The sequence below is a fragment of the Acinetobacter sp. 1000160 genome (assembly GCF_000588715.1).
Lineage (GTDB): Bacteria > Pseudomonadota > Gammaproteobacteria > Pseudomonadales > Moraxellaceae > Acinetobacter > Acinetobacter courvalinii.
The window spans coordinates 1-115,343 of sequence record NZ_JFWP02000011.1; the positions used below are offsets into that span (position 1 = coordinate 1).

Here is a 115,343-nt window from a genome sequence, read left to right on the forward strand (position 1 = left end):
TAGCTTATGGCTACAAATCTTGGCTCATCAATTACTGACTTAATATTTGCTCAAATAAACTTCGAGAAATTTAAACCAATTAATCAATGAAATATTTTCGATCGATCAACCAGTAAAAATCCACACAAGTTGTTCTTCTATTCTCTTAATGATCTTCTCGATGATTCGTCATCATCAAGCTAGGTCGGCTATATTACTCTCAATCTCTTAAAAGTCAACAGGTAATTTAGATATTTAGCAAACTTATCAACAAACTCAAGAATCTAACCATTTTAGCCAAATCCTTGTTTCTCAACAAGTTTTTATCTGCATCACCGCCGATGGATGTGCATTCTACAGCATTCACTATCCAATGCAACACCCTTTTTTAAATTTATTTGATTTATTTGATCGAGTGTATATTTTTAGAGCAAAATTACATTTTTTCTTATATTTTTCGACCGAATTTGTTTTAATACGATAAGAACAATTAAACTGTACTCTCGATATCTATGTTTTGCGTTAAGTGACGCAATCATTTTAATGACTGTATTATTTCGCTCTCACAGCGATTAAGGACTTATATGCATTACTCGAATTTTATCTTGCTTGGGTTGTTAACTGCTGGAGCGTGTTCATCAGTATTTGCGCAAGAGACTCCAACTGAGTCTGCTGCTCAAACTGCGACATCACAAGCACAGGTTACTCCTGAGCAAAAGGTTTCCACCATTAAAGCCATAAAAGACTTAAAGCATCTCACCAAGAATGATTTAAAAGTAAATGCCAATGCTGCACAACCGGATGCAGTGAAAGATCCTTTACAGCCATTAAATCGTCAGATTTACGCATTTAATGACATGTTAGACCGTAACTTGTTAAAGCCAGTTGCGATTCAATATGTGGCTAAAGTTCCTGAACCTGTGCGTAGCCCTTATCGTCAGTTCCGTAAAAACCTGGGTGAGCCATGGAATGCGGTGAACCAGCTCATTCAAGGCCGCCCTACCCGAGCAGCAAAAACTTTAGGTCGTTTTACAGTAAATACGTTAACCACTTTAGGTTTTGCAGACCCTGCGCGTCGTTTGGGCTTAGACACAGAAGAAGAAAGCTTTGGCGTGACGCTGGGTTATTACGGTGTCCCTTCTGGCCCTTATGTGATGTTGCCTTTCTTTGGACCAAGTACTTTCCGTGATGGTTTTGGCTTGGCAGCCGACAGTTTTGGACGTCCGCAAAAATATTTACTGGATGATCAAGATGGGATTTACTGGTCTACTAATGTATTACAAGCCGTTGATGCACGTTCACAAATTCTGGATATTGAAGAAAGCCTGAAAGGTGATAAATATTCCATGATCCGTGATTTCTATTTACAGCGTAAGGCTTTCCAGATTTCAGAGAAACGTGGTGACTCTGATGATGTCTCTTTTGTTGGTGATGCAGATGATGTTGACGACTCATCTTCTGACGAAAAATGATCATATTAAAATAATGTTTTACAAACTTATGTATTGTCAGGGAATTTAAACTCTGGCAATACTATAGTTATAGGTCATCTTTCATCTATGATGAATTAAAAATGATCATACAAAGGATTGACTATTCATCTATGTATTTCATTCAACCCACACGTGCCATACCCTGTCTAGATCAAGCTTTAACCGAGTTACCAAGTTTGCAGATCATTCAAGTTGATGATCTGGACTTGTATGATCAAACCATTATTGCGATTGCCGACGTACAAGATTTTTTAAAGTATCAATGGAAGTTGCCGACGGTGGTACTCGCCTTTGAACATGAAGGTGCGGCTTTGGCGCAAGCATGGGAACTGGGAGCCTTGGCGGGCTGGATTTGGGATAGCTTACCCAAGAATCCAATCCATTCTTTATTCAAGATCGATGCGCAATATAAACGTAATCAGGATAGCCGTGACTTACCTTCGGCGGCCGAATTACAAAAACGTTTGTTGCCAAACCCGATTGAGCTGCCGAACTACCAGTTTGAATCTTTCTTTCAGCCTTCGGCTTATTTGTCGGGCGACTGGTATGACTATTGGCGTTTGAATGATGAAGAAGTGCTATTTTATCTGGCAGATGTATCAGGACATGGTGTCACCAGTAGCCTATTAACCTCGTGGATGGCCGCCTTTCATGGTCGCTCAAAAACACCGGGGCAATTAATTCAGAAACTCAATGCCATGTTAGTGCAAGAGAATATTGAAAAGCACATCACCATGGTGGCTGGTATTTTAAATCTGGCGACCCATGAAGTGCGTTGGTCTAGTGCAGGACATTCCCCGCCTCCAATTATTTTTGAACCGAACCAGCCTCCACAGATTTTAACCACCAGTAGCTTTCCGTTAGGGCTCACCGAAGAACTGGAAGTTGAAGAGCATCGCTGTGTATTAAGCCCTCAGGCACGGTTCATTGTGTGTTCGGATGGTGCGCTTGAACCTTTCGATGGTGGCCTGAATGATCAGTTCAATCAACTGGTCGAACACCTGCAAAATGATGCCTTTAAAGCACCCGACCATGTCGCGGATGACATTGCAATACTCAGCCTTCGCCGAATGAATTAATTTAAATATCATCAACTTAACCAAATCCAGGCATCCACCCACTTGTGTCTGGAATATCACTATGGGATAATTTTATATCCTTTCTCTGAAAATGGCATTTATATGTCAACAGGTCATGTTGAATATGCAAGTTTGAACGGAACGCATATTTTCAAGCTTATTGGCGAAGTGCGTGCTCACTCTTGTATAAGTCTAGACAAACTGCTCAACCGAATTGAACAACAGCAAAATGTTGTTGGTGCAATCGTTGACTTAACTGAAACCACGTTTATTGACAGTACCGTTTTAGGCATTCTGGCAAAACTGGGTTTAAAGCTAAAGCAAGTTCATCAGATCCAAGCAGTCATGCTGTCAACAAATCCGGATATTACGACCTTGGCCAACAGCATGGGGCTAGGTCAGGTATTTGTGATTTTAAATTACTGTGGCGATCCGAGTGTATGTACGTTAGAGCTTACCGATGAACATGTCACTCATAGTGCCATGCTCAATACTGTGCTTGATGCACATAAAACACTGATGCGTTTAAATGAAAATAACCAGAATATGTTTGAACCTCTGGTTAAACAATTGCAAAAAGAACAAGATTGCCTCAATCTCGATGCACATAAACAAAACGCTTGATCATTAAACCTGATAACGCGGCGCCTATATGACTTTACTCTCTGTTGTACAAATGAACTCCCAAAATGATATCGAAGCCAATTTCGTTGTCATTGAATCATTAATTCAACAGAGTAAAGCTCAGGCAGCTGAACTGATCGTTTTTCCTGAAAACTTCGTCTGCTTTGCTGCGGGTAAACAGCGTGAGACCGCAGCGCAATTCGAGAGTATCCAGCAACGATTAGAGCAACTGGCACATCGCTATCAGATCTGGATTATTGCAGGCACGCTCCCATGCCCTTTCCGTCCAGATGGTTCAATCATTCAGGATGGCCGGGTTCGAACCGTCAGTTTATGTATCAGTCCTGAAGGCACCGAAGCACGCTACGATAAAATTCATTTATTTGATGTGCAAGTCAATGATGCCGTTGGCGGTTATCAGGAATCTAAATTCTTCGAACCGGGTGATCAGGTCATCGTTGCCAAGACACCTTTTGGTAACATCGGCCTGATGGTCTGCTATGACTTACGTTTTCCGGAACTGGCTTTAACCCTGCGCCAGCAAGGCGCCAATATGTTAACCGCCCCTGCTGCCTTTACCTATACGACGGGTCAAATGCATTGGCAGTTGCTACTGCAAGCGCGGGCCATGGATAGCCAATGTTATGTTTTAGGTGCTGCCCAGCAAGGCTGGCATGGTGAAAAACGTCAAACTTGGGGGCATGCCGGGATTACCAATAGTCGTGGCCAGCTGCTTCAGATGATCGAGACTGAAGGTCATGGTCTCATCACCAGTGCATTTGATCTTGAAGAACAAAATGCTATACGTGCTTCTATGCCACTGATGCAACATCGCAAATTAATTAATTATTAAAAATGCCATAATCGCAACATTTTCAATGTCGGTTTTGCGCAAAATAACGGCAACAGCACATGTGCTGACCGTATTGTTCAATTTTTATCAATGTAGCTTTTCTAGATTCATGATTTAATACAATTTATTTGATCATGATCGAACAAAGTCGAATGATTTTGGGATAGGCATGATGTAACATCATCAACTGATTCTTATTAAGCTTTATTCATGTTTAGATTTATCGCTGCTTTGTTTTTTTTGGGGACCACTGCATCACTTCATGCAATGACAGTTGATGCAAATATCGAGGAATCGGCAACTTCAGCAACGATCTTGTCTACCCCGCAGAATTTATCCTTAAATGCGTTTGGTCAATGGATTATTGGCTGGGGAACAGGTCCAGAAGGTGCCCGTCAGCGTCTGGATAATATTCAACGTGAAGATGTTGCTGTGATTAAGCAAAAAGGTACCACGCTGGAAATGATCAAGGCTTGGCAGCAACATTTCGAACTTGAAGCGCAAAATAATCTCAGCAATCCGACAGCCCGTTATCGTGCCCGTCTGATGAAAAAAATTGCCGATCTGTGGTAATTCACTAACAGAACACGTTTCTAGCCTTGGCATAAGTTTGATTACTTATGCCTTTTGTTTTTTATAATCGATAAAAATTTTCCCACTGTTCAGCCCCGTCCTACGTACAGGCCTATTCAAACTAAACGGGCAACAACTAGACTCCCCACATCTAACAACCATGGCACCGACAATAAACCGGCATTTACCCTACACGTATAACAACCAAAGAGGGCAAGATTGGCAACGTTTACTGACTTGTATTTTGCTTCAGAATCAGTACGATCAAATTGCATTCAATAATATTCAGGGATCATTATCATGTCATTAGAAAAAGTGGTTTATCGTGCAAAAGCAAAAGCAACCGGTGGTCGAGATGGCCGTGCAACCTCTTCTGACGGTGTTTTAGATGTAAAACTCGGTGTACCTAAAGAAATGGGCGGTGCGGGCGGCGAAGTGACCAATCCGGAGCAACTGTTTGCTGCCGGCTATTCGGCCTGTTTCTTGGGAGCAATGAAGTTCGTTGCCAACCGTGATAAGTTCAATATCAGCAAAGATGCCTATGTAGAAGGTGAGGTCGGTATTGGCCCCATTCCAACAGGTTTTGGGATCGAAGTTACTTTAAATGTATATCTGATTGGTATGGAACAAGCGGAAGCAGAACAACTGGTTGCTGCCGCACATATCGTTTGCCCGTATTCAAATGCAACCCGCAACAATATTGATGTGAATTTTAATATCGTGACGGCTGCATAATTTGAACGACCATAAAAAACAGCATGCGATCTGCATGCTGTTTTTATTTCAAAGCCTAAATTTATTCTTCAGCAGCTTCATTGGTGACACGAAGTACTTCTTCCAATGTGGTTTTACCTGCTAGGACTTTTAATAAACCATCATCACGGATGGACGCTGCATGACGGCGTGCATGATTTTCAAGTTCATACTCAGCCGCATTGCCATGAATCAAACGGCGCATCGACTCATCGACTGGCACGATTTCATAAATAGCCGTTCGACCGCTAAAGCCCACATGTGAACACTTTTCACATCCCTTCGGTTCAGGCAGTTGCATTGCTTCATCGGCTTTAAGATGCTGGAAAACCTGGCGTTCAAAAGCATCTGCCGCTCGCCATGTGACACAATGCGGACATAAGGTACGCACCAGACGTTGGGCAATCACCCCAATTAAGGAACTGGCCAAGAGGAATGGCTCGATTCCCATATCCTTTAAACGGGTTACTGCCCCAATTGCGGTATTGGTATGCAAGGTAGACAATACCAAGTGACCAGTCAAAGATGCTTGAACTGCAATTTCAGCAGTTTCCAGATCACGAATCTCACCGACCATCACCACGTCAGGGTCCTGACGTAACATCGCCTTCAAGGCACGTGCAAAGGTCATGTCCACTTTGGTATTGACCTGTGTCTGTCCAATTCCTTCCAGTTGATATTCAATTGGATCTTCGGCAGTCAGGATATTACGGGTATTGTCATTCAGATCAGACAAGGCGGCATACAAGGTCGTGGTTTTACCCGAACCAGTTGGGCCGGTGACCAGAATAATGCCATGTGGACGATGGACCAGTTGGGTTAAACGCTCATAGTCATTTTTCATCAAGCCCAAATGGGTCATGTTGAGACGCCCCGCCTGCTTGTCCAGCAAACGCATCACCACACGCTCGCCATGCGAGGAAGGTAAGGTCGAAACACGGACATCTACTTCACGTCCAGCCAGACGCAATGAAATACGGCCATCTTGCGGGACCCGCTTTTCGGCAATATCCAGTTTTGCCATGACCTTGATCCGTGAGACCAACAGTGGTGCCAGCTCACGACGTGGCTGAACAATCTCACGCAATTGGCCATCAACACGCAAACGTACTGACAGTTTTTTCTCGAAGGCTTCGATATGAATATCCGAAGCACTGACCCGAATCGCTTCTGATAATAAGGCATTGATTAAACGCACAATCGGCGCATCATCTTCCTGATCCATCAGGTCTTCGGCTTCAGGGACCTGATCGGCCAGACTCAATAAATCGGGATGATCTTCCAGCCCTGCTGCAACCTGTTGCGATTCGCCGGTATCCCCCGCATAACTGGAACTGAGTAAAGCATGAAATTCCTGATCACTACACAATTGATCGTGAGCAGATTTCCCCAAAATTCGACGCGCTTCCTGCAACGCAATACGCGCAGTGTCCTTGCGTCGTACAATAAAAATTTGATCACCTTCATAGCGCAATAAAACGCCATGTCGCTTCGCAAAACTATAAGGAATTTGTATTTGTTTAAGTATTTGCATCACACAAATAATGATAAGAGAAAGTATTGAGTGTACTCTAAGCAGATTACAGCGTGAAGTCTGTTTAGCATACTCACAAAGGAATTTTGCATCTTGTCTCAAAATAATCAATTTGAAGCACCGCCTTCCAATACATTGAAATGGTGGGGCGAACAACAATTCGAACTTCAACAGGCCAAAGCTTGGCAATTCGGTTCATTGCTCTTTCGTCTGACCCGCGGCATCAAAGAATGGCGTCTGGAATATCATCGCCCTCAGTTTCAGTATGACTATGAACAACAATGGCGAATATTGAACGATATTGAATTTGCCATGCCACCCCCAGCAAAAATTGAACGCTACATGTTTCATAAAACCAATAGCACCTTTCATTTAATGCCTCGTCTGGCAGATCGCTCGGTGGTGATTCGTCCTGTAGATCCGATTTATATTCCAGCGGGACAGCGCGGAACCTTATATATCAGTACGCCATTGTGGATCGCTGGTCTGGTAGATGGTCTTTCTGAACCGCTTTTTGATATTCCCGTGATTCAACCGAAAGACACCTGGTTTGGTAAAGACCCGCAAAATGGTGAGATTTGCTACGCCACCTCAGTCGACGGGCGTATTGATTTGAATCTACTGAAACCACGTGCTTTCCGTGCGGTCACGCCAATTGAGTTTCACAACACCAGTCATCATCAATTGCGCTTTGACCGTATGAATGTGCCGGTGCCTGCTCTGCCATTATTCTATAGTGAAAGTACAGGACGCTTATGGACCTCGCAAATCAAGGTCTATTACGAAGGAACCGATCATCCGGCCCGTATTCGCATTGAGAACAAAACTCCGACTCAGGCAGGTGAAGTCACCTATGTACATCCCCCTCGAGCCCCAGGTAGCACCTTATTCAATATGTTTGATTCATTCTTTTAAGGGGGTGCCATGCCGAATTCAAATATTCCAAAAGATGTTGCTGGCAGCCTGACCAGTGTTTTTACCAACATTAATTTTGAGCGCCTCAGCGAAATCGTGGTCGCCATTATTTTATGTTTTATCGGCTTCCTGATTGCGCGACTGGTGTCCAATGCCTTTATCCGCACCATTGGCAGCCGTTTTAATGCCCATCAACGCTTATTATGGCGTCGAGGTATTTTTTACTTTATTTTCTTGCTGTTCATCATGACCAGTTTAAGGGAAGCGGGTTTTAAACTGAGTGTCTTTCTTGGTGCAGCGGGGATCTTGACCGTGGCCTTGGGTTTCGCCTCACAAACTTCTGCAACCAACTTGATCAGCGGTTTGTTCCTGATTGGCGAAGGTTCCTTTGAAGTCGGCGATACCATTCAGATTACCTTGATTCGGGGGCAAACCATTGAAGGTGAAGTGATTTCAATTGATCTACTCTCGGTTAAACTGCTCACACTGGACAATGTTTATATTCGCTTGCCGAACGAACAGCTGATTCGAACGCCGGTGATGAATTTATCCAAATATCCGATACGGCGGATTCCGATTACGCTGGCGATTAACTTCCATGAAGATATCATCAAAGTTCGGCAAGTCTTGTTAGATGTTGCAGCGAAATATCCACTGGTGATGGATGATCCGAAAGCAACAGTGACGGTAACGGCGTTCAGGGAGTCTTCCATTGAGTTGTTATTTGCAGTGTGGTGCCGTCAGGAAAACTCACTCAAAGTCCGCGATGAAATGCAGGAGCGGATTCGTAATGGCTTTCTGGAAAATGAAATCGAGATTCCTGTACCGAAAATGGGCCTGATTGATCGACCTCTCCCTTTAGAAAATGATGAAATCGATCAATATGCCAATCAGAAAGAACTGAAAAAAGACGAGAAAGAAAGATAATTAGCTTTCTTTCTCTGTTTCACTTAGCGCAGGTGGCAACGGTGCCAAATAAGCAATCACCAGCATCACCGCTCCCGAACCGATAAACGAAATCACACGGGTTAAGGTGCCACTTTGCGATAAGTCCAATAACAGGAGTTTCAGCACCACGATTCCCAATAAAGCCGCACCGACAAACCAGATTTGACGAATGTGACGGCGACTGGAAAAGGTCATCAGGATAAACGCCAGAATCACCCACAGCAGCGTCAAACTCAGTTGCACATCACCATTCGACCAGATGGCTGTGCCCCAAAATGGCGTGCCTAGATAATGATGCATGGCGCGCACCACCACACTACTCAGTACCAATAGCCCAATCAAAATCGTGGTGACTTTAAAGCCCCATTCTATCGAACGCTCTGCACTAAAGTCATGATGATAAATCATCCAGATCAGACCAAAGAACATCAATAAAGACAGAATATCGGTCAGGTTAAATAGCGGTAGTACATAATATTGCTGCGCAGAATAAGGATCCAGACTGATCAATACCAACCAGAATAGGGTTAAGCACCAGATCGGAACCTGATGTAGCAATTGGGTGTTCTTCGATACAAATTGCCAAAGACTATAAATCGCCGGAACAATCGCAAGTGCAACAAGCGGCATGATTGGAAAAATAGCCAATCCAATACTAGCAAGACTAAGCCAGAGCAAAGCCGACCACAGGATGAGCGATACTTTAGATCTGTTATCACTCAAGAGCATCAGGATCAAGGTCATGGCAATTGAAGCTACAGCAAAGCTGAGTTGGTTTAAGCTACTCGACCAATGCCAAACCGAATACACATTTTGAGCAAAACTTTCCACGTAGAGCAATGCTAATAAGCCAGCCAACAAGATGAGCTGTAGACTGCCCCATTGCAATCGAGATTTAAGCTGTACGGCCAGACTAAACAAAGCTAGCAAGATAGCTGCGACCGCGAGATATGGACTCAGCCCATGTTGTTGCCAATGCATCAATTCAACCGCAGCAATCGCTCCAGAATATAAACCAAGTGCTAAAAATACGCCGCTGAGCATGCGCGCACTAAAGTACTTTTCGACTTCCTGATAATGCAACAAGTAAAAAGCCGAAATAAATTGCGCTAAAGCAAAAATCGCGGTGCTTAAAATCGGGAAATGATCATTTGACCAGACCTGAAACAGCAGTGCTACCGAACTGAGCAAGACCAGTGCGACGCCCACATAACGACTTAAACGATAACGCTCGGTGACACCCCAAACGATTAATGCCGTGCCCTGAATCACCCAGCCGGTTGAGGTCCAGTGCGCCCCTTTGGCCAGTGGGAAAATTAATGCAACGAATACCACCGCAAGGATAAAAAAGCTTTTGGCTAAAATTGAAAGTTGCGGATACTGGCGTTTAATCCAGAGATTTAAGGCAATATAAGTCGCTGCAAGTGCAACGGCTCCCCACGTCAGTGCTGAGGTCGAGTTATGCATTAAATAGGCATGCAAGGAAAAGCCCAGCACAGGCACACTAAAGATCAGGCCGACATCCAGAATCGGCTGTAAGCGCTCAGATGACTGATCGGTTGGTTGCTGGTTTTGGCGTAGCATTAACTGGCTATAACGGATACTCAGCCAGATAAATAAAGCGATATGCAACCACAGGATCACATCCAAAGTATCGAACTGCGACGTCTTGGCATACACCCCGATGCTAGAACCACCAATAAACATGGTGGCAAAGAACGCAATCTGATGCAGGATTTTCCAGGGTTGAATAAAGTTCAGCGCTGCCACTGCCAAGTTAATCACAAAGTAATAGCCAAACAGGAAAATCACATCCGGATGATTTTGTGGAATCACCAACGGCGCAAGATAAGCCATGGTCAAGGCCAACATGGCCAAATACAGGGCGTGTTGCTTTAAACTCAGATAAACCGTAGCCGATAATAAAATCACAAATAAAATACTGGCTGTGCTTAAGCTGGCAATCACGGCAAAATGATGAGAGAAAATCAAGGTCAGGAACACGACTGCCAGCCCGACGCCTTGCAACGCGACGGCAAAGAGCTGATTTTTCCGTTGCAGCCAATCCCCCGCCACAGTCGTCGCGATACCGGCACTGGCAATAAAGCCCAGTTTTACCCCCAGACTGAGTTGCCAATGTTCACTGGCAAAACGTAAGAGTAAAACCACACCGACCATGAGTACTGCGACAGCGACACGCAGAATCGGATTGCCGTGTATCATCCAGTCCAGTGCGGGCTGCCACCAACTTGGTGTATTCGGCTTGGTGGCTTGAGTAACGGGAGTCGAAGTCTGCCCACCTGGTGCTGCAACGGATTCAGTTTTTTGCTGCATCCATGCCGGATGCTGCACGGAGTCAATAGGATTAGAAGAAGCTGTAGTTGTGTGTTCAAGCTGCTGATCCAGCGGAGTTGACTGGGCTTGAGCGGCGAGCTCGACCTGAATCTGATGGTGTTGAATCGCATGCTGTTCCAGATGCAATAAACGGGTCTGGAATGCACTGATGGTTTGGATCAGGCACAACAGCAACACCAATAAAGCACCACCTGCCAGCCACATCCAAGTATTCGCATAGGCAAACAGGGCCACCAATGCTGCGCTATAAATCACAATTTTCTGGACAGCCATCCCTGTAGCCGGCACAAAACCATTCCCGCTTGCTTGTTCAAGTTGTAGCAAGCGCTGATGAATCTCAGACAGAATGTGCACAATAACAACGGTCAGCCCGATTGTCGCGGCAATAACAGTCGCATGCCATTTGAATGCAACCGCACAAGCAAGCAACACCGTCAAAGCAATCAGGACAACGACTATTCCCTGTTTGTCTCTTTTATACATAGACTTATATCAATTATGACAGCTTCATTGCTGGTATCTTACTTGATCACTGCATAAGCAGGTATTTTCACATACAAAATACTGCAAATCTTAAACCACAGTTCCCCTGCTACAGATTCCAGTTCAGATAAGACAGCCACTGCTTTTTCACGTAAAATACCGACTAATTTATAATTAGGATTTGCGCAATGCCACCTTTTGTCTTGGTTGACGGGTCTTATTTCTTGTTTCGTGCTTTTCACGCTTTACCGCCATTAACGACGTCTACTGGCTTACATACCAATGCAATACGTGGTGCAATTTCAGCAATTCAGAAATTGATGCGTCGTACCCAGCCGACTCATATGGCAGTGATTTTCGATACACCAGAACCGACTTTCCGTCATAAGTTATCGCCGATCTATAAAGGTGATCGACCAAGTATGCCTGAGGAGTTGTCTCAGCAAATTCCTTATTTACATGCTTTGATCAGAGCACAGGGTATTCCGTTGTATAGCCTTCCAGGGGCGGAAGCGGATGATATCATTGGCACTCTCACCAAACGTGCACTTTCGGAAGGTCACCATGTCCTGATTTCCACCGGTGACAAGGACATGGCGCAGCTGGTCAACGAACACGTCAAACTGGAAGACAGCTTCAAAGAACGTGTTTTAGATGAAGCGGGTGTTTTCGAGAAATTTGGGGTTCATCCCAACCAGATCATCGATTACCTGACCCTGATGGGCGATGCGTCTGACGGCATCATGGGCGTGCCGGGCGTGGGTGCAAAAACAGCGGCCAAGTTGTTAAATGAATACGGCACCTTGAGCAATATCATTGCCAATGCCGATCAGTTGAAAGGCAAAATTAGCCAGAACATTAAAGATAATCTAGACAACATCAAGATTGACCATCAATTGGCAAGTATTGTTTGTGATCTTGATCTGGCTTTAGATTGGCATGACCTGAAACTCACCAATCCAAATGTAGATCAGTTACGTCACCTGTATACCGAGCTTGAATTCCGTAACCAGTTACAGTCGCTGGATCATCCCAACAACCCGAATAGCCCTGCTTATCAACAGGCCGCACAAAGCATTGCCAAAGCAGAACAAAAAACTGAGCAGGTGGTGATTGAAGATCATGCCAGTCTGTCGAGTCAGGATGATCAACTGGGTACAGCGACCTACCATACCGTGCTAAGCCAGCAGGATTGGGATGCATTATTGCAACGTATGCAGCAAGCAGATCATTTTGCGATTGATACTGAAACTACCAATCTGGACTACCGCTTTGCTGAGCTGGTCGGGTTCTCGGTCGCCTTTGATGCCAATGATGCATACTATGTTCCGGTTGCCCATGATTATGAAGGTGCACCGCAACAACTGAATCGTGAACAGCTTCTGGCCCAGATCAAACCGATTCTTGAAAATGAACAGGTCAAGAAAATTGGTCATCATTTAAAATATGATGCCCACATCTTTGCCAATCACGGTATCACCATTCAAGGCTGGTATTTCGATACCATGCTGGCGTCTTATGTACTGAATGCGGCAGCCACACGACATGGCATGGATGATGTTGCGCGTCTTTATCTCAGTCATTTGACCACGACTTTTGAACAGATTGCCGGTAAAGGCGCCAAACAGAAAACCTTTAACCAGATTGAGCTTGAAGTGGCAGCGCATTATGCCGCTGAAGATGCGCATGTTACCTATCGCTTATACGAAGTGCTTGCAGCAAAACTGAAAGCCCATCCGGAATTGGTCAATATTCTACATAACATTGAGATGCCTGTTGCACGCGTGCTCACTGGCATGGAAGAAGATGGGATTAAACTGGATCACGCTTTCCTTGATCAGCTCAGTGTAGAGTTTTCCGAAACCATTCAGACTCTTGAAGCACAGGCAGCCGAGCTGGCAGGTGAAGCGTTTAATGTCGCATCCCCAAAACAGGTCGGTGAAGTGCTGTTTGAAAAGCTTGGGCTTAAAGGTGGCAAGAAGACGGCAACCGGTCAATACAGTACCAGTGAAAGTATTCTTGAGAAAATTGAGCATCCATTGGCTGAGGTGATTTTAGAACATCGCGGTTTGGCGAAACTCAAAAATACCTATACCGATCGCCTGATTGTGCAGTCAAATGATGCAACCCACCGGGTACATACCAGCTATCACCAGGCCTTAACCGCGACAGGTCGTTTGTCTTCAACCGATCCAAACCTGCAAAACATTCCAATCCGTACTCCGATTGGTCGTCAGATCCGTAAAGCCTTTATTGCGCCTGAAGGTCGCGTGTTACTCGCTGCCGATTATTCGCAAATCGAATTACGTTTGATGGCGCATTTCTCGCAAGATGATGCGTTGGTACATGCTTTCCAGCAAGGTCAGGACGTACACCGTCGTACCGCTTCCGAAGTACTAGGTATTGATATTGAAGATGTCACCAATGACCAACGTCGCCAAGCCAAAGCGGTCAACTTCGGTCTACTCTATGGGATGTCTGAATTCGGTTTAACCCGTCAGCTTGGCTTTAGCCGTGAAGAATCACGTAGCTATATCGCGCGTTACTTCCAACGCTATCCAGGTGTACTGGACTATATGGAACGTACCCGCCAGATCGCACGTGAGCAAGGCTTTGTGGAAACCATTTTAGGTCGACGTTTGTATACGCCAGACATTATGGCAAGCAACAAGATGATCAAACAGGCGGCTGAACGTGCAGCAATCAATGCCCCGTTACAAGGCAGTGCGGCAGATATTATTAAGCTGGCCATGATCGCCGTCGATAAAATGCTGCCGAAAGATCAAGCCAAGCTGTTATTACAGGTCCACGATGAACTTGTGTTTGAAGCAGATGTGGCAATCGCCGATGAGCTTTCCAAACAAATTGCGGAAGTGATGCAATCGGTATTGGAAATTTCAGTGCCATTTGTGGTGGAAGTCGGACAAGGTCTAAACTGGGATGCTGCGCATTAAGCGAGCCTGAGTGCACAAAAACAAAATGTTTCTTGCAGACAGGGGATAAACTCCCCTGCGCTACAAGAACACAATAATAAAGAATAGCCGATAACAATTAATTCGTATAGGAGAAAGGAATGCAACATGTCCTTTAATCAAGTCCAATTCAAGCGTTTTCACTCTATTGATTCATTACGCTGTATTTCAATCTTTCTGGTGTTACTGCATCACTTCAATATTCCTTACAAACTATTTGATACTTCCATTAACTTTCAGGTTTTTGGCGAAAACATCACCACGCTTTTAGCCCGCAATGGCAACTACGGCGTCACCATGTTTTTCGTGATCTCGGGCTATCTCATTACCTCCCATACCATTAAGCGTTGGGGAGCATTGCAGCAGATCAATACCCGGGATTTTTATATATCACGATTTGCACGCATCATGCCGACCCTGATTCTGCTGATCTGTGTAGTCAATCTTCTCGGTGCATTTGAGCTCAAGCCTTTTATGACGCAAGCCCCAAATGGCATCGTGGTGGCTCAATCCACCGTCAATCTGGCAGCGCTGACCTTCTGGATGAACCTGCTGATTATCGAAAATGGCTGGGTCAACTATGCGCTTGGCGTGTTATGGTCATTATCTGTGGAAGAAGTCTTTTATTTGCTGTTTCCGCTGACCGCGCTGCTGTTTAAGAGAAAACCCTACTTTCTATTGACATGTTTCGCCTTAATTCTATTTGCACCCTATTTTAGATCTTTGCACTATGGTGAAGAAAGTGGTGCGTATCTCTATCATTACTTCTCTAGTTTCGACGGGATTGCTTTTGGTTGTATTGCAGCACTGCTGGCACCGCAACTGAAGCTGCAAGCCCGCACTTGGTCAGGCCTGAAATATATGGCGATTGCGACCATGTTTATCATCTACTTTTCTGCCCCGATTAAACAAAACTGTGTTTGGGGAATCAGTCTATTTGCACTGGCAACAGCAATCGTCATTCTTGCGAATGTCGCAAATGAGCAGGTTATACAGGTCCAGCGCTTGAAGTGGCTGCAAGAGATTGGTAAGAACAGTTATGAAATTTATTTATTCCATCTGATTATTTTAGGTTTTTTCAAACTGTTTTATACACCAGCACTAACCGAGGGTAATATTAAACTGGTGTTATTATTACTCTATCTTATCCTCGCCATTGGATTAGGTGCCTTGATTGCACGCTACTTTTCCAATCCCTTAAATCAAGCCATACGACAACGCTTGATCAAGAAATAAAAAATGGGCATGATGCCCATTTTTTATTGAATCAAACTCGCTTAAAGGCCCGTTAACAGGACTTTAGCTGCTTCATTCATCAGGATCTCAGCCACATACAGTGCCAGAAATGCCAGAATTGGAGAAAGGTCAATCATCCCCATATTCGGCATGATACGACGGAAAGGTGCAAGTAAAGGCTCAGCCAGCTCCTGAATCACTTCGATATATGGCGAGCGTGACTGGGTAAACATCACCACCCAACTTAAAATAATGGTGGCAAAAATCAAATAACGACAGAAACGGATCAAGTCCTGAATCATGGTCACAAAGGTGGTCACCACCAGATACACGGCGCTATGTGGCATCTGCCCTGATAAATACATCAGGCCGAACATTTTCAGTAAATACAGCACCAGCAACAACGCTACTGCCGCTAAATTGACACGACCTTTACCTACTGTTGGAAAAATACGACTAAAAATATCTACAATCTTGGTTGCTTTCACTGTCGAAAGCACCACCGGATTGTATGGACTCACTGCCGCCAATTGCATTAAAAAACGGAAAAAGACCAATAAAATTGCAACATTGATCAAAACACCAAAAATTAGCGCAGAACTTGCACCCATAATTGTCTTATCCTACTTAAACCGATTTAGTCTTGTCACTCAGCTCTTGCGCAAGCTCTTGGCTACGCTTTTGAGCTGCTGCAAGCGCTGCTTGAATATTTTGTGAAATCTGGGCACGGTCAAACACCTCTAAAGCTGCTTGGGTTGTGCCGTTGGGAGAGGTCACATTTTTACGTAATTCTGCGGGAGAATTTGAACTGGTAATTGCCATTTGTGCCGCACCTAATGCGGTTTGCAAGGTTAATGCAGTTGCAACCTTTTCATCCAGTCCCAGATTTTTACCAGCGCGAATCATGCTTTCCATCAAATAGAAGAAATATGCAGGACCAGAACCCGATACTGCAGTTACTGCATCAATCTGTGCTTCATTTTCTACCCAGAGGGTCAAACCTGTCGCTGCAAGAATCTGACTGGTCAATTCACGGTCTTGTGCATCAACTGCTGCAGGCGCATAAATCCCATGTGCACCCGTCTGCACCAGCGCTGGCGTATTCGGCATAACACGGACAATACGCTGACTGCCGCCGATCAAATCTGAAATAGTCTGAATTTCAGCCCCTGCAATAATCGAGATTACCAGTTTATCTGACAATAGGCCTTTTAATGGTTGTAATACCGTTGCCAGTACCTGCGGCTTTACCGCCAACACCACGACATCGGCATGCTTGATTGCGTCAACATTCTCGGTCGTAGTCTGAATTCCTTTTTCTTCTAATACGTGACGAATTTGCTCTACAGGATCAGAAACGGTAATGCGTGTGGTCGGTAATCCACGAGAAAGTAAGCCACCAATCAAGGCCTGGGCCATATTACCGCCGCCAATAAAACAAATATTTTTATTCAATGCTGTCGCCATGTCCTACTCGTCATATCAAAAAGACTGCTGAAAACTACAGTCAGAAATTAAACTTGGTTGCCAACCACCTTGCTCTACATACTCAGATTGCGCCAACCAAAAACCTTTTGGGCTAAAAACCCCAAGCATAACATTATCCACGACTAATATTTGAATTGTATGACGTAACCAAGGCAAAATCTGTGCTTCCTGAATGGCTTTTTTCAGAGGCCAATGTCCAACACGCCCATAAAGATGGATTTTTTCTCCACCCTGACGTTTAAGCAAGCTCAATTCACGTCCTAACAGTTGTGTAGAAAGCCCTATTGCCTGCGATTGGATTTTAAATTGCCCTGCCGCGACCTCGACAGTTTGCCCAATTGCATAGTGTTGTAATACGACATTGGCAACCGACATCTGCTGTTGTGCATACAGCTCATCATGGCTTAAACGATATAATTTTTTCTGATAGCGCACATAATAATGCGGGTGAATATGCAAGCTTGCCTGCGCATCCGCTTTGGCCAGAATGACCTCATTTTGCAGGCGCTGTACCATAGCGTAACTTGGACGATATTGATCTGTGCCTTTAATCCAGGCGGATAAAAGCTGCCGTTGCCGCGCAGTTGAGAGCTGAGCCAGTTGGGATAAATCCAGTTCACGATCTGTTGCGCAATCTTGCCAGTCTTGTTGCAACACATCATTAAGGATTTCCGCTGCATCTTGCATCAGATAACTGCTGCGTGCCACAGCCGACTGCATTTTAGGGAAACGCTGTTCGAGCATCGGCCATAATTGTTCCCGACACCATGCCCGATCATAATGGGTATCGTGATTGGTAGGATCGGTAACATAGTCCAAGACCAGTTGTTGTGACCACTGCTCAATCTGTTCCCGACTCAGGTCTAAAAAGGGTCGCCAGATGGTCATATCCTGACGCATATCAAGCTGTTGCATAGCAGCCAGTCCAGTGACTCCCGCCCCAGAAAATAGACGCAACAAGAACGTTTCAGCCTGATCTTGCTGATGATGGGCTAAAACAAGAATTTCGTTGGACTGTAAGTGCTGCTGATAAGCTTGATAACGGGCCTGTCGCGCTTGCTGCTCGAGATTGCCAGTTTCAACCGTGACTTTTTGCAGAATAGAGGGAATATTAAGTGCTTCAGCTTGTTGTTGGACGAACATTCCCCAGCCAGCACTTAACCTTTGCAGCTGGTGATCAACATACATGGCGCGAATTCGATTTGGGAAAAGTTCAGCCATCAGATACAGCAACAGCATGGAATCCATGCCGCCGCTACACCCGATCAGGAATCGGGTTTGTTCAGAAAAATGCTGTGTTTGTGCTAAGACGCGATGCCTAAATTGCTGCTGCCAAACTTCATTAAACGTTGATAACGTGCGTCGCATCGTTCCTGGGCATCCATCGGTTGCAATTCATCTAGTGCTTGTTTTAACACATCTTTCAAATCATGCATGACTTTTTCAGGTTGCAAATGTGCACCCTCACCTTCATCCACCACATATTCCACAATACCCAAAGCTTTGAGCTTGTCTGCGGTTAAAGCCAGTGCCTCACTTGCTTGCGCCGCTTTGTCAGCAGTTTTCCACAAAATAGAGGCACAACCTTCTGGTGAAATCACGGAATAGATACTGTGCGACAGCATAATCACACGATCAGCCACACCAATACCCAAGGCACCACCTGAACCGCCTTCACCTAGTACAGTGGCAATGACAGGAACTTTTAAGCTTGAAAGTTGCGCCAAGCTGGTTGCAATCGCTTCAGCCTGACCACGTTCTTCTGCCCCAACACCCGGATAAGCACCCATGGTATCCACAAAAGTAAAGACAGGTAAATTGAAACGCTCAGCCATATCCAGTAAACGCTGTGATTTACGATAGCCTTCCGGGTTACACATACCGAAGTTGTGTTGTAACTTTTCACGGGTGCTGCGACCACGATGTTGACCCACCACCATCACGGGCTGTCCGTCAAAACGTGCCAGACCACCAATCATGGCACCGTCATCACCAAATAAACGGTCACCATGAAGTGCATCAAATTCAGTAAAGATTTCACTGACATAATCTAGAAATTGCGGACGTTCAGGATGTCGTGCAATTTGAACCGTAGCCCAAGCCTTGGACTGAGTCGCTTTATTTTTCATAAGTCAAGAATGGTCCATAATAATATGGTTAATCAACAAATTTGTCTGACTGAATATTTAACTCAATGTCCCAATGCTTAAACTGCACTTGTTCATCATGCAGGTCAGCAACCAATAAAGGCCATTGTTTAGCATCGCCAGATACGCTTAGTTGCCATTGTTGATCATTTACAACACTCAGTTCAATGGCAGGAAGCATCTGATCACTACGACTATGGTTCAGCAAAACCGCCAGACGCAGTAATAAACAGAGATCAAGTAAATGACTGCCACCGACCTTTAAAACGTCATTTTTTGCATCCGCACGCAACTTGCGACGATGATGTGAAACCAGATGAGACAAATGGTTTTGATCAATTTGCGAGAAACCCGGGATGTCGGAATGCTGCAATAAATAAGCACCATGACGATGATAACCGCCATGACTAATCGCCAGACCAATTTCATGCAAATAAGCGGCACGACGCAGTAAGTCACTGTCTTCAGTAGTTAAATTCAACGCTTGTGCTACGCCATCAAACAATTGTTGAGCCGTATTAACAACACGCTCGGCCTGCTTCGGATCGGCATTGTAACGGCCCATTAAGGCTTGCACACTACGGTCACGAATGTCTTCATGTTTGAAACGTCCAAGTAAGTCATACATGACCCCTTCACGTAACGCACCGTCAGAATATGCCAATTTATCGATATCTAAAACTTCAAAAATGGCGAATAAAATTGCAAGACCAGCTGGCAAAACTGCTCGGCGGTCTTCACGCAGACCTTCAAAATCAATTTCAGAGATATGTTTAAATTTCAGTAACCGGTCTTTTAACTTATACAGGCCATCACGGGTCAGGTTTTCCTGCTCATCACTTAACCCTAGATTAACTGCAATCTGACGACAGGCCTTGATCGTTCCACTTGAACCAACAACCGTATCCCAACCGACAGATTTGTAGGTGTTGGCAATGCCTGACATCTCTTTACGCGCCGCAACAACCGCCTTGTCAAATGCCTTGTTGGTAATCTCGCCGTCAGCGAAATAGGTTTTGCTATAGGCCACACATCCCATCTGTAAAGATTCGGTATGCAGCGGCTCAAACTCTTCGCCGATAATAAATTCTGTTGATCCACCACCAATGTCCACCACCAGACGGCGACCGCCATTGGCCATGGTATGCGAAACACCTAGGTAAATCAGGCGTGCTTCTTCTCGACCGGCAATGATTTCAATCGGTTTGGGTAAAATTTCAGCTGCTTTCTGGATAAATTCATGACCATTCTTCGCCTGTCTTAAGGCATTGGTCGCTACAATTCTTAAACGGTTCGGTTGTACCGAACTCAAACGCCCGACAAAACGGGCTAAACATGCCAGTCCGCGTTGTTGTGCTGCTTCTGTTAAATTCTTGTTTTCATCCAGTCCGGCGGCTAACTGAACTTTTTCTGACATTGAAGCGACTTTTTTAACCTCGCCATGATCAACACGAGCAATCGCTAGATGGAAACTGTTCGATCCCATATCAATCGCAGCAAGTAATTCTTCATCAATCAGAAAATCAGACATTATTCATATAAACCCATGCTCAATTCACGCATTAGAGTAATTCACATGCTTACAATTTTAAAGTCATTTTCATCAATAAAAGTGAGCTATTTATGCTTTTCATGCCTAAATCATTGTAGAAGTCGATGATCAACATCGTGAGCATCCATTAGACTTTTCATTTTCAAACTTGAATAATCGGAACAAACCCTTACATTGAATAAAGCGGCAATGTAATATTCATCGTGATGATGTTTAAATTCGCACTTTATTTCTTAAATTTGGAGCAACCTTATGTCTGCGACTATTGTTAATACTACTGATGAAAACTTCCAAGCAGATGTTTTAGATGCTGAAACGCCTGTACTTGTAGATTTCTGGGCTGGCTGGTGTGCACCATGTAAAGCAATTGCCCCTGTCCTTGAAGAACTTTCAAACGAATACGCGGGTAAAGTGAAAATCGTTAAAGTTGATGTGACTTCATGCGAAGACACTGCGGTGAAATATAATATCCGTAATATTCCAGCATTATTGATGTTTAAAGATGGTGAAGTTGTTGCTCAACAGGTTGGCGCAGCACCACGTTCAAAACTTGCAGCATTTATTGACCAAAACATCTAATACGACTGTTGAATTGTCAGTACTGGAAATACACGCTCAGCTGAATCGTGTATTTCCAGTTAAAAATTGACAAATCCCCTGATTTCATCTATATTTCTGGATCAAGAAGCTTTGAATGGAATCTACTTCATTGCGCTTCTTACAAGACACAAAACATAAGATCGCCGCTCGGCAATAAACAATTGTTTTCACATTTCTCTCTGAAACAATGAACCAGACTACTGAATTGTGGTTGTGTAAATACAATTACATCAGCATGTATGTATGCGGTCGATTTTTATTCTTTCCCTAACGTAGTCCTCCACTTATTCCATTCTGTCTGACCACTTATGAACTTAACTGAACTCAAGAAAAAACCCATTGGCGAACTCATTAAGATTGCGGAGTTTATGGGCCTTGAAGGCATGGCACGTAACCGTAAACAAGATATTATTTTTGCCATTTTAAAGCGCCATGCCATGAATGGCGAAGAAATCTTTGGTGATGGTGTTCTCGAAATTCTTTCTGATGGTTTTGGCTTCCTACGCTCTGCGGCTGGTTCATATTTAGCTGGACCAGATGACATCTATGTCAGTCCATCACAAATCCGTCGCTTTAACTTACGTACTGGTGACACCATTACCGGTACAATTCGTCCACCAAAAGAAGGTGAACGTTATTTTGCCCTATTAAAAGTTAACCAGATTAACTACGATACCCCTGAAAATTCACGCAACAAGATTTTATTTGAAAACTTGACCCCACTTTTCCCGACCGAACAACTAATTATGGAACTCGGGAATGGTACAACTGAAGACTTAACTGCACGTGTAGTCGATCTGGTTGCTCCGATTGGTAAAGGTCAACGTTCAATCATTGTGGCACCGCCGAAAGCGGGTAAAACAATGTTATTGCAAAATATCGCGCAATCCATTGTCCGTAACAACCCGGAAGTGTTCTTGATCGTGCTTCTGATTGACGAACGTCCGGAAGAAGTAACCGAGATGGAACGTACCGTTCGTGGTGAAGTTGTGGCATCAACCTTCGATGAAGCCCCTGCCCGCCATGTGCAAGTCGCCGAAATGGTGATTGAAAAGGCCAAGCGTCTGGTTGAGCACAAGAAAGATGTGGTGATTCTGCTCGATTCGATTACCCGTCTTGCCCGTGCCTACAACACCGTGATTCCATCCTCAGGTAAGGTATTAACCGGTGGTGTGGATGCGCATGCTTTAGAACGTCCAAAACGTTTCTTCGGTGCGGCACGTAATATTGAAGAAGGTGGCTCACTCACCATTATTTCAACTGCCTTGATTGAAACCGGCAGTAAAATGGATGACGTGATCTACGAAGAATTCAAAGGTACAGGTAACCAGGAAATCACGCTTGATCGTCGTATTGCAGAGAAACGTGTATTCCCGGCAATGAACATCAAGAAATCAGGTACTCGCCGTGAAGAACGCCTCATGAGCGAAGAAAATCTGCGTAAAGTCTGGATCCTGCGTAAACTCCTTCACCCAATGGATGAGCTTGCGGCCATGGAATTCTTACTGGATCGTATGAAAGAAACCAAAACCAATGATGATTTCTTCGATCAGATGAAAAGAAAAGCCTCGACCTAAAGTCGAATAAAAAGCTACCTCAATGGTAGCTTTTTTTATTTGGTTGACAAACTTACATAACATTTACATTTTTTTAAAAAAGTTACCAAAAACACTATTCTATTGATTTATTTATATATTTATAAAATAACTTATTTAATTTCCGCAACTTACCGATTTAAAATTTATAATCCATAGTTATTTTCTATCAAAAAACAGCCAAATTTTGCCCATTTTTGTCGTTTTGTTGGACAGAACAGTAGTAATTCATGAATTGCTTTGATAGGATAGCCTCAGACCAGTTAGGCTGCTCCCTGCGTTGTTACCTAAAGCGTTTAGGAATAATAAAAGCACAAACAGACTAACTTAAGGTTTTTTTTAATCTCACAATTTTATGAGAGTGATGCCATGTTATTCAAAAAATTCGCTGTTGTTGCTGCTATTGCTACTACTTTAGCTTTCGTTGGTTGCTCTAAGAAAGAAGCTCCAGCTGCTGACGCTAACGCTGCTGCTTCTGAAGCTGTAGCTGCTGCATCTGAAGCTACTACTGCTGCATCTGAAGCTACTGTTGCTGCTTCTGAAGCGACTACTGCTGCTGCTTCTGCTCCAGTTGCTGCTGCTTCTGAAGTTGCTGCTCCAGCTTCTGCTGCTAAATAATCTAGTTTTAGATTATCGAAAAAAAGAGAACCTATCGGTTCTCTTTTTTTTATGCCTAAATATTTTAAAGTTCAAACAAAATACAAAGATAAAAAAAAGCAGATCAATCGATCTGCTCATTTCCAACACGCTGTCTGAATTTTTGACCCGCTCGGAACGTTACCACGCGACGGGCAGAGATCGGAATCTCTTCACCCGTCTTAGGATTACGTCCTGGACGTTCACGTTTGTCACGCAACTCAAAATTACCGAACCCAGAAAGTTTGACCTGCTCACCCGCAATCAATGCCTGGCTGATTTCGTCAAAAAATAACTCGACCATTTGTTTTGCTTCGCGGCGATTTAAGCTAGTCAGCTCACTTAAATGGTCCGCCATATCTGCTTTTGTTAATGCTGTCATGAGGCCCTCAATGTCGCTTGGTAAGTGTCTTCCAACACTTGAATAATGTTATCCATACCAGATTTAATTTCAGCATCTTCAAGCGTACGAGTTGGATGTTGCCATAACACTGCAAAAGCGAGAGAGCGTTTGCCTTGTTCAACTCCTTGCCCCGTATACACATCGAACAACCATGTCGAGTCGAGTAACTCTCCACCAGTTTGCTCAATTAACCGCTGAATATCTCTTACCTCAATATTATCAGAGATTAAAAGCGCAATATCACGTCTAACCGATGGAAAACGTGATAATTCTGTAAAATTAGATACATAAGATTGCAAAACAGCCTGCTGATCCAGTTCTGCCACCCAAGTTGTGCCCAAATCGAGTTCACTTTCCAGTGATGGATGCAAACGACCGAGATATCCAATCGATTGACCAGCGACTAAAATTTCCGCAGACTGCCCTGGATGTAACCATGCACGTTCACTACGGGCAAACTCAACCCCAAGACGGCCTGCTGCCAGAATCTCTTCAACCTCACCTTTAAAGTCAAAGAAATCCATGGCCTGAGGTTTTGCATGCCAAGACTCTGGTACACGTGAACCAACCGCAATCAAGGCTAACGTCGGGATCTGTTTAAGATCATGAATACTTTGGGCATTCTGATAGTCAAAACGTAAACCTAACTCAAAGAAACGTACACGTGGCTGTTGACGATTTAAGTTGTACTGTACACAAGGAATCAGGCTCGATAGCAAGGTACTGCGCATTGCAGCCAGATCACTTGAAATCGGGTTTGCCAGCATCAATGGCTGTACCGCTGGATTCAGCTGCTTTTCCAGTTTTGCATCGGCAAAGCTAAAGCTGATCGCTTCTTGATAGCCCAATGTTGCAATCGTTTGACGTAATTGCGCAATTTCAAAACGGTCTTGATATTTCTCCAACTTGACATCAATTTTTGGCAAACTGATTTGGATATTGTCATAACCGTGGATACGTACTACTTCTTCAATCAAGTCTTGATAAATTGCCATATCATAACGATGTGAAGGTGGGACCACACTCCACTCACCTTCAGCAATTGCGGTCACCACACAGCCCAGACGCGTTAATGCATCAACAATAAAATCACCTGCCACCTGATATCCAAGTAACTGATCGACTTGTGACTGTTGCAATACAATTGCTTCACGTTTTGGCAATAAAGCCGCTTGCTCAGCAATCGTGATCGGACCAAACTCACCACCAGCAAAGGCCTGAATCAATTCAGAAGCACGGTGCATGGCAATCATTGGCAGTTCAAAATCAACCCCACGTTCATAACGTTGAGATGAATCGGTATGCAAGCCAAAGCGGCGTGCACGGCCAGCAATCGCTAACGGTGCAAAGAAAGCGCTTTCAAGGAAGATATCTTGTGTATCATCAGTAACCGATGAGTCCAGACCGCCCATGATACCGGCAATGGCCAAGGCTTTCTGATCATCAGCAATCACCATGATGTCATCTTGTAGCTCAACTTCCTGATCATTAAGCAACATCAACTTTTCTTTAGGCTGCGCTTGACGAACCTGGATTGAACCTTCGATTTTCGCCAGATCAAAAGCATGCATAGGTTGACCTAACTCAAGTAATACGTAGTTAGTAATATCCACCAGAATGCTATGTGTACGGATACCTGAACGCGCTAGTGCTTGTTCCATCCAGTCTGGTGTTGCAGCTTTGATATTGACATTTTTAACAATACGACCCAAATAACGTGGCGTACCCTCAGTCGTGATCGTCACTGCTTTTTCATCAGTGATAGTTGCAGCAACTGACTGAATTTCAGGCTCATTCATCTTTAACTGATTGATGACTGCAATTTCACGTGCAATACCACGGATACTAAAACAGTCACCACGGTTTGGGGTAATACTGATATCAATCACATTGTCATCAAGTTTTAAATATTCACGGATATTGATCCCCACTGGCGCATCAGCAGGTAATTCCAATAAACCGTCAATCTTGTCTTCTAAATCAATTTCAGAAGCACCGCATAACATGCCATGTGATTCAACACCACGCAGTTTGCCTTTTTTAATTTTAAAATCACCTGGCAATACCGCCCCAACAGTGGCAACAGGCGCTTTCATGCCCACGCGGACATTCGGAGCACCACAAACGATTTGTAATGGCTCACCTGAACCAATATTCACCGTGGTCACACGTAAACGATCCGCATCTGGATGTTGCTCAACCGTGACTACTTCACCCACAACTACACCAGTAAAGGGTTTCGCCACAGGCGCCAACTCATCCACTTCCAGACCAAGCATGGTTAACTGATCAGACAATGTATCGCTATCAATTGCTGGATTGACCCAGGTGCGTAACCAATTTTCACTAATTTTCATTTTATTAAAAACCTATAAATCTACTTTTGTTCCCCCTCCTTTTAGGAGAGGTTAGGGAGAGGTCCAAATCTGTCTAGGCAAACTGGCGTAAGAAACGCACATCATTTTGATAGAACATACGCAAATCATTGATGCCATAACGCAACATTGCAAAACGCTCCACCCCTAAACCAAAGGCAAAACCTTTGTATTTATCAGGATCAATGCCTGCAGCACGGAGTACATTTGGATGCACCATGCCACAACCTAAAACCTCTAACCAACGACCGCGCTCATCCATGATATCCACTTCGGCACTTGGCTCTGTGAATGGGAAATAAGACGGACGGAAACGTACTTTCAAATCTTTTTCAAAGAATTCATTAAGCAAGTTAATTAACAAACCTTTTAACTCGGCAAAGCTGGTGTTCTCTGCAACATATAAACCTTCGATCTGATGGAACATCGGCGAATGGGTTTGATCCGAGTCACAACGGTAAACACGGCCTGGACACACGATACGAATCGGTGGCTGACTGGTTTCCATGGTACGAATTTGAACACCCGATGTATGGGTACGCAATAAATGTGTTGCATCGAAATAGAAGGTATCGTGCATGGCACGTGCCGGGTGATGCCCAGGAATATTTAAGGCTTCGAAGTTGTGATAGTCATCTTCAACCTCAGGACCATGCGCAACCTGGAAACCTGCTTTGGTAAAGAACTGGCAAATACGTTCCTGAACCTGAGTAACAGGATGAATACTGCCCATGCGCTGACCGCGGCCTGGCAAGGTAATATCAATGGTTTCACTTGCCAGTTTCTTTGCAAGTTCCGCTTGTTGTAATGACTGTTGACGCTCGGTCAAAGCGCTATTGATTGCTTCACGAACAGCATGGATGGCAGCACCTTGTACTTTTCGTTCTTCAGGATCCATCTTTCCAAGTGCTTTCGACTGCTCTGCAAGCTGGCTTTTTTTCCCTGTAAATTGCACACGTACTTGGTCGAGTGCAGCAAGGTCTTGAGCCGCTGCAATGGCAGCAAGCGCTTCAGTGGTCAGGGCTTCCAGTGACATAGTAACTCTCAAAGCAACAAAATATAGAAATATAAGAAAACGCTATAGTTTATCAGCTTTTTACCCCTTTTATGAAGCAAAACCCAGCTTTAAATCTTCTGGTTTTTTGTGCAGCAAGTTGGGGATAAAAGCACAGGAGAATGAAGCAGGCCGATTAATTTTTGAAAAAAATGATCAATAATTGAATAAAATGGATAAGATACTAGGGTCTATTGACATTTCAACCATGCCTTGCGTTATCGGCTAAAACGACATAAACAAGGCATGAAACGCAGACAATGGCAAACCCCTTGTCAAGTTTCATAACACAGTTTAGGGAAGTTTTAGCCATAACCCTATGGGACAGGGACATTTTTTGCCGCTACTGCGTTATATCTTATTTATTTAGAATGACTAAATTACATAAGACATGCCTTGTAGCATCAAAAAAATGTCCACTGTCGCAAGCATCTGTGAAATATCAATAAACCCTAATTCGTCAATGAGAAAGAATAACGATGGCGCTTGATCAAATCTGGAAACAGCAACTTGCCCTTGTCACCTATGGCAATGAATACCTTGCAGCAAATCTCAATTTCAGTCGCTGGATTGAACACCCGGTTTTTAATCAAAATCGTCTGATCTTCAGAGATTTAATGTCACAGCATCTACTGGCTCAACATTTCCAGATCTGGCTTGAAGGCTTAAAAAAACAAGGCGTAAAAAAGCTGAGTCTACATTTATCTAGCCTGCTCAATGACGAACAGAATCCGAATGCCAATGTTGAACTGCTTCCCTTCGCACATTTTATCGTAAGCCATCAAGCCAATAAAAAGACGGCCTGGATTTGTGGACATGAACTGGCGGAATGGGATGATAGTGATCGTGAATTTCAGGCTCCCGACTCTCAGCAATCAATGATACGTCAGGAAGATCTTTGGCGTTACGAGTTAAATGATAAGTTCGCCAAGAAAATCGATGCAGATCTCAAAAAAGTGAATTGGAATGAAGTTGCTATTTTTCTAGAAAGAGAATTATTTGACAGCAAATATGCGGACAACTTTATAGAACCTGAACAGCAGGATTTTCCTTTCTACGGTTATGCAGTCGATCCAGAAGACCTTTCAAGTCAGCAACTGGCTTTAATCCCAACCGACTATCCAGCAGATTGTGCACATCGCTTATTACACCGCACCCAGGCATTGGTAGAGCATTTGGAACAGCAAAAGAAGCATCCTTACACTGCGGCTGGCGAATTGCTTAGCCCCGAAGAGCAAATTAATGTGCGCAACTTTTTGCAAAAAGCGGATGACCTATTTGCCAAATTGATTGTGAAAACCGCCAATCATTATCAAAGCGCTCAATTAACAGCGGAAGAGCCCGAAATCATCGACCGGACCATGGAAATTCCACAACGAATTAACAATACCCAGCAACATCACAAAGTTGGAGCTTCAGGTGTGATCAAATTAATTCTACTCACCATTGTCATCTGCGTGTGTGCGTATTATTTCGGCTTATAACGATAGACTAAATAAAAAAAACCTAGATCACTTGATCTAGGTTTTTATCAATTTAAAAAATTGGCCTGATTTTGATAACAACTTTATGCCCGCCATCATGCTGATTGACAATGTGATGGATATTTTCAATTTCGCCCTCTACTTCCGCATCAGGACCATAGAAGATCCGGATAGTTTCGCCTTTTCTAGGCAAAATACTTAATTCTGTTTCAATCGCGCCTTGTTCTAAACCTTCTACACTCACTCGCATACTTTTTATCCCGATCTTGTTTTCTTTACTGTAAAAAGATTCAGGGAGAAAAGTCTATTGCAACATGTTTGGGTTATGTAATCTTGAATTAAATCAAAAGATTGATTTAATCATCATAAACCAGCTCATCTTCATCCACATTGATAAAATCGGGTTCAGGCGTTTGTTCAAATTGCACGGCAAGAATATGGCTATGTTTCAATAAACTTGCTTTGGCAACACGATGCATGCCATCCATGAGCCGACCTTCGGCACATAAAATAATGGGATAACTCAGATCAGCGTCTTGAACCAATTGAAAATGTTCTATGATTTGCTGTGTCGTCGGAAATTGATCTGGAAACCAATAAGCTTCGTCGAGTTCTCGAATATCAGCAAGTGTAACTTTCTTGATCACAAAAGTTTTGGTTCGCTCAACCAGATGATGTACATCCCAGATATAAGTATCTTGAGCCACTTGTCTAAAGTGATATTGTTTTCTCATGCGTTTTTGTTCAATCTATCTATTATTTACAATGATTATAATAGGAAGAACAGCATAGATGTATTTACCAAGAATATACCGTCAAATCGCGTTAGTCAGTTATGGAAACGAATTTTTAACAGGAGGTGTAGATTCCGAACTTTTAGACCGCCACCCCTTACTCTTTACTCACTTTCCTATTTTAAGAAATATTGATCAGGGTAATTTACTCGCAGGCTCTGCTTCACATTTTTTAAGTTATCTTAAACGTCTAGGCCTAGAGAAAATCAGTTTACATTCAACCTCAATAATTGCGAATTATCTCGAAGAATCAGAACTTTTTAATTTCTTTCAAGCTGAGGATGAGTTTTGCATTATTTGCCATTTTTCCCAGCAAGAATTGAAAGTGCTCCTACCTTGTGAAGAAAAACCATCTTGGCAAAGCTACGACAACGATGGATATCCATTGTATTCAGACTATAATAATTATCACGATAGTGTTGAAAATTATGTATTGAAAGATCTTCCTGTAGAGGTTGTATCTTATATTACTGAAGACTTAAAACCGATCTCTTGGCAAAGCTTTTTCAATGAATACCAAGAAAAAATTTATCATTTTGCTGTAGCCCAACGCTTTGGTAGCTACCCTATTCCTTTAACTGATAATAATTGTTATGAAGGTGACATGTATAGACTAGAAGAACAGTTTCCAGTTTTGCCTTATAACCTCAAAAAAAATTATGCCAGTATTCTCATGCTCAACGCTGCTCGTTTAAAAAATCAGTTGAATAATGAATCCCATATTAAAAATGATAATGGTGATTACTGGCAAATGACTGAAAATGAAAGATTAGAATTTGACACCGTACGTAATATACTCGATGAATTCCATGTACTTATCCTAAAATACGCTGCCAATCAATATCAGAGCTCCAACATCAATAATCATCAAGAACAACTCACTGCTTTTAAATTCACTCCAAAAACCCAAAACTCAGCCGATTTCTCCCCTATCACAACTCCACTTATCGAACATGAAACGACCTCACCTATCGAACCGCAACCACACTTTCGTTGGTTAGGGATCGTGAAATTTTTATGGTCAATGTTATGGTGTTATTGTGCTTTATGGACCTTAGCTTATTTTGCAGTTCATTGGGGCAATCTTTTTATTCTGATTCTTGCACTGTTTTATGCAATCTATAAAGTACTTAAAAACTTAGCTGACAAAGAAGCCCATAATAGTAGCTCTTAGATTATTAAACTTCTATCAACCACATATAGGAGAAATAGAAGCAAACTCCTGTCTCTAGTGATTGATAGAAGTGAAAAGTTATAAATATAAAAAAGACCGCTAAAAAGCGGCCTTCTTTTGAATCTCTAAGCTTATGCAGCTAATGCGCCTTTAGCTTTTTCAGCTAAAGCAGCAAATGCGATTGCATCATGCATAGCGATGTCAGCTAATACGCGACGGTCGATGATCACTTGAGCTTTTTTCAAGCCATCGATCATACGGCTGTAAGACAAACCGTTTTGACGAGCACCAGCATTGATACGCGCAATCCATAAAGCACGGAATTGACGTTTCTTTTGACGGCGGTCACGGTATGCGTATTGACCAGCTTTGATTACCGCTTGGAACGCTACGCGATAAACGCGTGAACGAGCACCATAGTAACCTTTAGCGCGAGCAAGAATTTTTTTGTGACGACGATGAGCCACTACACCACGTTTTACACGAGCCATTTATAATCTCCTTAGATGTATGGGCACATAGCACGAACTGATGCAACGTCACTTACGTGAACCATTACACAACCGCGCAATTGACGGATACGCTTAGCAGATTTTTTGGTCAAAATGTGGCGCTTGAATGCTTGTTTGCGCTTGAAACCGTTTGCAGTCGCTTTAAAGCGTTTAGCTGCACCACGGCGAGTTTTTAACTTAGCCATAGTAACCTCTTTTGGGCACCTGTTCGGCACGTTTGCACGATTGCAAATCGACCTGCAGGTAAGGAAGGCAGTATGATATAGCATCTGCCGCTAAAACAAAAGTAAAATGCTCATTTTTTGATAGAAATAGAAGTGTTTTCCGCAAACGTTATTTTCCATAATTAATTCTCAAATTATGAGAAACATACACAAAATCAGCGCCTATAATAGAGTCAAATTCTTAAATACCCATCCATATGAATATACAGAATGATGCTTTCGCCGCCTTGCGGTATCGGGATTTCTCTATCGTGACTGTTAATCAGTTCTGCTTGACACTGGCTATCCTGATTCAGGAAATCATCGTTGCCTATTCACTGTATCAGATTACCCGTGATCCGCTTACGCTCGGCTTTATTGGTCTGGCAGAAGCAATCCCCTTCATTACCTTGTCTTTATGGGGCGGTTATTTTGCAGATAAACTGAATAAACAGAGCATCATGAAAGTCTGTTTGTTCTTTTCTATTCCCCTGCCGTTAGTACTTTGGGCACTGTTCCATTTACATGGTTTAGAAAAAATTGGCATCACCACACTCTCTTGGGGCATTTATGCCGTCATTTTCGCCTTGGGTACCATTCGTGGCTTTTACAATCCCTCCGCAACGTCACTCAAGCCTTTTCTGATTCCACGTGAACTGTATGCCAATGGCGCAACCTGGACCACGATTGGCTGGCAAAGCGGAGTGATTATTGGCCCCATGCTCGGTGGGTTTATGCTGGCTTTTTTAGGTCGTGAAACCAGTCTGTTTGCTGTATCTGCATTATTGGCTGTTTGCTTCATTTTAATTAACTGCCTAGCGAAGCGAACTTTTCCGAAAATGGAAACCGAGAATGTGCTGCAAAGCCTGACCGATGGTTTCCGTTTTATCTGGAAAACCAAGATTGTGTTATGGGCCATCTCACTGGATCTGGTCTCGGTACTATTTGGCGGTGTGATTGCGCTATTGCCGATTTTTGCGGAAGAGATTTTAAAAGTTGGCCCTGAAGGCTTAGGCTACTTACGTGCGGCTCCTTCTATCGGTGCGCTGATCACCATGATTGTGCTGACCAAGTTCCCACCAATGCACCACGCCTGGCGCAATATGCTGTTAGCTGTGGCAGGTTTTGGTATTTTTACCATTCTGTTCGCCTTCTCGAACAATATGTGGCTGTCACTCTTTGCCCTCGCAATGACCGGTGCCTGTGACAGTGTTTCGGTTGTGGTTCGTCAAACCGTGCTGCAAATCTTCCCCCCTGAAAATATGCGAGGTCGTGTCGCTGCTGTGAATGGGATGTTTGTTTCTTCAAGCAATGAACTGGGCGCATTTGAATCCGGTCTGGCAGCCAAATATCTCGGCACCATCACCGCCACCATTTTTGGTGGTTGTATGACCCTTGCCGTGGTGAGTTATTGCTGGTTTAAAACCAGTGATTTATTCAAAGTCGATATTACTAAAGGTTCAGATCAATAGAGCTGAGAGGAAGCATTTGCCTTCCTCCTTATTTTTAAAAGATGCCAACATACAAAGCATATAAAGTTAAATAACGCCCACCTTTGGCGATTGTGACAATCACGAAGAATCGCCAAAAGTTTTCTTTCATCAAGCCTGCAATCAGGGTAATCGGATCTCCAATCACAGGGGTCCAACTCAGCAACAGTGAATAGAAACCATATTTATGATAAATCTGCTGGGCTTGTTGCAAGCGCTGCTCAGAAACAGGAAACCACTTTTTATCTTTAAAGTGTTCGATTTTCAGGCCAAGCCACCAGTTCACACAGGAACCTAATACATTACCAATGGTCGCAACCAAAATTAGATAAAACGGATTGGATAAACCTTGTACCAACAAGGTCATTAGTACCGCTTCAGACTGTAAGGGCAATAAAGTCGCTGCACCAAAAGCCGAGAGAAATAATAAAAAATAAGACATTAATTTAAAGGGATCACTCAATATCAATCAAAGCATAGCAGCCTACAGTACTATAAGCTGAAATTATTGAGTTAGTGCGAGTTTTTCCCAAATAGCCTGTAATTGCTCATCACTGATATTCATTTGAAAAACGGTCTTAATGGTGCGTTCAAATTCATCAAAATTGCTTAACTCTTTTTTATTAGAATCCCCTTTGCCATGCGTTCTTAAGACCCGATCTTTTAACGTGATGCGCATTTCGCTATTGGCAGTCGATAGCATTAAGTGCTGAGTAAATAAGGATTCTGGTGAGGTCGAAATGTAGTAGTTTGCGACCTGTGCATCAGCATATGCAATCTGCTGTTCTGGGTTAATCGCATAGACATTGACCCATTGATCATGAATACAGACTTGCAGCATATATTTCATTTCTGTCAGTACAGTCGTATCCAAACCACTCTGGGCAACTTCAACAAACCTAAAAGGCTCTAATGATGTCTGCTGTGTTTCACCAATTTGGTCAAGCGTTAAAACCATCATTGGTGTCATACCGCCAAACCCGGGATCATATAAAAACAATTGCTGATCAATATGCACCAATGTGACCAAATGAGTCCGTACTGGCGTACGACTAGGTGTGCCTTGGTAATAAACCCGTCCCAGTACGTTATAAGTCTCATATCCCAGTTCGGTTAACGCAATTCTGGTTAAGGTGCTATGCTCTAGACAATACCCCCCTTGATCATTTCTCAATAATTTCTGAACAAGTTGATCAGATTCCAAAGAAACCTCTCCCCCTAAAAAAGAAGAAAAATTAGCAAAAGGAATTTTCTGCACATGCAGACTTAATAAGGTTTTTAAATGAAGCAAAGTGGGTGAAAAATCACCTTCAAAACCAAGTTTTTCTAGATACTGGGCAGATATTTTCGAAGTCGTCATTTTTATATATTTTTTAAATTTACAAAAGAGAAGGCTTAGTCTAATTCAGATATAAACTAGACATCATCATTCTTATATGACATAAACCCAGTTTTCCCAAGGATTCTCAAAACAGACAGTCCTTGGGCATAACAAAGTTGTTCAGTTCTCACCCCACCTTGATCGACAAGGCTTTCTGTATTGCAGGGCGAGCGGTTAAGCGTTCAATATAATCTTTTACATACGGATAATCTTCAAGTTGAATGCCCTGCCATTCATAACGTAATGCCCAAGGCAAGATCGCCATATCTGCAATGGAATATTCGCCTGCCACGAACTTCTGTCCGATCAACTGTTTGTTTAAGACATTGTAAAGACGTTTGGTTTCATTCACATAACGGTCAATGGCATAGGGAATTTTTTCAGCCGCAAACTTATTGAAATGATGATTCTGTCCCAGCATTGGCCCAAAGCCACCCATTTGCCACATCAACCATTGTTCAACTTCAACCCGCTCCTGCTCGTCAGTTGGATAAAATAATCCAGTTTTTCTACCTAAATATTGCAAGATCGCGCCCGACTCAAATACAGAAATCGGTTCGCCACGTGGGCCATTCTGGTCAACAATTGCAGGGATTTTATTATTTGGAGAGATTCTCAGAAAATCTGGCTGAAACTGGTCGTTTTCAAGAATATTGATGGGAAAAATTTGATATTCCAGCTGCATTTCTTCTAAGGCAATTGTTATTTTATGTCCATTGGGCGTACCCCAGTAGTATAAGTCAATCATTTATGTTGTCCTGTTTGATCGTTATCTTGACTGTTGTTGCGTTATAGCACACTTGGCTTATCTTGATCAGTACATCAGCACGAAAAGAAACAATCGTGCCATGTTTTAAAGCTAACGATCAGACAATTCGTTTTGCTTTTGCTGGAATTCCCGAGCCCTTTCACCAACAAATTTTCGCCCCGCATTTGTGCCATTAATCCACTCTTCTACCGAAAACAGATCGAACATACCGACTTTAAATAACGTTGGGACCGCCAAGGCCAGCTCTTCTTCAATCGCCCCACGCACACCTGCATTATAAAGATTGATATTGTGTAGCATGGTTGCCACGGTACCTGTCTGGACACGGCTACCATCTTTCAGCTTCACTTGTGGCAGAACCTCTCCCTCCTGTACCACTTTTTGATTAACTTCCGAGAGTTCTTGAGTACCTTTAATTGTAGACATGAATTTTTCCAGTTTTTATATCGTGTAATTATCAAGCAATCTTATCATATCCAGTTTTTACACTGGGGAATGAGACTAAGCAGATTTTTAACAAACCATTGCCGATTCAGACATAAAAAAGCACCGCCTGTCGCGGTGCTTTTTTATCAAGAAAAAATTACTTTTTCTTTTTCGGACCAAGTAACATGCCCATCTGACGGCCTTCCATCTTCGGCGCTTGTTCAACAACACCAAACTCAGCAACGTCAGCTTCAATTTTTTGTAATTGAGCCAAACCAAGCTGTTGATGTGCCATCTCACGACCACGGAAACGCAAGGTAATTTTCACTTTGTTTCCTTCTTCAAGGAAACGTAAAATTGCACGCAATTTTACCTGATAATCACCTACATCCGTCGCAGGACGTAACTTGATTTCTTTCACTTGCACTTGATGCTGTTTTTTCTTCGCATCTTTTTGCTTTTGTTTCAAGTCAAATAAGTGCTTGTTGTAGTCCATGATTTTACAAACAGGCGGTTCTGCATTAGCAACAATCTCAACAAGGTCAAGATTGGCTTCTTCTGCAGCACGCAATGCTTCATTTAATGAAACAACACCTTTTTGCTCCCCATCTGCAGCGACGAGGCGTACTTCTTTCGCACGGATCTCATCGTTGATTGCAGGACGGTTACTTTTAGCACCTTGTTGTTGGTTACGGTCAGGCTGTTTAATCTTTATTACTCCACAATGTACCGGCCACGTTCGGCAACGGCAGATTTCACTAAGTCAATAAATGCATCTACTGACATAGTACCTAAATTTTTTCCTGAGCGAGTACGCACATTAACTGTACCTTCTTCAACTTCTCGGTCACCAAGAACTAGAAGGTAAGGAATACGCTCTAGGGTACGCTCACGAATCTTAAATCCGATTTTTTCATTTCTCAAGTCGGAAATAGCACGAAGGCCATTTTCTTTGAGTTTTGCGACCACCTGTTCACTTGCTTCTGCTTGTGAATCAGTAATGTTCATGACACACGCTTGAATTGGTGTAAGCCACGGTGGCATGAAACCCGCATAGTGTTCAATTAGTATACCAATAAAACGCTCAAAACTGCCAAGAATTGCACGATGCAGCATCACAGGTTGGTCACGCTCATTGTCTTCTGTCACATAAGAAGCATCTAAACGGATCGGCAAGTTGAAGTCACATTGAATGGTACCGCACTGCCAGATACGGCCTAAGCAGTCTTTCAATGAAAATTCAATTTTCGGACCATAGAAGGCACCTTCACCAGGTTGCAAGTCCCATGCCAAGCCAGCATCATCAAGCGCATCTGCCAAAGATTTTTCCGCCAGATCCCAAAGTGCATCATCACCCACACGTTTTTCTGGACGTGTAGAGAGCTTCATTTGTACGTCTTCAAAACCGAAGTCTTTATAAACGTCTAAAGTCAGCTTAATAAAATCTGCAACTTCTTTACCAATCTGTTCTTTGGTACAGAAAATATGGGCATCATCCTGGGTAAAGCCACGAACACGCATAATACCGTGTAAAGAACCTGATGGCTCGTTACGGTGACAAGAACCAAACTCAGCTAAACGGATTGGTAAATCACGGTAAGATTTCAAACCCTGGTTAAAGACCTGTACGTGACATGGGCAGTTCATTGGCTTCACTGCATAGTTACGACTTTCCGAATGAGTCGTAAACATGTTTTCAGCATAGTTTGCCGCATGACCAGACTTTTCCCAAAGCGTAAAATCTACGATTTGCGGTGTCTTGATTTCCTGATAACCATTGTCTTGCTGAACTTTACGCATGTATTGTTCAAGCACTTGATAAATGGTCCAGCCGTTCGGATGCCAGAACACCATACCTGGTGCTTCTTCTTGCATATGGAACAAATCTAGCGCTTTACCAATTTTACGGTGATCACGCTTTTCAGCTTCTTCAATACGTTTGATATAAGCCGCTAACTGTTTTTTGTCAGCCCAGGCTGTACCGTAAATACGTTGTAATTGTTCATTTTTCGCATCACCACGCCAGTATGCACCAGAGATTTTAGTGAGCTTGAATGATTTTAAGAATTTGGTATTCGGTACGTGTGGACCACGGCACATATCTAAATAATCTTGATGGTAGTACAAGCCCATTTGAGTTTCATTCGGCATGTCTGCAATCAAGCGTAACTTATATTCTTCGCCACGTGCTGTGAATTCTGCAATCACATCTTCACGCGGTGTCATCTTTTTAACAACGTCATAGTCCTGATCGATGAGCTTTTTCATGCGCTCTTCGATTCCAGCCATATCATCCAGGGTAAATGGACGTGGCATCCAGATGTCGTAGTAGAAACCTTCTTCGATCACAGGACCGATCACCATTTTCGCTTCCGGGAACAACTGCTTAACCGCATGTCCGACCAGATGCGCACAAGAGTGACGAATGATTTCTAAACCTTCTTCATCTTTCGGGGTAATAATCTGAACTGTCGCATCTTCTGTGATTAAATCACAAGCATCCACCAAGCGATCATTGATACGGCCAGCAACTGTATTTTTTGCAAGACCCGGACCAATGCTCTGAGCAAGTTCCATCACGGAAATTGGCTGATCAAACTGTTTCTGATCACCATTTGGTAAAGTAATGATTGGCATATAAAAAATCCTTAAGGAGTGATGCCCTATACGAAGGAGCATATCACCGCGAGATTATGTATTGAGGCGAGGCCTCAAAAGATAAAAAACGGCGGATAAAAAAGTATCCAAGATTTTACACGGGTTTAGCTGTGGATGAAACCTTTGGACCAGAAAAACCCGATATCTCTTACGATTCCCCTCCGACTAAAGCCTAAATGATTTAGACTCGACGACAGAATAGTTTAGTCAATAATGAAAACAACATAAAATGGAGCAATACACATGGTCAGTGCATACGACGAATTACCACGAACAGCTGCCAATTTTGTAGCCCTGTCCCCGTTACGTTATTTAGAACGTGCAGCTTATATTTACCCACATCAAGCTGCAATTATTCATGGCGAACGTCAAATCACATGGCAACACACCTATCAACGCTGCCGCCAGTTTGCACATCAACTGGCAAAACTGGGAATTCAAAAAAACGATACTGTGTCCGTGTTGCTTCCCAATATTCCTGCCATGATCGAAGCACATTTTGCCGTGCCAATGGCGGGTGCCGTACTCAATACCTTAAATACCCGCCTTGACGCCAAAACCATTGCCTTTATGCTGGAACATGCTGAATCCAAGGTACTGCTGGTTGATCCTGAATTTCGTGAAGTCACGGCAGAAGCACTTAAACTGGTGCCGCAAGAGATCGTGGTGATTGATGTATTTGATTCCGAGTTTGAAGGCGAGCAGATTGCCATCGGACAATATGAATATGAGTCATGGCTTGCTCAAGGAAATCCTGAATTTGAATGGTTACTGCCGCAAGATGAATGGGATGCGATCAGCCTCAACTATACCTCAGGCACCACGGGCAATCCTAAAGGCGTGGTCTATCATCACCGTGGTGCTTACCTGAATGCGGCCAGCAACATTCTGGCCTGCGGCATGAAACCGCGTGCAGTCTATTTGTGGACCCTGCCGTTGTTTCATTGCAATGGCTGGTGCTTTGCCTGGTCCATTGCGGCCAGTGGCGGGACCAATATCTGTCTGCGTCGCGTCGATCCTGTCCTGATTTTTAAATATATTGCGCAATATAAAGTTGATTACTTCTGTGGCGCACCAATTGTACTGTCCATGCTGATTAACGCTCCTTCAGAACAGCGAACTTCATTTGATCATCATGTCGAAGTCATGGTGGCTGGCGCTGCTCCACCCGTGGCGATTATTGAAGGGATGCATCATCTCGGCATCAATGTAAATCACGTTTATGGTCTGACTGAAACCTATGGTCCTTCGGCCTTATGCGCCTCACAGGCAGGCTGGAATGATTTATCCATTCAGGAACAAGCACAATTGCATTCACGTCAAGGTGTGCCGTATCCCTTACAGGACAGTATGCGGGTACTTGATCCAGAAACCATGCAACCAGTTCCCAATGATGGACAAACCATGGGTGAAATCATGTTTCGTGGCAATATTGTCATGAAAGGCTATTTAAAGAATCCAGAAGCCACGCAGGAAGCCTTTAAAGGCGGCTGGTTCCATACCGGAGATCTGGCGGTGAGCCATCCCGACGGTTATGCCAAGATCACAGATCGCTCAAAAGATATTATCATTTCAGGCGGAGAGAATATTTCATCGCTCGAAGTGGAAGATGTACTCTACCGCCACCCTGCTGTATTGACTGCTGCAGTCGTGGCAAAACCGGATCAACGCTGGCAGGAAGTGCCTTGTGCCTTTATTGAACTCAAACAGGGAGCAACCACAACCCCTGAAGAGATTATTGCGCATTGCCAGCAACAACTGGCCCGCTTTAAAGTTCCAAAAGATGTGGTGATCGCCGAGATTCCAAAAACCTCGACCGGAAAATTGCAGAAATTTATTTTAAGGGAATGGGCAAAACAACGAGCCACTGGCGAATTCGGAAATTAATACAAGAGATAAAAAAAGAAGTTTCCGAGGAAACTTCTTTTTTTATCATTTTATTTTGTATTGTCATATATACCAGTTAAACATTAAAAAAAACCTAAATCACATTGTTCAATAATCACACATATTTATGCTATATTCACTTTTTAACTTTATAATTTTATATAATGAAATCATTCCAATTTAATCCGATTACTCTATCAGTCTATTTATTATTAACAGCATCTCTTACCGCCTGTGGGGGTGGTTCATCTGATACTAGTACTCACCCAACATCATTCACTTCTAATACCACCTCAACGCTTACCTGTGTCAATGGCATTCCCAAGAACCTTAACACACAAGGAACCGGTATTTTTAATGAAGAATGGTTTTCTTTAGAAGAAGGTAATTATGATGAAGAGCAGCCCGTGGTTCTTTATTCAAATAAAATCATTGATGGAATCTTATATCAGAATACAACCAACTTAATTAAAAATGCTTCAATTAATAGCGATATTGATGATCTAGATAATTACGTATTAACGCCAAATACATTTACAACCGCGTTTCAATACAAAAAAACGAGTTCAGGTTTTCCTCTTGGCTACGCTATTTCGCAAAGTGAACAAACTCTACAGATTAACCGTTTTAATGACACATGCAGTATTCACTCCGAACAGCAAGTTAATCAGCATTTTAAGAAAATTGATATTTCAGGTAAAACAGTGAGTGATTTATTTAAATATTATGAATACCCGCAAACAGCCCCTGCTGAACGCTATATCAGTTCAGGCGTTGTTTATACTCTGGAAAATGCCAATAAAGATGCATTAAAGAAATTACTCAATGACCAGACCAAATTTCCAGCGGGTTCAACACTAAGCTACATTGATCAGCAAACTTCTACAGCCCCAGAAATTTTCTTTTCCAAATCAGATCAAACTGATTTTAGAAGTTTAGAAGAGTTTAAGAAGGCTACCGTCATTCCTAAAGGCTACCAGTGGAAAGATGATATTTTTTCAAACCATAAGGTCACTTATCTGGTCAATGCTACAACAGGGCAACGCACCACACTGACAGATGCTTATGCCGGAGTTCAGTTAGATGGAAAAATCTATCAGGCGTATCTGATTGCAGAAGGTAATCTAGCGCAAGATCTAAAACAGTTGCCTGATGAAAGTATGGACATGTCTGAAACGTTCTTCAATAAAACTGCAGTACAAACCATCGCAGATGCCCTCAACCGTGTACTTTAAAGATTAATCTTTATATTAAATAAAAAAACCTCGCAAGCGAGGTTTTTTTATTTAGGTAGGCTTTTAATTATCCTTGTTCAGATAACAGCGCGACCTGTTGAACATAATTGACGAACTTACGTTTCGAGGCTTCAAGCTCTTCTTCACTCACTTGCTGCTTGATATCACGATGAATACGTAATACATGCTGACGCAAAGTATGGCGTTCAGAAGCGTTAAATACTTTACTAAACTCATTAATAATTGGGTCGCCTTGATCAATCATACGATCAACCCAACGCATCAATTGCATTTGTTTTTTAGCGCCTTGTTGCGGTGTAAGATAAGATAAAATTGTGCTCTCATCTTCATTACGCAATAACTTACCAACGCGTTGGAACTGACGACGACGCGCTTCAAATGAGCTAATTTTCTGCACTTCAAGCAAGGCATCAATTAAACGCTCATCGACAGGAAGTTTTTGAATCTGCTTTGGATTCAGTTGAGCCAACTGCTCACCCAAAGCGGCCATGCGCTGAACTGCCTTTTTTTGCTCAGTTCGACTCGCACGCCCTTCTAATGATTCAAAATCTTCATCTGTATAACGTTGGGGACCACGTGCCACTATTACTCTGCCTCGTAAAATTTTGCTGCGAACAGCGTTTGAATTTCTTCCAGTGCCTTGTCTTCATCAGCACCCTCAATCACCAGTCTTAATGTGGTGCCTTTACCTGCACCCAACATCAACAATGACATAATATTTTTTGCATCAACTAACTTATCGCCCTTACCAATCTGGATAGAAGAACGGAATTTTGTCGTCACTTCAATCAGTTTACCAGATGCGCGAGCGTGTAAGCCGAGTTTATTAATTACATCAATTGTTGTGTCTATCATGACCAGTGCTTCATTTCTCTATGTAAGATTTGGACAGCCCATTTTGCCTCAAGGGCCTGTTTGAGTCTATCCACGATATAAACCGAACGATGCTGCCCGCCCGTACATCCCACGGAAATGGTCATGTAATGGCGATGTCCTTCAGCAAAAGCGGGTAACCACTTATCAAGAAAGCCATAAATATCTTCAAACATTTCATTGGTTTGTTGACTGCCTTCTAAAAAGCGGCGCACAGGTTCATCTAAACCTGAAAAACGGCGTAATTCTAAGTCCCAATGTGGATTTGGTAAATGGCGTACGTCAAATACATAATCCGCGTCGAGTGGAATACCGTGCTTATAGCCAAAAGACTGTAAAATTACAATTAAGTTATCCGACTGCCCCAGTTTAGACAATAGGATATGTTTTAAATCATGGACGCTTTTATCCGTGGTATCAATATGGACGGTAGAACGAAACTGAATCGGAATCAGCAGTTGCTTCTCTTCCTGAATACATTGCAACAGGCTATTGAAGCGGCTGGCCAACGGATGCGGTCGACGTGATGCACTAAAACGTGCAATCAAATCCTGATCCTGTGTGGTCAGATAAATAATATCCACCGAACCATGGCGTTGTAATTGCTCAAACACATGGTCGAACTCTTGCATATCGGCACGGGTACTGCGGATGTCTACGCCCAGTGCCAACTGTTCAAGATTATTCTCGTGATCCAATTTCGCCACAATTTCAGGCAATAATGCCAAAGGTAAGTTATCTATACAATAATAGCCCAAGTCTTCAAGCACTTGTAATGCAGATGATTTGCCTGAGCCTGATTGTCCTGTCACGATAAGAATACGCTTCATGGCATTTTGCCCTTCATTTTTTATGTTTTAAAGTCAACTTGTAGATTATCAATCAAACGGGTTGCACCCAGTTTTGCAGCAACAAAAACAACAAGGTCCTGATCAAATTGCGCAATTGGTTGCAGGTTGGTCTGACGAGCTTCCACATAATCCACAACAAAGCCAGCCTGTGTCAATTGTGTCGAGATATTTGCTAACACTTGGTTGAGTGCCTGCCCTTCACGTAACTGCTGTTCAGCCTGTTTGAGCGATTGATAAATGGTGGGTGCAATTGCCCGTTGCTCTTCGGTTAAATAACCATTACGAGAACTTAAAGCCAAACCATCTTCGGCCCGTACAATCGGCACGCCAATCACTTCAAGCGGCATGTTCAGGTCTTGTACCAGCTGACGAATGACGGCCAGTTGCTGATAGTCCTTTTGCCCGAAGAAAGCAAAATCAGGCTGTACAATATTGAACAGCTTGGTCACCACAACTGCAACGCCATCAAAATGACCTGGACGTGATTTTCCACACAGGTCATCGGTAATCTGACCCACACTGATATTGGTCAAACGCGGCTGTGTCCCGTACATTTGCTCAACAGTGGGTGCAAAAATAATATCGCAGCCCACATCCGCCAATAAGCGGCTGTCTTGCTCTAGAGTACGTGGATAACTATCAAAATCCTCGCCTGCACCAAACTGGATTGGATTGACGAAAATACTGACCACCACCACATCACACAGTTTTTTTGCTTCACGCACCAAGGTCAAATGACCTTCATGCAGATTGCCCATGGTCGGTACAAAACCAATCAGTTTCTTTGAACTACGCGCAGGAGAAAGTGACGCAGTTAAGCCTTGTATCGTTGTTTCAGTTTTCATGGATTAAAGCTCAACCTGAAAAGTATGTTCTTTGGCTGGGAACGACTGGTCCTGCACGGCAGCATGATAGGCTTTAAACGCATCGACAATGGCTGTTTCGCCAGATTGCTCTTTCATGAAGTTACGAACGAAACGCGCAACACGACCAAAGGTCAGACCAAGCATGTCCTGAACCACCAATACCTGCCCATCTGTTTCATGTCCTGCACCAATTCCGATTACGGGTGTATTCGGGAACAGTTCTGCAATTTCTTTACCCAGTTGTGCAGGTACACATTCAAGTACCAATACTGCTGCACCTGCATCAATCACCGCCTGACAGTCGGCAATCAGCTGATCCGCGGCTTCACGTGTTTTTGCTTGCAATTTATAGCCGCCTAACACATTTACAGATTGCGGCGTTAAACCCAAATGCACACACACAGGAATACCATTACGGGTCAACACGGTAACCAGTTCGCTGAGCCAGGCACCGCCTTCGATCTTGACCATTTGTGCGCCAGCTTGCATGACAGTTTTTGCATTTTTCAAACCATCTTCAAGTGTGGCATAGCTCATAAATGGCAGGTCAGTCATAATCAGGGCATGTGCATTACCACGACGTACGGCAGCCGTATGGTAAGCCATATCTTCAACCGTCACAGGAAGTGTAGAGTCTCTGCCTTGAATCGCCATTCCAAGAGAGTCACCGATTAAAATCGTATCAATTTCAGCCAACTCCATCCCTTTAGCCATACTTGCATCGTAACAAGTAAGACATGAGAACTTGCGTCCTTCGGCTTTAAACTTTCTTAAGTCACTTAGACTAATCATGATGATGTCCTCTACAGGCGTTTCCAGAACGAAACAGTCTTAAGCGATTGCCCAAGACTGGTCTGCTATTACAGTCAAGTTTGCTTGCTGTACCAGTTCTAAATCTTTTAAAGAATGACCATTTAATTGTAAATGGGCATCTAGGTCTAATAAGGGAATAACGACGAAATCACGCTCTAAAATACCCATATGTGGCACGGTTAAGCGTTCATTGCAGATCTGCTCCTGACCATAGATCAGCAAATCCAGATCAAGCGTGCGCTCTCCCCAGCGTCGTAAACGGACACGCCCTGCTTCTTGCTCAAATTGTTGTAATTGATCTAACAGCGCAAGCGGTGCAAGGTCGGTATCCAGTTGCACAACTGCATTGAGGTAATTCGGCTGGTCTTGCGGCCCCATCGGTGGACTTTGATAAAGTCGGGAAACCTGTACAGCACCCAGTGTTGCCAGCTTCGCAACAGCTTCACTCAGAATCTGCTGCGAATCGCCTAAATTACTGCCAAGACCAATATAGCTACGAATCGTCATTGCGTTGGCCCAAAAACCACTTGGCTTAAATCACGTTGTACGCGTTTACGCTTGAGGATCGGGTGATCCGCATTAACTGAACCCGTCGTCGCTTTTTCAATAAAACGGCTCGCAGACTCATCCGCTCTAACCCGTTCTTTTTTACCACGGCGGCTTCTTGGCTCAGGGACATTGACCAAAGGCTCGATTTCAGTCGTCTTCGGCTCATCTGCTTCGACCGCCTTACGACGTGTCTTGCTGCGTTGACGATTGTATTGACGGATTGCCGCTTCTTTTTGATCCGTGGTCATTTCCTGGTAGCTTTCCCACCAGACGCCCATACCTTCAGTACTACTATCGCCAGACTTCTCACGCAATAGCAAGAAGTCAAAACCGGCACGGAAACGAGCATGACCTGCCAAAGCCTCAATCTGTTGCGGCTTTGGATTGAGTAAACGGGTCTGCATTTCCCAGACTTCACGGATAAAGGTTTCCGCAAAACGCGGAATAATGGTCCGGGTCGCCTGACGTTTTAATACATCAAGTCCAGCTTGTGCACGTGCTTCCGCGGGCACCATCCCTTTGTTCAGATAGAAATCACAACGTTCTAAAAATGGTTTCCATAACAGGACTGCATAGAAAAATGCCGGGTTGATGGTTTTACCCACTTGAATACGCTGATCAGTATTTCGTGCAGCACGGTCAATAAATGCGGTGATATTGGGCTGAATTTCGGCAAACAGCTGCTTCCACACACCAAACTCGATCAACATTGGCAAGACACGGGTCAAATGCCCCATGGTGAACAGTTTTTGTGATTCATCATATAAACGATGTGGTGAGACATCACGCAGTAATTGCGTCATTTCAACATTAAACACATCGAGAATGGATTGATCAATCTGGAAGTTCAGTTTTGCAGCAAAACGCAATGCACGTAACATCCGTACAGGATCTTCTTCAAAACGCTGTGCCGGTTCACCCAGAAAACGTAAGGTACGGGTCTTAATATCCTCTACCGCATGGCAGAAATCAAGTACGATCCCTTTTCGTGGCTGGTAATACAGGGTATTGATCGAAAAATCTCGGCGAGCAAAATCCTGCTCAATCGTTCCCCAGTTATTATCACGAAGAATCATCCCGGAGGCACTGGTGACCGCTTTTTTCGGTGGGGCACGGAAGGTCGCCACTTCAATCAGTTCACGACCGGAATAAACATGTGCCAGCTCAAAACGTCGCCCGATAATCCGGCAACGTCGACCAAATACTTCTTTCACCTGAGCTGGTGTAGCATTAGTAACCGCGTCAAAATCCTTTGGATTAAGACCTAACATCATATCTCGAACACCACCGCCCACAATATATGCCTCGTAGCCTGCTTTAGTCAGACTATCAATCACATCTAGAATTGAGGAAGGAAGTTGAGTTGTGGACAAACCACATTTTGACGCACGCAAAGTTTGCAAAAGACACTGTCTCCTACGTCAGGACGTAAATAACAATTTGTCGCTAATCATAGCTCTAACACACACAAAGGGCAATTTATTCTGTTGCAAGTTTCAACAGATCTGTCTGCCTCATTCATCACTTTATGACAATATCAGGTTTATAACATCAGCCTTGCTTTGTTTTTCTCTAACAATTTTGGCCCGATTCCCTTGATATTCATCAACTCATCGACGCTTTTAAAACCGCCATTTTTTTGCCGATATTCCATAATTGCTTGCGCTTTTTTCTCACCTACCCCATTTAACATTTGTAATTGCTGCAAGCTGGCCTGATTCAAGCTAATCTTATCGCCCGGAATATTTACAGAAGATGAAAGCCGCTGTGGAGCCTGCTGAGTGGGGCGGGATAAATAATAATTATTATTTGCCTGATTCGCCAACTGCTGGTCACGTAGCTGTTGCTGAGTTTTCCATTGCTGATAGGCCTGGTCAAACTGCTGTGCCTTAAGAGGTGATACACACCCCAAGCACAAAATAATGAATAGAAAAAACTTATGTTTGCGGCATACTTGCTGCAATATCATGGTTGCTCTCCTGAGCTTTTAATTGTCGTTTTGCTTGCTTCCAGAGCTCATCCATTTCAGCCAAACTCATGTCTTGCAAGTCTTTATGTTGTCGTTGTGCCTGCTGCTCAATAAAAGCAAAACGGCTTCTAAATTTATGGATCGTCGCCAATAATGCGCTCTCACTCGACACGCCAAGCTTTCGTCCCACATTGATCAGTGAGAATAAGCAATCTCCAAACTCTTCCTGAATATCATCGCTATTGTGGCTTTTGATCGCCTGCTGTAACTCTTCGAGTTCCTCATCCAGTTTGCCATAAGCGTCTTCAACACATTCAAAATCAAAACCCAGCTGTGCTGCCTTTTTTTGAATTTCATGTGCCTGTACCAGTGCAGGTGCATGCTTGATCTCATCTAACCGAGACTGTACTTTACCCTGTTTTTCCTGTTTTTTAATCTGTTTCCATAATGCACTGACTTGCTCAGCACTCAAATTTTGATATTTTTCCGCCTCAAAAACATGGGGATGACGGCGAATTAATTTTTCACTGATTGCATTCACCACATCATGAAAATCAAATAATCCTTTTTCATCAAACATTTGCGACTGAAACACCACTTGCAACAATAAATCACCCAGTTCATTGCGGATTTCATCGATGTCCCCCGAACGGATTGCTGCCTCGACTTCATAAGCTTCTTCAATGGCATAACGGGTTAAGCTTTCTGGTGTTTGCTGTTGATCCCATGGACACTTTTGTCTTAACTCTTGCATGATTGCCAATAACTTTTCCATGATGATCTCCACACTTGATCGAAGCAACGTGTTGCAGCCCGAATACGCTTATGCGTAATATACACGCACGCAAAAACTATCAATATAAAGCAAGGGAAGGCAATGCAACAGAGTGTTTTTATTAGTGGGGCTGCACAAGGCATTGGTGCTGAAATCGCCCGACTCTTCTACCAGCAAGGTTTCAAAGTGGGGATCTATGACATCAATCAACCCCAGGCACAGGCTTTAGCTGCAGAACTGGGCATACATGCCAAAGCCGGTTATCTGGATGTCAGCGATTACCAACAATGGCAAACCGCATTGCAGGAATTTACTCACTGGGCTGGTGAACTTAACCTGCTCATTAACAATGCCGGCATTCTCTACTCAGGACCATTTGAAAATACGGATATTCAATTGCATCACCGCATTATTGATATCAATGTCAAAGGCATGCTCAATGGCTGCCATGCCGCGTTAGCGCACCTGCAACAGGCCAGTTTTGCCCGTGTCATCAACCTCTCCTCTGCCTCAGCGATTTACGGTCAAGCTGATCTGGCGTCTTACTCCGCCAGTAAATTTGCGGTGCGCGGTTTAACCGAGGCTCTGGATGTAGAATGGCAGAAATATAAAATTCGTGTTCTGGATGTGATGCCTTTATTTGTACAAACCAACATGGTGAAAAATATGGATGCAGGCAGTATCCAGAATATGGGTGTGGATTTGACTCCTGCCGATGTCGCAAAACAGGTTCTAGATTTGGCACAACACAAAGATCATGCCTTGCTCCCTACCCATACGCCTGTCGGCATAAAAACCAGACTGCTCTATCAGTTATCCAGCATTAGTCCGCAGTTCCTGAATCGCTGGACCAATCTGTTTTTATCCAAACGTTAGGCATAAAAAAGCTGCATCGAAATGCAGCTTTTTACGTTGACCAGCTTAACTGCCTTGTACCAGACGTCTGGCACTGATAATCCCGGGCTGCTGCTCCAGACGAGCCAGCAATCTGGACAACTGTGCCAAACCTTTGACTTCAATCAATAACTTCATATTGGCAATACCATCTGCCTCAGAAATGGTATTGACCTGACGGATATTGATCTGGTCTGAAAAAATCACCTGAGTCAGATCCTTGAGCAAACCACGACGATCATACGCTTCCACCACGATCTGAACACTCTGACCACGGGTTGGCTGCATTTCCCAGTCCGCTTCAACCGCGCGTTCAGGCTCTTGTGTGGTCATGCGCAGGTAATCTGGACATGCCACCTTATGGATACTGACGCCACGATTCAAGGTGATATAACCGCCAATCGATTCACCATGTACCGGCTGACAACATTGTGCAATATGCAGCTCGACATTGTCCAGCCCATCAATCAGGATACCATGCGCAGATAGCGTATGGCTGGCACGCGGATTTAACGCCGGTTTCAGCACCAGTTCAGGTTCATCCTGATCCAGATGCATCTGACGGTTGACCTGATTCATCAAGGCATGCAGGCTGATATCACCGCTGACCAAAGCCACCAGAATATCATCACCCGATTTCAGGTTGAAATGAGATGAATAATCCTTCAGGTCAATACTCTTGGGATGAATGGCTAAACGTGCCAGCTCTTTCGTGAGTAGCTCACGCCCGACTTCGACATTCTTGCTACGGTCTTGCTGCCTAAACCAGTGACGTAACTTGTCACGTGCACGTGCAGTCTTGATATAACCCAGCGAATTCACCAACCAGTCACGGTTCGGTTCACGATCTTTCTTGGTTAAAATCTCAACCTGCTCACCGGTCTTTAACATATAGGTTAAAGGCACATAACGCTGGTTCACTCGTGCCGCATAGCACTTGTTTCCAACCTCGGTGTGCACATGATAGGCAAAGTCTAGAACAGTGGAACCACGTGGTAATTCCTTGATATCCCCATCACGGCTAAACACATAGATCTTTTCAAAATTCTCAAAATCCTGAATCTGATCAATGCCATTCGATTCTTCATCTTCAGCATGTGGCGTGGTTTCAGTACGTTCCTGATAATGCTCAAGGACCGCACGTAATGAATGCAAGCGGTCATTAAAGGAATGATCGGTATTCTTGGCACCTTCTTTATAGTTAAAGTGCGAACACACCCCAAGCTCAGCTTCGTTATGCATTTCAAAAGTACGAATCTGTACTTCCAATGACTTGTTCTCAGCAATTACCGCGGTATGCAATGAACGATAGCCATTGGCTTTCGGATTGGTGACATAGTCATCGAACTGGTTCGGAATATGCCGCCAGATCTGATGAACGATGCCCAGAGCGTGATAGCAATCTGGAACGCTCTTGACCAGTACACGCACTGCCCGAATATCATAAAGCTGATCGAAGCTCAGGTTCTTGCTTTTCATTTTTCGATAAATCGAATAAATGTGCTTCACGCGCCCGGTGATTTCCGCCTGAATATCATATGCAGCCAGTTCGGTTTTCAGTTTATCAATCACAAACTGAATATATTGCTCACGTTCCAGACGCTTTTCGTTCAGCAAAGACGCAATTTCTTTATAGCGTTCCGGGGCCAGATAACGAAAGGCCAGATCCTCCAGCTCCCATTTGAGCTGGGCAATCCCCAAACGATGAGCAAGCGGCGAGTAAATGGTCAGAATCTCACGTGCCACACGCTCTTGGCGCTCTTTGCTGGCGGTAGCCAATTCACGCAAGGCGTAGGTACGTTCTGCCAGCTTGATCAGTACAACCCGAACATCTTCCGTCACTGAAATCAGCATCTTATAAATGCCGTTTAGATGTTCACGTTGATTATTATTAAAATGGTCTTCTAAACGCTTATTCTTTTCAATCAACTCCGACAGTTTACCCATTGCAAGTGTGCCTTTTACCAAAGCCAGAACCTGCTCGCCAAACTGCTGTTGAATGTCCTCTAAAGTAATCAGACCTTCACGTACACTACGATATAACACTGCCGCTGAAAGCGTGTCTTCGTCGACATGCAAATGGGCCAAAATATCTGCCATACCAATACCTGTACTAAAGGTATTGATACGATGATCCGTCGCTTGCAACTCTTTTGCTAAGGTCAGCTCGGCAACTTTTTGAAGTTGTTTCAGCTCAGCCCCATCCAAAATACCACGCACCCGATCTAGCCAGGAGACCAGACTACTTTGCGCTTCAGCGGCATGTTCTACAGTCGCTTCCTCAGACAACTCTTGGAGTCGTCCAGGTAACTGTTCACGTACTGTGACCATACCTTTCTCCTCTGGATATGTAACTCATTTTTTAATCGTTTATCTCTTCGATTTTTTCCAGCTTCTCAATTTTCTCAAACAGGGCAATCGATTCAACATGTTCAGTATGCGTAAACATGTCCATCACCGCAGCTTTCTTTAACCGATAGCCATATTGTGCCAGTACACCTGCATCCCTTGCCAGTGTTGATGGGTTACATGATACATAAACGATTCTTTTCGCTCCAAAATTAGGTACATATTGCATGACTTCAAACGCACCCGATCGTGGAGGATCAATTAATAATGCATCAAATCCCTGTTTCGCCCAAGAATGATGCGAAAAGTCTTTTGTTAAATCTTGTGAAAAGAACATCGCTTGTGACAACTGATTGGCTTTCGCATTTTCAGTTGCCCGTTGCACCATCTCGTCACTTGCTTCAACACCCACCACTTGACCCGTTTCACCCACACGACGTGCAATCGGGAGCGAGAAATTGCCTAATCCACAGAACAGGTCAAGCACTCTCTCCCCTTGCTGTAACTGAAGCAATTCACATGCCAAGTGAATCATCTGTGCATTTACAGCGCTGTTCACCTGGGTAAAGTCTAAAGGTGAAAATGCAAATTTGACTGCAAAATCATCCAGACTGTAATGCAAGCGCATCGGTGCCTGAGCATCATCTACACGATGTAAACTCTCTGCCCCTTTGGGCTGCAAATACAACTGCCATCCCTTGAGTAACGTAAACTGACGTAATTGGTTGACATCCGACACATTTAATTCATCAAGATGACGAATCAGCAATGCCACCTCGGTATCGCCCATGGCCAATTCTATATGACCGATATGGGCTTTGCCTGTAAGACTTTCGAGTAATTTTCTAAGTTCAGGCAAGCTTTCGGACAAAGTTTGATCCAATACATTGCACTGCTGGATGGCAGTGAGGTGATTACTATGATGCTCACGAAAACCCATCACCAAACGGTTCTGTTTGGCAATATAGCGCACCCCGATACGGGCACGACGGCGATAATCGGTTTTTACCGAACGGATCGGTGCCAGCCATTGCTCAGGCTCTAAACCAGCAAAATGTTGTAAATGCGACTTCAACACATTCTGTTTCAACAAAATCTGCTGGTCAGGATGAATATGTTGCAGGCTACAGCCACCACATACCCCAAAATGAGGACAGATCGGATCGACACGACCTTCAGCCGCCTCACCTTCCAGCTTGATCATGTCGGCTTCTTCCAGACGAGAAGTCTGGTTGGTAATCTTTGCCTGTACCGTTTCACCGACGAGACCATAGCGAATAAAGACTTTCTTGCCATGCTTTTCTTTAGGATGGTCAGGATGCGTTCCATAATGCGCGATGCCGCGCCCTTCATGAGAAAACGCTTCGATTTGAAAGGTATAGGTTGGATATTGGGCGGGGCGATGTTTCGCTTTGTGTTTCAAAAGATGAACCTAATTTTTTGGCGCAAAAGTGGGTGCGGTAAATACAGTATATTGCGATGTTTGTTGCCATACCTGTAAAAATTCAGTTTGTTGCGTTTGAGTTTGTAAATAATCAATCGTTGCCTGAATCAACTGTTGATGATCTTTTTGATTGAGCTGACCTTTTAGCAGCAACCAGCGGATATAGACCAACCATGTATTCAGCACATCGCCTTCACAATAACTGGTCAGTTTTAACCATTGTTCAGTACGGACATAGTCTGGCACACGATAGCCAACTTCACCACGTTTGCCCGGAAAACCCAGCAAACAGGCAATATCATCCAGCTTCTGGAAATTACGACCATTAAACATGGCCATCACATCCATCAGGTCAACATGACGATGATGATAGCGATTCTGATAATTGTTGTACCGCTTCTGCTGGTCAATTTCGCCCTGGTCAAACAGGCTCGGCGCAGACAGGCCGTGGTACATGGCACGGAACAGAATCACAGGCAAGTCAAATTGCGAACCATTCCAGCTCACCAGTGTCGGCTGTTTCTTGTCAAAAATAGACAGGAACTTGGCCAGCATTTCTGCTTCGCTATTCTGTTCCTGACTGAATGAAAACAGGCGAAAACCTTTTTCATCAATCCATAATCCAGAAATACAGACAATCTCATGTAAAGGCAGACGCTGAAACTCTACACCTGATTCCTGGCGGCGAATCTTGGTCAATGCCTGTTCTACATCGGCTGCTGGCAAGTCCAGATCATGGAGATGTGCCCCGGCCTTGAGATCAGTCAGGGTCTCAATATCAAACACTAAAATCGGAAAGCGTAAATTCATCTTAAAATCTCTACCAATCCCTCCCAACCTCCCTTTTATAAAGGGAGGAGTTCTCCCTCTTTTTTAAAGAGGGGGTTAGGGGGAGATTCTAATCTTGAACTGAAAATAAACCCGTTGATAAATAACGGTCACCGCGGTCGCAGATAATGCAGACAATCACGGCATCAGGGGTTTCTTCAGCAAGTTTAACCGATGCCCAAACTGCACCACCGGAAGAGGTACCCGCACTGATCCCCTCGGTACGTGCCAGCTTACGCATGGTTTTTTCTGCTTCAATCTGGGGAATATCAATAATACGGTCGACACGACTACGGTCAAAAATGGTTGGCAGATATTCTTCAGGCCAACGGCGAATGCCGGCAATGCTGGAACCGTCTGAAGGTTGCAGACCGACAATCTGAATATCAGGGTTTTGTTCCTTCAAATATTTAGAAACCCCCATGATCGTACCTGTTGTGCCCATCGAGCTAACGAAATGGGTAATCTTGCCGCCTGTTTGCTTCCAGATTTCAGGTCCTGTGGTCAGGTAATGGGCCTCGACATTGTCCGGGTTACCAAACTGGTTCAGTACAAAACCCTTGCCTTCTGCCTGCATCTGCATCGCCAGATCACGCGCGCCTTCCATCCCTTGCTGCTGAGTCACTTCAATCAACTCCGCACCATAAGCCAGCATGGCATCTTTACGTTCCTGACTCATGTTGTTAGGCATGATCAGCTTCATTTTATAGCCGCGCATGGCCGCAACCATCGCCAAAGCAATACCGGTATTACCACTGGTGGCTTCAATCAAGGTATCGCCTGGCTGGATCTGTCCACGTTTTTCGGCCTGTACAATCATGTTATAGGCAGGACGATCCTTGACCGAGCCTGCCGGATTGTTACCTTCTAATTTGGCTAATACCGTGGCCTGGGTATGACACGCTAAACGCTGCAAACGTACTAAAGGGGTTTTACCGACATACTCATCCAGTAAAAATTCATCTGCTAAAAAATCAGTTTGCGTATTCGTCATGATCGACACCGATATTAAGGTGGCGACTATTGTATGAAAAAAACAGAAATACTGCACCATTTCACTCTGCTTTTTATTGGCAAGCAGATCGCTGCGCTTATCAGAAAGCATGCTAAGATATTGCGCAGAATGATAAATCTGACCGAACTATGTCAAATTTCAATAAGACCATATCGAAACGTTTACGCCTCAATCATGCTTATGGGCAGTTGATTGCACTGATTCTTGTGCCAATTGCAATTTTGACAAGTGTAGGAATTCTCTGGGTTTTAGCCGAAACCACCAACTCAGCCAAACAGCAACAGCGCTCAGATGCCTCGGCGATTCTGGCGCGTTATCATCAAACCGCGAATGATTTATTAAAGTTGGTGCAAGAGCAGCCCGATCAATATGACCGTGCGCAAAACATCATGCAAAAAATGTTTGATGAAAAGAATTTACAACGTGCAGTGCTGATTGATAATAAAGGACAGACCTATTTAAGTGTCGGTTATCAAAACAACCGCTTCTGGCCTAACTTCCCCAATAACAGTAATTTTTTCGGCCCGATTTCGCATAACCACAATAATATTTACGGTGCAAAACTGGACAGCGGCAATCCTGATTCCGTCTGGCTGATGATTGAACTGGACAATCAACCACTGGAACTGGCCCGTTATAAAGTCTTACTTTCATTGGTGGTCACCGGTTTATTGACCATCTTGATTTTACTATTCTGCCTGAATGTGTTCTCCCGCCGCTGGCTGGCCCCGATCTACGAGATTCGTATGCAGATGCAACGACTCAATGCCGACACCCTCGATCAACATATTGTGGTGAATAGTACCGGTGAACTGCGTTTACTACAGCGTGACATTGCCAATGTCGTCAAACGCCTGCACTTTAGCTTTCTCGAATTAAAAGAACATACCGAACAGACCGAAGAAGATTTACGTCGGACTCTGGATACCTTGGAGGTTCAGAACATTACCTATCGTCAGGCGCGTGACCAGGCGATTTCATCCAATCAGTCCAAGTCGGTTTTCCTGGCCAATATCAGTCATGAGCTCAGAACGCCACTGAATAGTATTGATGGCTTTATTCATTTGCTCTTACGTCAGCAAAACCTGAGTAATGAACAGAACCTGTACCTGCAAACCATTCGAAAATCCTCAGCGCATTTATTGGCACTGATTAATGATGTACTGGACTTTTCTAAAATTGATGCAGGTAAACTGGAACTCGAAACCGCCCCCTTTGATCTTGAAGAAGCCATCTTTGATGTGATGGATATGCTCTCGCCGCTGGCGGCACAAAAGCATATCAATATGGCCTTCTATTATGCTGAAAACATTCCACAGCATGTGGTCGGTGATGCGTTACGTTTCAAACAGATTCTGACCAACCTGATTTCCAATGCGATCAAGTTCACCCCTGACGGCGAGATCATTGTGCGGGTGCGGATGGAAGATGATGAAATCGGACAATGTTTATTGCATTTCAGCGTACAGGACAGCGGTATTGGCTTAAGCGGGACTGACCGTAAAAAATTATTCGAATCCTTTTCCCAAGGGGATGCTTCGGTTACCCGTCAATTTGGTGGAACCGGACTCGGTCTGGCCATTTCCAAACAGCTCGTACATTTGATGCATGGCCAGATTGGCTTTGAAGACAATCAGGAACGCGCACCCACAGAGAAAGGCTCGACCTTCTGGTTTACCGCATCCTTTAAAGTGGAAGAACAGGATGAGTTTGTCGAGCATCCTCATTTTGACCATTTACAGGTGGTGTCTTATCTGGCCCACCCTGCGACGGCCAGCGTGTTACGCTCCTATCTGGAAAATTATCGGGTTTCCCATATCGAAACCCAATCTATTCTGGACTTGTTCAGTCGTTTAAATCATCTCAATCAGCAAGAAAGCACTTGGCTGATTGTGGACCATAGCGGCGATACCGAAGCCCTGTTAAAAGAAATTCGTCAGCGTTATCACGGTAACCTTGCGGTGTATGGTTACCAGATGAGCCTTGATCCAAATATGCTGAATGAATATCGCGCTCGTCCGCTGTATCAACCGCTTAGTCGTCGCGAACTGGTTCAGTTACTCGGTAACCAGCCGATTTTCGAACAGGAACCTGAAGACTTTAATGGTCAAGGCCTACACGTTCTGGCCGTTGACGATCATCTACCTAACCTGATTGTACTTGAAGCTTTACTAGGTGAACTCAATGTCACCACCACCAAAGCACTCAGCGGACAAAAAGCCATTGATATTATTCAGGAGCGTATCGAGCAAAAATCACCACCATTTGATCTGGTATTTATGGACATTCAAATGCCGGTCATGTCAGGGATTGATACCACGCGCGCCATCCGCTCTCTAGAATCGACGCTTGATAACGGCATGCAACTACCCATCATTGCCCTCACCGCACATGCACTGGCAGATGAAAAGCAGAAGTTGCTTAAAGTGGGGATGAATGACTATGTCACCAAACCGATTCAGATGGAACAGATCATCCAGATCCTGACGCACTGGACCAAGAATAACTTTAGTGCCCAGCCAGTCAATATTGAACAAAAGCGTCCAATCGAGTCCATTGACCCTCATATTCTGAACTGGCAACAAAGCGTGCAGTTGGCTGCAAACAAAGAAGATTTGGCGCAAGACCTATTGAATATGCTGGTCGACAGTTTCGATACCGAACTTGCAGAAATGCAGCAGTTGATTGAAATGGAAGATTTTCCACAGCTTGAGCATGTGCTGCACCGTCTGTATGGCGCAACCCGCTATGTCGGTACACCGAATCTGCAACAGGTCTCAGGTGAGTTTGAACAGTTTGTCTCGACCTTACGCAAAGAGCGCCGTAAAGCAGATGATCAATTTATCCGTGAAACCAATCATCGTTTCAGTGAGCTCAATACAGCGATTGAACAGGTCAGACAGGCAGCACATTTGATCTTGCATGCGCACGACAGTTAAGGTGACTGGGGTGTCATGTTTCAGCCCTGACACTCATGTTATGCTGCCTCATCGAACACAATAAGAGTAAGACAGATGGCACTTTTACGCGTTGAAAAGAACAATGGAATTGCGACCGTTTCTTTAAACCGACCAGACAAACGCAATGCAATGAGCTTTGCCCTGCTAAAAGAACTGGTGGCCACCGCCAAAAAAATTGAAAAAGACCGTTCAATCCGCTGTGTCATCTTAACGGGTGAAGCCAATGTATTTAGTGCTGGCATCGACCTGTCTGATCTAAATAATCCGAAGAATACCGCATTTGCAGCATGGGAACTGATCAAGCCGGGCCAGAGCCTGTTTCAAAAAGCATTTTTAATCTGGCAGACCCTGCCGATTCCTGTGATTGCAGCCATTGAAGGCTATTGCTTTGGCGCTGGCATGCAACTGGCACTTGCCGCAGATATTCGCATCGCAACACCAAGCACTAAAATGTCGATTATGGAAAGTCGTTGGGGCCTTGTACCGGATATGGGACTGACCCGCTCCCTGAAAGGTCTGATTGGCGTTGATCTTGCCAAAGAACTGACGCTGACCGCACGCATCTTTGATGCCGAATATGCCAAGCAAATCGGTCTGGTAACGCATTTAGACAATGATCCATTGGCAAAAGCCCAGCTGATTGCCGAAGAAATATTACAGCGTTCACCTGATGCGATTATGGCTGCAAAACGCGTACTGGATGCAATGGAACACCAACCGGAAAAAGCATTACGTCTGGAAAAGCTGTGGCAACTTAAACTTATATTAGGTAAAAATAGTCGTCTTGCGCGTAAGAAGGATAAAAACCCGGAAGTGGAATTTTTACCGCGCCAATATAAATAAGCACAATCAGGGAACATTCACATGCATGTTAATCAACAAACACCCATCGCATTCTTAGGTATGGGTTTAATGGGTACACGTATGGCCAGCCGACTGTTACAAGCCGGTTATACGGTGGCGGTCTGGAACCGTAGTCCTCATGCATGTGAAGTGCTGATTCAACAAGGTGCTCAAAGTCTGGACTTGGCAGAGATTGGAAATTATCCTGTGGTTTTAACCTGTCTGGCCGATGATCAGGCCGTTCAAAGTGTATTTTCCCAAATTCAGCCAGCCTTAAAAGCACAGCAAATCATTGTGGATTTTTCCAGCCTATCCGTTGCCGCGACGCTAAGTCTTGCCCAAGCAGCACAACAACAGGGTGTGATCTGGATTGACTCTCCTGTATCCGGTGGAACCATGGGGGCTGAACAAGGAACCTTAGTCATTTTTGCAGGGGGTGATGCGGCGATCATCCAGCAACTTGATCCTATTTATCAGGTGCTGTCGCAGCGGGTAACCCGTATGGGTGACTCGGGTACAGGCCAAGCCACCAAGATTTGTAATCAGTTAATTGTGGCAGCCAACAGTACTTTGATTGCTGAAGCGGTGGCACTGGCAGATCAGGCAGGTGTAGACACCACCCTATTGGCTCCCGCCCTTGCAGGCGGCTTTGCCGATTCAAAGCCGTTCCAGATACTGGCGCCGCGCATGGCAACCGAGACCTTTGAACCGGTACAATGGAAAGTGCAAACTTTGTCAAAAGACCTCAACAATGCACTACAACTGGCACAAAGTTTTAACTTAAAGATACCTGTCGCACAAAAAGCCTTACTACAGTTACAAGCCCACCAAGAAAATGGCTTTGCCGAGAAGGATTTAGCTACTATTATCAAAGTTATAGAACAATAAACAGGGTCTATTGATTCAGGGAGTCAGAATATGAGCCATCTCGCAGTCAATTTATCAATGATTTTTACCGAAGTCCCTTTAATTGAGCGCTTTGCTTTAGCCCATGCACACGGATTTCAACAGGTTGAAATTCAGTTTCCTTATGAATTAGACGTAGTTGATCTGCGCACCCAACTGGAACAACATAATCTGTCACTATGCCTGATCAATGTTCCTGCCGGTGATCTGATGCAAGGCGGTAACGGGCTGGCAGGTATCCCGGGAAAAGAAATTGAATTCCATCAGGCGCTTGAACTGGCAATACGCTATGCCACCGCTCTCAATGTGCCGCGCGTTAATATTCTGGCCGGCAAACAACCTCTGGATGCAGATCTGCTCCCTTGCCTGAATACGCTAGCCAGCAACCTGAAGCTTGCTTGCCACATGTTGAGCGAGCAAGGTATCGAACTGGTTTTCGAGATGATTAATGGCACCGATATGCCACGTTTTTTGATTCAGAACATTGCTCAGGGTCAGGAAATGTTAGAGGCAGTCAACCATCCAGCCTTAAAAATGCAATATGACTGTTATCATATGGCGATGATGGGGGAAGATGTTTTAGCCGGGCTACAAGAAAATCTACACCAGATTGGACATATTCAATTTGCCGACTGTCCGGGTCGCCATGAGCCAGATACAGGAAATATCCCGTATAAACAGATCTTTGACTGGCTGCTACAAAGCGACTATCGCGGTCTTATTGCAGCGGAATATCGGCCAAAAAACCAGTCAGATCAATCTTTTGCCTGGAAAAAGAAGTACTTTTCCAATGATGTGAATACATAAACTGTTACTGCTAAAATTTGAACTTTTTAGAGAAAAACGGTATATTTGAGAATGAGCAATTGTCAGGAAAATATACCCTCTATGAATTTAGAACCATCGCCCAGCGCTTCTAATTCTCACGACCTAAAAATCAAAACAGCGAACAAAGATGTACACGCTTGCCTTAAAGTTGTACATGAAGCTCTCACTGATGTAAAAGCCAAAGATATTCTTGAACTTGACGTAAGTACGATCAGCAATGTTGCCGATGCAATTGTAATTGCAAGCGGTACATCGACACGTCATGTTAAAGCCCTTGCAGACAATGTTGCTGATGAAGCACGTAAAGCAGGTTTCCGCCCAATCGGTGTCGAAGGTGAACGCGATGCTGAATGGATCTTAATCGATCTCGGTTTCGTTGTGGTACATGTAATGTTACCAACCGCGCGTAAGTTCTATGACCTAGAAAGCTTATGGCGTGCACCCGAATCTGTAGCGTAAAGCTCTCCAAAAAAGCGACCGAATCGGTCGCTTTTTTTTAATTTCTAAAGACTAAAACTTCTTTTTAGATCTTGAGGTTTTATTTTGCAATTGTACCGTTTCGCTCTTCTCGAATAAGTTTCAGCATTGTTTCAGACATATCTTCCCTCATTTTTTTTACTATCCCCTTGGTTATTTCATCCAGCAGCTTTAGTTGCGCTTCACTCATATTTTTATAATTTTCACCTTGTAGTTTTTTTGCATCAAAACTACCCATCAATTCTTGCTCTTCTTGCCTACATTTAGCAAAAGTATCATTCACAATATCATTTTCAGCTTTAGGCATTTTTATTTGGGGTTCAATTTGTTGCATCAGACAATCAGCATATTTTGCACTCGCCTCTTCAAGAGGTTCCGCTAAAATTACAGAAGAAAAAGAGAAACTGATAAATACGATTACCAAAAATATTAGTTTTTTAATCACCAAAGCCTCTTAAAATATTTTCAACACTTCGGTAAAACATTAGCACCCCCAGAGCCCAATTAAAATAAAAGATTACCCAAAATCAGCTTACTTTATATCTTTATAAAATAATATTCACTTCATCAGCATTTATCAAATACTAATACATGTATTGGTTTTACCACAGCAGAACAGTTGGCTAGACAAGGACAACACCTGTTATAAGTCGCGCGTAAGTTCTACGACCTAGAAAGCTTCTGGCGCGCACCCGAATCTGTAGCGTAAAGTTCTCCCAAAAAGCGACCGAATCGGTCGCTTTTTTATACTTAAAAACTCGTTTTAAGCTAGTTTTATTATTCCTTCCCCCGCTTGATAGATTGCTTCTTTTCATTGCCAATCAGCACAACAATGCTAGTATGGATTCACTAATCAGCAATTAAATCTAAAACAAGATGAAAGATTCAACTGAATGGATTGAAACACTCAACAAAATTACTGGACTCGCGCAAACAGGTTTGTACTATTCAAAAGATGTCTACGACAAAGAACGTTATAACCAAATTATCAGTTATGTTCGCACTTTGATTGATTTAAAAGAAATTGACACGACAGACTTTATTGCAGATGTGCTTGAGGATGTCGGATATGCAACACCTAAAATAGATGTGCGTGCAGTCGTATTTAAAGACAATAAACTCTTATTAGCCAAAGAAACAGAAGACGGCTTATGGTCTATTCCAGGCGGCTGGGCTGATATTGGCTACTCAGCAGCAGAGAATGCAGAAAAAGAAGTTCTGGAAGAGACAGGATTAGAAGTGAAAGCAACCAGACTTCTGGCACTGACGGATCGGAGAAAACATCCTCATCCAGCCATGTTTTTACATGTGTATAAGGCTTTCTTTTGGTGTGAACTCATTGGAGGTGAGTTAAAACCAAGTATTGAAACATCTGAAGTGGGTTTCTTTGGTAGCAATGAATTACCTCCCATTTCTACAGCACGTGTCACAGAAGCACAAATTCATCATTTTTTTGAGTTACTGCAAGGTTTACCCGAGCAGACTGATTTCGACTAAGCTCCAATTCAAACAATTCATCATCTGCAAAGACCAGTAACGCGGCTCTCTAAAAGCCTGCAAATACCAGTTATCACCTGCCCTTAATTTTGACATGACAAATTGTCAAAATTGCAGCACTATACAGATTCTTGCCATCCCACCAATAAATAGCATAACTGGAGTACAGGAAGTGAAAATACTGATTACAGGTGCCAATACCGGCATTGGTTTTGCCACGGCAGAACAGTTGGTTAAACAAGGGCAACACGTGATTCTTGCCTGCCGAAACCCACAAAAGGCGCAACAAGCACAAAGCAAGTTACGTGCACTCGACCAAGCACAAGTCGACCTGATCTCCCTTGACCTCAACAGCCTTGAACTTACCCGAAAAGCAGCCGATGAAATTGCAGATCGTTACGGCAAGCTGGATGTGTTAATCAACAATGCGGGCTTATTTGCCAAGACTAAACAGCTGACAGCCGATGGCTTCGAGCAACAATTTGGTGTCAATTATCTCGGTCATTTTTTATTGACGCAAAAACTGCTTCCTGTTTTAAAACAATCTCCTCAGGCACGGATTGTCCATTTAGCCTCAATCGCACATTGGGCAGGCTCCATCAAACCCAATAAATTCCGCGCAGAAGGTTTTTATAATCCGCTGTTTTATTATGGGCAATCCAAGCTTGCCAATTTATTGCTGAGTAATGCCCTCGCAGAACAACTGGCAGATAGCTCAATCACCAACAATGCCTTACACCCAGGTGGCGTCGCTTCTGATATTTATCGCGACCTACCCAAACCAGTTTATGCGGCGATGAAACTCGGCTTAGTTCCAACTTCTGTTCCTGCAAAACTGATTACTCAAATGGCGATTGGGGATGAATGGGCGAAACGCAATGGAGCATATGTCAGTGCACATATGCCTGACTGGAAATCTTCACATGCCAAAAATCAGCAACTGGCACGTGACCTCTATCAGCAGTCTATGAACTTGGTTGAAAAGTTTATTTAAACCCAAATAACTTCCAATAAAAAAGCCACCCGAAGGTGGCTTTTACAATCTTGAGTGAAGCGGATTAGTGACCACCACCATTGATTGCTTTGGTCATGTCTTCCACAACTTTCTTGGCATCACCAAAGATCATCATGGTTTTTTCATTGTAGAACAAGTCATTGTCTAGGCCAGCATAACCTGTCGCCATTGAACGCTTGATAACCATAATGGTACGTGCTTTATGCGCTTCAAGGATCGGCATACCGTAAATTGGTGAGCTTGGATCATCTTTCGCCGCCGGGTTAACCACGTCGTTCGCACCAATCACAAGTACCACATCTGTTGCAGGGAAGTCCGAGTTGATCTCATCCATTTCCAAGATGTCTTCATAAGCAACATCTGCTTCTGCCAACAATACGTTCATATGACCAGGCATACGACCTGCCACCGGGTGAATCGCGAAGCGAACTTTTACACCCTGCTCTTTCAGAATTTCACACAACTCTTTCACTGCATTCTGTGCACGACCTTGCGCCATACCATAACCTGGTACAATCACAACGCTGTCTGCATTTGACATCAGGAAGCCTGCGTCATCTGCTGAACCAGAACGGTGGTTACGTTGAACTTGCTCACCCTTGTCTGCTGACGCAACTGCCGCACCGCCCATTGCACCACCAAACAATACGTTGATGATTGAACGGTTCATCGCCTTACACATAATGTAAGAAAGAATCGCACCAGAAGAACCAACTAGTGAACCCGCAACGATCAACATATTGTTTTCAAGTGTGAAACCAATACCTGCCGCGGCCCAACCAGAGAATGAGTTCAACAGTGATACTACAACTGGCATATCACCACCACCCACTGGCGCAATCCATACCCAGCCAAATGCAAGTGCAAGTGCTGTCATTGCCCAGAACGCAGTCATGTTTCCTGTGGTAAAGAAGTAGAAACCACACGCCAGCATTGCAATAAAGATGATGGCCTGAACAGGTTTAACCCATGCACCAGAGATTGTTTTTGCCCATTTCTTTGCAGCCAATTTACCGTAAGCAAATACAGATGCAGTGAATGTAATCGCACCAACGAAGCAACCTACGAACAATTCAAATAAATGAACTGAACTCATATGTGCATGTTGAACACCCGCAGCCGTTAAAGCAGCTTCATTTTGCGCAAACAATGCAGTGAGCTGGTTGTTATGCAAGATCGCAGCAATCGCAATCAATACCGCAGCCAAACCAACCAAAGAATGCATCAATGCTACAGTTTCAGGCATTTGTGTCATTGGAACGGTTTTCGCACGAGCGATACCCACAACAGCACCTAACACCATTGCACCGCCGATCATCCAGACCACTGGATGTTCAGCAACAAAGAAGGTCGTCACAACCGCAATCGCCATTGCGATCATACCGTAACGGTTACCCGCAATTGCAGTCTTAGGGCCAGACAAACCACGTAAGGTTAAGATAAAGAGGACAGCACCAATCAGGTAGAACCAATCCGCATAGTCTCGAATGAATTCCATCGCTTAGCCCTCTTTTTTCTTTTGCTTCGGCTTGAACATTTCAAGCATACGAGCAGTTACAGCAAAGCCACCGAAGATGTTAATGCTCGCCAAAAACACAGCAATCGCACCAAGCACGCTCACCACATTGACACTTTGGAATGCAACATTGGCATCCACACCAATCGCAGGCATACCTACGGTCTGGATCATCGCACCCACCACAATAATTGAAGACAACGCGTTGGTTACCGCCATTAAAGGGGTATGCAATGCAGGTGTTACGCCCCACACCACGTAATAACCTACGAAGATGGCAAGGACGAAAATTGTAATCGTTTCAACCATGAGAACTCTCCTTAACCGCGCTTGAGCAGTACTTGACCGCCATGTGCCACAAGTAACGCTTTCTGGATTTCATCTTCCTGATTGATCGCAAAGACTTTGTCTTTGTCGAATAATGTCTCAAGGAAGTTAAAAACGTTACGCGCATACAATGCCGATGCTTCTGTTGCAACCGTACCTGGAATGTTTGGGATACCCAAAATTTTCACGCCATTTTCAGTTGTAACCGTTTCGCCTTCTTTAGAACCTTCAACGTTACCACCGGTCTCAACTGCCATATCTAAAATGACAGAACCCGGTTTCATTTTGGCAACGGTTTCAGCTTTAATTAAACGCGGCGCATTACGACCTGGAATCAATGCAGTGGTGATTACAATGTCAGCATTTGATACAGCTTTATCGACAATCGCAGCTTGATCTTTGATGTATTGCTCACCCGGCTGCCAACCATAACCGCTTTTCGCAGCTTCAGCAGCACGTTGTTTTTCTTCATCGGACATTGGCACGTCTAGCCATTTGCCGCCTAGAGATTCAACTTGCTCTTTTGCGGTCGGACGTAAGTCTGTTGCTTCCACAACAGCACCTAAACGTTTCGCAGTCGCAATCGCCTGAAGACCAGCAACACCCACCCCCATAATCACAACACGGGCAGGTTTTACTGTGCCTGCTGCGGTCATTAACATTGGGAACATACGTTGATATTCAGCCGCTGCTAACAATACAGATTTATAGCCTGCCAGGTTTGCCTGAGAAGAAAGTACATCCATGTTTTGTGCGCGAGACAGCGTACGTGGAAGCAGTTCTAAAGCAAAAGCAGACACTTGCTGAGCAGCAAACTGGTCTAATTCTGGATTGCGGTAAGGGTCAAACATTGCAACCACAGTCGTATTCGCCGCAAGTTTTTGAATTTCGTCGCCTTTAGGGGCACGTACCTTCAAAATAATTTGGCTACCTGTATATGCATCGTCCGTAATGGTTGCGCCAACTTGTTCATAAGCACTGTCAATATACGCAGCTTTAACACCAGCACCACGTTCAATGACAACGCTATGACCTGCGTTAATCAACTTCTTCACTGTTTCCGGTGTAGCCGCTACACGACTTTCACCAGCGACAGTTTCGGTTGGGATTCCGATCTGCATGAGCGTCCCTCAAGCTAGTTTTTCTTAAGTAAACATCGCCAATAGCAATGTTTCCCCCAGGAGTATTCTTTGTAGAAATTTGGATTCTAATGGAAGTTTTTTAAATTTCCACCCAATATTTATTTAATAAATACCCATATTTTGAACTGATGATTCACATTTATATTGAAAACTTGTATGCTCAGCATGTTTGACTTTTTGAAAAGCAAAGCTCTCCATTCATATATTCTTAATATGAAATTTTGATCAGTCTCCAAGCGATCCATTCAGTTTTAATTGCGGTATTCCTTACCAGAAGGTACACCCACACGGCATTTATTCAACAAATTTACTCCTCATCCTTATCTTGAACAGCCTTGAACCAGGTTCCGTTTATAGTCCTTTGGTTTTTATTGTGGCTATTCAAAAATAATGGGTTGAATCAGCATCATAGACATGCTGCTGGGGAGTGGGATTGGCTTCTCTTGCTTTTCTCTTGGTCGTTTCGGCGACTTCTTTATGAATATGTCAGCAATACTTGCTGGATGACTTGTGATGAAATGACAAATTCTCTTATCAATAAATCTGAATTGAATTGTGATAAACCCTCAGAAAAACCAAAAAGAAATGTAAAAACTTGAGCAGGCATTTTTTCAAGTGATATTTGTATGGTTTTGTCTAGCAAAAGCCGTATTTTTGCACAATATTGGTGCAAATATTAAACAACTCAATGATTCGCTTCATCCTTCTGATTCAGCAATAATAAAATTTCCTGAAAATGTGCTCCCATTGCCTCTTCTGCGAGACAATCTTCTGGGTTTCTTAATGGACATTGTTGCAAAGACAGGCAGCCACAACCAATACATTGATCCAGTTGTTGACGTAGCTGAAGCAACATCATGATTTGCTGATCGAGTTGTCCCTGCCATTGTTGTGACATGACCTGCCAATCTTTTTTCGTGGCCACTTGCTGCTTCGGCAGGGTCGCAAAACTCTCTTTCATCTGTTGCAAGCTGATCCCGACTTGCTGGGCTGCTTTAATAATGGCAATCCTTCTCAACATCGCCCGTTGATAACGGCGTTGGTTACCTGCCGTTCGCGTGCCCCAGATCAATTCTTTTTCTTCATAAAAACGGATGGTTGGCACTGAAACACCACTTCTTTTCGCCAGTTCGCCAATACTCAGCCAAGTCTGTAATTGTTGTTTCAAAATCTGCTTGACCTCTAGTTAACTTGAGCTTTGATACTAACATACCACAGCAACCAGAATGAGTTTTAGCCATGAATCAGCCCCATACCGATGCATTTCAATTAATCAACCCCGATGCACTCTATGACCCGCATCGCAATGGTTATAGTCACGTCGCGATTGTAAAGCCCAATATGCGGATGATTCATATCGCAGGTCAAGGTGGCGAAAATAAAAATGGCGAGCTGTCAGAATATTTTGACCAACAGGTACAACAAGTCTTCTATAATATTCAGCAGGCTTTAGCTTCAGCCCAGGCCCAGCTGTCAGATATTGCCGTGCTACGTATTCTGGTCGTCGATCATGATGCTGATAAGCTTCAGGCGCTGGTCGCGATCATACAAGCTTTATGGAAAAATCAGGCATTTCCAGCCTGCACCCTGATTCCTGTACCTGCGCTAGCCCTAGAAAACATGCAAGTCGAAATCGAAGCTACCGCTTATACCGCATAAATCAGAACAGAGAATCCTATGTCTATCCCCCAAGAAGATATCAGTCAAAATAAAACTTTACTTTGGTTTATGGCGGCAGCGTGCGGTTTATGTGCGGGCGCCAACTATTATAGTCAGCCTTTGATTCATTCGATTCAGCAATATTTTTCGGTGAGCGAAGGTCAGGCAGCCCTGACCGTCACCTTTGCGCAAGTGTCCTATGCACTCGGCCTGTTGTTCATTGTGCCAATGGGCGATGTGGTTAACAAAACCCGATTTATTCCTTTATTGATGGGATTATGTGCTATTGGCTTATTCATCAGTGCCTTTTCAGTAAATTTACCGATGTTGTGGTTGGGCACGGTGATGGCTGGCCTGTTTTCAGTGGCAGCTCAAGTGCTGATTCCGCTGGCCACCATGACGGTAAAACCTGAAAAAACAGGCGAAGTGATTGGCTTTTTGATGAGTGGTTTACTGGTCGGTATCTTGCTTTCAACCAGTCTTGCAGGATTATTTTCCAACCTGTTTCACTGGAAAGTCATTTATGTGGTCAGTGGCATTCTGATGTTGATTCTGGCCTATGCCTTAAAAAGCCGCCTGCCTTATGTCATGCGTATGAAGCTGAATTATGGTCAGGTTTTTGTCTCCATGGCGCAACTGCTGAAGCAAGAAAAGCGTTTGGTGTTGCGCGCACTTGCTGGGGGGTTTGCCTTTGCCGCGGTCAGTATTTTATATTCAACCATCGCCCTGTTGCTGACTTCAGCCCATCATCTACAAGACCTGCTGATTGGTATGGTGCCACTGGTTGGTATTTTTGGGGCACTTTCTACCCAATATATTGGTAAATATGCAGATCAGGGCTATACCAGCCGACTGACCTGGATCGGTTGTGCCTTATTCATTCTCAGCTGGATATTTTTCTATTTCGGTCAAACGGTTTTAGTGAGCTATATTCTTGGATTTGCATTAATCCAGTTAGCTTTAGCATTAGTCCATACCAGTAACCAGAGTATTATTTTCCGGTTACGCCCCGATGCCAAATCACGGATTAATGCCATTTATATGACCGCCTACTTCACTGGCGGCGCTGGCGGATCGGCTTTGGGAATTTTTGCCTGGAATCATGGCGGCTGGAGTGCAACCTGTCTGGCAGGCTTCAGTCTGGTGTTGGCCTGCATGCTATTTAGTTTTATAGATTATGTTACGACCAAGCAAAACCAGATTGTAGCGTCTTGAATCTGGCTGTTTATGCTTAAAAATTGAAGTGATCGGGATCAGCATTGGTGAAATTTTGCTAAAACTCGTATAATGCTGCCCTTTCTTTTCTTGTCCACATCCGAGAGCCGTTTATGCCATCACTAGAATCATTACAGCCACGTATTTCCGTTGCGCCAATGATGGATTGGACAACAAAAGACTATCGTTTCTTTGCACGCCTGTTTAACCCCAATGTGGTGCTCTATACCGAAATGGTGACGACAGGTGCGATTATTTACGGCGGCGCCAATCGCCATCTCGACTTCAACAAAGAAGAACACCCGATCGTGTTACAGCTGGGTGGTTCAAACCCACAAGAACTCGCGACCTGTAGCAAAATGGCAGAGGATTGGGGTTATGATGAAGTCAACTTGAATGTCGGCTGTCCAAGTGATCGCGTTCAGAATAATAAAATTGGTGCCTGCCTGATGGCGGAGCCTCATCTGGTCGCCGAATGTATTCATAGCATGCAAAAAGCCGTGTCAATTCCGGTCACTGTGAAACATCGTATCGGGATTGATGATATGCAGTCTTATGAAGAAATGCTGCATTTTGTCGATACTGTCGCAGCAACAGGTTGTACGCATTTTATCGTGCATGCGCGTATTGCGATCTTGCAAGGTTTATCACCGAAAGAAAACCGGGATGTTCCCCCTTTACGTTATGAAGATGTGTATCGTCTGAAACTGGAACGTCCTCACCTGACCATTGAAATCAATGGCGGGATTAAAACCTTTGCAGAAACCCAGCAGCATTTACAGCATGTTGATGGAGTGATGATTGGTCGTGAGGCCTACCATAATCCGTATTTATTGGCGGAGATGGGACAACTATGGAATCTGGAAGCGCCTGATCGTTTTGAGATCATGCAGCAAATGATGCCGTATATTCATCAACGCGTTGCAGAAGGCGCTCCATTATCGATTATCACCCGTCATATTTTAGGTCTATTCCAGAACTTGCCGGGCGCACGAAAATGGCGTCAGGCACTCAGTGGCGGCAATGCAAAAACCATAAGCGATATTGAAACGGCCATTCAAAATATTCAGGCCGCCATGCAGCGTACCGAAGATTATCTAAAAGTACATCAAGCTTGAGTGAACCTCCCAAAAACGTGACACACTTCACACTGTGAAATATGATTTTACAAATCTGAAATTTTTTATTGTGTGTCACATAACTTGCTTATAATTAAGTAAATCTTCAATAAATATTGATTAAGAATTCATTATAAATTCAAAAATTTGTTATATTATTACATTACATTTTGGTTTTTTTGAGATTTATCGCTTACCATGTGCCGCGTAATAGATTCTGGCACACGTTCAGTTGTTTTGAAAATGCGGTAGAGATTCACAATGATTTATGATGTACCTTCAGTTGATCACAGTATGATTCACCCCCCTGCTCAGCAGGTGGTTATTCCTTATCGAGAAATGCCGAAGGCGCCATCAGTACCAGCAATTGATGTGAGTAAATTCTCGCAAAAACTGGCTAAACGCGCGTCTTATCGCAGCTCATCTCAATGTGCCAAATTTGTCAGAATCGCTTTACAGTCTGCAGGTGCCAATATCGTACAACATCCTGTTGCCGCTTCGGACTGGGGACGTACCTTACAACAGATCGGTTATCAGCAGATTAGCCCTGAGTTTAACAATCCTCAGCCAGGTGATATTTATATTATTCACCGCACCAAAAAGCATCGTTACGGTCACATTGCCGGCTTTACCGGTTCACAGTGGGTCTCTGATTTTAAACAGACCAGCTATGACGTTTATAAAGATCCCAATGTCACTTACAGCTATTACCGCTTAGCACCGCAATATCCACAAGCATAATCAATCCAATAAGAATTTAAGTCCTGAGCTTATCCAGTTTTTTCAGGACTTCCGCAACGGCAACCATCGCAAAACTTGACGTCACCACTACGGCTGAACCATAGCCTCCACAACGTAGACCAGCGCTTGGACACACCTCTGCACTCGAAAATGGATTATCGATCGAATAAACACAAGTGATGCCAAATTTCTCTTTTGGCTTTTTGCAAATCCCCATGGAACGAAGTTGGGTACGCAACTTTGCCAACATCGGGTCTTGCTCGGTCTTGGATAAGTCTGCGACACGGATTTTCAGCGGATCGAGCTTACCGCCTGCACCGCCGGAAACAATCAAGGGAATCTTGTTAAAGCGACAATGCAACATCAAGGCAAGCTTGGCTTTGACATCATCAATACAATCTAAAATGAGGGTCGGCACCGGATTAAGGATTTCTTTGACATTTTCAGGTGTGAGATAGTCATCAATCACATTCACTTGCATACGTGGATTAATTTGACGGCACCGCTCTGCCATCACTTCGATTTTTTCTTGCCCTAGTGTCGAACTCATCGCTGGCAATTGACGGTTAATATTCGATGCTGCCACCACATCCATATCCACCAAGGTGAGTTCGCCAATCCCTGTACGTGCCAGTGCTTCCACTGCCCAACTGCCGACACCACCAATGCCGATGACCATGACATGGCTTTGCTCGTAATGGGCAAAGGCATCTTCTCCATAAATTTTGGCCACACCAGCAAAACGGCGGTCATATTCATCATTTACAGGTACATCAGTCATATCAGCAGTGATCTATACAGTTCAGCAAAGCGTTATTTTAACGTGTTTTAGTCGGTTTGGGTGAGGAAGATAAGCCACCTGTTATCGATTAGCTGCGTCGGCTGAGCACAATAAATATGACAAAAATAGCGGCACTCAACACTAAAGCCAGCAGGTTGGCATTCATCCAGCCCAGTTGGGTCAAAATCGGTGCTGGCAAGAATGCACCCAAGGTGGCGCACAAGGCAATCATGGTTTCATTCAGCCCTTGTACGCGATGCTTTTGCTGTTCATTTAATCCAGCCAGTAAAGTCGAAGCACCTGAATACGCGAAGTTCCAGCCCACACCCAGCACAATTAATGCAACATTCATATAAATTCCCTTTTGTCCCAGCATCGGAATCAAAGACGACAACATCAGTAAAATAAAACCCGTATAAATCGTCCGATTAATCCCCCAACGCTGGATCAGCTTCGACACAAAGAACGAAGGAATAAACATGGCCAGAACATGCAGTTGGATCGAGATTGAGGCGTAATGAAAGCTATGATGTTGCTTTAACTGTAAGGAAGACATAATCATCATGACATTCATCACATAATAGGCAAATGCACCACTGATCATGGCAGCAGCAATCAGATTGACCGGGAGTTTGGCACGCGGTATTAAATCAGTTACCACCTGCTGGGCCTGTTGTAATTTAAACTTGCGATTCCAGAGATATAAAATGGGTGATAGCAACAGCGCCAATACACTGAAAATGCAATAGATCGCGGTAAAATCAGGTAAGCCTTGTAGCTGTTGAAACTGAATCGCCAATATTGGTGCAATCACAGCGGCCACCACACCACCCGAAATTACCATCGCCGTCGCTTTTGGAATTAAATCTGGCGCCAGACGATCCGAAGCTGCAAAACGGTAAAAGTTAGCTGTGGAAATGAATAAACCTAGCGAAAAATGACTGAGACACAATAGATCAAACTGTTCATGTTGTAAGGCCAGATAGCCCAGTACGCCCGCGAAGAAAAGACAAATACACCCAAACTGGAATACGATATGTCGACCCAGTTTTTTCATCAGAAATGAAAAGATAAACGTCGTCAGTAACATGGCCAGAAATTGCAAGCCATAGGGTATGGTTGCCAAGGCCTGCGTGGGCGCAAGTTTTAAACCGACAATGGCTGAAACTGTGACCGACAATACTGCTGCAATTAAATTAAATGCTTGGGCAACCAATAAATAATAAACATATCGCGGTAACTGGTTCAAAACCATCTTCCTGAATGATTGATTACTAACACCTTAACTCTAAGCAGCTCAAATTTAAATAAAAAAGATAAAAGACCTGCTTTGATCTTGCTAAACAATTTATGAGAAGTTTAATCCGTTCTCAGGCAGAACTTAATATCAACAATTGGCAATCCAAATAGATTTAATTTAAAAAGAGATCACTCCACCATTTAAAACAAATTTCTCACGTATTTTGAGTAACTACATATCGCAAATAAAGGCAGAGTTTAATAAGGAGTATTGTATGATAAAAAAATAATTGATTCGAAAATATGATTATGGATAAACAAGATCAACAGGACATTATCTTATGTATTCCAGGTATCTGGCAAAATCATTCAGCCTTATTACAGGCGCTATTGACCCATGACACAGGCTATATTTACGCAGGACTAATCATTAAAGCGTTAGCCAGTGATTATTTTGCTGAAATTGAAGAGCATAAAAACGATCCTAGTGTAAGCCAAGTATTTAGGCAGCAAAGTATGGATCGCTTTTCAGAACAAGAGCTACAACAAATCGAGCAACATCAGATGGTGATTTATGTGATTTGCAAAGCCGGATCAATAGCCTTAGCACAACAAGCGCTGTTACTGGGTCAGGCGCTACTTAAAGCCGGTGGATTAGCCATTAAAGTTGAAACGTCTGGAGTGACTCACCTTCGATCGGACTGGCTGAACTTTGATGCAGAGAATCTATTTGATTTATATAAAGCATTTGTTCCCACTGTTTTCGATCAGGACTCACTTTATTCTTGTGGCATGCATCAATTTGGCAAAGCTGACGGCTGTATCAACTTAAAAGTAGAACATGCCTCCTATGTCTTGAATCAGTTTTTACTCTATTTACTGATAGAGAATCCAACCCTGTTAGAGAATCAAACTTTTTCTGTAGAGGAAGGTGCAAAAGTATTAAAACTTCACAAAAAACAATCGAGTGATTTCTTCGAGGAAGACTCACTATATTTTAATCGTTGGGATGTTTGGTCGTTGAAGCCGAGCTTTAGCCTGAAGAAGTTATTTAGATTTAGCTAAATTCTGAAATGGAAGAGCCCTGTAAATATACAGGGCCCACTTCAATTAAGCAGCAATCAAATTGCGTAAAACATAATGCAGAATACCGCCTGCCTTAAAGTATTCCACTTCATTCAAGGTATCGATTCGACATAGCACCTTAAATTTGGCCTGACTACCATCTTCCCGAACGACCTCAACATCCAGTGTCTGGTGCGGTTGAATATCATCGGACAAGCCATGGATAGAAATGGTTTCATGCCCAGTTAAATTCAGGGACTGACGGGTTTGCCCATCCACAAACTGCAATGGCAACACGCCCATCCCCACCAGATTCGAGCGGTGAATGCGTTCAAAACTTTCGGCAATTACGGCTTTGACACCCAGTAAGTTGGTTCCTTTGGCAGCCCAGTCGCGTGATGAGCCAGTCCCATATTCCTTACCTGCAATAATCACCAATGGTGTGTGCTGTTGCTGATAACGCATGGCAGCATCGTAAATCGACATCTTTTCGCCTGTCGGAATATACAGGGTAATACCACCCTCTTCACCACCCAGCATCTCGTTTTTAATGCGGATATTGGCAAAGGTACCGCGCATCATCACTTCGTGATTACCACGTCGCGATCCATAGGAGTTAAAGTCTTTTGGTTCTACACCCTGATCCTGTAAATAACGCCCGGCAGGACTGTCTTTCTTGATATTGCCTGCAGGTGAAATATGATCGGTGGTGACCGAGTCTCCCAGTACCGCCAGAATATTGGCCTGTTCAATATTAGCGATGGCTTTCGGCGGCTGGTTAATCTCCTCAAAGAATGGCGGATGACGAATATAGGTGGAGTTATTTTGCCAAGCATAAGTCTGGCTCTGTGGAATCTGGATCGCTTGCCAGGTTGCATCGCCATCAAATACCGCAGCATATTCTTTATGGAACATCTCGGTATTCACTTTCTGTAGCACGGCATCAATTTCGGACTGGCTTGGCCAGATATCTTTTAGGTAAACATCCTGTCCGTCTTTGCCTTGCCCAATCGGTTGCGTGGTTAAGTCAGTCCGGATATTGCCAGTTAAACCATAGGCCACGACCAGCGGTGGTGATGCCAGCCAGTTAGTTTTCACCAGTGGATGTACGCGACCTTCAAAGTTACGGTTACCTGACAGTACCGATGCCACATTTAAGTCATGACACTGAATGGCGGCTTCAATCGGATCAGGCAACGGCCCCGAGTTACCGATACAGGTGGTACACCCATAACCCACCAGGTTATATCCCAATTGATCCAGATAAGGGGTTAAACCTGCTGCCGCCAGATAATCGGTTACCACTTTAGAGCCAGGTGCCAGTGAGCTTTTGACCCAGGGTTTACGTTGCAAACCTTTTTCGATCGCTTTTTTGGCCAGTAGACCTGCCGCCAGCATCACGCTTGGGTTAGAGGTATTGGTACACGAGGTAATCGCAGAAATCACCACATCACCATCATTTAAAGGATAAGATTTTCCGTCAATGGTACAAGACGGCTGTTCATGCCCCAGATTGGCTTTCTGTGCCTCTACTGCCGTACCGCCGCCACCTTCATTTTCCAGACGTTCTTTGGCTTCTTTCGCTGGTTTTAGTGTCAGTTCCATCAGGGCATTAAAGGTTTTCGGTACATCAGACAGTAATACACGATCTTGCGGACGTTTTGGTCCAGCCAGACTGGCTTGTACCGTGCTCATATCCAGACTCAGAGTATCGGTGAAAACCGGTTCATCTCCGGCATTACGCCATAGGCCCTGTGCTTTGCTATAGGCCTCAACCAGATCAATCCGTTGTTGTTGACGACCTGTCAGGGCTAAATAGCCGAGTGTAACTTCATCAATCGGAAAGAAACCGCAGGTCGCGCCATACTCTGGCGCCATATTGGCAATGGTGGCACGATCCGCCAAAGGCAAATCGGCCAGACCATCGCCATAGAACTCTACAAATTTACCCACCACGCCTTTTTGACGTAGCATCTGGGTAATGGTCAACACCAGATCGGTTGCGGTAATACCTTCGTTCAGTTTGCCGGTCAATTTGAAGCCGATCACTTCTGGAATCAACATCGATACCGGTTGCCCCAGCATGGCCGCTTCGGCTTCAATCCCGCCAACGCCCCAACCAAGCACACCTAATCCGTTAATCATGGTGGTATGTGAATCTGTGCCGACCAAGGTATCCGGAAAAGCAAAATCCTGCCCTTCATCTTCTCCTAGCCACACTGCTTGTGCCAGATATTCCAGATTAACCTGATGACAAATTCCGGTGCCCGGGGGTACCACGCTAAAGTTATTAAACGCAGACTGCCCCCAACGCAGGAATTGATAACGTTCACCGTTACGTTGCATCTCAATTTCGACATTCTCGGCAAAAGCCTGATCATTGGCGAAATGATCCACCATCACCGAATGGTCAATAACCAGATCCACCGGGGAAAGCGGATTAATCCGGTTTGGATCCCCCCCGGCCTGCGCCATGGCTGCACGCATGGCAGCCAGATCGACCACCGCAGGTACACCGGTGAAATCCTGCATCAATACCCGGGCAGGACGATATTGAATTTCCTGATCTGAACGTTTGCTTTTCTGCCAGTCCACCAGTGCCTGAATATGCTCGACTTTTACACTTTTTCCATCTTCAAAGCGCAGTAAATTTTCTAGCAAAACCTTGAGTGACTTGGGTAGGCGGTCAATATTACCCAGTGTCTGTGCTGCATGCGGAAGGTTAAAAATTTGATAAGATTTAGAACCGACGGTAAGTGTTTGTAATGCATTGAAACTATTGATTTTGCTATATCTGGCCATCAGGTTACCCTCCCAGTATTGGCTGATTGTTTATTATGAAGTTCTCTGTTTAATGTAACCCTGTTTGGGAATGGATGTGTTCCCTTTTAGTTACCTTATTTTTAACGGGATTATGGTTGTTATTCGAGACGCAAGGCTGTGCATGAGTTTTGCCACAGTTGCTGGGCAAGTTGTGCTTGGGGTAGCTCAAGTATTTGCGCTAAGCTGTCTAACACATAAGGTAAATTGACAGGCGTATTGCGGGTTCGATGTTCGGTTGAAGTCTGACAGCACAACGGCGTCATATCCGGGCAATCGGTTTCAATCACCAGATGTTCGGGACCAATGGCATGCACCACCTGATGCAGTTTTTTTGCATTGGGATTGGTAATTTGCCCGGTGATGCCGATTTTAAAGCCCAGCTTGATCATGGCTTTGGCTTCTTCTACACCGCCACTGAAAGCGTGGGCAATCCCGCCTAACTTGAATTTTTGCGCCTTTAAAATCGCAATGGTTTCAGCATGTGCTTTACGGATATGCAACAGCACCGGTTTTTGATATTGCTTGGCAAGTTGTAATTGCTCAATAAAATAATGCTGCTGTTTGCTCAATAATTCTGGCTGTTTATGTTGTTTTAAAAAGGTATCCAGACCAATTTCACCGATTGCTACACAATCAAGCTGCTGCAAAATCTGTTCTAAATCCTGTAAATGTTCTGGCTGATGCTGTTCAATATAAAAGGGATGTAAACCGGGCGCCAGATAAGACTGCGGTACATGCTCCCAGCCTTGTAATTGCTGATGGGTCTGAATCAACTCATCGAATCGTGATTGCAGAAACCCGATTAATACCAATGCCTCGACCCCCACCCGTTTGGCCTGCACAGCCAGATGTTGCCGATCATGATCAAAATCGGCAACATCAAAATGGGTATGGGTATCGAACAGTTGCATCAGCGCTTACTTGCTCTCTTTTGCGACAGGTGTAGAGGCAGCTGGTGCGTCCACTTTTGGCAAATACTCAGGTTTTAATACCCCTTGTAATTCACTAAATGGAATCACCAGACGCGGCAAACCGACCACATACGGGCCAATATCATATTCGCCATATTGCAGGATCAAGCCCTGTTCGCCCAATAAGAAATTATCTGTCACCTGAAATGGCCAAGCCTGTTCGTATTCCTTAGGATCTGTGGCCAGTTTGGAATCCACAATCCAGGTTTTAAACGCTTCATGAGCCAGCTTGTCTAAGGTCGCTTTCTGTTTTGGCAATAACAGATCCTGTAACTGCACCTGTTTCTGATTTGCCAGATCAAAGTTGTAATAACGCTGCGAGGTTGCGCCATGCGCCCCACCTAAATAACTGCTGCTATTCAGAACTACGGTTGCCAGTTTACCTTTCGGCTGCAAGATCTTTGGCTTGATCATTAAGCTGATCTGGTGGCTGCTACTTAACGCTTTTAACTCTTCATCAATTTTGACAAATGAATCTGCATATAACTGGGCCTGACTGTCCAGATCGGATTTTGCTCCAGTGCTTTTTGCGGTTGAAGCAGCCGGTGCATCCGCATCGACCACCTCAAGCATTTTGCCAAGCTGTTCAAGAATTTGCTGATCAAGCAACTGATCGATAAACGGGAAATTACTTTGCAAACGCTCAACCGTAAAGTCAGGACAGGTATTGCCCTTACATTCAGGGAGTTTTACCGGAATCTTAACCGTTTCGCCTTGTAAAACCGGTTCAGCCTGCTGTTGTACAGCAGGTGGATCTTGCGGCTTATCCTGTGATTGTTTTGGCTCCGATTTAGGCTGGCAGGCTGCAAGCAAAACAGCACATGCAAGAACGCTATATTTATAAAATGTTTTCATCTGAGACCTATAAGCATTGTTATTACACAAGATTTTTAAATGCTATCGAAGTTAATGCAAAACTGCTAGAAGCACATGCAATTTCTATACGAAACTTAAAACTCTACATTATTTTGATAGGAAATCTAACTCATCTTCACTCTGCACTAAAAAATCAATTTCGAAATCACTGTCTTGGCTAAATAAAGAATGTAAATCCGCTGGCTGGCCAATTGCGCTCTTTAGCATTTCAACTGCAATCTTTAAATAGCCTTGAGGATTTGCATATAACGCCACTTCACCAAAACTTCTAAACTTAGCCATTGCTTCATCTTCAAGTATTGATGCCTCAATGTTTTGAATAATTTCTAATATCTCATTATCTGTCATTCTCTGCCCTATGCTTTAAAACATCTGCTGATAAATCTCAGCTTGCAGCATCTGCCGAGTCTGTTCAGTGGTTAAATAAATATCCAGTTGCGGGGCATCTTTGCTAATTTCATTGGCCCGATAATGTAAACCGATACCCTCACCATCAAAGAACCAGTCTGCCTGTCCCCAATACAGTTTTTTTGGCACCTGTTTTTTTACTTCTGCCGATTGTTTTGCAATCCATTGTTGATAATGCGCCTGCACAATATCATTTAAGGCATTTTGCTGATTTTTCTGGATCATATCCAGCACGCTCAGACTCTTTTGCAACTTGCGATCTGCCACAAAGAAATAGAAGCGATCTTTCACCGCAAGATCTTCTTGCTGGGCATTAACTCCCACCTGTAACAGCACATATTGATTGCGCTGTGAAGCAATCCGGGTATTCAGATGCAGTTCATAGGCCTTATTTTTAGAATACTTGTCCTGCCACTCATCTGACTTTTTCACATAGGCATTAATGGCCTGTTGCAGCGTCAGGTTTTTATCCAGTTCAATTTGCTGCTGGATCACCTTGGACTGATTTTTTGCAATCCATGCATTTAGCCATTCGTCCTGCGTTTTTACCGTCTGGATATCAACATCAATACAGTTTTTCTTTTCACAAAATGGCAAGGCATAGTCCGCCTTGGCCTCTTTCATATTTAAGTACGGCAGCACTTCAGCTTTTTCGACTGGTGCCGCAGCCGGTTTACTTTCGACGGTATCGGCTTTATTTTTATCTGGATGATCACATGCGGTTAAAGCCATCATTCCAATCAAGACACTGACAGCAAAAAGTGGTTTTAAAGCATTCATTTCATCATCCTTTATTTTTAGGTCGTTCAATTAAAAACAGCCTCTAATTAGAAGCTGTTTTTATACAGTTTAGTGTTCTCGTGTGTTACGGAACTGGATATCTGGCCAGCGTTCTTGCATTAACTGCAAGTTTACACGGCTTGGCGCCAGATAAGTTAAGTGACCGCCACCATCAACTGAAAGCTGATCATGTGCCTTTTTCTTAAACTCATTCAGGATTTTGTCATCATCACAGTGAATCCAGCGTACCGTATGAACACTCACTGGCTCATAAATACAGTCCACCTTATATTCTTCTTTTAAGCGATAGGCCACCACATCAAACTGTAACACACCGACTGCACCGACAATCAGGTCATTACTGATTTGTGGCATGAATACCTGAGTTGCCCCTTCTTCAGATAATTCTTTCAAACCTTTTTGCAATTGCTTCGATTTCAAAGGATCTTTCAAGCGTACACGGCGGAACATTTCAGGGGCGAAGTGTGGAATACCGGTAAAGTGCAAGCTTTCACCACTGGTAAAGGTATCACCGATCTGGATGGTACCGTGGTTGTGCAAACCAATGATATCCCCCGGCCAAGCTTCTTCCAGATGCTCACGCTCACCCGCAAGGAACGTCAATGCATCACTGATACGCACGTCTTTACCGATACGTACATGATTCATTTTCAGACCTTTTTCATATTTACCTGAGCAAATACGCATGAAGGCAATCCGGTCACGGTGTTTCGGGTCCATATTGGCCTGAATCTTAAACACAAAGCCAGTAAAACCTTCTTCTTTGGCTTCAACCATACGTTCTTGAGTTGGATGTGCTTTCGGTTCTGGTGCCCAGTTAATAAAGGTATCCAGAACATGATCCACGGCAAAGTTACCCAATGCGGTACCAAACAGAACAGGGGTTTGCTTGCCTTGCAAGAATAGTTCACGGTCCAGTGGTTCATTGGCCATCTGCACCAGCTCAAGAGATTCTTCAAAAGAAGCCCATGCCAACTCACCCACTTTTTCACGAATATCCGGATGGTCATAACCATCACGAACATCGATATCGGTAATGGTTGAACCAAAACCAGCTTTATAAACATAAAGCTTGTCTTCAAGCAGGTTATAGACACCCGCAAAGTCACGTCCCATCCCTAAAGGCCAGGTGATCGGTACGCAACGGATATTCAGGACACTTTCAATTTCATCCAGCAATTCCAATGGCTCACGGATTTCACGGTCCATTTTGTTAACGAATGAAATGATTGGCGTGTCGCGCATACGACACACTTCCATCAATTTAATGGTTCGTTCTTCAACACCTTTGGCGCCATCGATCACCATGAGTGCCGAGTCAACTGCCGTCAAGGTACGATAGGTATCTTCCGAGAAGTCTTCATGTCCCGGTGTATCCAGCAGGTTGATGGTGTGCTTTTTATAAGGGAATTGCATCACCGAGGTGGTAATCGAAATCCCACGCTCTTTTTCCATTTCCATCCAGTCGGATGTAGCAGAACGGTCAGACTTACGGCTTTTTACCATCCCAGCAACCTGAATGGCCTTACCCCATAACAGCAGTTTCTCTGTCATGGTGGTCTTACCCGCATCGGGGTGGGAAATGATCGCAAATGTGCGTCGTTGGGCAACCTGTGCCGCTAATTCATCTTTAAACATGCGAAAAATCTACAATTTTGTGCACCCCTCTGTATCTGCAAATGGAGATAGAGGCAGAGAGCGTGCGAAAGAATTTAAAATTGGCGTAATTGTAGCAGATTTAAAGAAAATATTGATTGATTGTTGAAAGGCTGCCCGCTAAACAGGAGCAGTTGTATCCGCAGTTTCCAGAACCGGTTGATCTTGCATCATCGCCAGCATCTGCAACCGCTCCACACCCAGTTCATCATTTTAACTTTTCAGCATGCTCAGATCTCGCTCAACAATACATTTTGAGTGGAAATTACTGCGGCTAAAGTCAATGAGAGAAATTTACGAAATTCATCTATAATTAAAGGCTTATAAGTTTAATAAAATAGATACCACACAATATGGCTCAAAAACTATTCACGCTTGTGGCCCTGACCAGTTTAACTGCCTGTTCAACGCTTCCGCCTCAATATACATACCACCCCGTGCTTCAGGATAAAATTATTGCAATTGGGAAAATGACCACCCCAACCCAGCAGCAGATTGTTTTTGCTGGAGAACGTTATACCTACATAGCGGATCAGGGCGGTGCAACCGTCTTTAATATCATTCAGCATACGCGTCCTGAGCAACGCTCCTTGATGAATCAACTACCGATACAATTTGAAATGCTGTCTGATACCCAGTTTAAAAGCACCTTAAGACTTCGTTATAATCAACCCATCGGCCTGCTACCAGCCAGTGAATATCAGCAATTAAAAGCCTTGGGCTTTACCCAAACCACCACCCACTGTACTTCGGCATTAGTCCCGATTGAAAACTGTGAATATCCTTTAGCATCGATTGATCTTTCTGGGCAAATCTATCAACAGGTTGCCAATCAACAAGCCATTCCCTATCAATTAAAACAGCCCTATCCAATTTCCATCGTGAAAAAAGTGGAACAACATCGTCAGGGTAGTTTTAAGAAGAAAGCCAAAGAGGTGGCCACAGGGGTCGCGATTGTGCCTTTGGCGATCGTTGGTGCGGTGATTTATGTGCCGGTTGTCTTGGGTGCGACGCTACTGTCAGGAGGAAAGTTAGAGTGGCATTAACGTAACCCAATGAACTCAACAAGAGGCGCTTGCTCAGGTCTAATCTCAGCCATAAAAATGATGCGTGGCACTGCATTGCCCTACGCTGCAACTGTCTTGTAAAGAACAGACTGGAACAATGGCGACAATCAATGTGATTCTGAGTGTTTAAACCAGTTTTTCCATGAACTGGTATAACGGGTTTCAATTGAAATCGCAGGAATTAGTTTACTTCTCAATAGCTCGGTTTGGCCTAGGTGCTTCGCCAGTCGGGCTTTGACCGAATGGATACACTCTCGGTCACCAAACTCGCACCGGTCTAAACTTGTCCCGCCACAGGGACCATTGGCAAGCCCTTTGGGACAGGTTTCAGGGCAGATATACAGCGTGTCATCCAGACGGCAGTGCCCACAACTTTCACAGCCCACCAGTGGATGTTTGCTCCAATGTTCCATTTTCAATAAAAGCTGATCAGGCCGAGCCTTATTCCAGAAATTGGCTTTAAAAATAAAACGGCCAACCCCGAGCGCCGCATGAGATGCAAAAAAAAGCTGATGCATTAAATGCATTTGCTTATATTTAAAAATCTGGGCTGGGGGGACAGGTTTTGAAAAAGTGGCCAGCTCAGGTTTAAGCTCAAGCCCTGAATCCATTTTCCACAATTGTTTCCAGGCTTTTTCACAGGTTGCTAAAGACCAGTTTTCATATTGCTTTAAAAACTGTTCCAGTTTTTGTTGTTCTTGTGGCTTATGACAAGCTGATAAATGCACTCCAACAAAACCGAGATGTTTACAGATCAGGATCTGCAGCGCACAACGCGCATAGACATTTGCTTCCGCCTGAACAGGATCAGCCTCGTATTCACTTTTCAGGACATGCACAATATGCGCTGGAATCACCAGTCCGGCAACCTGATGTTTCAGCATAAATTGCGCGCGTTTTAAGCTCAGCGGCATGACGCAGGCAATTAAAGGAAATTGTTTGTAATGCTGAGAGATAAAGGATTGACTGTGCTGAAGACAATCCAGATCAAATCCAAGCTGGGTAATCAGAAAGTCTGCGCCTGCTTTGATCTTTTTATGTAGTTTCAGATATTGGGCATCCCGCTCTGCTTCCGTATATTTAAACGGATTAAAAGCCACGCCGATATTAAACAGATGCCGTTGTCTGGCTGCCATCACAGCACTCACAGACTCGAGATAACGAGTCCGTTGCGCCGGGATTTCGCGGCCAAAATTATGATTCTTCAGTTTATCGCCGCTTAGTAAAAGCAGGTTGTGATATCCACGCTGCTCGGCCTGATTGAGAAAGCGTTCAAATTCTTGAATATCCCGACCTTTACCTGAAAAATGCAAAAGTTTTTCAATCTCAGGCGCGTATTGTTGTGCCAACTCTAATGGCGCAGAGTCTTCATCGCTATGCACACGATCAGCCAACGTCATCATGGCAGGATAGCCAGCCAGACTTAGGGGAACTGCCAGCGTATCACGGTTAGAACATAGATATTCCACCAGAATACAGAATTGCTTTTGCTCTAAGCACTGAGAAAATAAAGACATAATGAAAAAATTTAAAAAGGGAGAATTCTGGGCCATAGCGCAGGCCTGAAATTATAAGGGATATACCTTGAAAGTAAACCGGAGGAAAGTTTTACAATTTCTGAGGTCGTGAAATGGCCGTGAGAGCGCATAAAATTTCTAAACATGAATTTCACTCACTTTTCAGTGAAACAAAATCATTTTTATTCATGTCATGTTTCAAGTATAAATTACTGCATGCTCTTCACACGAGACAATCTGAGGATTGATTCTGATGAAGCCACTTTGGCAAATATCAGAACCGACTGAAAATCCGATTGACTGGGAGACTCCAAAAAATTGGAACATCCGGAAAGGGCAACGAAGCAATAAGGTTTTATCTCAGAATTTAGGGTATCAGATCATCATGAGCAAAGAGTTTACATTTACGATTAAGCGCATTAGTTTCGATGAAAACTATCAGCCCTCAGACAATACGCGGATCACCACCAACTTTGCCAATTTGGCCAGAGGTGAAAGTCGCCAAGAGAATCTGCGCAATACCTTAAAAATGATTAACAACCGTTTCAATAGTCTGGCGCATTGGGATAACCCGACAGCAGACCGTTATTCTGTCGAACTTGAAATCATTTCGGTTGATATTGATGTTGAAGGTAAAGGTGAGACCTTCCCGACCATCGAAATCCTGAAAACCAATATTGTGGATCATAAGAATAATCAACGCTTTGACGGTATTGTCGGAAATAATTTTTCCTCATATGTGCGCGATTATGATTTTAGTGTATTACTGCTGGAACATAATAAAGACAAGGCGCAATTTAGCCTTCCAGAAAACTATGGTGAATTGCACGGGAAAATCTTTAAATCATTCCTGGACTCAAATACCTATAACAGCAACTTCCATAAATCGCCAGTGATTTGCCTGAGCGTTTCCAGCAGCAAGACTTATCATCAAACTGCAAATCAGCATCCGGTGCTGGGCGTGGAATATCAGCAGGATGAATATTCGTTAACAGATCAGTATTTCGAGAAAATGGGCTTAAAAGTTCGCTATTTCATGCCGCCAAATAGCGTGGCGCCGTTGGCCTTTTACCATCGCGGTGATCTGCTGGATGATTATACTGACTTGGAACTGATCGGCACGATTAGTACCATGGAAACCTTCCAGAAAATCTACCGCCCAGAGATTTATAACGCGAATTCAGTCGCAGGAAAAACCTACCAGCCAAGCTTGAAGCATCAGGACTATTCATTAACTCGTATTGTTTATGACCGGGAAGAGCGCAGCCAGTTGGCGATTAAACAAGGCAAATTTACTGAAGAACAGTTCATTAAGCCTTACCACACGATTCTTCAGCAATGGGCTGCAAACTAATTACTTTATTCACCTAGATAAACAAGATTATTGATTATGAACCGATTATTACCGACGTCAACTGCTGGCAGCTTACCAAAACCGTCTTGGCTGGCAGAGCCAGAAAAACTCTGGTCACCTTGGAAGTTGCAAGATGAGCAGTTAATTGAAGGCAAACAGGATGCATTGCGCCTGTCCTTACAAGAACAACGCCATGCCGGTATTGATATCGTCAGCGATGGTGAACAGACCCGCCAGCATTTTGTCACCACCTTTATTGAACATCTGGACGGCGTCGATTTTGAAAAACGTGAGACCGTGCGTATCCGTAACCGCTATGATGCAAGTGTGCCTTCAGTGGTCGGTGCCGTATCTCGTCAAAAGCCGGTGTTTGTCGAAGATGCCAAGTTTTTACGTCAGCAAACCAGTCAACCAATCAAATGGGCGCTGCCAGGTCCCATGACCATGATTGATACGCTTTATGATGGTCACTATAAAAGCCGTGAAAAGCTGGCGTGGGAATTCGCTAAAATCCTGAATCAGGAAGCACGAGAACTTGAAGCTGCTGGTGTTGATATTATTCAGTTTGATGAGCCTGCATTTAATGTGTTCTTTGATGAAGTGAATGACTGGGGCGTGGCAACTTTAGAGCGTGCACTGGAAGGGCTGAAATGTGAAACCGCGGTCCACATTTGCTATGGTTATGGCATCAAAGCCAATACCGACTGGAAAAAGACACTGGGTTCAGAATGGCGCCAATACGAAGAAGCGTTTCCAAAGCTACAACAATCTAAAATCGACATCATCTCACTCGAATGTCAGAACTCTCGTGTGCCTATGGATCTGATCGAACTGATTCGTGGCAAAAAAGTGATGGTGGGTGCAATTGACGTTGCCACTAATCAGATCGAAACACCTGAGCAAGTTGCAGATACGCTGCGTAAAGCGCTTCAGTTCGTCGATGCAGACAAGCTCTACCCTTCGACCAACTGTGGTATGGCACCCTTATCACGTCAGGTGGCCACAGGCAAACTGCATGCTTTAAGTGCAGGTGCCGACATTGTTCGCAGAGAACTCTCCGCTTAATATTTACCGAACTGTGGAACGACAAGGGCTGCAGCAGGTAGCCCTTGCTCTATTCAGACAGCTCGGATTTGATTTGGGAATATCGTGATGATTGAAGCGACAGACTTTAGAAACGCAATGTCTTTATTAACCAGTGCCGTTAGTGTCATCACCACGGCTGGCTTGACGGGGCGTTATGGCTTTACGGCCTCTGCCGTATGTAGCGTGACCGATACGCCACCGACCTTACTGGTCTGTATGAATCAGGCATCCAGTTCCCATGTCCATTTTGTAGAAAATAAAGTGTTAAGCGTGAATGTGTTAAGCGCGCAACAGCAGCATATTTCTACGGCATTTTCATCCCGCTTAAGTCCGGAAGAAAGATTTAAACATGGCGTCTGGACAGAGTTAGAAACCGGTGCCCCGGTATTAAAAGATGCACTGGTCAATTTTGATTGTGAAATTGAGCAGGTTCAGGCCGTGGGAACCCATACCATTTTCATTTGCCGCATCGTCGCCATTCAGCAAGGCCAGCATGAGCACAGTCTGGTTTATTTTAATCGTGCTTATCATCACGTCGGGCAGACAGAAATCGCTTAACTTTCACAACAGTCCATGATCTCTTTTGCACCATTCGAAACCTACTCCAGACATGCATCGCAACAGCTCAAATGATTGGCTACAGCCTTTGTGGATATCGCTTCACTTATCCACAATTGAGGCACTACCGAGATTGAATCACTCATCCTCTTGTTTGAAAATTTCCTTTACTCAACTCGAGAACCATCAGTCCATTGCAATGACTTTAGCTTCCTGAATGATTCAGTTAGGATGAAGAGGGTTTCGTAACCTCACACTTTCCGTTGCATGCTTAAAAGAGTAAGAATATGTCACAACAAGATTTTGAAAATGGATTAAAAGTTCGTACCGAAGTCATGGGCGAATCATTTGTAAAACGTGCACAGGACAATACCGTTCCTTTTACGCAACCGTTGCAAGACTGGATTAATGAGCATGCCTGGGGATCGACTTGGCAACGTGAAGGTGTACTGCCCCGTAAATATCGCTCGCTGGTCACGATCGCCTTCCTGACCGCACTAAAAAGTCCAACCGAGTTGAAAGGACATATTCGAGGCGCGTTAAACAATGGCGCCAGTGTCGAGGAAATACAGGAAGTATTATTACATAGCCTGCCTTATTGCGGCGCACCCGCCACTCAGGAAGCCTTTAGGGCAGCACTTGAAGTGATTAATGAATATCAGAATGCTCAGTAAAACAAGAAAAAAGCCCTTAAAAAATAAGGGCTTTTTCTGATCAGCTGTTTAAGACGAAACTAAAAATAGCGTTTTTTCACCATCTCTAAAAATGAACGGGCTTTTTCATTGTCCATACTTTGAGACTTTACGATGCCGACATTCAAATGAAGCGGAAAATCTTTTAACTCAATACGTTCTAAGCCATTATTCTTTAAACTAAACTTATCAAAAAAAGGTTTCGGGAAAATACCCAGCCCTTCGCCTCTCAAGATGCTTTGCAATTGCAGCTCAAGCCCAAAAACTTCCCGATTAATATAGAATCCCAGATTCCGTTCATATAACAGTTTGGCCAAACTTTCCCGGAAGCAGCAGCCTTCCGGATGCAAGATCCAGCCTTTTTTACTGCACTTTTCGAAGTTGCTGTATTTATAAGCCTCGCCCCTTTTACAGACCACTACAAATTCAAGTGTTCCAATTTTGGAAAACAGCAAATCAGCAGGAATATTGAGATTAGAGGGAATCATAAAAGTTGCCAGATCAATCTCTTCCAGCTGAATTTGCTGGATCAGGCTACGTCCCCAGCCACTCGAAATATCAATATTTGTCAGTACATCCGTTTTCTTCGCTTCAAAGGCAATATATTCTATTAAATCATTTGCAAGTGTATGGGGAATGCCAATCTTGACTTGCTTTGTATAATGTTCTTCGACTTGATAACTAAAATTTGCCAGAGCCTCTAATTCCTTTAAAATCAAGCATCCCTTGAGATAAACCTTTTCTCCCAAACTGGTGAGTTGTAACGGTCTGGTTTTACGGTTAAACAATACCCCTTTGAATATTTCTTCCATATTACAAATACGTTTGGTCACCGTTGACTGATTCACCCCGAGCTTTTCGGAAGCAATGGTAATCGACTGGTTATCGACAACGTAAATAAAGGTTTTTAAATCCCGAATATCCAAATTCTCTGCCTCACATTGGGTTATTTAAAATATTTTCTGAACTGATAAGGCGAACATCCTGTCCATCCTTTAAATGCACGTGTAAATGCGCTATGTTCCGTATACCCCAATGTGTAAGCGATATCCGATAAGCTCACCTCTTTATCCTGCAATAAAAGTAATGCCTTCTCATGTCTTTTGCGTTTTACTAACAGTTTAAATTCTTCTCCTTCATTTTTTATTTTTTTAGATAAAATTCGCGGTGTTAATTTCATTTTTTTCGCGACTTTTAATAAATAAGGTTCTCCCTCAGAAAGGGTATTGTTAATCTGCTGATTAACTTTCTCGATAAAATCGATCGACTTTTTATTTTCATATACATAAGGATTGGCTGCAAAAAATGCCTCCATACATATTTTGTTAAAACTTCTGCAAATGGTGACAGAGTCAAAAAAATAACTCGAACATAATGCACTTTTATAATCGGACTCAAGATTGGATTCAAATATACAATGAATATCTTCTGCTTCCAGCCGTTCAACTAAATAGGCCACCCCCTTTAAAAATTCCGTTTCAGTAAAACTATGATCTAATAACTCACACTTATAGACCAAGATAATACGAAAGAACTCCTGAGATAAATCATCGATAATCGAAAAAAACTTTTCAACATCTAATAGAAAAAAAACCACGGCATGTTTTAAATCTTTATTACCGATTTCAATAAGATGCAGTTTTATATTTCTTTCGCAATGTAAAAAAGTATGAAACATACATTCTATCTCAGGATTTACTCCCCTATACCCTAACAAAAATTAATACGATTTATTTAACACCTTAGAACACAAAATCAATCAGTTTGGGAAAATTTTAAGATTTTATTTATTTTTGCTTTTTTTTCAGATTCATTTTTTCTTTTATATGCCTCTTACTTTACCATTTATTCAAAATATATAAATAAAAAAATAATTATTTTTCAATTATATAATTTCATTTAAAAAAGTGCAGGTGAAAAACACCCGCACTTTGTTCATTCAGATTCATTTACCATTGAATATTGACCCGGCGATTCGGTGCCAGACATTCCAACAACTGGGTATTGCGTGCCTGCCCTGAACAGTGCTGATAAACCTCTGTTTCTCCATGCGCCTGCACCTGTATACGAGCGGGATCAACGCCTTGCTGGATCAGCAATTGGATCACGGTATTGGCACGTTGCGTAGAAAGTGTTTGATTATAATTAAATGCTCCCAAACGGTCGGTATAACCTGAAATTGTTACCGGCTGATCAGACTGCTTAATTTGATCCGCCATCTCTGCCATATTGGCAGAACCCACTTCAATCGCGTTGGCATCGGAACGGTCGAAGGCAAAGAATACTACGCCAGATTGTGGAGTTGTCTGTGGTAATGGCGCTGGCAAGGGTGCTGGAATCACATTGTTGGTGCCCCACGCCATCAGCCCCTGACACTCCTCACCTTTCCAGGATAAACGGTTAGCAATGTAGTGCTTGTCAAAATCAATCCGTAGCTGACAGCGTTTATAGTCCTGCGTATTCGAAACACGGATATCCAGTACATAGTTCCAGGTCTTGACCGCAAAAACACCTTCACTAAAGTGCGGATTACCCAGGATATGACGGAACTGGTCCTTGTTCATACCGACATCTAAACGAGCCACATCGTTGTATTCATAACGTTTGACCAGTTTGAGATAGCTTTTATTCACTTCAGGAAACGTCACCTCCTGTGCTTGGGTTAACTCAACTTCACCCTGTGTTTCTGCCTGAATCGTGAATGCGGTACTTGCAAACACCATCAATGCTAAAGCTTGTATTTTTTTCATGTGTGCCTCTCTTGATTATTGTTGTAATCAGGAGAACCCGTCGGGTTCTCCTTGCTCTAGAATGGATGATTAGTCAAATACGCCACTCAGACCGACACGGAAACTTGGGTCACCCTGAGAAGCAGCCGCAACACCCGTAGTCAGTGACCAGCGTCCATTGTCAGCAGTTTTACGCAGGGTGACACCGACTGCATTTTCGCCACCATGATAAGCGGCCCCGACAGCATAGGTATATTTGCCCGAAATATACGGCGCAGTTTCAAGGGCCATAGCAGCAGCAACACCGGCATTGGCATGTTTTTTAACATCATCAATGCGTTGATTGGTGTCATAGAAAGCCTGTTGCATCTGATCGCCAAGGTTGGTAATCCGGTCACCTAAAGCCTTATCGGCATTATCCAGTGCCCCTAAAGCATCACCGACATTGTCATGTTTAGCGCCACCGACCTCATAACTTGGTCCAGTCCATCCCTTGGCTGGGTCATAGCCTGCACCACCACCAAGTGCTGCACCGACATCCTGATAAGACTGGTGTAACTGGCTACCGTTAATACCCTCTTGTGAACCTTTGGCAATCGCACCGTCAGCCACACCGGTGACTTTCTTGCCGCCCGCATTAATACCATCGGTGGTCATACTTGGACCTTGCTCGCCTTTCGGACCAGTGATACTGATGCCACCACCGGTAACAGTAGTTGAACCTTGATCGCCTGCGACAGTGACTCGATCTGCATTGACATCTTTCGCTGTAACGCTATCCACACTGATGTCTTTTGCCAGACCCACTTCATAGTCAGTACTACCATCTGCTTTAGTGGTTTTATTGACTGTAATATTATTGTCCGTATTGCTCACGGAAGACTTAGCTGCCTTGGCTGCCTCACCTGCCGCTTTCGCAGCATCACCTACCGCACCGATCGCATCGTTGATGTTGTCATGGCCTGTTCCACCAATATTGCTGGTGTTAATGGTTCCATCTGGATTCACTGTGGTATTACCACCGATTGCACCTGCAACACTGTCGGAAACATCTTTTAACTGTCCGCCATTGATCGCATCTTTCGAGTCTTTGGCAACTTCGCCATCTGCGACACCCGTAACTTTCTTGTCGCCAGCATCAATGCCGTCTTTAGTGACGCTTGGACCACCATCAATGTGTAAACCATCGCCATCTACTTTGGTACCGCCAGCCGTCACACTGTCGACGTCCAGATCTGGTGAAGTGGAAACTTGATAATCGGTGCTGCCATCCGCATTTTTGCTTTCTTTGACAACGATATTTTTACCCTCGCTGACAGAAGACTTGGCCTCTTTGGCTGCATCACCGATCGCACCAATCGCATCATTAATGTTGTCTTTACCTGTTCCACCAATGTTGCTGGTGTTCATGGTGCCGTCTGGATTGACTGTAGTATTGCCACCAATCGATTTTGCCACGCTATCTGACACGCCTTTTAACTGGCTGCCGTTGATTGCGTCTTGTGAATCGGCTGCAACCCGACCTGCCGCAACACCTGTAATCACGGTATTGCCCGCATCAATGCCTTTGGCCGTGATACTTGGTCCAATGTTATTGCCCATTGTGTCAACAAAGCCCAGACCGGTTGAATTCAATACAGTCCCGTTACCGTCCTGGTCTTTCAGCGTTACACCTTTAGCACCATATTCGGCTTCGTTCCCTTCACCGTCTTTAACCTGAGTGCCTTTCGCCGTCAGAACGGTTTCGTTGCCTTCATCATCGGTCGAAGTCACGCTATCGAACTTCACGTCTTTTGCGGTTGCAACTTCGTAGCTGGTACTGCCATCAGCATTCTTGCTTTCGGTTACGACCATGTTGTCACCCTCAGTGACCGTGGTTTTCGCCGCTTTGGCAGCAGCGCCTACCGCACCAATCGCATCATTGATGTTGTCTTTACCTGTACCGCCAACATCTGGATTGGTGTATTTGCCTGTGTTTGGATCGTATTGGGTATTACCACCAATAATGTTCTTCACACCTTCGCCTTGGGCATGCAACTGACTACCATTGATCGCATCGGTTGAATCCGGGCGAACTGCACCCGCTGCAACACCAGTGATTTTCTTGTTCCCTGCATTGATACCAGCCTTGGTGACACTTGGACCGCCAGCAATGGTCAATCCATCGTTGTTCAGAACACTATCGCCCGCCGTTACGCTATCCACTTTCAGGTCACGGTTCAGGCTGTACTTGATGTTGTTGCCATCTTTTGCGACTTGTAAGTTTTCTTCGCCATCTGCTGTGCCAATATCTACCGTGTCACCTGCTTTCACTGCGCCACTGTTGGCACCGTTAGATTGCAAGTTCCAGCCTTTGTCTAACTCAGTGATTGCATCACCTACGTTGTTGAGCTTGTTACCGTTCACCGTGTAGTTCGGCGCAGTCACGGTTCCGTCCGGATTCACCGTAGAGCCGCCACCTAGAGCATCAGATACGCTTTGCGCATTCTTCGCCAACTGGCTACCATTGATCGCATCTTTCGAGTCTGGGTTGATGTCACCATCTGCCACACCGGTGATCTTGCCGGTTGCGCTGTCAATTTTCACATCGCCGACTTGTACGGAATCAAAGTTCACATCACGTGCTGTCGCAACTTCATAGTTGGTACTGCCGTCAGCATTCTTAGACTCAGTTACCAACATGTTATCGCCTTGAGTGACTGTGGTTTTCGCTTCAACAGCTGCGCCACGCACCGAGTCAATTGCATCATGGATATTGTCTTTGCCTGTGTTACCCACGTTGGCTGTTGTCACAGAACCGTCCGGATTCAAGATGGTTTCACCACCAATCGAGTTCTTGACGCTGTCTGCCACACCATGTAACTGGCTACCGTTGACTGCTTCTGTAGAACCTGCTGCCACCGTACCATCGGTTACACCACTGATTTTGCCAGTCGCTCCATCAATGTTGACGTTACCAACTTTCACCGAGTTAAACTCAACATCATCAGCCGTTGCCACGGTATAGATGGTTTGTCCATCTGCACCCGTCGTGCTATCGACAGTCATGTTCTTGCCAGCTTCAACTTCGGTTTTTGCAGCCGCAGCTTCTGCTTTAATGGCATCAGCAACCGTGTCATAGCCTTTGTCATTCACTGTGAATGGACCATTCAGCTTGCCACCTTCATTGGTGACACCGCCACCCAGAATATTGCCGACTGAATCTGCCGTATCATGCAACTGACCTCCATTAACTGCATCTTTCGAGCCTGCAGCCACTTCACCGTCTGCCACATTGGTCACTTTCAGACCACCCGCATCAATTCCGGTACGGCTCACGCTTGGTCCAACCGATTGACCATTTGCATCTGTAAATGCCAGACCTGTGCTGTTGACCAGTGTGGTATCACCCTGCGCAGTCTTGACGGTGGTGCCAGCTGCTGTCTGTGCAGTGCTGTTGCCTTGCGCATCTTTAACAATGGTGCCACCGGCAACAATCGACGTGCTATTGCCAACCGGGTCCTTAACTTCAACCCCGGTGTTATCCAGACGAGTATTACCTGCCGTCACGCTGTCCACGTTCAGGTCACGATTCAGGCTGTAATTGATGTTGTTGCCTTCTTTCGCCACTTGTAGGTTTTGTTCACCGTCTGCGGTACCGATATCGACGGTATCGCCTGCTTTCACAGCGGCACTGTTGGCACCGTTAGATTGCAAGTTCCAGCCTTTGTCCAGTTCAGTAATTGCATCGCCGACATTGCTGACGTTGTTGCCGTTGACTGTGTAGTTCGGCGCAGAGACTGTACCGTCTGGATTAACAGTTGAACCGCCACCTAGGGCATCAGATACACTTTGGGCTGTGCCGTGTAACTGGCTACCGTTGATCGCTTCTGTAGAACCTGCTGCAACCGTACCATCGGTCACACCGCTGATTTTGCCAGTCGCTCCATCAATGTTCACATCACCGACTTTCACCGAGTTAAACTCAACATCGTCAGCCGTCGCCACGGTATAGATAGTTTGACCATCTGCACCTGTCGTACTGTCAACGGTCATGTTTTTGCCAGCTTCAACTTCAGTTTTTGCACCCGCTGCAGAGGTCTTTAACTGATCCATATTGACTGCATCAGTACCATCGGTTCCCGCTGCAACATTAGTGATCTTGTTACCTGATGCATCAATACCAGATTTGGTTACGCTTGGACCACCGGCAATGGTCATACCATCGTTGTTAAGTACAGTATCACCTGCTGTTACGCTATCCACTTTCAGGTCACGGTTCAGGCTGTACTTGATGTTGTTGCCATCTTTTGCAACTTGTAGATTTTCTTCGCCATCTGCGGTACCAATATCAACGCTATCACCCGCTTTCACTGCGCCACTGTTGTCACCGTTCGATTGCAAGTTCCAGCCTTTGTCCAGCTCGGTAATTGCATCACCAACATTGTTCAGGTTCGTGCCATTTACGCTGTAGTTCGGCGCAGAGACTGTACCGTCCGGATTAACAGTTGAACCGCCACCTAGGGCATCAGATAAACTTTGGGCTGTGCCGTGTAACTGGCTACCATTGATCGCTTCTGTAGAACCTGCGGCAACCGTACCATCGGTCACACCACTGATTTTGCCAGTCGCTCCATCAATTTTCACATCGCCAACTTGTACGGAATCAAAGTTCACATCACGTGCTGTCGCAACTTCATAGTTGGTACTGCCGTCAGCATTCTTAGACTCGGTTACCAACATGTTATCGCCTTGAGTGACTGTGGTTTTCGCTTCAACAGCTGCGCCACGCACCGAGTCAATTGCATCATGGATATTGTCTTTGCCTGTGTTACCCACGTTGGCTGTTGTCACAGAACCATCCGGATTCAAGATGGTTTCACCACCAATCGAGTTCTTGACGCTGTCTGCCACACCATGTAACTGGCTGCCGTTAACCGCTTCTGTAGAACCTGCTGCCACCGTACCATCGGTCACGCCACTGATCTTGCCAGTCGCACCATCAATATTCACATCACCGACTTTCACCGAGTTAAACTCAACATCATCAGCCGTCGCCACGGTATAGATGGTTTGTCCATCTGCACCCGTTGTACTATCGACAGTCATGTTCTTGCCAGCTTCAACTTCGGTTTTTGCAGCCGCAGTTTCAGCTTTAATCGCATCAGCAACTGTGTCATAGCCTTTGTCATTCACTGTGAATGGACCATTCAGCTTGCCACCTTCATTAGTGACACCGCCACCCAGAATATTGCCGACTGAATCTGTCGTATCATGCAACTGACCGCCATTGACTGCGTCTTTCGAGCCTGCTGCCACTTCACCATCGGCCACATTGGTGATCTTGTTACCTGCTGCATCAATACCTGATTTAGTGACACTTGGACCACCAGCAATGGTCATGCCGTCGTTGTTGATTACGGTATCGCCCGCAGTCACACTGTCTACGTTCAGGTCACGATTCAGGCTGTACTTGATGTTATTGCCATCTTTCGCCACCTGTAGGTTTTCTTCACCATCTGCTGTGCCGATATCAACCGTGTCACCTGCTTTCACAGCACCACTGTTGGTACCGTTCGATTGCAAGTTCCAGCCTTTGTCCAGCTCGGTAATTGCATCACCAACATTGTTCAGGCTCGTGCCATTTACGCTGTAGTTCGGCGCAGTCACGGTGCCATCTGGATTAACAGTTGAACCACCACCTAGGGCATCAGATACGCTTTGAGCTGTGCCGTGTAACTGGCTACCATTCACTGCTTCTGTAGAACCTGCTGCCACCGTACCATCGGTCACGCCACTGATTTTGCCAGTCGCACCATCAATATTCACGTCACCGACTTTCACCGAGTTAAACTCAACATCATCAGCCGTCGCCACGGTATAGATAGTTTGGCCATCTGCACCCGTCGTACTGTCGACAGTCATATTCTTGCCAGCTTCAACTTCGGTTTTTGCACCCGCTGCAGAGGTCTTTAACTGATCCATATTGACTGCATCAGTACCATCGGTTCCTGCTGCAACATTAGTGATCTTGTTGCCTGCAGCATCAATACCAGATTTGGTTACGCTTGGGCCACCCGCAATGGTCAATCCATCATTGTTCAGAACACTATCACCCGCAGTCACGCTATCCACTTTCAGGTCACGGTTCAGGCTGTACTTGATGTTGTTGCCATCTTTTGCTACCTGTAAGTTTTCTTCGCCATCTGCGGTACCGATATCAACGGTATCACCTGCTTTCACTGCGCCACTGTTGGCACCGTTCGATTGCAAGTTCCAGCCTTTGTCCAGTTCAGTGATTGCATCGCCGACATTGTTCAGGCTCGTACCGTTTACGCTGTAGTTCGGTGCAGAGACTGTGCCGTCCGGATTCACGGTTGAACCGCCACCTAGAGCATCAGATACACTTTGCGCATTCTTCGCCAACTGGCTACCGTTAATAGCATCTTTCGAATCTGGATTGATATCGCCATCGGCCACATTGGTGATCTTGTTACCTGCTGCATCAATACCTGACTTGGTCACACTTGGACCGCCAGCAATGCTCATACCGTCATTGTTGATCACGGTATCGCCTGCTGTCACACTATCTACTTTCAGGTCACGGTTCAGGCTGTACTTGATGTTGTTGCCGTCTTTCGCAACTTGCAGGTTTTCTTCGCCATCTGCTGTGCCGATATCAACGGTGTCGCCTGCTTTCACTGCGCCACTGTTAGTACCGTTCGATTGCAAGTTCCAGCCTTTATCTAACTCAGTGATCGCATCACCGACATTGTTCAGGCTCGTGCCGTTTACGCTGTAGCTCGGTGCAGAAACTGTACCGTCTGGATTCACGGTTGAGCCACCCCCTAGCGCATCCGCTGTGCTTTGTGCTGTATTGTGTAATTGGCTACCGTTGACTGCATCTTTGGAGTCAGCCGTGATATCGCCATCTGCCACGTTGATCACTTTAGTACCCGCAGCATCAATGCCTGACTTGGTCATGCTTGGGCCACCAGCAATGGTCACACCGTCTGTATTCATCACGGTATCACCCGCAGTGACGCTGTTCACGTTCAGGTCTTTAGCCAGTTCAATTGCAACTTTGCCGTCTTGAACTTTGGTGCTGATGTTTTCGTCCGCACCCACCACATCCACGGCTTCGCCTAGTTTCTTCTGAACAGTGGTGCCGTCTTGTGCAGTCAAGCCAAAGCCTTTATCGGTCAAGTCCTGGCTAGCTTGGTTGAGTTGATCCACATTCACCGCATCAGTACCATCTGTACCGGCTGCAACACCTGTGATTTTACTGCCCGCTGCATCAATACCTGACTTGGTTACGCTTGGACCGCCAGCAATGCTCATACCGTCATTGTTGATCACGGTATCACCTGCAGTCACGCTATCCACTTTCAGATCACGGTTCAGGCTGTACTTGATGTTGTTGCCATCTTTCGCAACTTGTAAGTTTTCTTCGCCATCTGCAGTGCCGATATCAACCGTATCACCTGCTTTCACTGCGCCACTGTTGGCACCGTTAGATTGCAAGTTCCAGCCTTTGTCTAATTCAGTGATTGCATCACCAACATTGCTGACGTTATTACCATTCACCGTGTAGTTCGGTGCAGAAACGGTACCGTCCGGATTCACGGTTGAACCACCACCTAGAGCATCAGATACGCTTTGCGCATTCTTCGCCAACTGGCTACCGTTAATCGCATCTTTCGAATCTGGATTGATATCGCCATCGGCCACGTTGGTGACTTTATTACCTGCTGCATCAATACCAGACTTGGTCATGCTTGGACCACCAGCAATGGTCATGCCATCGGTGTTCATCACGGTATCACCTGCAGTGACACTGTTCACGTTCAGGTCTTTGGCCAGTTCAATCGCCACTTTGCCGTCTTGAACTTTGGTCGTGATATTTTCATCTGCACCTACCACATCGACTGCTTCGCCCAGTTTCTTCTGAACAGTGGTGCCGTCTTGTGCAGTTAAGCCAAAGCCTTTATTGGTTAAATCATTGCTTGCCTGATCTAACTGGTCTTTGTTAACAGCGTCAGTGCCATCCGTACCTGCTGCAACACCAGTAATTTTATTTCCAGCTGCATCTATACCAGACTTGGTCACGCTTGGACCACCCGCAATGGTCATGCCATCGTTGTTGATCACGGTATCGCCCGCAGTCACGCTATCCACTTTCAGGTCACGGTTCAGGCTGTACTTGATGTTGTTGCCATCTTTCGCAACTTGTAAGTTTTCTTCGCCATCTGCAGTGCCGATATCAACGGTATCGCCTGCTTTCACTGCGCCACTGTTGGCACCGTTAGATTGCAAGTTCCAGCCTTTGTCCAGCTCGGTAATTGCATCACCGACATTGTTCAGGCTCGTACCGTTTACGCTGTAGTTCGGTGCAGAAACTGTACCGTCCGGATTGACAGTTGAACCGCCACCTAGAGCATCAGATACGCTTTGCGCATTCTTCGCCAACTGGCTACCGTTAATGGCATCTTTCGAATCTGGATTGATATCGCCATCGGCCACGTTGGTGATCTTGTTGCCTGCTGCATCAATACCTGACTTGGTCATGCTTGGACCACCGGCAATGGTCACACCATCGGTGTTCATCACAGTATCACCCGCAGTGACGCTATTCACGTTCAGGTCTTTAGCCAGTTCAATTGCCACTTTGCCGTCTTGAACTTTGGTCGTGATATTTTCATCTGCACCTACCACATCAACCGCTTCGCCCAGTTTCTTCTGAACAGTAGTGCCGTCTTGTGCAGTCAAGCCAAAGCCTTTATCAGTCAAGTCTTGGCTCGCTTGGTTGAGTTGATCTACGTTAACTGCATCAGTTCCTGCAACACCTGGGCCTACATTACTGATGGTCGTGCCCGCTGCATCAATACCAGATTTGGTCACACTTGGACCGCCAGCAATGGTCATGCCATCGTTGTTGATCACGGTATCGCCCGCAGTCACGCTATCTACTTTCAGGTCACGGTTCAGACTGTACTTAATATTGTTGCCATCTTTCGCAACTTGTAAGTTTTCTTCGCCATCTGCAGTGCCGATATCAACCGTATCACCTGCTTTCACTGCGCCACTGTTGGCACCGTTCGACTGTAAGTTCCAGCCTTTATCCAATTCGGTAATTGCATCACCGACATTGCTGACGTTATTGCCGTTCACTGTGTAGTTCGGTGCAGAAACGGTACCGTCTGGATTCACGGTTGAACCACCACCTAGCGCACCAGCTGTGGTTTGACCAAGTTGGTCTACGCCATCCTGTACACTTCTTAACTGGCTGACATTCACTGCATCGGTATCTGCGGCACCCGCAGAGACATTCTGGATACGGCGTTCATTGCCAGCAGTACCGACTGAAACTACCGAGCTTGGCGCTGCGGTACCCGTACGGTAAGCTGTACCTGTTGCAGTCGATGTCTGACTACCTGAACCCAACGCTACATCATCAGCATTGGTTGCTACCGCATTTGAACCTAGTGCTACACCATTGGTTGCTTGCGCATTGGCAGTATCACCCAGAGCAACCGCACCTGCTGCCGCAGCTGTCGAAGCATTACCTAGTGCAACTGAACCTTGACCAATCGCTTTGTTTTCATTACCGATTGCAACCGCGCCATTGGCAGCAGTATTACCTGCTGTATCACCTGCTGCCGTATTGTTTCGGCCCAAGGCCACAGTACCGTTACCATTGGCGGTGTTCGGATCACCCAGTGCAACCGCACCGTCGCCAGTGGCTTTCTGGTCACGACCAATCGCAACTGCACCACCTGTGCTTGAAGCCGAATTGGCTGTGGTTGTACCCGAACCCATGGCAACATTTTGCCCGGTTGCACCAGTGGTGACGCCATTACCGACTGCAATATTATTGCTGCCACCAGATGCGGTTGCCGCATTCAGACCCATAGCAATATCATTATTGCCTTGTGCTTTGGCTTTATCGCCTACCGCGACACTAGAGGTTCCATTGGCATTAGCTTCATTGCCATAGGCTGAAGCATTTGCACCCGTTGCTGTAGCCTGACGGCCAACCGCTGTGGTCTGGTTACCTGTACCTTTGGCACCTGTACCGACCGCAACCGAATCAGCACCATCGGCATTGGCTGCGGTGGCAGGATCATAGTTGGCTGCTGTCGAAGTACTGCTACCAATGGCAATCCCACGTACGCCTTTGGCCGTTGAAGAGTGCCCCATGGCAATTGCATTAGTTGCCCCAGCTGCCACGGTTGCCGTATTACCGATGGCAGTAGAAAAATCAGCATCTGCCCAGCTAAGGCGCCCCATTGCAATTGCAGTATTACCTGCAGCGCGGTTATTTACCCCGATGGCAACATTTGAGTTACCACTCGAGATCTCGTTACCAATTCCCAGTGCTGTATTATAGCCTAAACCAGAGGTCAGGTTACCCTGACCAATCGCCACATTCTGGAAACCGCCCGTCCCATCTGAAACGTTTGAGTTACCAAGAACTGTCGCGCCACCTGGATTACTGACCTTGTTATTACGACCAATCGAGGTTGAAGCGCCTGGTAAACGATCCACACCAGTAGGATAGTTATTCACTCCCGTTCCACGGCGGTTGGCTAATTGTTGTGCAATAGTTGGATTCGTACCAGTAACGCTACTACCACAACCGATTGCAACACCATTTGGACCACTGACACTAGCTTCACTAGTACCACATTGTGAAGCGGTCGGTGACAGCGCCATACTGGTACCATCATTTGATGTACCACCACCTGTATTGGTCGCAGCAAATGCGCCTGTACTCCACAACACCGAGCTGATGGTCAGTGCCAGCACTGTGGTGATTGGTTGGTATATTATTGATTTTTCTATATTTTGTTGGACTAAGGTCGAAGTTTGTAAATCAGTATTTACTGTTACATTACGTTTTTTAGTAACACCACGTGCATTTTCCGAAACCACAGTCCATAAATTAAGACTTTTGTTCCAGACTAAACGATAGATTTTATTCATTGAATGTGCGCCTACACAAAGGGTTAAACGCGCGAAAATTAACCGATAACACCCAAATAAACTTAACAGTTGTTCTTATTTTTTAACAATTACAGCTTATTTTTAGTAAAAAGTGTGCACTATTCCTCAAATGCATAATAAAAAACACTTTGGCACTTATTAATCAACATATTAGGACTTTGAGCCAAAAAATAATCACTCGCGACCACACTCATGTATAAGTGTTATAGACCATTAATTTCTTTTTGCTATGAAAAAACAGCTATTTAACGTCCATAACGACTATTTAAAAATACTGGTCGCGACTGCGACCAAATTTGGGATTCCACAAAGTGAAATCATTCGAAGCTGTCAAATTCCTTTATCCTATCTCACTGACCAAAGTTCCAGTGAGCGTATAAGTTTTGAGTTATGGATTGACTATGTTGGCCGTATTTTAGAGCTGTTACCCGATCGTGGCCTAGGCTATCAATTTGGTTTTAACTGTAAAATTACCACTCACGGCGCCTTGGGTTTTGCCTTGCTGACCAACAGCACCATCGGTCAGGTTTTAAATGACTTGCAGAACTATTATAGTATGCGAGTGCATAAAATGGACTTATCTATATTTAATAAAAACAGTAAAATCATTATCCGATTTAATCCTTTATATCAGCTTCCAAACCAGTTAAATGAATTTCAAAAAGACAGTATTAACAAGTTTTTTATCGAAAGTGCCATTATTGATATTGTGAGCAACCTGCAATTGATCACCAACTATAACCTGACCGGTATGATTATTGATCTGGCTTGGGATATGCCCCCATATCATCATTTTTATGAAAAACGTTTACCTGCTTTTAATTTTAATAAAGAATTTAACCAGATCAGCTTTGATATTAAGTGTCTGGATTTACCGCTGACCTTTAGTTCAACCGCTGCCTATGCCATTGCCAAAGATCTGATGAATAAGGAATATTTATTTTATCAAGACCAAGACAATAAAATTATTTTAAAGGTTAACCAGCAACTCAAATTTGTCCCGGGTGTAGGTTTCCCCACCTTAAGTGAAGTGGCGAAAAAACTAAAGATCTCTGAACGCACCTTAAAAAGGGACCTCGCCAGTGCCAATACTACTTATTCCGCTTTACTTCAATCCAGAAAGTTTGAAATCACCCGAAAACTGATCGATTCTAACCGTAATATTCAGGAAATATCCGATTTACTGGGCTATAGCCATATCAGTGCCTTTTCAAGGGCATTTATCGGCTGGACAGGAAAAAATCCAAGTGATTATATTAAGGAACAGCGTATTGCGATTAAGCAGTATTATCTAAAAAAGAGTAAAATATAATTTTTACTGTTAATTTATTAACTCAACGCAATTAAACACTTTAGTCCTAAATACTAAACATATAGTGTATTTTTAAGCAAAAGTATTCCAATCGCTAAAAAATCCCCCTATATTAATTTAAACAACGAGAAGTGGGTTTTTCCTCAGTTGCCCCCGTAACAACTGAGGTTTTTTTTATTTAAAATTAGATTATATATTTAAATAAAATAATCACTTTATCCTCAGTTATGCGTTTTCCGAGACCCTAACTGAGGTTTTTTAATTTAAATCTTTATTTATGAACATTATTTTGATTTTTATTATTCCGCAAAAATAACCAGACCATGATGAGAACCATTTTTTCTCTATAAAATTGATCATTTTGGTAAATAACTTAAGCAAATGAGTCACTGAGCTATCCGCATTTTTCTTCTAATATGCCGCTACCCAATAGTGCAACACCTTAACGTTTTAGGTTCACAATGACTCAATTGCCAAAAGCGAAACGACCTCTCATCACGACTCAAGCGGTGCAACACATTTTGAATAGTCGCAGGCGTCAGCAAGCCCAGCATATCTTGGCGAATGCTGTAGATCGTGTCTTCCGTGGCCAACAGTTGGCCCTGTCAGGCAAGACTCCTTTTGAGATCGTCTATCAGCGTGAAATTATCAGCCTGCGTCACTACAGCACTGACCGTAGCGTCATAAAACACCGGATTCCTTTGGTCATTGTGCCGCCACTTGCAGCCAATATGCTGATTTATGATTTATTCCCGACTCGTAGTCTGGTCCGTTATTTTCTGGCACAGGGCTTTGACGTTTATCTGATTGACTGGGGTACACCTAGCTTGCGACAGGCTCGATATAATCTCGGCACCTATGTCAAAACCTTTATGCCCGACTTTATTGAAAAGATTCGCCAGCATAGCGGTCAGCAGCAGCTTTCCCTGTATGGCTGGAGTTTAGGTGGTGCACTTTCCCTGTGTTATACCTCGCTGTTTAAAGATAAAAATATTCAGAATATGATGATTCTGGCTTCACCGATTAACACCCATAAATCAGGCTATATGGGCAAGTTTTATCAGAAGCTGACTGCACCGGCACAATGGATTCGCAGCAACACCAAATTCCGGATTTATCAAGTGCCAAGCCGGGTTTTCCATATCCACGGCTGGCAAAATACACTGGGCTTTAAACTCACCGATCCGATTGGCAACTTTAAGAATTACTGGGAACTGCTCAAAAACCTGAATGATCGCCAGTTTGTGATCAATCACGCCACTTCAAGTTCTTTTGTGGACAATATGCTGGCCTATCCGGGCGGCGTCATGCGCGATATCATTTTACGTTTCTGGATTGATAATGAACTTTCCACAGGAACGGTGAAATTCGGGGAACAAACGGCGAATCTAAAAGACATTGATTGTTCTGTGCTGGCGGTGGGTGGCAGTACCGATATCATTGTCACTGCCGAGGCAGTGCGCCCATTGATGGATTTGATTAGCAGTAGCGATAAACAGTTTGAAATTGTTCCTGGCGGGCATATGGGACTGGTTTCAGGCAATCAGGCACCGCATTCCGTCTGGCCAGTGGTGACCCAGTGGTTAGCGCAACGTTCGGATTAAAAAATTTCTGCAAGATCAGGCTGTAAGGTTTTAACAAACCGAGCAGCCAATATCATTGATTCAGGCAAAATGCTGCTGGCGATGCAGCACCAGACTTTCGACATTGACCGGTGTACCCAACAGGTAACCTTGTAACTGATGGCAGCCTAAGCTGGTCAGGATATCGGCCTGTTGTTGGGTCTCTACCCCTTCCGCAGTCACGATCAAACCCAGCTTTGCGGCCAGATGGATAATACTTTCTAAAATCGCTTCTTCTTTGGAATTAGGCTGCAGATCAATGAGAAAACCGCGGTCAATTTTAAGCTCATCCACCGGTAAATCTTTTAAATACAGGAAACTGGAATAGCCTGTCCCGAAATCATCAATGGCAATGCGGATACCGAGTTTGCGTAAGCGTTCCAAGGTGCGGATACTGGAATCGATATGATGCATCGCGGTCGATTCGGTAATTTCAAGAATTAAATGATGTGGCTGGATCTGATACTGTTCTAACAGTTGTTCCAGTACGCTAAACAGCTTTTTATTTTCAAACTGCAGTGCAGACAGATTGACAGCTATCGGGTAGAAGGCACTGTTATTTTGTTCCCATTTCTGGATTTGCTGGCAGGCTTGTTCGAGTGCCCAATAGCCCATCGGAATAATCAAACCGGTTTTTTCTGCCCCATCGATAAACATTTGCGGTGTTAATAATCCCAGCGTTGGATGCTTCCAGCGAATCAGGGCTTCGACACCGCAGACTTCATAACTGGCGGTAAATTTGGGCTGGTAAAACAACACAAATTGCTGTTCATCGACCGCTTTATAGAGATCGTTAATCAATTTGGACTGACTACGCACATCCTGTTGATCGGACATGGAATGGAACATGGTATAGGTATTGCGGCCCTGCTCTTTCGAGATCAGCATCGCGACATCGGCATTAATCAAAATATCCTGTACATTGGTGCCATGTTCTGGATACATGGCAATCCCGACACTGGCAGAGATATTGATATCTTTGGTCGCAATTAAATAGGTTTCCTGAATATAGTGCAGAAGATTTTCTGCAAGCTGCATCGCTTCATTGATATCGGTATTTTCGGCAATGAGAACAAACTCATCACCACCAATCCGGAACAGCTTATGGCGGCTATTGTCTAATTTATTATGGAGACGGTTTGCCATCTGGATCAGTAATTGATCGCCGATATGATGCCCAAAAGCATCATTTACAGACTTGAAACGGTCTAAGTCGATATAGAGAAATGCCGCTTTTTGGTCGTGCAAACGATGGTGGCTAAATACCACTTCAGCATAATCTGTGAGAAATAAACGGTTCGGTAATTTTGTCAGCGCATCATGTAGCGACTGGATGGCTAGCTCTTTATTCATCTTTGTGAGCTGTTCATTGCGCTCTTCCAGACGCGCTTCTAGCACTGCGACCGCGAAACCTGCGACAAAAACCAGACTGGTAATAAAAATAATGGTAAACAGTAAAACACTTTGTTGAGTCTGGTCCGAGGTCAGGACTTGTGCCAGGCTTTCATCAAAGTAGGTGGCTGCCATACCAGTATAATGCATTCCGACAATACTGAATGCCATCAGGATAGCAACAGTTGCTTTAAGCAAGGTACGGTATTTTATTGCATTTTTATATTTGAAAATAAAAAAGAAACTTAAGCCCGAACCACTAATCGCAATCAGCACCGAGCAGATCACCAGCAGAGGGTCATAATGCATCCGGTGGTGTTCAACCATTAATGCCAGCATGCCGGTGTAATGCATGCCCGATATGCCGAGGCCCATAAAAACAGCGCCAAGTACGAGACGAGGTAAAGGCAAGGTTGGCCTAGAAGTGAGCCATACCGCAAAAATGGAAGCCACAGCACCGACCAGATAGGACAGTATGGTTAAACTCACATCAAAACGATACCCTTCTGGCAAATGGCTAGCCAGCATTCCCACAAAGTGCATTGACCATATCGCTAATCCTAAGATTAAGCCACTCGCCACTAAAATGCTTTTTTCAAATTTTTTATAAGCAACTTTAAAAACGAGTTCTTCCATTGAAACTGCCGCATAGCATGTCGCTATTGCAACCAAAATGGAAACGATGACCAATGTGCTATCGTAATCAACGTGAACCATAAAGGACTTCCATGATTATTCAGTACTTTTTTTTATTTGATGAGCAAAAATGCTCGAAATCCGAACGACCTTCTACACTCAAAAAAGCGATGAATTTGACATTCATAAACTTTCCTTAACAATAGCATCATCTGGCATAAGGTCAAGTCCTTTTCACTTTATAAATCAATAGAATAAAAGCAGGTGAACATTTCAAACCGATGAAAAGCCTTATTTTTTATTTCTACTTTTTAATTGAAAATTTAATTTATTTTTACTAACGCTTTTTGCAGGGCACTTTTTGGGTTTGCAACTGTTTTTAAATCGCCCAGATTCCGCAAAATCTTAAGGCATTATTGTGCTGGGGCATGGTTAAACTTTCTCATAAAAATGCTTAAATCTCAAACTGCATTCATCTGATTTTTACTTCGGATATAACACCTGTCATTTACATTGCATAAAAAAAGCCCTTGTATAAACAAGGGCTTTTAAAAGATTAAACTAAAACTTAGTTTTTCTCTTTATCAAAAATCTTGTTCGCTTGAATCCTGAGTAAGGTTTAAGAAAGTATTACTTTCTTCTTACGCAAGGAGTAGGGAAATAGAAAAGCATGAGAAGCTGCGCTTCGTAAGGCCCCTAAGCAAGAGAGAAGCTATGCTTCGCTAACGTACGTAACATTAGGATTTTCCATAAAAAAACCCTTGAATAAACAAGGGTCTTTATTTGACTTAGAAAAAATTAGTTCTTTTCTTTGTCTACGATTTTGTTTGCTTGAATCCAAGGCATCATCGCACGTAACTTGTTACCTGTTACTTCGATACCATGTGCTGCGTTTTGACGACGGCGAGCAGTCATAGATGGATAGTTCAACGCACCTTCCTGAATGAACATCTTCGCATATTCACCAGACTGAATGCGTTTCAATGCATTACGCATTGCTTCACGAGACTGTTCGTTGATGACTTCAGTACCAGTCACATATTCACCATATTCTGCATTGTTCGATACAGAATAGTTCATGTCAGCGATACCGCCTTCGAACATCAAGTCAACGATTAACTTAAGTTCGTGCAAGCATTCGAAGTAAGCCATTTCTGGTGCATAACCCGCTTCAACCAAAGTTTCGAAGCCCATTTTAACCAGTTCAACAGCACCACCACAAAGAACAGCTTGCTCACCGAACAAGTCAGTTTCAGTTTCTTCACGGAAAGAAGTTTCGATAATACCGGTACGACCACCACCTACGCCTGAAGCATAAGAAAGTGCAACGTTACGTGCATTACCAGAAGCATCTTGATGGATTGCGATCAAGTCAGGAACACCTGAACCACGTTGGTATTCTGAACGTACTGTATGACCCGGTGCTTTTGGTGCAACCATGATCACGTCTAAGTCTTTACGTGGAACAACTTGGTTATAAAGAATAGAGAAACCGTGCGCAAACGCTAAAGTTGCACCTTCTTTGATATTTGGTTCAATCACGTCACGATAAAGTTGAGATTGGAACTCATCTGGAGTCAGGATCATGACCAAGTCAGCTTGCGCTACAGCAGCTGGAACTTCAGATACTTTAAGACCAGAATTTTCAGCTTTTTTCCAAGATGCTGAACCGGTACGTAAACCAACAGTTACGTCTACGCCAGAGTCTTTCAAGTTAAGTGCATGTGCATGACCTTGAGAACCATAACCAATGATTGCAACTTTCTTGCCTTGGATGATAGATAAGTCACAGTCTTTATCGTAAAAAATTTGCATCTGTTTTCTCCATGAAAACTTTAAAAATATGTTGGGTATTTCTCCCTCACCCTAACCCTCTCCCCAAGGAGAGGGAACTCCTTCTCCCTCTGGGAGAAGGTTGGGATGAGGGTTTTTAAAAAATTAAATTGTTAAAACTTTTTCGCCACGTGCGATGCCTGATACACCAGAGCGAACCACTTCAAGGATGGTATTTTCTGCCAGTGCATCAATAAAACCATCAATCTTGTCCGTTGTACCTGCGATCTGAATGGTATAGGTCGTCGGTGTAACATCCACGATTTGCGCACGGAAGATGTCAGCTGTACGTTTAATTTCCGCACGCGCAGCGCCCAATGCCTTGACCTTGATCAGCATCAGTTCACGTTCAATATGTGAACCTTCAGACAGATCAACCACTTTTACCACTTCAACCAGTTTGTTGAGTTGTTTGGTGATCTGCTCAATCTTGTGATCATCACCATAGGTGGTTAAGGTCAAACGCGATAAGGTTTCATCTTCGGTTGGCGCAACATTCAGTGTCTCAATGTTGTAATTACGTTGAAAAAACAACCCCACCAAACGAGAAAGCGCCCCCGCCTCGTTTTCAACGAGTACAGAAATAATATGTCTCATTATGTACGCTCCCCTTTACCTAACCACATATCCTTCATGGACTGACCAGCAACCAGCATCGGGTAGACATGTTCAGTACGGTCAACCATGACATTAATGAATACACATTTATCATTAATCGCCATCGCTTCAGCTAATTTAGATTCCAGCTCATCTGCGTGGTTAATCTGAATGCCAACGTGACCATAAGCTTCCATTAACTTGGCAAAGTCAGGTAATGAATCTACATAAGAACTTGAATGACGTCCTTCATAGTTCATGTCCTGCCACTGTTTCACCATACCCAGTGCCTGGTTATTCAAGCACAGGATTTTTACATTCAGGCCATATTGCTTACAGGTCGATAATTCCTGGATACACATCTGGATTGATGCTTCACCAGTAATACATACTACCTGCTGGTCAGGGAATGCTAGCTTTGCAGCCATCGCATACGGCAAGCCAACACCCATGGTGCCCAAGCCGCCCGAGTTGATCCACTGGCGTGGACGTTTGTATTTGTAGTAGTTGGCACCAAACATTTGATGCTGACCAACGTCAGAAGTAATAATCGCTTCACCATTGGTCACGCGATCCAGTGCTTCAACCACCTGTTGTGGCTTCATAACACCGTTCTGGCCTGCTTCATAACGCAAGCCATGAACTTTGCGCCATTCATTAATCTGAGACCACCATTCTGCAATTGCTTCAGGATTTGGCTTTGAAACATTCATCTGTTTCAACTGCGCGAGCATTTCCTGGAGTACCGGCTCTACTGCACCCACGATCGGGATGTGCGCCATAATGGTTTTGGAAATGGTGGCAGGATCTACATCAATATGAATCACTTTCGCATTGGTACAGAATTTTGCAGGGTTATTGGTTACACGGTCATCGAAACGCGCACCAATGGCCAGAATTACATCGGCATTATGCATCGCCATATTGGCTTCATAGGTACCATGCATGCCCAACATGCCCACGAACTGTGGATCATTGCCCGGGAAAGCACCAAGGCCCATCAGGGTATTGGTCACTGGATAGCCAAGTAAATGTGCCAGCTCAGTCAATAAGCCAGACGCATTACCCTGAACCACACCACCACCGGTATAAATGATCGGGCGTTTTGCAGAAATCAGTTCATCAATCGCTTTACGGATTTGACCTGAATGACCACGTGAAGGCGGCTGATATGAGCGCATCTTCACTTTTTCAGGATATTCGTAGGCAAATTTTTCTGCCGGATTGGTGGCATCCTTTGGAATATCAACCACAACCGGACCCGGACGGCCAGAGGCAGCAATATAGAATGCTTTCTTGATAATGGCAGGAATTTCGCTAGCGTGACGCACCTGGAAACTGTGTTTTACGATTGGGCGAGAAATACCGACCATATCCGTTTCTTGGAACGCATCTTCTCCAATCAGATGGCTGGCAACCTGACCAGACAGAATCACCATCGGGATTGAGTCCATGTAGGCTGTAGCAATTGGAGTGACGGTATTGGTCGCGCCTGGTCCTGAAGTGACCAGTACTACACCAGTTTTACCCGTGACGCGTGAGTATGCATCTGCCATATGACCAGCAGCTTGCTCATGACGAACGAGGTAATGGTTAATTTTGTCTTGTTGAAATAGCGCATCATAAATATGTAATACAGCGCCGCCTGGATACCCAAAAACATGCTCTACGCCTTCGTCCGCGAGGGCACGAACGAGCATTTCACCACCAGATAAAAGTTCCAACGTGATTCACCCTAGTGTTAGCACAATTTATGGGAGACATAAATTGTGTGTTATTCATTAACTTTTGCACTTCTTATAAGTGTGCGTATTCTACTCGTTTTTGCTGTAATAGGAAAAATTTTCTGAGACTCATCAGCCGTATAAACTTGATGACATCTCGAATCAAAATATGCTGGGATAAGCACATTTCAAAAAATCATTCTCTCGGCTAGAAAGAATGTCCATTACAAGCCATGACATTTATTCGAAGGGTGATCAAATAAGCGCATATAAAACTTAAGAAAGCATTCTTGTTTCTTTCATAAGCAAAGTCAAGAACAAAGAAAAGGTTTTTAACGAATATTTTTTAGCTGTTGTTTTTTTAAACACATTTCACGGAATAATTTGGTCTTTTTAAAGTGCCTTTTGTCAAAAAACTGTTTTCTTTTTAAGGAAAAATAGGCATTGTAAACAGCTCAATTCAGCATTTTGATCGAATATAAACAACATTCTCTTGGGGAGATCAAATATGACATCATCTTATTTAAAATCAAGCTTATATACACTAGCAACAACAACCCTATTACTGTGTTCCAGCCACAATCAGGCACAGCAATATTATAAGTGGATGGATGCCAAGGGCTCGACCCATTACACCACCACGCCACCCCCGAAAGGTGCCAAACGACTGGATAAAGTTTCGACTTATGGCAGCAGTCATTCGGTGAAACAGAATCCATCTCAGCAGGATAATGCAACGACTAACCCGAATACTGCTCCTCAAGTACCTCAAGTTGAACCCGAAGTACCTGCCAATAGCGCCAAACCACAAACGCCACCGGCAAACGCCCCGCAATCTGCCTATTAAACAGCGTAGCGATCTGCAAGCTGGCCTGAAGCTGGCGACGCTTGCAGATAAAATCCCGATCTAAAAACTGACATTTCCTGCAATTTTGCGCTATGCTGTGCAGCAATCTTAACTTTACTTTTTTGTTGTATCGCATATCCCTATGACGACTTCTCACATTGACTCCGAATATCAAGCAAGTGCCATTGAGCCCCAAGTTCAACAAGACTGGGACCATCGCAAAGTTTTTAAAGTTGCAGACACTGTAGAGGGCAAGCATCGCTATATCCTGTCGATGTTCCCCTACCCAAGTGGCAAGCTGCACATGGGGCATGTGCGTAACTACACCATTGGTGACGTGATCAGCCGTTTTTATCGTTTAAAAGGCGAGACTGTCCTGCAGCCAATGGGTTGGGATGCATTCGGTTTGCCTGCTGAAAATGCAGCGATTGCACATCAGGTTGCGCCGGCCAAATGGACCTTTGAAAACATCGCTTATATGCGTGACCAATTGAAAAAATTGGGCTTGTCTGTCGACTGGGATCGCGAATTTGCAACCTGTACCCCAGAGTATTATCACTGGGAACAATGGTTATTCGTACAGCTTTATAAAAAAGGCTTGATCTATCGTAAGCTTTCAACCGTGAACTGGGATCCGGTCGACCAGACTGTTCTTGCCAATGAGCAAGTTGAAAATGGTCGTGGCTGGCGTTCAGGTGCATTGGTGGAAAAACGCGATATTCCAATGTACTACTTCCGCATTACCGACTATGCACAAGAATTATTAGATGATCTCGATACCTTGCAAGACGGCTGGCCGCAACAGGTCTTGACCATGCAACGTAACTGGATTGGCCGTTCGACGGGGATGGAAATCACCTTCCCGTCTGCCAATACTGAAATCTATGCTGACGGCTTAACGGTTTATACCACACGTGCTGACACACTTATGGGTGTGACCTATGTTGCGGTTGCAGCAGAACACCCGCTTGCGCTGAAAGCTGCTGCCCTCCAATCAGAAGCAGGCAACCCTGAATTGGCTGCATTTATTGAAGAATGCCGCATGGGTTCAGTCGCAGAAGCGGATTTAGCCACTGCTGAAAAGAAAGGCATGGCCACAGGTTTGTTTGTAAAACACCCTGTAACGGGTGAACAGCTTCCGGTCTGGATCGCCAACTATGTGTTGATGTCTTATGGTTCTGGCGCTGTCATGGCAGTGCCTGCCCACGATGAACGTGACTTTGAATTTGCCAATAAATTCAACTTGCCAATCAAGCAAGTGATTGATGCCAAAGGTGCTGACGATGCAGATTATTCTGCAACTGAATGGCAAGAATGGTATGGCTCGAAAGAAGGCAAACTGGTTAATTCTGGCGAGTTTGACGGTTTAGCATTCCAGGCGGCTTTCGATGCCTTCCTTGCAAAATTAGAACCACAAGCTTTGGCAAATTCGAAGGTTCAATTCCGTCTACGTGACTGGGGTGTTTCTCGTCAACGTTACTGGGGTTGTCCGATCCCGATGATCAACTGTAACAGTTGTGGTCAGGTGCCGGTTCCAGAAGATCAATTGCCAGTAGTCTTACCGACAGATGTGGTTCCAGATGGTTCTGGTAACCCATTGAATAAAATGCCTGAGTTCTATGAAACCAAATGTCCAAGCTGTGGCGGCGATGCACGTCGCGAGACAGATACCCTGGATACTTTCGTAGAGTCATCTTGGTACTATGCACGTTATGCATCACCAGACTTTACCGGCGGTATGGTAAAACCTGAAGCGGCTCAAAACTGGCTGCCTGTGAACCAATATATCGGTGGTGTAGAGCATGCCATTCTGCACTTACTGTATGCACGTTTCTTCCATAAATTGATGCGTGATGAAGGTGTGGTACAAGGCAACGAACCATTTACCAACTTGCTCACTCAAGGCATGGTGCTGGCAGATACCTTCTATCGTGAAGCGGAGAATGGCAAGAAAACCTGGTTTAACCCTGCCGATATCGAATTAGAACGCGATGAGAAAGGTCGTATCCTGTCTGCAAAATATTCAGGTGACGGTCAGGAAGTTGTAATCGGCGGACAAGAAAAAATGTCCAAGTCGAAAAACAATGGTATTGATCCACAAGCCATTATTGATCAATACGGCGCAGATACTGCACGTGTGTTCATGATGTTCGCAGCACCACCAGATCAATCATTGGAATGGTCAGATGCGGGTGTAGAAGGCGCAAACCGTTTCTTGAAACGTGTCTGGCGTTTAGCAGCAGGTTTCCTTGAAAAAGGCAATCAGGCGACTACGATTGATACTGCAAACCTTTCTAAAGATGCGCAGGATTTACGTCGTAAAACCCATGAAACCATCCAGAAAGTGGGTGATGACATCGAACGTCGTCATGCCTTCAATACCGCAATTGCAGCCTTGATGGAATTACTCAATGCCAGCAACAAGTTTGAAGCGAAAGATGATAATGACGCCGCTGTCGCACGTGAAGCGATTACCACGCTCCTCACCTTGCTTGCACCGTTTGCACCACACTTAAGTCAAACCTTATTGACCCAGTTTGGTCTGGAACTCACTACGGTTGAATTCCCTCAAGTGGATGAGTCGGCATTAACCCGTAATACACAAACGATTGTTGTACAAGTGAATGGTAAACTTCGTGGTAAGTTAGATGTCGCAGTTGATATGTCTAAAGATGACTTATTGGCGCTGGCAAAAGCTTTACCAGAAGTGCAACAATTCTTGACAGGTCCGACCAAGAAAGAAATTGTGGTACCAAATAAACTCGTTAATTTAGTGGTTTAAATTCCCTTTTAACCTCTCTTTGTAAAAAGAGAGGTTCCCTCAATTGAAAAGAGGGCTGAGGGAAGATGAATAAATAGAGGAATCAATATGCACTTAGCGCAACGTGCAGCTGCTATCGTTCTCACTTTAGGCCTAAGTGCAGGCTTAGTCGGCTGTGGCTTTCATTTAAAAGGAAGTAACCCAACAGCAGCCCCGCTGGTCTATAACAAGCTGTCTTTAGCCTTGCCTGCCAATACCGGTGAACTTGAAAACCGACTCAGTATTTACCTCAGTGCCACCGGCGTACAACTCAGCAATGCCAATGATGCCTATGTGCTGCGCATTCTGGATTACACTCCTCGCCGTCAGCTCCTCAACGGTAAACTCACCGAAGTATTATTACGCTTGACCGTGACCTTCCAGATCGAAGATCGTCAAGGCCGTAAAATTACCGAACCGCGTACGCTCACGGCGTCTCGTACTTACCAGTACGATGTGGCAACGGTAAACACCGATAATCAGCAAGAAGCGTATCTGAACCGTATTGTGATTGATGATGTAGCACAGCAGATCACACGTCAAATTGCGGCCAACCGTTTACCTAAAGCCCAGCCATAATCACGCCTTATGAAACTGGATTATGTTCAAGCCTTAAAACGTGTCAATGAAGCTCGCGGTGCATGGATCATGCACGGACAAGAACCGCTACTTGAACAAAACCTGCTGGATGCATTTCGTAAAAGCTGGCAACAACAAGAAGTTGAACGCCAGCGCTACGACATCAGTAGTGTCAATGACTGGAAAAATGTCTTTAATGCCCTGAATAGCCTGTCCCTGTTCTCTCAACAACTGGCAATTG

General features: G+C 44.2%; 97 protein-coding genes (1 of these 97 running past the window's edge). 42 read left to right on the forward strand and 55 right to left on the reverse strand.

Annotation, left to right across the window (positions count from 1 at the left end):
* Positions 1 to 563 precede the first annotated feature (563 nt).
* The 6 genes from J699_RS02065 to J699_RS02040 all read left to right on the forward strand — a co-directional run bounded on the left by J699_RS02065 (position 564) and on the right by J699_RS02040 (position 5,336).
* Complete coding sequence (locus tag J699_RS02065) at positions 564 to 1,451, forward strand: VacJ family lipoprotein (RefSeq protein ID WP_032882974.1); 888 nt, start codon at positions 564 to 566, stop codon at positions 1,449 to 1,451.
* Positions 1,452 to 1,582: 131 nt separating this feature from the next.
* The gene (gene gigA, locus J699_RS02060) at positions 1,583 to 2,551 is read left to right on the forward strand and encodes an RsbU family protein phosphatase GigA (RefSeq protein ID WP_032882975.1); all 969 of its coding nucleotides are present in this window, start codon (positions 1,583 to 1,585) and stop codon (positions 2,549 to 2,551) included.
* Positions 2,552 to 2,653: 102 nt separating this feature from the next.
* Entirely contained in the window at positions 2,654 to 3,175 is a 522-nt protein-coding gene (gigB, locus tag J699_RS02055; protein WP_004774748.1) for an anti-anti-sigma factor GigB, read from the forward strand.
* A gap of 28 nt (positions 3,176 to 3,203) precedes the next feature.
* Positions 3,204 to 4,028 (forward strand): carbon-nitrogen hydrolase family protein, encoded by an 825-nt coding sequence (locus J699_RS02050; protein WP_032871169.1) that lies wholly within the window; start codon positions 3,204 to 3,206, stop codon positions 4,026 to 4,028.
* 210 nt (positions 4,029 to 4,238) lie between these two features.
* Complete coding sequence (locus J699_RS02045; RefSeq protein WP_005228808.1) at positions 4,239 to 4,601, forward strand: DUF4951 domain-containing protein; 363 nt, start codon at positions 4,239 to 4,241, stop codon at positions 4,599 to 4,601.
* 300 nt (positions 4,602 to 4,901) lie between these two features.
* Positions 4,902 to 5,336 carry an organic hydroperoxide resistance protein gene (locus J699_RS02040; protein ID WP_005228806.1) on the forward strand — a complete coding sequence of 145 codons (435 nt, stop codon included), beginning with the start codon at positions 4,902 to 4,904 and terminating at the stop codon, positions 5,334 to 5,336.
* A gap of 61 nt (positions 5,337 to 5,397) precedes the next feature.
* On the opposite strand, the gene gspE is transcribed toward J699_RS02040, so the two are convergent.
* Positions 5,398 to 6,888: a type II secretion system ATPase GspE gene (gene gspE / locus J699_RS02035; protein WP_005228804.1), complete on the reverse strand. Its 1,491-nt coding sequence runs from the start codon at positions 6,886 to 6,888 to the stop codon at positions 5,398 to 5,400.
* A 93-nt stretch (positions 6,889 to 6,981) separates the two neighbouring features.
* On the opposite strand from gspE, the gene J699_RS02030 reads away from it, so the two are divergent.
* Both J699_RS02030 and J699_RS02025 read left to right on the forward strand, forming a co-directional pair.
* Positions 6,982 to 7,803 carry a hypothetical protein gene (locus J699_RS02030; RefSeq protein WP_005283463.1) on the forward strand — a complete coding sequence of 274 codons (822 nt, stop codon included), beginning with the start codon at positions 6,982 to 6,984 and terminating at the stop codon, positions 7,801 to 7,803.
* Positions 7,804 to 7,812: 9 nt separating this feature from the next.
* Positions 7,813 to 8,730, forward strand: a complete 918-nt coding sequence (locus tag J699_RS02025) for a mechanosensitive ion channel family protein (protein ID WP_004774742.1) — start codon at positions 7,813 to 7,815, stop codon at positions 8,728 to 8,730.
* Here the strand turns inward: J699_RS02025 and J699_RS02020 are convergent, their stop codons facing one another.
* Positions 8,731 to 11,589 (reverse strand): DUF2339 domain-containing protein, encoded by a 2,859-nt coding sequence (locus tag J699_RS02020; RefSeq protein ID WP_032871167.1) that lies wholly within the window; start codon positions 11,587 to 11,589, stop codon positions 8,731 to 8,733. It lies immediately after the preceding gene.
* A 188-nt stretch (positions 11,590 to 11,777) separates the two neighbouring features.
* On the opposite strand from J699_RS02020, the gene polA reads away from it, so the two are divergent.
* Positions 11,778 to 14,543, forward strand: coding sequence for a DNA polymerase I (gene polA, locus J699_RS02015; protein ID WP_032871165.1), 2,766 nt, complete (start codon positions 11,778 to 11,780; stop codon positions 14,541 to 14,543).
* 126 nt (positions 14,544 to 14,669) lie between these two features.
* Positions 14,670 to 15,797, forward strand: a complete 1,128-nt coding sequence (locus tag J699_RS02010; protein ID WP_032871163.1) for an acyltransferase family protein — start codon at positions 14,670 to 14,672, stop codon at positions 15,795 to 15,797.
* A gap of 41 nt (positions 15,798 to 15,838) precedes the next feature.
* Here the strand turns inward: J699_RS02010 and J699_RS02005 are convergent, their stop codons facing one another.
* Genes J699_RS02005 through ppx form a run of 5 tightly spaced genes read right to left on the reverse strand, consistent with a single transcriptional unit; the run spans position 15,839 to position 20,963 of the window.
* A complete protein-coding gene (locus J699_RS02005) occupies positions 15,839 to 16,408 on the reverse strand; it encodes a YggT family protein (RefSeq protein ID WP_005228797.1) in 570 nt (189 codons plus the stop codon).
* Positions 16,409 to 16,424: 16 nt separating this feature from the next.
* Positions 16,425 to 17,264, reverse strand: a complete 840-nt coding sequence (gene proC / locus J699_RS02000; protein ID WP_005283449.1) for a pyrroline-5-carboxylate reductase — start codon at positions 17,262 to 17,264, stop codon at positions 16,425 to 16,427.
* Between the two features lie 15 nt (positions 17,265 to 17,279).
* Complete coding sequence (tilS, locus tag J699_RS01995; protein ID WP_032871160.1) at positions 17,280 to 18,533, reverse strand: tRNA lysidine(34) synthetase TilS; 1,254 nt, start codon at positions 18,531 to 18,533, stop codon at positions 17,280 to 17,282.
* Positions 18,534 to 18,589: 56 nt separating this feature from the next.
* Positions 18,590 to 19,414, reverse strand: a complete 825-nt coding sequence (locus tag J699_RS01990; RefSeq protein WP_005228791.1) for an acetyl-CoA carboxylase carboxyltransferase subunit alpha — start codon at positions 19,412 to 19,414, stop codon at positions 18,590 to 18,592.
* A 28-nt stretch (positions 19,415 to 19,442) separates the two neighbouring features.
* On the reverse strand, positions 19,443 to 20,963 hold the full coding sequence (ppx, locus tag J699_RS01985) for an exopolyphosphatase (protein WP_005228790.1): 1,521 nt from the start codon (positions 20,961 to 20,963) through the stop codon (positions 19,443 to 19,445).
* Between the two features lie 273 nt (positions 20,964 to 21,236).
* On the opposite strand from ppx, the gene trxA reads away from it, so the two are divergent.
* From trxA to J699_RS01970, 3 genes are all read left to right on the forward strand, one after another.
* Positions 21,237 to 21,563 carry a thioredoxin gene (trxA, locus tag J699_RS01980; RefSeq protein ID WP_004774726.1) on the forward strand — a complete coding sequence of 109 codons (327 nt, stop codon included), beginning with the start codon at positions 21,237 to 21,239 and terminating at the stop codon, positions 21,561 to 21,563.
* Between the two features lie 329 nt (positions 21,564 to 21,892).
* Positions 21,893 to 23,161, forward strand: a complete 1,269-nt coding sequence (gene rho, locus J699_RS01975; protein ID WP_004664227.1) for a transcription termination factor Rho — start codon at positions 21,893 to 21,895, stop codon at positions 23,159 to 23,161.
* A gap of 387 nt (positions 23,162 to 23,548) precedes the next feature.
* The gene (locus tag J699_RS01970) at positions 23,549 to 23,797 is read left to right on the forward strand and encodes a hypothetical protein (protein ID WP_005283441.1); all 249 of its coding nucleotides are present in this window, start codon (positions 23,549 to 23,551) and stop codon (positions 23,795 to 23,797) included.
* 103 nt (positions 23,798 to 23,900) lie between these two features.
* Here J699_RS01970 and J699_RS01965 read toward each other — a convergent pair whose 3' ends face one another.
* The 3 genes from J699_RS01965 to pheS all read right to left on the reverse strand — a co-directional run bounded on the left by J699_RS01965 (position 23,901) and on the right by pheS (position 27,629).
* Entirely contained in the window at positions 23,901 to 24,197 is a 297-nt protein-coding gene (locus tag J699_RS01965) for an integration host factor subunit alpha (protein WP_000126166.1), read from the reverse strand.
* Positions 24,194 to 26,575, reverse strand: a complete 2,382-nt coding sequence (gene pheT, locus J699_RS01960) for a phenylalanine--tRNA ligase subunit beta (protein ID WP_032871154.1) — start codon at positions 26,573 to 26,575, stop codon at positions 24,194 to 24,196. The genes J699_RS01965 and pheT overlap by 4 nt, the downstream gene beginning before the upstream one ends.
* 73 nt (positions 26,576 to 26,648) lie before the next feature.
* Positions 26,649 to 27,629 carry a phenylalanine--tRNA ligase subunit alpha gene (gene pheS, locus J699_RS01955; protein ID WP_005283435.1) on the reverse strand — a complete coding sequence of 327 codons (981 nt, stop codon included), beginning with the start codon at positions 27,627 to 27,629 and terminating at the stop codon, positions 26,649 to 26,651.
* 497 nt (positions 27,630 to 28,126) lie between these two features.
* Between pheS and J699_RS01950 the strand changes: the two genes are divergently transcribed.
* Positions 28,127 to 29,131 carry a hypothetical protein gene (locus J699_RS01950; RefSeq protein WP_032871152.1) on the forward strand — a complete coding sequence of 335 codons (1,005 nt, stop codon included), beginning with the start codon at positions 28,127 to 28,129 and terminating at the stop codon, positions 29,129 to 29,131.
* A 52-nt stretch (positions 29,132 to 29,183) separates the two neighbouring features.
* On the opposite strand, the gene J699_RS01945 is transcribed toward J699_RS01950, so the two are convergent.
* On the reverse strand, positions 29,184 to 29,381 hold the full coding sequence (locus J699_RS01945) for a hypothetical protein (protein ID WP_032871150.1): 198 nt from the start codon (positions 29,379 to 29,381) through the stop codon (positions 29,184 to 29,186).
* A 106-nt stretch (positions 29,382 to 29,487) separates the two neighbouring features.
* Positions 29,488 to 29,865, reverse strand: coding sequence for a hypothetical protein (locus J699_RS01940; RefSeq protein WP_032871149.1), 378 nt, complete (start codon positions 29,863 to 29,865; stop codon positions 29,488 to 29,490).
* 58 nt (positions 29,866 to 29,923) lie between these two features.
* On the opposite strand from J699_RS01940, the gene J699_RS01935 reads away from it, so the two are divergent.
* Positions 29,924 to 31,099 carry a hypothetical protein gene (locus J699_RS01935; protein ID WP_032871147.1) on the forward strand — a complete coding sequence of 392 codons (1,176 nt, stop codon included), beginning with the start codon at positions 29,924 to 29,926 and terminating at the stop codon, positions 31,097 to 31,099.
* Between the two features lie 131 nt (positions 31,100 to 31,230).
* Here J699_RS01935 and rplT read toward each other — a convergent pair whose 3' ends face one another.
* Positions 31,231 to 31,590 (reverse strand): 50S ribosomal protein L20, encoded by a 360-nt coding sequence (rplT, locus tag J699_RS01930; protein WP_004655655.1) that lies wholly within the window; start codon positions 31,588 to 31,590, stop codon positions 31,231 to 31,233.
* Between the two features lie 11 nt (positions 31,591 to 31,601).
* The gene (gene rpmI / locus J699_RS01925) at positions 31,602 to 31,796 is read right to left on the reverse strand and encodes a 50S ribosomal protein L35 (protein WP_004637967.1); all 195 of its coding nucleotides are present in this window, start codon (positions 31,794 to 31,796) and stop codon (positions 31,602 to 31,604) included.
* Positions 31,797 to 32,032: 236 nt separating this feature from the next.
* Here rpmI and J699_RS01920 point away from each other — a divergent pair, with 236 nt between their 5' ends.
* Complete coding sequence (locus tag J699_RS01920; RefSeq protein ID WP_005283422.1) at positions 32,033 to 33,286, forward strand: MFS transporter; 1,254 nt, start codon at positions 32,033 to 32,035, stop codon at positions 33,284 to 33,286.
* 34 nt (positions 33,287 to 33,320) lie between these two features.
* Here J699_RS01920 and J699_RS01915 read toward each other — a convergent pair whose 3' ends face one another.
* The 6 genes from J699_RS01915 to thrS all read right to left on the reverse strand — a co-directional run bounded on the left by J699_RS01915 (position 33,321) and on the right by thrS (position 38,517).
* The gene (locus J699_RS01915; RefSeq protein ID WP_009509780.1) at positions 33,321 to 33,746 is read right to left on the reverse strand and encodes a YqaA family protein; all 426 of its coding nucleotides are present in this window, start codon (positions 33,744 to 33,746) and stop codon (positions 33,321 to 33,323) included.
* 63 nt (positions 33,747 to 33,809) lie between these two features.
* Entirely contained in the window at positions 33,810 to 34,664 is an 855-nt protein-coding gene (locus J699_RS01910; RefSeq protein WP_032871145.1) for an arylamine N-acetyltransferase family protein, read from the reverse strand.
* A gap of 148 nt (positions 34,665 to 34,812) precedes the next feature.
* Positions 34,813 to 35,433 carry a glutathione S-transferase N-terminal domain-containing protein gene (locus J699_RS01905; RefSeq protein WP_005228758.1) on the reverse strand — a complete coding sequence of 207 codons (621 nt, stop codon included), beginning with the start codon at positions 35,431 to 35,433 and terminating at the stop codon, positions 34,813 to 34,815.
* A gap of 111 nt (positions 35,434 to 35,544) precedes the next feature.
* Positions 35,545 to 35,880, reverse strand: a complete 336-nt coding sequence (locus J699_RS01900) for a hypothetical protein (RefSeq protein WP_032871143.1) — start codon at positions 35,878 to 35,880, stop codon at positions 35,545 to 35,547.
* 157 nt (positions 35,881 to 36,037) lie between these two features.
* Complete coding sequence (gene infC, locus J699_RS01895) at positions 36,038 to 36,589, reverse strand: translation initiation factor IF-3 (protein WP_079281829.1); 552 nt, start codon at positions 36,587 to 36,589, stop codon at positions 36,038 to 36,040.
* Between the two features lie 5 nt (positions 36,590 to 36,594).
* The gene (gene thrS / locus J699_RS01890) at positions 36,595 to 38,517 is read right to left on the reverse strand and encodes a threonine--tRNA ligase (RefSeq protein WP_032882976.1); all 1,923 of its coding nucleotides are present in this window, start codon (positions 38,515 to 38,517) and stop codon (positions 36,595 to 36,597) included.
* A gap of 264 nt (positions 38,518 to 38,781) precedes the next feature.
* Here thrS and J699_RS01885 point away from each other — a divergent pair, with 264 nt between their 5' ends.
* Both J699_RS01885 and J699_RS01880 read left to right on the forward strand, forming a co-directional pair.
* Positions 38,782 to 40,425, forward strand: a complete 1,644-nt coding sequence (locus J699_RS01885) for an acyl-CoA synthetase (protein ID WP_032871141.1) — start codon at positions 38,782 to 38,784, stop codon at positions 40,423 to 40,425.
* Positions 40,426 to 40,589: 164 nt separating this feature from the next.
* Entirely contained in the window at positions 40,590 to 41,660 is a 1,071-nt protein-coding gene (locus tag J699_RS01880; RefSeq protein WP_032871138.1) for a hypothetical protein, read from the forward strand.
* A gap of 67 nt (positions 41,661 to 41,727) precedes the next feature.
* On the opposite strand, the gene yjgA is transcribed toward J699_RS01880, so the two are convergent.
* The 9 genes from yjgA to mazG all read right to left on the reverse strand — a co-directional run bounded on the left by yjgA (position 41,728) and on the right by mazG (position 48,377).
* Complete coding sequence (gene yjgA / locus J699_RS01875) at positions 41,728 to 42,264, reverse strand: ribosome biogenesis factor YjgA (RefSeq protein ID WP_032871135.1); 537 nt, start codon at positions 42,262 to 42,264, stop codon at positions 41,728 to 41,730.
* Positions 42,265 to 42,266: 2 nt separating this feature from the next.
* A complete protein-coding gene (locus J699_RS01870; RefSeq protein WP_004804467.1) occupies positions 42,267 to 42,536 on the reverse strand; it encodes an HPr family phosphocarrier protein in 270 nt (89 codons plus the stop codon).
* Positions 42,533 to 43,384: an RNase adapter RapZ gene (gene rapZ / locus J699_RS01865; RefSeq protein ID WP_005228753.1), complete on the reverse strand. Its 852-nt coding sequence runs from the start codon at positions 43,382 to 43,384 to the stop codon at positions 42,533 to 42,535. Before rapZ ends, J699_RS01870 begins: the two co-directional genes overlap by 4 nt.
* A 20-nt stretch (positions 43,385 to 43,404) precedes the next feature.
* The gene (panC, locus tag J699_RS01860; protein ID WP_032871131.1) at positions 43,405 to 44,250 is read right to left on the reverse strand and encodes a pantoate--beta-alanine ligase; all 846 of its coding nucleotides are present in this window, start codon (positions 44,248 to 44,250) and stop codon (positions 43,405 to 43,407) included.
* A gap of 3 nt (positions 44,251 to 44,253) precedes the next feature.
* Positions 44,254 to 45,063 carry a 3-methyl-2-oxobutanoate hydroxymethyltransferase gene (gene panB, locus J699_RS01855; protein WP_005228749.1) on the reverse strand — a complete coding sequence of 270 codons (810 nt, stop codon included), beginning with the start codon at positions 45,061 to 45,063 and terminating at the stop codon, positions 44,254 to 44,256.
* A gap of 39 nt (positions 45,064 to 45,102) precedes the next feature.
* Positions 45,103 to 45,591 (reverse strand): 2-amino-4-hydroxy-6-hydroxymethyldihydropteridine diphosphokinase, encoded by a 489-nt coding sequence (folK, locus tag J699_RS01850; protein ID WP_032871129.1) that lies wholly within the window; start codon positions 45,589 to 45,591, stop codon positions 45,103 to 45,105.
* The gene (gene pcnB / locus J699_RS01845; protein ID WP_032871126.1) at positions 45,588 to 47,036 is read right to left on the reverse strand and encodes a polynucleotide adenylyltransferase PcnB; all 1,449 of its coding nucleotides are present in this window, start codon (positions 47,034 to 47,036) and stop codon (positions 45,588 to 45,590) included. Before pcnB ends, folK begins: the two co-directional genes overlap by 4 nt.
* Positions 47,037 to 47,176: 140 nt before the next feature.
* Positions 47,177 to 47,602 (reverse strand): ComEA family DNA-binding protein, encoded by a 426-nt coding sequence (locus tag J699_RS01840; protein ID WP_005228743.1) that lies wholly within the window; start codon positions 47,600 to 47,602, stop codon positions 47,177 to 47,179.
* Positions 47,571 to 48,377, reverse strand: coding sequence for a nucleoside triphosphate pyrophosphohydrolase (gene mazG, locus J699_RS01835; RefSeq protein ID WP_032871123.1), 807 nt, complete (start codon positions 48,375 to 48,377; stop codon positions 47,571 to 47,573). The genes J699_RS01840 and mazG overlap by 32 nt, the downstream gene beginning before the upstream one ends.
* 102 nt (positions 48,378 to 48,479) lie before the next feature.
* Between mazG and J699_RS01830 the strand changes: the two genes are divergently transcribed.
* Positions 48,480 to 49,253, forward strand: a complete 774-nt coding sequence (locus J699_RS01830) for an SDR family oxidoreductase (RefSeq protein WP_032871121.1) — start codon at positions 48,480 to 48,482, stop codon at positions 49,251 to 49,253.
* A gap of 45 nt (positions 49,254 to 49,298) precedes the next feature.
* On the opposite strand, the gene J699_RS01825 is transcribed toward J699_RS01830, so the two are convergent.
* From J699_RS01825 to cysM, 4 genes are all read right to left on the reverse strand, one after another.
* Positions 49,299 to 51,602: a RelA/SpoT family protein gene (locus J699_RS01825; RefSeq protein WP_005228737.1), complete on the reverse strand. Its 2,304-nt coding sequence runs from the start codon at positions 51,600 to 51,602 to the stop codon at positions 49,299 to 49,301.
* Between the two features lie 31 nt (positions 51,603 to 51,633).
* A complete protein-coding gene (gene rlmD, locus J699_RS01820; protein ID WP_005228736.1) occupies positions 51,634 to 53,043 on the reverse strand; it encodes a 23S rRNA (uracil(1939)-C(5))-methyltransferase RlmD in 1,410 nt (469 codons plus the stop codon).
* 9 nt (positions 53,044 to 53,052) lie between these two features.
* Entirely contained in the window at positions 53,053 to 53,874 is an 822-nt protein-coding gene (locus J699_RS01815) for a 3'-5' exonuclease (protein WP_005228735.1), read from the reverse strand.
* Between the two features lie 88 nt (positions 53,875 to 53,962).
* Entirely contained in the window at positions 53,963 to 54,886 is a 924-nt protein-coding gene (gene cysM / locus J699_RS01810) for a cysteine synthase CysM (protein ID WP_032871178.1), read from the reverse strand.
* Positions 54,887 to 55,035: 149 nt separating this feature from the next.
* Here cysM and J699_RS01805 point away from each other — a divergent pair, with 149 nt between their 5' ends.
* The 5 genes from J699_RS01805 to rsfS all read left to right on the forward strand — a co-directional run bounded on the left by J699_RS01805 (position 55,036) and on the right by rsfS (position 60,903).
* Positions 55,036 to 57,846: an ATP-binding protein gene (locus J699_RS01805; RefSeq protein ID WP_009509757.1), complete on the forward strand. Its 2,811-nt coding sequence runs from the start codon at positions 55,036 to 55,038 to the stop codon at positions 57,844 to 57,846.
* Positions 57,847 to 57,921: 75 nt separating this feature from the next.
* Positions 57,922 to 58,710, forward strand: a complete 789-nt coding sequence (locus tag J699_RS01800; protein ID WP_032882977.1) for a crotonase/enoyl-CoA hydratase family protein — start codon at positions 57,922 to 57,924, stop codon at positions 58,708 to 58,710.
* Between the two features lie 21 nt (positions 58,711 to 58,731).
* Entirely contained in the window at positions 58,732 to 59,598 is an 867-nt protein-coding gene (locus J699_RS01795; RefSeq protein WP_032871116.1) for an NAD(P)-dependent oxidoreductase, read from the forward strand.
* 30 nt (positions 59,599 to 59,628) lie between these two features.
* The gene (locus J699_RS01790) at positions 59,629 to 60,423 is read left to right on the forward strand and encodes a hydroxypyruvate isomerase family protein (RefSeq protein WP_032871114.1); all 795 of its coding nucleotides are present in this window, start codon (positions 59,629 to 59,631) and stop codon (positions 60,421 to 60,423) included.
* An 81-nt stretch (positions 60,424 to 60,504) separates the two neighbouring features.
* On the forward strand, positions 60,505 to 60,903 hold the full coding sequence (gene rsfS, locus J699_RS01785; protein WP_005228728.1) for a ribosome silencing factor: 399 nt from the start codon (positions 60,505 to 60,507) through the stop codon (positions 60,901 to 60,903).
* Between the two features lie 79 nt (positions 60,904 to 60,982).
* On the opposite strand, the gene J699_RS01780 is transcribed toward rsfS, so the two are convergent.
* The gene (locus tag J699_RS01780; RefSeq protein ID WP_032871111.1) at positions 60,983 to 61,366 is read right to left on the reverse strand and encodes a hypothetical protein; all 384 of its coding nucleotides are present in this window, start codon (positions 61,364 to 61,366) and stop codon (positions 60,983 to 60,985) included.
* Between the two features lie 431 nt (positions 61,367 to 61,797).
* On the opposite strand from J699_RS01780, the gene J699_RS01775 reads away from it, so the two are divergent.
* Positions 61,798 to 62,418, forward strand: a complete 621-nt coding sequence (locus tag J699_RS01775; RefSeq protein ID WP_032871109.1) for an NUDIX hydrolase — start codon at positions 61,798 to 61,800, stop codon at positions 62,416 to 62,418.
* Between the two features lie 172 nt (positions 62,419 to 62,590).
* Positions 62,591 to 63,412: an SDR family NAD(P)-dependent oxidoreductase gene (locus J699_RS01770; RefSeq protein ID WP_032871106.1), complete on the forward strand. Its 822-nt coding sequence runs from the start codon at positions 62,591 to 62,593 to the stop codon at positions 63,410 to 63,412.
* 64 nt (positions 63,413 to 63,476) lie between these two features.
* Here the strand turns inward: J699_RS01770 and J699_RS01765 are convergent, their stop codons facing one another.
* The 4 genes from J699_RS01765 to soxR all read right to left on the reverse strand — a co-directional run bounded on the left by J699_RS01765 (position 63,477) and on the right by soxR (position 67,589).
* Complete coding sequence (locus J699_RS01765) at positions 63,477 to 64,931, reverse strand: NAD(P)(+) transhydrogenase (Re/Si-specific) subunit beta (RefSeq protein ID WP_009509823.1); 1,455 nt, start codon at positions 64,929 to 64,931, stop codon at positions 63,477 to 63,479.
* Positions 64,932 to 64,934: 3 nt separating this feature from the next.
* Positions 64,935 to 65,258: a proton-translocating transhydrogenase family protein gene (locus J699_RS01760; protein ID WP_004774657.1), complete on the reverse strand. Its 324-nt coding sequence runs from the start codon at positions 65,256 to 65,258 to the stop codon at positions 64,935 to 64,937.
* A gap of 11 nt (positions 65,259 to 65,269) precedes the next feature.
* Entirely contained in the window at positions 65,270 to 66,397 is a 1,128-nt protein-coding gene (locus tag J699_RS01755) for a Re/Si-specific NAD(P)(+) transhydrogenase subunit alpha (RefSeq protein ID WP_032871103.1), read from the reverse strand.
* Between the two features lie 706 nt (positions 66,398 to 67,103).
* Positions 67,104 to 67,589, reverse strand: coding sequence for a redox-sensitive transcriptional activator SoxR (gene soxR, locus J699_RS01750; RefSeq protein WP_104021910.1), 486 nt, complete (start codon positions 67,587 to 67,589; stop codon positions 67,104 to 67,106).
* Between the two features lie 68 nt (positions 67,590 to 67,657).
* Here soxR and J699_RS01745 point away from each other — a divergent pair, with 68 nt between their 5' ends.
* The 4 genes from J699_RS01745 (at position 67,658) to J699_RS01730 (ending at position 71,151) form a co-directional block, all read left to right on the forward strand.
* A complete protein-coding gene (locus tag J699_RS01745) occupies positions 67,658 to 68,077 on the forward strand; it encodes a RidA family protein (RefSeq protein WP_005228715.1) in 420 nt (139 codons plus the stop codon).
* Positions 68,078 to 68,095: 18 nt separating this feature from the next.
* Positions 68,096 to 69,292, forward strand: a complete 1,197-nt coding sequence (locus J699_RS01740; protein ID WP_032871099.1) for an MFS transporter — start codon at positions 68,096 to 68,098, stop codon at positions 69,290 to 69,292.
* 113 nt (positions 69,293 to 69,405) lie between these two features.
* Positions 69,406 to 70,410, forward strand: a complete 1,005-nt coding sequence (gene dusA, locus J699_RS01735; protein ID WP_032871097.1) for a tRNA dihydrouridine(20/20a) synthase DusA — start codon at positions 69,406 to 69,408, stop codon at positions 70,408 to 70,410.
* Positions 70,411 to 70,671: 261 nt separating this feature from the next.
* Entirely contained in the window at positions 70,672 to 71,151 is a 480-nt protein-coding gene (locus J699_RS01730) for a CHAP domain-containing protein (RefSeq protein WP_005228709.1), read from the forward strand.
* A 16-nt stretch (positions 71,152 to 71,167) separates the two neighbouring features.
* On the opposite strand, the gene J699_RS01725 is transcribed toward J699_RS01730, so the two are convergent.
* Complete coding sequence (locus J699_RS01725) at positions 71,168 to 71,932, reverse strand: ThiF family adenylyltransferase (protein ID WP_032871094.1); 765 nt, start codon at positions 71,930 to 71,932, stop codon at positions 71,168 to 71,170.
* A gap of 88 nt (positions 71,933 to 72,020) precedes the next feature.
* Entirely contained in the window at positions 72,021 to 73,187 is a 1,167-nt protein-coding gene (locus J699_RS01720; RefSeq protein WP_032871091.1) for an MFS transporter, read from the reverse strand.
* A gap of 287 nt (positions 73,188 to 73,474) precedes the next feature.
* On the opposite strand from J699_RS01720, the gene J699_RS01715 reads away from it, so the two are divergent.
* The gene (locus tag J699_RS01715) at positions 73,475 to 74,236 is read left to right on the forward strand and encodes a hypothetical protein (protein WP_079281828.1); all 762 of its coding nucleotides are present in this window, start codon (positions 73,475 to 73,477) and stop codon (positions 74,234 to 74,236) included.
* A 45-nt stretch (positions 74,237 to 74,281) separates the two neighbouring features.
* On the opposite strand, the gene acnA is transcribed toward J699_RS01715, so the two are convergent.
* The 6 genes from acnA to J699_RS01685 all read right to left on the reverse strand — a co-directional run bounded on the left by acnA (position 74,282) and on the right by J699_RS01685 (position 81,753).
* Complete coding sequence (gene acnA / locus J699_RS01710) at positions 74,282 to 77,038, reverse strand: aconitate hydratase AcnA (RefSeq protein ID WP_032871088.1); 2,757 nt, start codon at positions 77,036 to 77,038, stop codon at positions 74,282 to 74,284.
* Between the two features lie 119 nt (positions 77,039 to 77,157).
* The gene (locus J699_RS01705) at positions 77,158 to 77,970 is read right to left on the reverse strand and encodes a TatD family hydrolase (protein ID WP_032871086.1); all 813 of its coding nucleotides are present in this window, start codon (positions 77,968 to 77,970) and stop codon (positions 77,158 to 77,160) included.
* A 6-nt stretch (positions 77,971 to 77,976) separates the two neighbouring features.
* On the reverse strand, positions 77,977 to 78,885 hold the full coding sequence (locus tag J699_RS01700; RefSeq protein WP_032871084.1) for an RsiV family protein: 909 nt from the start codon (positions 78,883 to 78,885) through the stop codon (positions 77,977 to 77,979).
* Between the two features lie 108 nt (positions 78,886 to 78,993).
* Positions 78,994 to 79,254 carry a hypothetical protein gene (locus J699_RS01695; protein WP_032871082.1) on the reverse strand — a complete coding sequence of 87 codons (261 nt, stop codon included), beginning with the start codon at positions 79,252 to 79,254 and terminating at the stop codon, positions 78,994 to 78,996.
* 15 nt (positions 79,255 to 79,269) lie between these two features.
* Entirely contained in the window at positions 79,270 to 80,094 is an 825-nt protein-coding gene (locus J699_RS01690; protein WP_171070895.1) for a hypothetical protein, read from the reverse strand.
* Between the two features lie 69 nt (positions 80,095 to 80,163).
* Positions 80,164 to 81,753 (reverse strand): peptide chain release factor 3, encoded by a 1,590-nt coding sequence (locus J699_RS01685; RefSeq protein WP_005283326.1) that lies wholly within the window; start codon positions 81,751 to 81,753, stop codon positions 80,164 to 80,166.
* Between the two features lie 371 nt (positions 81,754 to 82,124).
* On the opposite strand from J699_RS01685, the gene J699_RS01680 reads away from it, so the two are divergent.
* The gene (locus J699_RS01680; RefSeq protein WP_032871077.1) at positions 82,125 to 82,817 is read left to right on the forward strand and encodes a hypothetical protein; all 693 of its coding nucleotides are present in this window, start codon (positions 82,125 to 82,127) and stop codon (positions 82,815 to 82,817) included.
* Positions 82,818 to 82,945: 128 nt separating this feature from the next.
* On the opposite strand, the gene J699_RS01675 is transcribed toward J699_RS01680, so the two are convergent.
* Positions 82,946 to 84,355: a methylenetetrahydrofolate reductase C-terminal domain-containing protein gene (locus tag J699_RS01675; RefSeq protein ID WP_032882979.1), complete on the reverse strand. Its 1,410-nt coding sequence runs from the start codon at positions 84,353 to 84,355 to the stop codon at positions 82,946 to 82,948.
* A gap of 385 nt (positions 84,356 to 84,740) precedes the next feature.
* Between J699_RS01675 and J699_RS01670 the strand changes: the two genes are divergently transcribed.
* The 4 genes from J699_RS01670 (at position 84,741) to J699_RS01655 (ending at position 88,027) form a co-directional block, all read left to right on the forward strand.
* Positions 84,741 to 85,709 (forward strand): DUF1852 domain-containing protein, encoded by a 969-nt coding sequence (locus J699_RS01670; RefSeq protein ID WP_005228639.1) that lies wholly within the window; start codon positions 84,741 to 84,743, stop codon positions 85,707 to 85,709.
* 36 nt (positions 85,710 to 85,745) lie between these two features.
* Complete coding sequence (locus J699_RS01665; RefSeq protein ID WP_032871074.1) at positions 85,746 to 86,774, forward strand: methionine synthase; 1,029 nt, start codon at positions 85,746 to 85,748, stop codon at positions 86,772 to 86,774.
* An 87-nt stretch (positions 86,775 to 86,861) separates the two neighbouring features.
* Positions 86,862 to 87,353, forward strand: a complete 492-nt coding sequence (locus J699_RS01660; protein ID WP_032871072.1) for a flavin reductase — start codon at positions 86,862 to 86,864, stop codon at positions 87,351 to 87,353.
* A gap of 287 nt (positions 87,354 to 87,640) precedes the next feature.
* Positions 87,641 to 88,027 (forward strand): carboxymuconolactone decarboxylase family protein, encoded by a 387-nt coding sequence (locus J699_RS01655; protein WP_032875794.1) that lies wholly within the window; start codon positions 87,641 to 87,643, stop codon positions 88,025 to 88,027.
* 59 nt (positions 88,028 to 88,086) lie between these two features.
* Here the strand turns inward: J699_RS01655 and J699_RS01650 are convergent, their stop codons facing one another.
* The 4 genes from J699_RS01650 to J699_RS01635 form a co-directional block, all read right to left on the reverse strand.
* On the reverse strand, positions 88,087 to 88,971 hold the full coding sequence (locus tag J699_RS01650) for a LysR family transcriptional regulator (RefSeq protein WP_032871068.1): 885 nt from the start codon (positions 88,969 to 88,971) through the stop codon (positions 88,087 to 88,089).
* Positions 88,972 to 88,991: 20 nt separating this feature from the next.
* Positions 88,992 to 89,723: a helix-turn-helix domain-containing protein gene (locus tag J699_RS01645; protein WP_032871066.1), complete on the reverse strand. Its 732-nt coding sequence runs from the start codon at positions 89,721 to 89,723 to the stop codon at positions 88,992 to 88,994.
* Between the two features lie 271 nt (positions 89,724 to 89,994).
* The gene (gene tpgA / locus J699_RS01640; protein WP_032871379.1) at positions 89,995 to 90,795 is read right to left on the reverse strand and encodes a trimeric autotransporter adhesin/peptidogylcan-associated protein TpgA; all 801 of its coding nucleotides are present in this window, start codon (positions 90,793 to 90,795) and stop codon (positions 89,995 to 89,997) included.
* 69 nt (positions 90,796 to 90,864) lie between these two features.
* Entirely contained in the window at positions 90,865 to 101,739 is a 10,875-nt protein-coding gene (locus J699_RS01635; protein WP_032871377.1) for an ESPR-type extended signal peptide-containing protein, read from the reverse strand.
* A gap of 250 nt (positions 101,740 to 101,989) precedes the next feature.
* Between J699_RS01635 and J699_RS01630 the strand changes: the two genes are divergently transcribed.
* Positions 101,990 to 103,072 (forward strand): AraC family transcriptional regulator, encoded by a 1,083-nt coding sequence (locus J699_RS01630; protein ID WP_032871375.1) that lies wholly within the window; start codon positions 101,990 to 101,992, stop codon positions 103,070 to 103,072.
* Between the two features lie 461 nt (positions 103,073 to 103,533).
* Positions 103,534 to 104,676, forward strand: coding sequence for an alpha/beta fold hydrolase (locus J699_RS01625; RefSeq protein ID WP_032871372.1), 1,143 nt, complete (start codon positions 103,534 to 103,536; stop codon positions 104,674 to 104,676).
* Positions 104,677 to 104,736: 60 nt separating this feature from the next.
* Here J699_RS01625 and J699_RS01620 read toward each other — a convergent pair whose 3' ends face one another.
* The 4 genes from J699_RS01620 to J699_RS01605 form a co-directional block, all read right to left on the reverse strand.
* A complete protein-coding gene (locus J699_RS01620; RefSeq protein WP_032871370.1) occupies positions 104,737 to 106,803 on the reverse strand; it encodes a putative bifunctional diguanylate cyclase/phosphodiesterase in 2,067 nt (688 codons plus the stop codon).
* Between the two features lie 717 nt (positions 106,804 to 107,520).
* The gene (gene ilvC / locus J699_RS01615; protein ID WP_032871367.1) at positions 107,521 to 108,537 is read right to left on the reverse strand and encodes a ketol-acid reductoisomerase; all 1,017 of its coding nucleotides are present in this window, start codon (positions 108,535 to 108,537) and stop codon (positions 107,521 to 107,523) included.
* 123 nt (positions 108,538 to 108,660) lie between these two features.
* Complete coding sequence (ilvN, locus tag J699_RS01610) at positions 108,661 to 109,152, reverse strand: acetolactate synthase small subunit (RefSeq protein ID WP_032882978.1); 492 nt, start codon at positions 109,150 to 109,152, stop codon at positions 108,661 to 108,663.
* Positions 109,152 to 110,876: an acetolactate synthase 3 large subunit gene (locus tag J699_RS01605; RefSeq protein ID WP_005228620.1), complete on the reverse strand. Its 1,725-nt coding sequence runs from the start codon at positions 110,874 to 110,876 to the stop codon at positions 109,152 to 109,154. The genes ilvN and J699_RS01605 overlap by 1 nt, the downstream gene beginning before the upstream one ends.
* Before the next feature lie 508 nt (positions 110,877 to 111,384).
* On the opposite strand from J699_RS01605, the gene J699_RS01600 reads away from it, so the two are divergent.
* The 4 genes from J699_RS01600 to holA all read left to right on the forward strand — a co-directional run.
* Positions 111,385 to 111,723 carry a DUF4124 domain-containing protein gene (locus tag J699_RS01600; RefSeq protein ID WP_032871365.1) on the forward strand — a complete coding sequence of 113 codons (339 nt, stop codon included), beginning with the start codon at positions 111,385 to 111,387 and terminating at the stop codon, positions 111,721 to 111,723.
* A 142-nt stretch (positions 111,724 to 111,865) separates the two neighbouring features.
* Positions 111,866 to 114,505, forward strand: a complete 2,640-nt coding sequence (leuS, locus tag J699_RS01595; protein WP_032871362.1) for a leucine--tRNA ligase — start codon at positions 111,866 to 111,868, stop codon at positions 114,503 to 114,505.
* Between the two features lie 87 nt (positions 114,506 to 114,592).
* Positions 114,593 to 115,102, forward strand: coding sequence for an LPS assembly lipoprotein LptE (lptE, locus tag J699_RS01590; RefSeq protein WP_005228615.1), 510 nt, complete (start codon positions 114,593 to 114,595; stop codon positions 115,100 to 115,102).
* A 9-nt stretch (positions 115,103 to 115,111) separates the two neighbouring features.
* On the forward strand, positions 115,112 to 115,343 hold the 5' portion of the coding sequence (gene holA, locus J699_RS01585; RefSeq protein ID WP_005228614.1) for a DNA polymerase III subunit delta. Its footprint extends 764 nt past the window's final position; the window shows 232 of its 996 coding nt (coding positions 1-232); its start codon is at positions 115,112 to 115,114; its stop codon lies off the right edge, out of view.

Excerpts from the sequence above, each read along its gene's own strand:
- J699_RS02065 (WP_032882974.1), top strand. The coding sequence starts at position 564 with ATGCATTACTCGAATTTTATCTTGCTTGGGTTGTTAACTGCTGGAGCG.
- gigA (WP_032882975.1), top strand. The coding sequence starts at position 1,583 with ATGTATTTCATTCAACCCACACGTGCCATACCCTGTCTAGATCAAGCT.
- gigB (WP_004774748.1), top strand. The coding sequence starts at position 2,654 with ATGTCAACAGGTCATGTTGAATATGCAAGTTTGAACGGAACGCATATT.
- J699_RS02050 (WP_032871169.1), top strand. The coding sequence starts at position 3,204 with ATGACTTTACTCTCTGTTGTACAAATGAACTCCCAAAATGATATCGAA.
- J699_RS02045 (WP_005228808.1), top strand. The coding sequence starts at position 4,239 with ATGTTTAGATTTATCGCTGCTTTGTTTTTTTTGGGGACCACTGCATCA.
- J699_RS02040 (WP_005228806.1), top strand. The coding sequence starts at position 4,902 with ATGTCATTAGAAAAAGTGGTTTATCGTGCAAAAGCAAAAGCAACCGGT.
- gspE (WP_005228804.1), bottom strand. The coding sequence starts at position 6,888 with ATGCAAATACTTAAACAAATACAAATTCCTTATAGTTTTGCGAAGCGA.
- J699_RS02025 (WP_004774742.1), top strand. The coding sequence starts at position 7,813 with ATGCCGAATTCAAATATTCCAAAAGATGTTGCTGGCAGCCTGACCAGT.
- J699_RS02020 (WP_032871167.1), bottom strand. The coding sequence starts at position 11,589 with ATGTATAAAAGAGACAAACAGGGAATAGTCGTTGTCCTGATTGCTTTG.
- polA (WP_032871165.1), top strand. The coding sequence starts at position 11,778 with ATGCCACCTTTTGTCTTGGTTGACGGGTCTTATTTCTTGTTTCGTGCT.
- J699_RS02010 (WP_032871163.1), top strand. The coding sequence starts at position 14,670 with ATGTCCTTTAATCAAGTCCAATTCAAGCGTTTTCACTCTATTGATTCA.
- J699_RS02005 (WP_005228797.1), bottom strand. The coding sequence starts at position 16,408 with ATGGGTGCAAGTTCTGCGCTAATTTTTGGTGTTTTGATCAATGTTGCA.
- proC (WP_005283449.1), bottom strand. The coding sequence starts at position 17,264 with ATGGCGACAGCATTGAATAAAAATATTTGTTTTATTGGCGGCGGTAAT.
- tilS (WP_032871160.1), bottom strand. The coding sequence starts at position 18,533 with ATGGATTCCATGCTGTTGCTGTATCTGATGGCTGAACTTTTCCCAAAT.
- J699_RS01990 (WP_005228791.1), bottom strand. The coding sequence starts at position 19,414 with ATGAAAAATAAAGCGACTCAGTCCAAGGCTTGGGCTACGGTTCAAATT.
- ppx (WP_005228790.1), bottom strand. The coding sequence starts at position 20,963 with ATGTCTGATTTTCTGATTGATGAAGAATTACTTGCTGCGATTGATATG.
- trxA (WP_004774726.1), top strand. The coding sequence starts at position 21,237 with ATGTCTGCGACTATTGTTAATACTACTGATGAAAACTTCCAAGCAGAT.
- rho (WP_004664227.1), top strand. The coding sequence starts at position 21,893 with ATGAACTTAACTGAACTCAAGAAAAAACCCATTGGCGAACTCATTAAG.
- J699_RS01970 (WP_005283441.1), top strand. The coding sequence starts at position 23,549 with ATGTTATTCAAAAAATTCGCTGTTGTTGCTGCTATTGCTACTACTTTA.
- J699_RS01965 (WP_000126166.1), bottom strand. The coding sequence starts at position 24,197 with ATGACAGCATTAACAAAAGCAGATATGGCGGACCATTTAAGTGAGCTG.
- pheT (WP_032871154.1), bottom strand. The coding sequence starts at position 26,575 with ATGAAAATTAGTGAAAATTGGTTACGCACCTGGGTCAATCCAGCAATT.
- pheS (WP_005283435.1), bottom strand. The coding sequence starts at position 27,629 with ATGTCACTGGAAGCCCTGACCACTGAAGCGCTTGCTGCCATTGCAGCG.
- J699_RS01950 (WP_032871152.1), top strand. The coding sequence starts at position 28,127 with ATGGCGCTTGATCAAATCTGGAAACAGCAACTTGCCCTTGTCACCTAT.
- J699_RS01945 (WP_032871150.1), bottom strand. The coding sequence starts at position 29,381 with ATGCGAGTGAGTGTAGAAGGTTTAGAACAAGGCGCGATTGAAACAGAA.
- J699_RS01940 (WP_032871149.1), bottom strand. The coding sequence starts at position 29,865 with ATGAGAAAACAATATCACTTTAGACAAGTGGCTCAAGATACTTATATC.
- J699_RS01935 (WP_032871147.1), top strand. The coding sequence starts at position 29,924 with ATGTATTTACCAAGAATATACCGTCAAATCGCGTTAGTCAGTTATGGA.
- rplT (WP_004655655.1), bottom strand. The coding sequence starts at position 31,590 with ATGGCTCGTGTAAAACGTGGTGTAGTGGCTCATCGTCGTCACAAAAAA.
- rpmI (WP_004637967.1), bottom strand. The coding sequence starts at position 31,796 with ATGGCTAAGTTAAAAACTCGCCGTGGTGCAGCTAAACGCTTTAAAGCG.
- J699_RS01920 (WP_005283422.1), top strand. The coding sequence starts at position 32,033 with ATGAATATACAGAATGATGCTTTCGCCGCCTTGCGGTATCGGGATTTC.
- J699_RS01915 (WP_009509780.1), bottom strand. The coding sequence starts at position 33,746 with ATGTCTTATTTTTTATTATTTCTCTCGGCTTTTGGTGCAGCGACTTTA.
- J699_RS01910 (WP_032871145.1), bottom strand. The coding sequence starts at position 34,664 with ATGACGACTTCGAAAATATCTGCCCAGTATCTAGAAAAACTTGGTTTT.
- J699_RS01905 (WP_005228758.1), bottom strand. The coding sequence starts at position 35,433 with ATGATTGACTTATACTACTGGGGTACGCCCAATGGACATAAAATAACA.
- J699_RS01900 (WP_032871143.1), bottom strand. The coding sequence starts at position 35,880 with ATGTCTACAATTAAAGGTACTCAAGAACTCTCGGAAGTTAATCAAAAA.
- thrS (WP_032882976.1), bottom strand. The coding sequence starts at position 38,517 with ATGCCAATCATTACTTTACCAAATGGTGATCAGAAACAGTTTGATCAG.
- J699_RS01885 (WP_032871141.1), top strand. The coding sequence starts at position 38,782 with ATGGTCAGTGCATACGACGAATTACCACGAACAGCTGCCAATTTTGTA.
- J699_RS01880 (WP_032871138.1), top strand. The coding sequence starts at position 40,590 with ATGAAATCATTCCAATTTAATCCGATTACTCTATCAGTCTATTTATTA.
- J699_RS01870 (WP_004804467.1), bottom strand. The coding sequence starts at position 42,536 with ATGATAGACACAACAATTGATGTAATTAATAAACTCGGCTTACACGCT.
- rapZ (WP_005228753.1), bottom strand. The coding sequence starts at position 43,384 with ATGAAGCGTATTCTTATCGTGACAGGACAATCAGGCTCAGGCAAATCA.
- panC (WP_032871131.1), bottom strand. The coding sequence starts at position 44,250 with ATGAAAACTGAAACAACGATACAAGGCTTAACTGCGTCACTTTCTCCT.
- panB (WP_005228749.1), bottom strand. The coding sequence starts at position 45,063 with ATGATTAGTCTAAGTGACTTAAGAAAGTTTAAAGCCGAAGGACGCAAG.
- folK (WP_032871129.1), bottom strand. The coding sequence starts at position 45,591 with ATGACGATTCGTAGCTATATTGGTCTTGGCAGTAATTTAGGCGATTCG.
- J699_RS01840 (WP_005228743.1), bottom strand. The coding sequence starts at position 47,602 with ATGATATTGCAGCAAGTATGCCGCAAACATAAGTTTTTTCTATTCATT.
- mazG (WP_032871123.1), bottom strand. The coding sequence starts at position 48,377 with ATGGAAAAGTTATTGGCAATCATGCAAGAGTTAAGACAAAAGTGTCCA.
- J699_RS01830 (WP_032871121.1), top strand. The coding sequence starts at position 48,480 with ATGCAACAGAGTGTTTTTATTAGTGGGGCTGCACAAGGCATTGGTGCT.
- J699_RS01825 (WP_005228737.1), bottom strand. The coding sequence starts at position 51,602 with ATGGTCACAGTACGTGAACAGTTACCTGGACGACTCCAAGAGTTGTCT.
- J699_RS01815 (WP_005228735.1), bottom strand. The coding sequence starts at position 53,874 with ATGAATTTACGCTTTCCGATTTTAGTGTTTGATATTGAGACCCTGACT.
- cysM (WP_032871178.1), bottom strand. The coding sequence starts at position 54,886 with ATGACGAATACGCAAACTGATTTTTTAGCAGATGAATTTTTACTGGAT.
- J699_RS01805 (WP_009509757.1), top strand. The coding sequence starts at position 55,036 with ATGTCAAATTTCAATAAGACCATATCGAAACGTTTACGCCTCAATCAT.
- J699_RS01800 (WP_032882977.1), top strand. The coding sequence starts at position 57,922 with ATGGCACTTTTACGCGTTGAAAAGAACAATGGAATTGCGACCGTTTCT.
- J699_RS01795 (WP_032871116.1), top strand. The coding sequence starts at position 58,732 with ATGCATGTTAATCAACAAACACCCATCGCATTCTTAGGTATGGGTTTA.
- J699_RS01790 (WP_032871114.1), top strand. The coding sequence starts at position 59,629 with ATGAGCCATCTCGCAGTCAATTTATCAATGATTTTTACCGAAGTCCCT.
- rsfS (WP_005228728.1), top strand. The coding sequence starts at position 60,505 with ATGAATTTAGAACCATCGCCCAGCGCTTCTAATTCTCACGACCTAAAA.
- J699_RS01775 (WP_032871109.1), top strand. The coding sequence starts at position 61,798 with ATGAAAGATTCAACTGAATGGATTGAAACACTCAACAAAATTACTGGA.
- J699_RS01765 (WP_009509823.1), bottom strand. The coding sequence starts at position 64,931 with ATGGAATTCATTCGAGACTATGCGGATTGGTTCTACCTGATTGGTGCT.
- J699_RS01760 (WP_004774657.1), bottom strand. The coding sequence starts at position 65,258 with ATGGTTGAAACGATTACAATTTTCGTCCTTGCCATCTTCGTAGGTTAT.
- J699_RS01755 (WP_032871103.1), bottom strand. The coding sequence starts at position 66,397 with ATGCAGATCGGAATCCCAACCGAAACTGTCGCTGGTGAAAGTCGTGTA.
- J699_RS01745 (WP_005228715.1), top strand. The coding sequence starts at position 67,658 with ATGAATCAGCCCCATACCGATGCATTTCAATTAATCAACCCCGATGCA.
- J699_RS01740 (WP_032871099.1), top strand. The coding sequence starts at position 68,096 with ATGTCTATCCCCCAAGAAGATATCAGTCAAAATAAAACTTTACTTTGG.
- dusA (WP_032871097.1), top strand. The coding sequence starts at position 69,406 with ATGCCATCACTAGAATCATTACAGCCACGTATTTCCGTTGCGCCAATG.
- J699_RS01730 (WP_005228709.1), top strand. The coding sequence starts at position 70,672 with ATGATTTATGATGTACCTTCAGTTGATCACAGTATGATTCACCCCCCT.
- J699_RS01725 (WP_032871094.1), bottom strand. The coding sequence starts at position 71,932 with ATGACTGATGTACCTGTAAATGATGAATATGACCGCCGTTTTGCTGGT.
- J699_RS01720 (WP_032871091.1), bottom strand. The coding sequence starts at position 73,187 with ATGGTTTTGAACCAGTTACCGCGATATGTTTATTATTTATTGGTTGCC.
- J699_RS01715 (WP_079281828.1), top strand. The coding sequence starts at position 73,475 with ATGATTATGGATAAACAAGATCAACAGGACATTATCTTATGTATTCCA.
- acnA (WP_032871088.1), bottom strand. The coding sequence starts at position 77,038 with ATGGCCAGATATAGCAAAATCAATAGTTTCAATGCATTACAAACACTT.
- J699_RS01705 (WP_032871086.1), bottom strand. The coding sequence starts at position 77,970 with ATGCAACTGTTCGATACCCATACCCATTTTGATGTTGCCGATTTTGAT.
- J699_RS01700 (WP_032871084.1), bottom strand. The coding sequence starts at position 78,885 with ATGAAAACATTTTATAAATATAGCGTTCTTGCATGTGCTGTTTTGCTT.
- J699_RS01695 (WP_032871082.1), bottom strand. The coding sequence starts at position 79,254 with ATGACAGATAATGAGATATTAGAAATTATTCAAAACATTGAGGCATCA.
- J699_RS01690 (WP_171070895.1), bottom strand. The coding sequence starts at position 80,094 with ATGAATGCTTTAAAACCACTTTTTGCTGTCAGTGTCTTGATTGGAATG.
- J699_RS01685 (WP_005283326.1), bottom strand. The coding sequence starts at position 81,753 with ATGTTTAAAGATGAATTAGCGGCACAGGTTGCCCAACGACGCACATTT.
- J699_RS01680 (WP_032871077.1), top strand. The coding sequence starts at position 82,125 with ATGGCTCAAAAACTATTCACGCTTGTGGCCCTGACCAGTTTAACTGCC.
- J699_RS01675 (WP_032882979.1), bottom strand. The coding sequence starts at position 84,355 with ATGTCTTTATTTTCTCAGTGCTTAGAGCAAAAGCAATTCTGTATTCTG.
- J699_RS01670 (WP_005228639.1), top strand. The coding sequence starts at position 84,741 with ATGAGCAAAGAGTTTACATTTACGATTAAGCGCATTAGTTTCGATGAA.
- J699_RS01665 (WP_032871074.1), top strand. The coding sequence starts at position 85,746 with ATGAACCGATTATTACCGACGTCAACTGCTGGCAGCTTACCAAAACCG.
- J699_RS01660 (WP_032871072.1), top strand. The coding sequence starts at position 86,862 with ATGATTGAAGCGACAGACTTTAGAAACGCAATGTCTTTATTAACCAGT.
- J699_RS01655 (WP_032875794.1), top strand. The coding sequence starts at position 87,641 with ATGTCACAACAAGATTTTGAAAATGGATTAAAAGTTCGTACCGAAGTC.
- J699_RS01645 (WP_032871066.1), bottom strand. The coding sequence starts at position 89,723 with ATGTTTCATACTTTTTTACATTGCGAAAGAAATATAAAACTGCATCTT.
- tpgA (WP_032871379.1), bottom strand. The coding sequence starts at position 90,795 with ATGAAAAAAATACAAGCTTTAGCATTGATGGTGTTTGCAAGTACCGCA.
- J699_RS01635 (WP_032871377.1), bottom strand. The coding sequence starts at position 101,739 with ATGAATAAAATCTATCGTTTAGTCTGGAACAAAAGTCTTAATTTATGG.
- J699_RS01630 (WP_032871375.1), top strand. The coding sequence starts at position 101,990 with ATGAAAAAACAGCTATTTAACGTCCATAACGACTATTTAAAAATACTG.
- J699_RS01625 (WP_032871372.1), top strand. The coding sequence starts at position 103,534 with ATGACTCAATTGCCAAAAGCGAAACGACCTCTCATCACGACTCAAGCG.
- J699_RS01620 (WP_032871370.1), bottom strand. The coding sequence starts at position 106,803 with ATGGTTCACGTTGATTACGATAGCACATTGGTCATCGTTTCCATTTTG.
- ilvC (WP_032871367.1), bottom strand. The coding sequence starts at position 108,537 with ATGCAAATTTTTTACGATAAAGACTGTGACTTATCTATCATCCAAGGC.
- ilvN (WP_032882978.1), bottom strand. The coding sequence starts at position 109,152 with ATGAGACATATTATTTCTGTACTCGTTGAAAACGAGGCGGGGGCGCTT.
- J699_RS01600 (WP_032871365.1), top strand. The coding sequence starts at position 111,385 with ATGACATCATCTTATTTAAAATCAAGCTTATATACACTAGCAACAACA.
- leuS (WP_032871362.1), top strand. The coding sequence starts at position 111,866 with ATGACGACTTCTCACATTGACTCCGAATATCAAGCAAGTGCCATTGAG.
- lptE (WP_005228615.1), top strand. The coding sequence starts at position 114,593 with ATGCACTTAGCGCAACGTGCAGCTGCTATCGTTCTCACTTTAGGCCTA.